The sequence below is a fragment of the Nocardioides sp. genome (assembly GCA_037045645.1).
GTDB lineage: Bacteria > Actinomycetota > Actinomycetes > Propionibacteriales > Nocardioidaceae > Nocardioides.
The window spans coordinates 453,839-552,060 of the sequence record JBAOIH010000004.1 but is presented as its reverse complement, the minus strand read 5'-3'; the positions used below and the strand labels follow the sequence as shown (position 1 = coordinate 552,060).

Sequence of the window (98,222 nt, the reverse complement as noted above, 5' to 3'; positions counted from 1 at the left end):
TCACCAGAGGCTGAGGTCCGCCTCGAACGTCTCGGTTCCCTCGCCCTCGACGGCGAACGACTCGACGAGTTGGGAGTGCCCGCGCGCCATCGACTTGTTGATCGCGATCATGGTGCCCGAGCCGCTGACTCGCAGCGTGAGGCGTACGTCTGTCACCACCGTGTGACGGCGCCAATAGGAGGCCGGGAACGCGTTGAAGTAGGTGCCCAGCGAGATCATCTGGCCGGGCTGCACGCTCAGCGCGGTGCGCGAGAGGATCTGGTCGGGACGCAGTTTGCGCCCCGTGGAGGTCGACTGCCGGATCGCGGCGTTGTTGAGATCCTTGGCCGCCGTGTTGCCGCCGATTTCGTAGCGGTCGGCGTCGAGCTTGGCCTCCTCCAGGTCGGCATAGAGCGGGAACGTGCCCGGGTCCTTGTCGGTCGGGAAGATCTGCCGCTGCAGCAGCCGGCGTACGGTGCCGGGGTTTTGTACTTCGCTCATTCGTCCACTCCCCCACTCGTCAGCGGTTGCGCCGTCCTCGAAGTGCGGCTTGATCACGTTGTCGAACTTCGACAGCGCCGACCCGATGGCCATGTGCATGTCGAGGTACTTGTACGTGCCGAGGCGACCACCGAACAACACCATCGGTTCGGCCTTGGCCAGGTCGCGGTACTTCAACAACTTGGCCCGGTCGTCCGCGGTGTTGATCGGGTAGTACGGCTCGTCGTCCTCGGTCGCGAAGCGGCTGTACTCGTGCACGATCACGGTCTTGCCGGGCAGGTGCGTCTTGGCGCGCTCGGGGTGGAAGTGCTTGAACTCGATGATCCGGGTGAACGGCACGTCCTGGTCGTTGTAGTTGACCACGCCGGTGCCCTGGAAGTCGTCGACGTCCTCGACGCTCTCCTCCAGGTCGACGGTGCGCCAGGAGAGTCGGCCCTCGCAGTTGTCCGAAGTATTCGTCGACCGGGCCGGTGTAGACGATCGGGACCTTGCCCTTGTAGTCGTCGGCCACGTCGAAGAAGTCGGTGTCGAGTCGCACCTCGATGTTGGGGTGGTCGGCCATCCGCTGCAGCCACGCGGCGTACCCGTCGACCGGGAGGCCCTCGTAGGTGTCGCTGAACCAGCCGTTCTCGAACGTGTAGCGCACCGGCAGCCGCGTGATGATGTCGGCGCTGAGTTCGGTCGGGTCGGTCTGCCACTGCTTTGCGGTGTAGCCCTTGATGAACGCCTCATAGAGCGGGCGTCCGATCAGGGAGATCGCCTTCTCCTCGAGGTTGGTCGCGTCCTCGGTGGCGATCTCGGAGGACTGCTCGGCGATCAGCGCGCGCGCCTCGTCGGGGGTGTGGCTGTGTCCGAAGAACTGGTTGATCAGCCCGAGGTTCATCGGCAGCGAATACACCTGCCCCTGGTACTTGCCGAAGACGCGGTGCTTGTAGTCGGTGAAGGAGGTGAAGCGGTTGACGTACTCCCAGACGCGCTGGTTGGAGGTGTGGAACAGGTGCGCGCCATACTTGTGCACCTCGATGCCGGTCTCCGGGTTGCGCTCGGAGTAGGCGTTGCCGCCCAGGTGCGAGCGGCGTTCCAGGATGCGCACCTTGAGACCGAGTTCGTTGGCGGCCCGCTCGGCGATGGTGAGTCCGAAGAACCCGGACCCGACGATCAGCAGATCCGGCAGGCTGGAATTGGCGTCTGACAAGGCATTCTCCGACACAGTGAGTCAGTCTACGGATGGGGATGGCGGCGTCCGCATTCCACGCGCGGCGCGTACGGCACGAATCACGTTGCGTGCCTCACCCGGTCCACCGCGCACCGGGCTGAGTGCGACGACCCCGGCAGCGATCACGTACGGCTTGGCGCGGACCCCGGCGTTCTGGCCATAACGGAAGTGCACCGCGAACAGATTGCGATACATGTAGTAGCCCTTCCAGCCCGCTAGGTCGTGCTGCTGGTTGAAGTCGAGTTGGCGTACGAGCACCGCGTCGCGCACCGCAAGGATCCGATAGCCGGCGTTGCGGACCCGGATCGCGTAGTCGACGTCGTCGTAGAAGATGAAGAACGACGCGTCCGGCAGGCCGACCTGCGTCACCACGTCTCGACGCACCATGAAGCCCTCGAAGGCCACGTTCTCCAGCGCCACCGTCTCCGGCATCGCCGACCGGGTGCCGTACGTCGTCTCCACCATCGCGGTCTTGGGCTTGATGGCGCGCGGGTCGGCGAGGTCGAAGCGCAGGGCGGCCTTCTCCACCAGTGCGCCGGAGCGGTCCTCGCGCACGCACATAAGGGCCGGCTCGTCGTACGACCAGCAGCACCTCCAGGCAGTCCGGAGCGGGCACCACGTCGTCGTCCATCAGCCAGAAGCGGTCGTACGCCTGGCTCGTACGCGGTCCGCATGCCCACGTGGAAGCCACCGGCTCCGCCGGTGTTCTCGTCGAGGCGGATCACCTGCAGCGGCAGGTCATCGCGAGCGGCAAGCACGTCCGGGGTGTGGTCGGTGCTGGCGTTGTCGACCACCACGATCGTGTCGGCCGGCCTGGTCTGGGCGGCGAGCCCGTCGAGCATGCCGACGAGCAGGTCGGCGCGGTTGTAGGTGACCACGACCACCGCGACGCGGGTCACGACAGGAACCTCTCGTGTCCGCTGAAGTCGCCCTGCACACCGGCCATCATCGCGCGCAGACTCAGCCGAAGGCGGCCCAGGTCGGGGCGGGTGAACGTGTAGAACCACACGGTCTTCACCAGGAACGCCAACGCGAAGGGCCACCCTTTGTAATCACGCAGGTTCACCAGGTTGTTGCGCGCCATGCAGTAGTGCTTCAGGTCGCTGGGGCTGTGGTTGTAGGTGGTGCGACCACGCATCATCTTGGTGCCGAGTTCGCCCACGCTGGGGTGCAGCACCCGCGCGGTCGACCACCGTCGCGCAGCGTGCCCCGGATTCTTGCGCGCGCCAGAGGAACTCGACGTCGTCGCCCCAGATGAAGAACTCCTCACGTGGGAGTCCGATCCGGTCGACGAGTTCCTTGGTCACCAGTACGCCGTTGAAGGGGATCACCACGTCCTTGATGACGCCGCCGCTCGCAGCGGCGCGTACCTCGGCCAGACTGCGCACCGTCCGGGTGCCTCCGGGCAGCCGGATCGGAAACACCAGGCGGTCAGGATCTTCTTGATCCACCACGAGGGGACCCCAGAAGTCGTATCCGGGGGTGGCGAGCAGGCTGGTGAGGCAGTCCTCGTCCGGAAGCCCGTCGTCGTCCATCAGCCAGACGAGGTCGGCGCCCTCGTCCAGTGCCCAGGCCAGGCCGTCGTGGAAGCCTCCGGCACCACCCCGATTGGTGGGCAGACTGCGGTGCCGCAGGGGTACACCCGCCCTCGCGGAGTGCGTCTCCAGCCAGCCGCCGGTCCCGTCGGTCGAGGCGTTGTCGATCACCAAGATCGCATCGAGGCGACCCAGGCCGCGCAGTCGCTCGACCAGGCGCGAGAGCAAGGCGAGGCGATTGAACGTGACCACCACGGCGATGACGCGGGCGGACTCGGGTGCGGGCACGATGTCAGCCTAGGGCCAGCCTCTGGTCAGCAGCTCGCGGCAAGGTCGTCCGACTCGTTGGCGGCGTACCCGTCCTTGAGGGTTCCGACCGAACCACCGGTAACGGACTGCTGCTTCGCACGCTTCGACTTCCTGGAGACCGGCGCCTTCAGAGTGCCTTCTGCGCGCGCGATCGACTCCTTGACCTTGCGCTGGACCAACGCGATGTCGGGTTGCGCGGTGTTGATCATCGGGGGCACCAGGGAGAGTGTCGTGATCGGCTGGCCCTTGGCCTTGACGGCCAGCGCCATCAGCCGACCCACGTCCGAGCCCGGAACGCTGGTCGAGACCATCTCCGATGACGCGTTGGCGATGGCCTGGAAGTTGGTCAGGGCCGACTGCGGACTGACCTGGTTGAGCATCGCCGACATCACGCACTTCTGCCGGGCCATCCGGCTGTAATCGTCAGAATCGTAGCGGGCTCGGGCGAACCACAACGTCTCCTGGCCGGTGAGCTTGCGGGTGCCGGGGTCGATGTAGTGGAAGTAGGAGTCGGTGGGCAGGCCGACGGGGATCGGCTGGCGTACGTTCAACTCCACCCCGCCGACCGCATCGACCAGTTCACGGAAACCGCCGAGGTTCACCATCGCCCAGTAGTTCATCTTGAGTCCGGTGATGCCCTCGACCGCCGACACGGTGGCGTCGACACCGGCGCGCTCGGAGTGCTTGAACAACGTCGTGTGGTCTTGTGCCCACGTCGAGACGCCGTTGAGGTACTGCCCCTCGAGGTTGAATCCTTCGGGGAACTGCTTGTCCATCACCGAGCCCGCTCGGAATGGGAAGTTCTGCATGTTGCGCGGCAGGCTGATCAGCACGGTGCGGCCGGTCTCGGCATCGATTGAGGCGACGGTCATCGAGTCGGGCCGCATCCCCCAGCGGTCGGCGCCGGAGTCGCCGCCCATGAGGAGCACGTTGTAGCGGCCGTGGTGGGCAGCACTCGAAGCGCCGTCACCGAACATCGTGATCAGGAAGTCGCGTTGGACGCCGACGACGTGGGCACCGAAGAGCATCACCGCGGCGGTGGTGAGACTCAGGAAGCCGTTGACCCCGACGATCGCCAGGCGCTGGCGCTGCTGCAGCGCGAGCGGCTGGCCCAGCCGCCACGCGTCCATGAAGAGCGCCACCCAGGCGATGGCGCCGACCATCAGCAGCAGGCGTACGAAGAGCAGCAGGCTGGTGTTGGCCAGCAGCGTGAAGCCGGTCTCGTGATCAGCCAGCGACATCACCGCTGCGATCAGGCCCAGCCCGACCACAGCGCCCCAGATTCGCAGGGCGACCCACCCGACCCGCCGGTTGCCGGCGATCATCTGCGCCGAGCCGGGCAGGAACAAGGTGAGCACCATCAGCGACATCGCACGGCGGAACCGTACGCGACTGGCGCGTTCGGCGACCGTGAGGGAAGGAGCGGTCGACACGATGCATGCCTCTCTTGGCTGGGGAAGGAGACGAGAGTGGGCTCCGCAAGTATCACCAGTCACACCCGTCACAGCCGCGATGACGCGCCGGACCGGTGCGATCAACTGCGCCCAGCGTCGATCTCGGTCTTGCGCGCCAGGCGGTTGGCCCGGCGGATCTCGGCCTCACGCTGGCGACGCGCGTCCTCATCTGACTCGATCAGCAATGCCGGCACACGACGCGACGCCCCGTGATCGTCGATTGCCACGAACACGAAATATGCCGACGCCACGTGCACCGGCTGATCCGCCGCATTGCCCCACGGCTGCGCCTCGACTCGTACGCCGATCTCCATCGACGAGCGGCCGGCCCAATTCACCTGCCCATAGGTGCGGACGATGTCGCCGACGTGGACGGGTTCGAGGAAGACCATCTCGTCCATCGCGGCGGTGACCGCCGGACCACCGCTGTGCCGATTGGCCACCGCGCCGGCCGTGGAGTCGGCCAACTTCATGATCTCGCCGCCGTGCAGGTTGCCGAGCAGGTTGGCCTGGGACGGATGGGTCATGTCCGCCAGGGACACGCGGGAGAACGAGACGGGCCGCGCTTCGGGTTCGGTCACCCTCGGCACGGTAGCGTTTCGGACCATGACAGACCGCCCTCGGGGATCCGGGTCCGGCGCCCCCGAGGAGGGCAGCGCGGAGTACGAGTGGCTCTATGGCGAGCGGCCCTCCGCGGCAGGCTCGGCCGGGGCCGACGACCGTACGCGAGCCATCCCGACGGCCCACGATCGAGCGCGGTCGATGCCACCGCCTCGTGACCGGGCGCCCGAGACGAAGGTGATGCCGACCGTGTCCCGAGGCGAACAGCGACCCTTCGCTCCCCCGCCCGCGCCACCTCGCGACAGCGCCCGGCCACCGCGAGCGCCACGTCGTCGACCGCGCCTGCGTTGGCTGGTGTGGCTGCTCGTGCTGTGGCTGGTGTTCTTGCTCGCGGTGCCGCTGTGGACGTGGTCGAAGATCGACTCCGTCGACGCGGCCCCATCCGGCGACCGGCCCGGCGACACGGCCGGAACCAACTATCTGATCATCGGCTCGGACAAGGCCGACGACCTCAGCCCGGCCCAGCGCAAGGCGCTGAAGACCGGTCCACGAGGTGGCACCAACACCGACACGATCATCGTGCTGCATACCGGGGCCGGCGACGACACGATGATGTCGATTCCCCGCGACACGCTCGCCGAGATCCCCGATCACGGGACCGGGATGATCAACTCGGCCTTTGCCCGCGGCGGCGCCCCGTTGCTGGTGGCCACGGTGGAGAAGTTGACCGGGCTGCACATCGATCATGCGGTCGAGCTTGGCTTCGGTTCGGTGATCAACACCGTCGATGCCCTTGGTGGCGTGGAGATCTGTCCCAAGATCGATATGAAAGACCCGATGGCGCGCCTCGACATCAAGAAGGGGTGCCAGGAGGTCGACGGGATGACCGCGTTGGCGTACTCGCGTTCGCGTCACGTCACCGCATTGAGTGACCTCGACCGAGTCGCGCGGCAGCGTGAGGTGATCGGGGCGCTCGGCGGCAAGGCCAAGTCGCCGATGACGTTCGTCAACCCGTGGCGCTACGTGCGGATCAACCAGGCTGCCGGTGACTCGATCCGGATCGACGACGAGATGGGGCCGTACGCCCTGGGGCGCTTCGCGCTGGCAATGGCCGGTGGCCGCAAGACCTGCACGCTGCCCAATCTGCCAGCACCCAGCGACCCCAACCGGCTCGTGATGGACGCCGAACGGGCCAAACCGCTGCTCACCGCGTTGCGGGAGGGGTCGTCGATCCCTGGGTCTAGTTGCACGCCGACGGGGCGCGCCCGCCAGTAGCCCTCTCGCTGCCACACTGCTCCCATGAGCGACCAGTTCGAGGACGCCTGGCTCCTCGTGATCGACCCGCAACACATCTTCGCCTCCCCCGACAGCGAGTGGGGGTCGCCGATGTTCGCCGACATCGTGGCGCCCGTACGCCGACTCGCGCAGCGATTCGCAGGTCGGGTGATCGTGACGCGGTGGGTGGCGCCCGACGAGCCGATGGGTTCGTGGGGGCCCTATCTGGTGGCCTGGCCGATGGCCGACGTTGCCTCGGACGACCCGAAGTTCGACATCGTGCCCGAGTTGGCCGAGCTCGACGCCCAGGTGTTCACCGCGACGACCTTCGGCAAGTGGGGTCCGGCGCTGGCAACGCTCACGGGAGCCACGCCGCGCCTGGTGGTGACCGGCGTGTCCACGGATTGCTGCGTCATCTCGACTGCCTTGGCCGCGGCGGACGCGGGCGCCACCTTGACCGTGGTGACCGATGCCTGCGCGGGTTCGACGCCGCAGAATCACCGGGCGGCGCTGGACGTGATGGCGCTCTATCCGCCACAGATCACCCTCGCGACCAGCGCGGAGGTGCTCGGGTGACCCGAGTCATCCACACCGGCCAGGCCCTGGTCGACGTCGTCCTCGAAGTGCCCGCGCTGCCGCGGCGCGGACAGAACGTGATGGCCACCTCCTCGACTCGCTATGCCGGAGGGTCGGTCAACGTGCTCGTGGCGGCAGCGCGGTTCGGTGCATCATGTGTGCTCGCGGGCGCGCACGGCACCGGACCCAATGGCGATCTGATCCGCTCGGCGCTGGCCGGCGAGGGGATCTCCGCCTCAGCCGCACCGATCGTGTCTCGCGACACCGCCGCCTGCCTGGTGCTGGTCGAGCCGTCGGCGGAGCGTACGTTCGTCACCGAGTTGGGGGCCGAGCGCGAGATCAGCGTGTCGTCGCTGTCCGCCTCGGCGCCGTCACCGGGCGATCTGGTGTGCGTCACGGGCTATTCGCTGGCCTTGCAATCGACCCGCGACCCGTTGCTGGCTTGGCTTGCGACCTTGGCTCCTGAAGTCGTCGTGGTGCTGGATCCGGGCGCGGCCTTCGCCGGCCTGCCTGCGCAGGTGCGGTCGACGATGTTGGGGCATACCGACATCTGGACCAGCAACGCCGAGGAGGCCGCCGACCTGCTGGCCGCACTCGGCGCTCCCCTGCCCGCCGACGCCGACACGATGGCCGATCCCGCGTCGGCGATCGCTCCGCTGTTGCGCGGCGACGCGATCACCCTCGTGCGCGACGGCCCGCTCGGCTGCGCGGTGACGGTGTCAGGACGTACGACCCTGGTGCCCGGCTTCCCACAAGAACCCGTGGACACCAACGGCGCGGGCGACACCCACACCGGCGCCTTGATGGCCGAGATCGCCGCCGGTCGCGACTGGGTCGAGGCGTGTCGACGGGCCAACGCCGCGGCGGCGATCAAGGTGACCCGGCGCGGCCCGGCCACGGCGCCGACGGGGGGCGAGGTGGCCGAGTTCTTGCGCGCCTCGGCTGGGGTTGAGCGGACCCCTGTCCGCTCAACCACCGGAGAACCGGGGGCTTAGCGGACAAATCGCGGGCTGAGCTACAACTTCAACAGGTCGAGGGCGGCGCGGGCGGCGGGGCCGCCGGACTCCTCTGCCACATCGAGAGCACGCGGCACGTCGAGGTCGGCCAGGAGTGCGGCGATCACCTCGTCGCGCCCCGCCTCCGAGCCGCGACGTCCCGCGGAGACCCGCAGACGCTCCAGCCGATCTGCGGCTTCGTCGAGCATCGAGACCTCATAGGTCCACGGCTCGGACCACCGGCGATCGAGCAGCAGCAGGCGTACGGCTGCCGCGCTGTGCTGGGCGAGCAGGTCGCGGACCAGGACCAGGTTGCCGGTGGACTTGGCCATCTTCGCCCCGTCCACACACACCGTCCCGACGTGCACCTGGCGCCGGGCGAACGGTGCGGCGCCGCTGAGCGCCTCTACCATCGCGGCCTGATAGGCATGGTGCGGGAACGCCAGGTCGGCGCCTCCGACGAGCACGTCGACTCCCGAGCCGAAGACGGTGGCGGCCATCGCGGCACATTCGACGTGCCAGGCCGGGCGGCCCCAACCCCACGGGCTCGGCCAGGCCGGATGGTCCTCGCCGGACGGGCGCCACAAGGCGACGTCCCACGGCGTGCGACGCCCTTCGATCTCGTCGCCGAATTCGCGCAGCGCCGCCAACGCCTGAGCCTCCTCCAGGCCACCGTGCGACAAGGAGGCGGGAGCGGTGAAGAACACCGTGCCACCGACTTCGTACGCCTGCCCGAGTCGCAGCAGCGCTTCGGTCAGTTGGATGACCTGGTTGACGTGGGTGTGGGCGCGTGGGGCGATATCCGGGCGTGCGATGGACAGATCGCGCATGTCCCGGTCGAAGAGGAACTCCTGGGTGACCGCGAACTCGTCGTAGTGCCTGCTGTGCCGCTCCGCCGCCTCGGTAAGCACGTCGTCGACATCGGTGACGTTGCGACAACTCACGGTCTTGAGGTCGACGGCACGTGCCAAGGTGAGCAGCAGATCAGCCCAGGCGAAGGTCGCCGCATGTCCCAGGTGGGTGACGTCGTAGGGCGTGATGCCGCAGGTGTAGACCCGCATGGTCCCCGCCAGGGGCAGCGGCTCACCGGCCAACACGAAGTCGGCGGGGCGTGGACCCAAGGTTCGGGACAACTCATAACGACCGCTGTTGCCGACCACTCCAGGACCTGCCACTGTCATGCTCTGATCATGCCCGACCACCGTCCACTGATCGCCGCGGGACTCACGGCGTCACTCTCGATCGGGCTGCTCGCGCTGGCGATGACGTACGGCTGGCTGGGCCCGGACGTCGGCCGGGGCGCCGTCTTCTGTGAAGCCGCCCGCGACGGCCTGATCAAGCAGCCCGCCAACACCCTGTCCAACGTCGGCTTCGTGCTCGCCGGGCTGCTGGCGGCCTGGCAGGCCGGACGCCCCGAGTTCCTGGGCACGCTGAGCCGGTCGCTCGCCACGGCGTACGCCTGCGTGGTGGTGCTGCTCGGTCCGGCCTCGGCCGCCATGCACGCCACCCAGAGCGCGTGGGGCGGACACCTCGACATGCTGAGCATGTACCTGGTGGCGGGATTCGCGGCCGCGTACGGCTGGGCTCGCTGGGCGCGTCGCGGCCCGACAGCGTTCGCGGCTGCTTTCGTCGTCTGTGTCGCCGCGTGCGAGGTGGCCGGGCTCTGGTCGCGGCCGATCCCGGTCGTGCAGTACGCCGGCAACCTGGCCTTCGCCGCCCTGCTGATCGCGGCCGTGGTCTTCGAGACGCTGTGCTGGCGGCGCGGGGCGACGCGGCGGCGCATGGCGTACGGCTTCGCGGCACTCGGCTCGATGCTCACGGCGTTCGCGATCTGGAACCTCGGCCAGCACGGCTGGTGTGACCCGCACTCCCTGATCCAGGCGCACGCGGTGTGGCACCTGCTGTGTGCCGTGGCGGCGTACTTCCTCTTCCGGCTCTACGCCAGCGAGCGTCAGATCTCCGACTGAATCCCAGCGAGCAGTTGGCGCGCCATCACGATGCGCTGCACCTGGTTGGTGCCTTCGTAGATCTGGGTGATCTTGGCATCCCGCATCATCCGCTCGACCGGGTAGTCGCGGGTGTAGCCATAGCCGCCGAGCACCTGGACCGCGTCGACGCTCACCTGCATGGCGGTGTCGGAGGCGAAGCACTTGGCCGCAGCACCGAAGAACGTCAGATCCTTGTCGCCACGCTCGGAGCGTCCCGCAGCGGCGTACGTCAACTGCCGTGCCGCCTCGACCTTCATGCCCATGTCGGCGAGCAGGAACTGAAGGCCCTGGAAGTCGGAGATCGACTTGCCGAACTGCTGACGCTCCTGGGCGTACGTGAGCGCGTAGTCCAGCGCGCCCTGAGCAACACCGACGGCTTGGGCCGCGATGGTGACGCGGGTGTGGTCGAGGGTCTTCATCGCGGTCGCGAACCCAGAGCCGACCTCGCCGATGATCCGGTCACCGGGGATCCGGACGTTGTCGAGGTAGACCTCCTTGGTCGGCGAGCCCTTGATGCCGAGCTTCTTCTCGGGCGCCCCGAACGAGACGCCGTCGTCGGATTTCTCGACCACGAACGCGCTGATGCCGCCGCGAGTCTTCTTCTCGGGGTCGGTCACCGCCATCACGGTGTAGTACTCCGACTCCCCCGCGTTGGTGATCCAGCGCTTCACGCCGTTGAGGACCCAGTCGTCGCCATCGCGTACGGCGGTGCACTTCATCCCGCCCGCGTCCGAGCCGGCGTCCGGCTCGGAGAGGCAGTACGAGAAACCGCCCTCGCCGGCAGCGAGCTTGGTGAGGTACTTCTTCTTGAGGTCTTCCGATCCCGCGATCTGCACGGGCAGCGAGCCGAGTTTGTTCACCGCCGGGATCAGCGAGGACGACACGCAGGCACGCGCGACCTCCTCGATCACCAGGCACGTGGCCAGAGCGTCCGCGCCGGCACCGCCGTACTCCTCGGGCACGTGCGGAGCATGGAAGTCGGCCGCCAACAGGGCAGCCGCGGCTTCGTGCGGGTAGCGCGCCTCTTCGTCCACCACGGCCGCGTAGGGGGCGACCTTGGCGTCGCACAGATCGCGAACGGCCTCCCGGATCGCCTGGTGTTCCTCGGACAGCGCATACATCGGGAAGTCACTCATGCTCGGATCCTACGGAACCTCACTCGCCGCGCACGACGCTGCCCTTGGCCTCCGCGGCCAGGCGCAGGTCGTCTTGGAACGAGACCATCCGGGCTCGCAGGTCCGCCTCGGCCGCGGCCAGGATGCGTACGGCCAGCAACCCGGCGTTGCGCGCATTGCCGATCGAGACGGTGGCCACGGGAACCCCTGCGGGCATCTGCACGATCGAGAGCAGGGAGTCCATCCCGTCGAGGTGCTTGAGCGGCACCGGCACCCCGATCACCGGCAGGGGTGTCACCGCGGCCAACATCCCCGGCAGGTGAGCAGCACCACCGGCGCCCGCGATGATCGCCCGCAGCCCGCGATCCGCGGCCTCGCGACCGTACGCCAGCATCCGGTCGGGCATCCGGTGCGCCGAGACGACGTCGGCTTCATAGGCGACCTCGAACTCCTCCAACGCTTCGGCAGCTGCCTGCATCACCGGCCAGTCCGAGTCCGAACCCATCACGATGCCGACCACGGGGTCAGTCGTCCTCATCTGCTCACTCACTCTCCTCGCCGAGTTCACCGGCGAACCAGGCGGCTGCATGACGCGCGCGCTCCAGACAGTCGTCGAGGTCGTCGCCGTACGCATTGACGTGCCCGACCTTGCGGCCCGGCCGCAGGTCCTTGCCATACAGGTGCACCCGCAGGCGGGGATCGCGCGCGAGCGCGTGCGGATAGCCGTCCCACAGGCTGCCGGTCTCCGCCTCGCCCCCCAGGATGTTGACCATCACCGTCCACGGCGCTCGTGCCGTCGGGGCACCGAGTGGCAGGTCCAAGACCGCTCGCAGGTGATTCTCGAACTGTGAGGTCACCGCGCCGTCCTGGGACCAGTGCCCGGTGTTGTGCGGGCGCATCGCCAACTCGTTGACCAGGATCCGGCCGTCACGGGTCTCGAAGAGTTCGACGGCCAGGATGCCGGTCACGCCCAGCGCACCGGCGATGTCGAGGGCGATCCGTTGCGCGCGGGCGGCCAGATCGGCATCGAGCGCAGGCGCCGGGGCGATCACTTCCCGGCAGATGCCGTCGATCTGGGTCGTCTGCACGACCGGGTAGGCAGCGGCCTGGCCGCTAGGCGCCCGCGCCACGAGAGCGGAGAGTTCGCGGGTGAAGTCGACGCGTTCCTCGGCAAGAAGGCGTACGCCCGTGCGTGCGGCGACCTCGAATGCCTCGGCGCAGTCGGCCGCCGTGGAGACGAACCACACGCCCTTGCCGTCGTACCCTCCGCGCGTGGTCTTCAGCACGCACGGCAGGCCGAACTCCTCGACCGCGGCAACGTCGGTGACGATCGCGTTGCGCGGGCAGGGCACGTCGAGTGCAGCCAGCCGTTCACGCATCAGCCCCTTGTCCTGGGCATAGACCAAAGCCTCAGGCCCGGGGCGTACGGCCAGCCCGTCCCCCTCGAGCGCATGGAGGTGTTCGGTCGGGACATGCTCATGGTCGAACGTCACCACGTCACAACCCCGGGTGATCGCGCGCAAGGACGCGAGATCGCGATAGTCGCCGACCTGGTGGTCGGGGATCACCTGCGCGGCGCTGACGCCCTCGGCCTCCGCGAGCAGGCGCAGCGGGAGTCCCATCGCGTTGGCCGGCGCGGCCATCATCCGGGCCAACTGACCGCCGCCGATGATCGCCAAGCGGGCAACGTTGCCTGAGGTGTCCGACACGCAGGCGATGCTAGCGAGAGCGCTGGGTCACTCCGCCGGGCGGCGGGGGTCGACCGGTTCGAAACACAGCCCGACGCCGCGATGGGTCGTGATCAGATGCGGGTCGCGCGGATTGTCGCCGATCTTGCGTCGCACCCAGCCCAGATGCACGTCGATGGTCTTGGAACTGGAGTAGAAGTCCGAATTCCACACCTCGGCCATCAAGGTCCGCCTCGTCACCACCGCCCCCGGGCGGCTGATCAACGCTTCGAGGAGATCGAACTCCTTGCGGGAGAACGCCACCTCCACATCATCAACCCACACGCGTCGGGCCACGGGATCAAGCCGGACGCTCTGGACGGAATGCATTCATCTAAACTAAGTGCGGTCGTGGGACACCGGGAGGGTTTTCATCTTTCCTTTACCCAAAAAACCCGAATGTGCCGTGCAGATTGCCAATTACACCCAGTTTTCGCGCCTCGGGTCGCTCAACGTCGGCGTACGACCACCGGTTCGACCAGCCCGAAGCCACGCACCGCACGCTCGGTGAGCCGTCGGGTCTCGAAAAGTTCGTCGGGCAGCTTGGCCGCCGTGGCGTCGTCGATGATCAATCGGTTGCGTCTGGCCACCGTGGTGAGACGAGCCGCCAGATTCACCGGCGCACCGAAGACGTCGCCCAGGCGCATCACGACAGCGCCGGACGCTACCCCGACGCGTACGTCCGGCATCCGCGCGTCGCGGCCGATCACGGAGATGATCCCCTCGGCGGTCTCGATGGCACGCACCGGATCGGAGTTCACGAACAGCACCGAGTCGCCGATGCTCTTGATCAACCTGCCGTCGGCCGATGCGACCACGTCGTGGCAACGCGACTCGAACAACTCGACGAGTTCACCGGTGCGGATCGCGCCGAGCTCGTTCGACAGTTCGGTGTAGGCCACGATGTCGGCGAAGCCGACGGACAACTCGACGGTCTGCAAGTCGGCCTCGTTGGCGGCCAACGCCTCGATCCGGCTCGCGGCGGCGGCCAGGTGTCGGCGCCAGGCGTAGACGAGCAACAACTCGAAGGGCGGGTTGAGGCGTTGCACTAGTTGCAACGCGGCGTCCCAACGGCTGCTCTCTCCCGCGGGGTCGGTGCGCTCGAACTCCTCCAGCCGCGACATCAGCGTCGCGACCTGCCAGTCCGCCAGTCGCGCCATCGTGGATCCGAGGGCACGGGTCAAGGTGACCGCGAGGTCCGCGTCGATGGTGCCGACATCGACGCCCAGTGCGACCGAGCGCAGCGCCTCCACGTCGGCGTCGTTGAAGGCGATCTCGGTGTTGCGCTCGGGGAAGCCGAGCGCGCGCCACAGCCGCTTGGCGAAGTCGAGCGGGATCCCGGTCTGTGCCGACACCTGGTCGGCGTCATAGACGGCCTCGCCGTGCAGGATCGTCTCTTCGAGCCGGGCAGATCCCGAACGTTCCTCAGGCTCCATCGTCCCCACGACCGCCTCCGCTGAGTTGGTGCAGTTGCTCGGAGACCTTGAGCTGGACGGCTTCCACGTCTGGGATGTCGTCGAGTTCGACCCGGCCGTCGGTGCTCGCGTCGGAGACGACCAGCGTCCCGCAACCGAACATCCGGTCCAGTACGCCGATCTCGAAGTCGACCCCACTGATCCGGTTGAGTGGGATGGTGCGCCCTTCCTTGGCCACGAACCCCGAGCGCTTCACGAAGCGACGATTGGTGAAGGTGTAGGTCGTGGTCAGCCAACGGATCAGAGGCAGCACGAAGACGTACACCACCGCCGCCCCGGCGAGAACCGCCACCGCGGCCCACCACAACCCCTCGGGCAGCACGCTGGCGAGCAGGATGGCCAGGGCCACGACGACCACTGCGCCGAACACCGGCAAGATCAGCGCCTTGGGGTGGGTGCGGGTGTGGACGACGACGTGCTCACCCTCGTTCAGGAGCCGCGTTGGGAAGGTCACGACACGATCCTCTCACTGCGTGTGGCTTTGGGCACGTACGTGCACCACGTCCCCCGCATGCACGGTGACCGGTCCGTCGGGGCCTGCCACGATCAGACCCCCGTCGTCGTCGATGCCGATCGCCTCTCCGACCAGCGGACCGGCCGCCTGTTCCACCCGGACCTGTCTGCCGAGGGTGTGGCACAGCTCGCGATAGTCACGCGCCAGCGCTTCGGGGCCCTCGTGCAGGCGTACGGCCTCGTGCGCGATCGCCGTCAGGATGCGGATCAGGAGTGTGGTGCGGTCGAGGTCGTGTCCGGCCAGCGCGAGGGAGGTGGCCGTCTCGACGGGCAGTTCCTCGGCCGCGGTCGAGACGTTGATCCCGATCCCGAGCACTGCTGCCGGCCCGGTGTCGGTCTCGACACGTTCGGCGAGCAGCCCGGCTACCTTGCGGTCGCCCAGGAGGACGTCGTTGGGCCACTTCAGTGACGCGCGTACGCCGAACTCGCGCAGGGCCGACACGACGGCGACCCCGCTGAGCAGCGGGAGCCAGGGCCACGACGCCGGCGGCAGGTCGGGACGCAAGATCACCGAGAAGGTCAGCGCGGAGCGTGCGGGCGTCTCCCAAACCCGGTCCAGTCGGCCGCGTCCGGCCGTCTGATGCTCGGTGACCACGACCACACCGGCGGGCTCTCCAGAGCGTGCCAACTCGGCTGCGGTGGCGTTGGTGGAGGGGTCCTGAGCCGAGATGCGCACGTCGTACGACGCCACCCCCGCCAGCTGCGACGCATCAAGGGGTGGGCGCTGAACCGCGGGCCTCGTCACACGACTAGATTGGCCTATGCGTCCGGCGCAGGCGAGCCGGGCCACGCCACCACCGCTAGGAGCCACGAGTGACTGCTGAGCCCACCACGGAATCCGACATCGACCTGCACACCACCGCAGGCCGGCTGGCCCAAAAGGAGCAGATGCTCGACGAGGCTCGCCGGATGATGGACGAGCAGGCGCGCGAGAAGCAGCACAAGAAGGGCCGCAAGTCCGCGCGTGAGCGGATCGAGATGCTCTTCGACGAGGGCACCTTCGTCGAACTCGACGAGCTCGCCCGGCACCGGTCGACCAACTTCGGCCTGGAGAAGAAGCGCCCGTACGGCGACGGCGTCGTCACCGGTTTCGGTGAGATCGACGGACGCCAGGTGGCGGTCTTCTCCCAGGACTTCTCGATCTTCGGCGGCTCGCTCGGCCAGGTGTACGGCGAGAAGATCTGCAAGGTCATGGACCTGGCGATCAAGACCGGGATGCCGATCATCGGCATCAACGAGGGCGCGGGCGCTCGCATCCAGGAGGGTGTGGTCTCGCTCGGCTTGTATGGCGAGATCTTCAAGCGCAACGTGCACGCCTCGGGGGTGATCCCGCAGATCTCGATGATCATGGGCAACTGCGCGGGCGGCCACGTCTACTCCCCCGCGGTCACCGACTTCACCGTGATGGTCGACCAGACGTCGGCGATGTTCATCACCGGACCCGACGTGATCAAGACGGTCACCGGCGAAGACGTCACCATGGAGGACCTCGGCGGTGCGCGCGCGCACTCGACCAAGTCGGGCAACAGCCACTACATGGCCTCCGACGAGGAGGACGCGATCGAATACGTCCGCGCGCTGCTGTCGTACCTACCGCAGAACAACCTCGACGAACCGGTCATCTACGACGAGCAAGCCGACTTCGAGTTGACCGACCTCGACCACGCGCTCGACACGATCATCCCGGACTCGCCCAACCAGCCGTACGACATGCACGACGTGATCAACACGGTCCTCGACGACCAGGAGTTCCTGGAGTCGATGGAGTTGTTCGCGCCCAACATCATCACCGGCTTCGGCCGAGTCGAGGGTCGCCCGGTCGGCGTCGTGGCCAACCAGCCGATGCAGTTCGCGGGCACATTGGACATCGACGCGTCCGAGAAGGCCGCGCGGTTCGTACGTTTCTGCGATGCGTTCAACCTGCCCGTGCTGACCTTCGTCGACGTGCCCGGCTTCCTGCCCGGGGTCGCTCAGGAACACACCGGCATCATCCGCCGCGGCGCGAAGTTGATCTACGCCTACTCCGAGGCCACCGTGCCGCTGGTCACGATCATCACGCGCAAGGCGTACGGCGGGGCGTACGACGTGATGGGCTCCAAGCACCTCGGTGCCGACATCAACCTGGCCTGGCCCACGGCGCAGATCGCGGTGATGGGTGCGCAAGGTGCGGTCAACATCTTGTATCGCCACGAGTTGAAGGGCGCCGAGGACCCCGAGGCGCTGCGCGCGGAGTTGATCGACGAGTACGACACCAAGCTCGCCAACCCGTACGAAGCCGCCGAGCGGCTCTACATCGACGGCGTGATCAGCCCGCGCAACACCCGCCCAGAAGTAGTCCGGGCGCTGCGGATGCTGCGTACGAAGCGGGCCGTGCTGCCGGCCAAGAAGCACGGAAACATCCCGCTGTGAGCGAGGGAGCCGAGGAGCCGAGGCTCCGCATCATCACCCCGAACGCGACCGACGAAGAGATCGCCGCGATCGTGGCGGTGGTCAGCGCGCTCGGCTCGGGATCGGCCGAAAGCCCGAAGAAGACGCCGAGCACCTGGAGCGCGGCCTACCGCCAGACGCGGGTGCACTACTCGCACGGCCCGGGCGGCTTGCGAGCCTCCGGGATGCCGCAGCATCGCGGTCGCTGATCAGGCCCCGGCGAGCCCGCAGCCTCAGATCCACCCCATCCGGCGAGCAGTTGCGACCGCCTCGTGCCGGTTGGCGGCTCCCAGCTTGGCAGCCGCGCTGGAAAGGTAGTTGCGCACGGTGCCGGCCGAGAGATGCACTCGAGCCGCAATCTCCTCGACCGGGGCACCATCCGCGGCAGCTTCGAGTGCATCGGCCTCGCGTGGAGTGAGCGGAGAGTCCCCCGCAGCGATCGCCTCGGCGGCCAGATCGGGGTCGACGTGCCGTCCGCCGGCGTGCACCTTGCGTACGACCTCCGAAAGCGTCGCCGCCGACGTGGTCTTGGGCAGGAAGCCCTTCACCCCAACGGCCAGCGCGCGTTTGAGATAGCCCGGCCGACCATGGCTGGTCACGATGAGGCATTGGCAACTTGGCAATTCTCGCCCGAGCCGCTCGGCGAGACTGATGCCGTCGCCGTCAGGTAATTGCAGATCGAGCACCGCGACGTCGGGCCGCACGTCCAGGGCCTGCGACAACCCGTCGGTCACCGAAGCCGCCTGGGCAACCACCTCGAGGTCGTCCTCCAGATCGAGCATCTGCGCGAGCGCGCCACGGATCAGGTTTTCGTCATCCACGAGCAGCACGCGGATCATCGAGCCTCCTCGACCAGAAGTTTGACGGTGAAAGTGTCGCCGTCGTGGGTGGTCTCCAGCGTCCCACCGTGCTCGATCGCCAGGTCGCGCAAGGCGCGCAACCCGCTGCCGCTGGGTTTGCGGGCTGCAGTCCCCGCGCCGTCGTTTTCGATGGTCAGCACCCCATCGGCGTACGCAATCCTTACCCATCCGGCGCGCGAGTGTCGAAGCACGTTGGTGACGCATTCACGCACCACGCGGGCGGCCGGTTCAGCCCATTGCTTAGGCATCCCCACCACATCGACGTCTGTGGTGATGCCAGCGGATTGGAGCAGAGCGCGCGCACCTTGGAGTTCTTGGGCCAAGTCGACTGGACGATAACCACGAGCCAACTCCCGTGCCTCCCGCAGAGCAGCATGCGCGGTTGCTCGCACGTCTGCGATCGAGCTTGCAGCCCGTTGGTCGCCACGGGTGACGTACGCCGTGGCGAGTTCGGCCTGCACGGCAATCTCGGACAGGCGACGGCCCATGACATCGTGGACGTCACGTGAGAAGCGCAATCTCTCCTCCGCGACGGCGAGCGCGGCTGCGGTGGCGCGGGCGTCCTCCAACTCGCGCACCAGGTTCATCAGCCACACCGAGCTGCTGACGGTGAACATCAAGAACATTGAGACACCGACCGCGTACGCCGTGCGATCCGCCTGCTGACTGGCCCACCAGCCAAGTGCCGCGCTGGCCGAGGCGAGAGCCCACCATGCGCGTCGGTCCGCGACGGCGCCGACCCACCAGGACCACGCGCAGACCACCAGCATCACCATGTTGAACGCTGGGTCGCGTGGCAGTGTCGCCACGAACGCGCCTGCCGCCAGCGTCGCCACTGCGAGAAGGATCAGTGCGGGCAGTCGCGGCCACGCCCGCCCAGACGTACGCATCAAGTCATCGAGCGACCACAACCCCCCAGCCGAGAGCGCCAGAGCCAATCCGATGGCGATGGCGAGGTCGGCATCGGAGCGCAGCGTGCCGACGACGACAAGTCCGAGCAGGACCATGAAGAAGAGGTAGACCAGATAGAGAGAAACCGCCGTGTAGAGCCACACCCGCTCGGCTGGACTGCGCGATGCCCAGCGCAGCTGGGGAAGCGGGAAGGAAGGCACGGCGTCCATCCTTCCCGACTTCTCCGGCTGATCACTCACGGGCGCGGCTCCCAATGCATCGACCGCTTCGCCAGCCAGGTCGCCGCCAGGGTCCAGGCGAGCAACACACCCAGCGATGGGCCAGCAGCGGCAAACGTGTCCGAGAAGGAGAGGCGCGAACCCTCTGCATCGAGACCAAACCAGGCCGTTTGCACCAGCTTGTCCAGAGCCGCACCTGGCAGGGCCAACACATAGTCCTGCGCCTTTTCAGGCAACACGGCGCGGATCAGGCCCGCCATGCCGATCAGGAGCACGGGTGCGCTGGTGAGCTGCGCTGCCTCTGCGTTGCGGGTCCACGCCGCAGTCCACCAGGCAAGGGCGACGAAGGCTGTGCAGGCCAAGAGCATCCCGACCAACACCAGCAGCGGATTCACGGCGGCGCGGAAGCCGAGCAGCGGCGTCACGATCTGCGAGAGGACCGCGATCACGAGGGCGATCACCACACCGGGCAGCGCCAGCGAGATCCAGATCTCGGCGTCACGCACCTCGCCGGTCCGCAGCCGCTTGAGCACGAGCTCGTCGCGGCGCGTCACCACCGCCGAGAGGACGTTGTAATAGACCGGGAACAGCAAAGCCATCAGCAGCACCGTTGACACGACCGACATCCCCGCAGCCGGGCCATCGTCGGGATCCTGAATGAAGAGCAGTCCCAGACAGCTCAACGGCACCAGGAAGGCGTAGGTGACGCCCAGAGTGTTGCGCAGCAGCACTTTGGTGTTGGTCAGAGTCAGGCCGCGGACGCGGCGCGCGCTGGCGGAAAGGTCGAGAGTGCTCATCGGGTGGCTCCTTCCAAGATGCCGGACTGGTGAGCGGTCCGGTGAGCTCCCTGCTGGGCAATCCGCAAGAAGACCGCTTCCAAGCTGGGGCTGCTCACGCTGAGATCTACCAATGTCAGGCCCTGACGTTCGGCCCAGGTGAGCAAGGTCGTGAGCACCGGTTGCAGGTCGGCAGTGCGGATGGTCGTACGGCTGGGGTCGCGGTGGACCTCTGCTTGCAGGGCGGGCAGTTGCACGTCGAGTGTGGAAAACGTGATGGTGGAGGGCTCGCCGGCCACGATCTGCGAGACCGTGCCCTCCACGACGATCTCGCCGGCCCGCATGATCGAGACCTGATCGGCCAGCGCTTCGGCCTCGTCGAGGAAGTGCGTGGTCAGCAGCACGGTGTGGCCCTGATCTCGCAACGCCGAGATGAGATCCCACACGGCTCGGCGGCTCTCTGGGTCGAGTCCGGTGGTGGGCTCATCGAGCATCACCAACTCTGGCCCGCCCATCAAAGTGCAGGCCAGGTCGAGTCGTCGCTGCTCTCCGCCAGAAAGGTTTCGCACGGCCACGTCCCGACGCGACGTGAGGTTGAGCATTGACATGGACTCGTCCAACGGTCGCGGATGAGACACGGTGGACGCCCACATTTCCAGCGTCTCAGCCACGGTCAGGTCGCCGATGAACCCGCTCTTTTGCAGCAGCACACCGGTGCGACGGCGTACGGCTGCTCGGTCTTCGATCGGGTCCAGACCCAGTACCCGCACCTCGCCGCTGGTCGCCGAAGCCAGCCCCTCGATGATTTCCATTGTCGAGGTCTTGCCCGCGCCGTTGACGCCGAGCAGGGCATGAATGGTGCCGGGGACAACCTCGAGGTTGAGGTCGCGTACGGCGGTGAATGCGGCAGCTCCACCACCATAAGTGCGGGTCAGACTGCGGACCGAGATTGCGTTGGTTGCCATGACCTGAACTCTGCGCGATGCACAGCACCTTTCCCAGTGCGAGACGTCACCGCCTCGCGTGGGCTGATCACAACCTGGCCATGACAAATGTCAGTCCCTGGGTCGTAGGGTCGCACCATGACCACTCGGACCATTGATGACCTGTGCAACCGCTTCGTGGACGACTATTGCGCGCTGGACCCGGTGGGGGCGACGTACCTTGGCGTCGAGGGGTACGACGACCAACTGCCCGACCTCTCGCCCGCCGGGCACGACGCGCGTACGCAACTGGTCCGCGACGCCGTCGCGGCAGTCGAGGCGGCGACTCCGGTCGATGACCGGGAGGCCGTTGCGCGCGACGCTTTCTTGGAGCGCAACAGGCTCGGTCTGGAGATGCACGACGCGGGCTACGAACGCTGTGAGGTGTCGGTGATCTCCTCGTGGGCGCACAACCTGCGTTCGATCTTCGACCTGATGCCGATGACCGGCGACAGCGCGATCGCCAATATCGAGGCGCGGCTCGCAGCGATCCCGCAGGCGTTGGCGGGCTACGTCACCACGCTGCGCGAGGAAGCAGCCAAGGGCAACGTCAGTGCCCGTCGGCAGTACGACGAGGTGGCCGAGCAGGTACGCAACTGGACCGGCCAGACTGGCGAGGGCGGCGACTTCTTCCTCGGTCTGGTCGACCGACTGGAGACCGACGACGAGACGAAGGCACGCGTACGACCTGCGGCCGAGGCAGCCAGCGCGGCCTTCGCCGAGTTCGGCCGCTTCCTCTCCGACGAACTCTCCTCACAAGGGCGTGACAAGGAGGCCGTCGGCCGCGAGCACTACGCGTTGGCGAGCCGCTACTTCCTCGGCGCCGAGATCGACCTGGAGGAGACGTACGCCTGGGGCTGGCAGGAGTTGAAGCGGCTTGAGGACGAGATGGCGGCAACCGCTGACCAGATCAAGCCGGGTGCAGACGTGAAGGAAGCGATCGCGTTCCTGGATGCCGATCCGGCGCGTTCGATCGCGTCGAAGGAAGAGTTCCGCGAGTGGATGCAGGAGTTGGCCGAGCGCACCTTGGTCGACATGACCGACACGCACTTCGACATCCCCGAGCCGATCCGGCGGATCGAATGCATGCTGGCGCCGACCAACGACGGCGGCATCTACTACACCGGCCCGAGTGAGGACTTCAGTCGACCGGGCCGGATGTGGTGGTCGGTGCCCGACTCGGTGACGTCGTTCTCGCCCTGGCGTGAAGTGACCACGGTGTTCCACGAAGGCGTACCCGGGCACCACCTTCAGGTCGCGCAGACGACCTATCGCGCCGAGTTGCTCAACCGCTGGCAGCGCTTGATGTGCTGGGTCAGCGGTCACGGCGAAGGCTGGGCGCTCTATGCCGAGCGACTGATGGACGACCTGGGCTATCTGGCCGACCCGGCTGACAAGCTCGGCATGCTCGACGGCCAGGCCTTCCGCGCGGCGCGCGTGATCGTGGACATCGGCATGCACCTGGAAGCTCACGATCCCCGAGGACAACCCGTTCGGCTTCCACCCGGGCCAGACCTGGACGCCTAAGCTGGCCGCGAGTTCATGGGCCAGCACTGCCAGATGGATCCGGCCTTCATCGACTTCGAGGTCAAGCGCTATCTCGGCTGGCCCGGCCAGGCACCGTCTTACAAGGTCGGCGAACGGATCTGGCTCCAAGCGCGCGACGAGGCCAAGGCACGCCAGGGCGATGCCTTCGACCTCAAGGAGTTCCACCGACAGTCGCTCGATCTCGGCTCGCTGGGGCTCGACCCGCTGCGTGAGGCGCTCGCGCGGCTATGACGTCACTGGTTCTCGGGCCGCTGGTGCGTCACACGGGCGAAACGACCAGCACGATCTGGGTCGAAGTCGCGAGCGCGGGCACCGTCGAGGTGCGTACGCAACCCGTCACCGCACACGCACGCACCTTCGCGGTGCACGGCCACCACTACGCGTTGGTGGAGTTGTCCGGCTTCGAACCGGGCGGCAAGTACGCCTACGAGGTGCGGCTCGACGGCGAGCAGATCTGGCCGGCGGGCGACGTCCTTGCGCCATCGCTGATCGCGACTCTCGATCGCGCCAAGCCCTTGCGGTTGTGCTTCGGCTCCTGTCGTACGTCGGTGTCCCACGACGCGGCGGGCAACCGGGCCCACGGCGTCGACGCGCTGCGGGCGTACGCGCTGCGGATGGCGGGGATCACCAGCGCCGACGACGACCCCGACGGGGGTGAGCCGCGTTGGCCCGACCTCGTGCTCTTCCTCGGTGACCAGGTCTATGCCGACGAGACCACCGTCGAGATGCGCGAGTTCATCGAGTCGCGCCGCGACATCGAGCAGGCGCCGTGGACCGAACTCAAGGACTATGCGGAGTACGCCCACCTCTACAAACTGGCCTGGTCCGACCCGGCCAACCGTTGGCTGCTCTCGACCGTGCCGACGGCGATGATCTTCGACGACCACGACATCCGCGACGACTGGAACACCTCGCTGACGTGGAAGCAGGAGATGGAGGAGACCGAGTGGTGGCGCTGCCGGATCGTGGCCGGTTTGGCGTCCTATTGGGTCTATCAGCACCTGGGCAACCTCTCCCCCGAAGCGCGCGCCGAGGACGAGATCTGGCGCGCGATCACCGCGCACGACGGACCCGACGAGTTCGACGCATCCGAACTCCTCGACGCCTTCGCCGAACGTGCGGACCAACAGCCGGAGACCTACCGCTGGAGTTATGCCTACGACTTCGGCGAGCAGGCGACGCTGATCGTGATCGATTCGCGCGCCGCCCGGGTGCTCGATCCGGAGAATCGCGCGATGCTCGACCCCGACGAGTTGGCCTGGCTCGACGAGCGGATGCGTGGCGACGTCGACCATCTGTTGATCGGCACCTCGCTGCCGTTCCTGCTCGCGCCGGGCGCACACTATGGCGAAGCGTTCAGCGAGGCGCTGGCCGACGGCGGCTGGGGTCGGCGCTGGGCGAAGGTCGGGGAGCGGCTCCGCCAGACCGGCGACCTGAAGCACTGGGCCGCGTTCCAGGACTCGTTCGCCGCCGTGTCAGCGATGGTGTTGGAGGTCGCGCGCGGCCAGCGCGGCAAGGCGCCGCGTACGGTCACGTTCCTCTCCGGGGACGTCCACCACTCGTACGTCAGCGAGGCCCGCGCCTCGCGACATGCGCGCGGGGCACCGTTGCAAAGTCGGATTCTGCAGGCCGTGTGCTCACCGATCCGCAATCCGATGGGTCGCGCGTGGCGAGTGGCGATGGTGGTGGGGTCGTACGGCGTCGCACCGTTCGTGGGTCGCGTGATGGCGCGTTCGGCCAAGGTGCCGTCGTCGCCGCTGCGGTGGAAGCTGGTCGGCGGGCCGTGGTTCGACAACTTCCTCGCGACCTTGGAGGTCACCGAGTCGGGGCTGGAGATGTGGTGGGGCAAGGGCATGGTCGAGGGCGACCAGCACGACCGCCCCCAGGTGGTCGAGGTCGCCAGATTCAGCACCGAGCGCGACTAACCTCGCGTCGTGCACCTCGTCCTCGCCTCCGCCTCCCCCGCTCGCCTCCAGACCCTGGTCAACTCCGGGATCGATCCTGTCGTGATTGTGTCGGGCATCGACGAGTCGATCGCCGACGATCTGCCGCCGGTCGAGATGGCCTTGCAACTGGCCGAGTTGAAGTGCGCGGCGGTGGCGGCTCGCGCGGATCTGCCCACCGAGTGCGTGGTCATCGGGTGCGATTCGGTGCTGGAGTTTCAGAGCAGGGCGCTGGGCAAGCCGGGGACGGCCGAGCGCGCGATCGAACGCTGGCGCCAACAGCGAGGCGGCACAGGGGTGCTGCATACGGGCCACGCGGTCACTGACCCGGCGTCCGGGCGTACGGTCTCGGCCGTCGCGTCGACGAAGGTCTGGTTCGCCGACCTGACAGACGAGGAGATTGACGCCTACGTCGCCACCGGGGAGCCGCTGCACGTCGCCGGCGCCTTCACCATCGACGGCCTCGGCGGGGCGTACGTCACCAAGATCAAGGGCGACCACCACAACGTCGTCGGGCTCTCGCTGCCGGTGCTGCGTGACCTGCTCGGCGAACTCGACATCGCCTGGCACACCCTCTGGCGTTGAGTTAGGCCCCCCTGCCCGTTGAGTTGACAACCACATCCACCGACTTGATGATTTCATCACTTTCGATCAAATCACCAGGAGCACCGAGTGCGCGAAGAGTTGATCCGAGTCGGGGCTCGGGAGTTGTTCACCTCGATCAAGGGAGCCGGTGACCCGGTCGTCTTGCTGCACGGCGGCGGACCGGGCGCGAGCGGAGTCGCCAACTGGCGGCGCAACATCGAGGCGCTGGCCGAGGCTTTCACCGTGATCGTCCCGGACCTGCCGGGATATGGCCGCTCCACCCGCGAGATCGATCACGATGATCCGTTCGGCGACCTGGCTGCGGCGGTGGGCGGACTGCTGGATGCCCTCGACATTTCGCGAGCGAACCTGATCGGCAATTCGTACGGCGGTGGTGCCGCACTGCGTCTGGCGCTGGACCGACCCGACCGAGTCGACCGGATGGTGCTCAACGGGCCGGGCGGCATCGGGACGACGCGCTGGGTGCCCACGCGAGGGCTCAACCAGTTGCTCGACTATTACGGCGGCGAGGGTCCGACGCTGGAGAAGATGCGCGCGTTCATCACCGAGTCACTGGTCAGCGACCCGCGCAGCGTGCCTGACGACATCATCGAGTTGCGCTATCAGCACAGCCTCGACCCGGCCTCCATGGCCAACCCACCGCTCAAGCGGCCGGATCCTGGTCCGAAGGCACTGCGCACCCTGCTGCGGATGGACCTGTCTCGCGACAAGCGGCTCGGCAGCTGCGAGACACCGACCCTGGTCATCTGGGGTGTCGACGATGCCGTCAACCGTCCGGTCGGCGGGCCGCTGTTGGCCAAGAGGATGCGCAACTGCGACCTCTACCTGGCCTCCAACGTCGGCCACTGGGTGCAGTGGGAGGCTCCCGAACTCTTCAACCGCCTCGCCCTTGACTTCCTGGGAGCTAAGCGATGAGCGACGTTTTCGGTCGCGTCCACCTGGGCTACGTCGTCGTCGAGACCGAGAAGTTTGGCGACTGGCGACGCTTTGGCCAAGACGCGATCGGGCTGCACGTCGACGAGATGACCCGCGACGTAACCCGATTTCGGATGGACGAGCACGAGTGCCGCTTCCTGCTGCAGCGCGGCGCGCGTGAAGACGTCACCGCGCTCGGCTGGCAGGTCGATGATCACGAGACCTTCGACGCGATAATGGCCCGCGTGCAGGCCGCCGGGGTCCCGGTAAGCAAAGGCAGCGACGAGGAGTGCGCCCTGCGCGGCGTCGAGCGGCTGTGGCGCTTTCCCGGTCCCAAGGGCATCGCCACCGAGATCTTCACGACCGCGCGTACGACCGCCGCTCCCCTGAAGATGCTGCAATCGGGCTTCGTCTTCGGCGATGCCGGGATGGGGCACGTCGCGATCACGTCCAAGCGGCCCGAAGAGATCCGCGGCTACTACAACACGGTGTTCAACGCACGCCTGTCCGACTGGGTTCACGAAAACATCTCGGGCGTGCAGTTGCGCATCCGCTTCCTGCGCACCGACGAGCGCCACCACTCGATCGCGATCGCGGGCATACGAGGTCTCGCACTCGACCCGATCCGCACGGCGATCCAGCACCTCAACATCCAGGTCGCGACGCTCGACGACATGCTTGCGTCCTACGAGCGCGTGGTCGCCCTGGGCTTCCATATTCAGTGGAGCGTCGGCCAGCACACCAACGACCGCGAACTCTCCTACTACTGCCTGACCCCCTCGGGCTTCGAGTGGGAGGTCGGGTGGAACCCGATCGTGGTCACCCCAGAGCTCGAGGAGACCTGGGCGGTCAAGACGTACGACTCCATCTCGATCTGGGGGCACACGCCGATCGGCGAGTCGGTGGCGACCAAGCTTCGCGCAGTTCGCTCGCGGCGCGAGGTCGCTTCGCGTCCAGGAGGTCGGCGTGCCGGAGTTGAGCGGCGGGCGTCGATGAATCTCGACTCTGCTCGATCACCGAGCGACTCTGCTCGATCACCGAGCGACTCTGCTCGATCACCGAGCGACTACGACGTCTGCATCGTCGGGCTCGGCCCGACGGGTCTGACCCTGGCGCACCTGCTGGGACGCCGCGGCGTACGCGTGCTCGTGCTCGAACGCGAGCCGGAGTTCTATGGCCTCGCCCGTGCGGTCTACACCGACGACGAATGCCTGCGGATCTTCCAGAACGCCGGGGTCGCCGACCAACTGCACGCACAGATGAACGCCGACTCGATCGTGCAGTGGGTTCGCGCGGACGGCTCTGTGCTCGCCCAGTTCCACAATCCCAGGCGTCCGTACGGGTGGCCGGTGTCGAACTTCCTCTACCAGCCCTCGCTGGAGAACACGCTCGAAGAGCGGCTCGCGGACCTGCCACACGTGACGATCCGCCGCGGTCGCGAGGTGATCGGATTCGAGCAGGACGCCCATGGGGTCACGGTGGCGCACATCGAGTCCCTCGGTGGTTGGGGCAAGGACGAGTCGTCCTCTAGCCAAAGCGAGGCGTCCCCTGAGTTGGTCGAGCCAAGCCGAGACCACGTCGGCTACCTGATCGGTGCGGACGGCGGCCGCAGCATCATCCGCCAGCAACTGGGCATCACGATGACCGGCAAGTCATTCCCGCAGCGCTGGCTGGTGCTGGACCTCAAAGCTCGCGCGGGCGTGGACGCGTTTCGCCACCTGCCGTACTTCGACTTCGTCTGTGATCCCGCGTTGCCGACCGTGAGTTGCCCACAGCCTTATGGTCGGCACCGCTTCGAGTTCATGCTTCACGACAGTGACCTCACCGGCGACTTCAAGACCGCCGCGCGCGCCCACGACCTCCTCGCCAAGTACGTCGACGTCGACGAGGTCGAGATCGACCGACAACTCGTCTACACGTTCAATGCGCTAGTCGCAGATCAGTGGCGCGCCGGCCGTGTGCTGCTCGCGGGCGACGCGGCACACATGACGCCGCAGTTCATCGGCCAGGGCATGAATGCGGGCGTACGTGATGCCGACAACTTGTCTTGGAAGCTGGCTGACGTGATCTTGCGTAGCGCCGATCCGGCGCTGCTCGACACGTACGAGTCCGAGCGCCGACCGCATGCCAAGGCGATGATCGATCTGTCGGTCTTCAACAAGGACATCGTTTCGACCCAGCATCGCGGCGCGATCCGCGCGCGTGAGCTCGGCATCGGGCTCGGCACGAAGTTGCCCGGGATCGGCGCCTTCATTACCGAGGCGAAGATGAAGCCCAAGCCACGTTTCAAGCGCCGGACCTACGTCGGACTCCCCCGTCGGGTGCGCGGCGTGGAGGGCACCGTGATCCCGCAGCCACAGGTGCGGACCTATGACGGGCGCGCGACCCGCCTCGACGACGCACTAGGACACGGCTGGGTGGTGCTCGGGGTTGCGGTTGACCCGCGCACCGTCGCGACCGACGACATCTGGGAACGGCTCGGCGCCACCTGGGCGACGTACTTCCCGCCGGGCACGCGCCCCCAGGGAACGCCCGGCGATGGCCGTCGCAAGGAGGGACTGGTCGATGTCGAGGGTGTCGACTTCGCGTTGGAACCGTGGCTCAAGCGCGCGGGCGCTGGCGCGGGTTCGGTGATCGTGCTGCGACCGGACAAGTACGTGTTCAGTATCGACCGGCTCGAAGCGGCCAGTCTCGCCGCGCGAAAGTTGTTGTCGTGAACAGCCCACGTCGCATCGACGTTCATCACCACTATGTGCCACCCGACTATGCCGCGATGCTGCGCGAGCGCGGCCTTCAGCCAGGCGGAGTGCCGGTGCCGACCTGGACGATGGACCTGGCGGCCAAGGTGCTGAGCAAAGTGGGCGTCGAAAGCGCGATCTTGTCGCTGTCCACACCTGGCGTGTGGTTCGGCGAGGCGGCAGAGGCTGCGCGCTGGGCCAGACGCGTCAACGAGTACGCCGCAGAGGTCGTGACGCGCAATCCTGGCGGGTTCGGGTTCTTCGCCACGCTGACGTTGCCGGACGTCGACGGAGCCATCGCCGAGGCGACGTACGCACTCGACACCCTCCACGCCGACGGCATCGTGTTGTTGGCCAACAGCGCCGGGATCTATCTGGGCGATCCGGCCTTCGACCGGCTGCTGGCCTTCCTCGACGAGCGCCGCGCGGTGGTGTTCGTACATCCCGGGAAGCTTCCTGCGGAGCCTGTGCCTGGCGTGCCGACCTTTGCCGCCGACTTCCTGCTCGACACCACGCGTACGGCACTCAGTCTCATCCTGAGTGGACAGTTGGAGCGCTATCCGCACATCGAGTGGATCCTGGCGCACGCGGGCGGCTTCTTGCCCTACATCTCCTATCGGGTGGTTCTCGCGATGTTGCGCGAGGAGCCGAAACTCGAAGCTCGCGAGGATGGCGCTGAGCCCGGACAAGGCGATCGCCAAACGGCTCGGGCTGATCCGCCGCTTCTGGTTCGACGTCGCACTGTCATCGACGCCCGCAGCGATGCCGTCGCTGTTGGCGGTGGCTGACCCGAGCAAGATCCTCTTCGGTTCGGACTTCCCGTTCGCACCCGCGCCTGCGGTGCGGCTGATGGCGCGCGAGTTCGATCGGATCGCGCTGGATCCCGCCGTCCGGCGCGGCATCGACCGGGACAACGCCGTCAGGCTGTTTCCGCGCCTCTGCTAGGCAGTGGGGCGTACGCCAACGCGTGCGCCTCCTCCGACGCAACGCCGAGCATCTGCAGCAGGCTCTCCGCTAGCCGATCAGCAGCCAGATCCGCGTCTGCGTCCGGGTGTTCGTCGAGGTGCTCCAACGCACCCAGCAGCGCTCCCCCGACGACCATGAAGGCGAGATCGAGGTCGCTGACGCGGAAGCGACCACTGGCCATCCCGGCCTCGATGTCACCCCGAGCCTGTGGGCCCAAGCCTTCGGCCCGGGTCAGGATCGCCGTGCCGGTGTTGAGCACCACTCGGACCATCTCGGGCAACTGGCGCTGCATCCGGCACGTCAGGCGTACGCCCAGCGCAAACCGTTCGGGGGCGTCGGTCACGCCTTGCGCGACGTGATTGACGAATGCCGAATGGGCAATCAGCGCATCTTGCACAGCCGCCTCGAAGAGTTCGTCTTTCGAGCCGAAGTGGTTGTAGAACGAACCGAATCCCACGTCGGCGAGGTCAGTGATCTGCTGGATGCTGACGTCGGTGCGGCCCTCTGCAAGAAGACTGCTGGCTGCCTTGACCAGAGCCGCGCGAGTGCGGGTCTTGCGTTGCTCGGTTCGGCTCGGCTTGGGCGCATCACTCACGCCCGGATCCTCTCACTCGCTGGCTGCCCATGCCTGCCGCAACGAGATCTGTCCCTGGGTCTGCAACAGCGCCCGGCGATAGACCCGCTCGGCCACGACGACCGTGACCAGCGCGAAGGCGGCCAGCAGCCCCAACGCCAGCAGTGGCTCCCACCAGGCGACCCCACCCTCGATGATGCGTTTGGGCATCAGCACCGCCGAGATCGGCGGGATGTACGACGCGACGGTCACCGCGCGGCCATCGAGCATCAGACCGCCGAAGAAGATCACCAAGATGAGCATCGTCAGCGGCATCGACGTCGATTGGAGATCCTCGGTGCGCGACGCCAGCGCCCCGGCGACCGCCCACAGGCAGGCCAACGCCAAGAAGCCGGCGACGAAGAAGGCAAGGAACCAGGCGACGGGGCCTGAGATGTCGGGCACGAAGTCCGCATACGACGTGAAGCTCATCCCGATCAGGCCGACCGCGGCATAAAGGGTCATCTGGATCAGTGCGAGCACCGTGTTGCCGATGACCTTGCCCGCGAGCAGATGGCGTACGGGAATCGAGGACGCGATGATCTCGGCAATCCGGCTCTGTTTCTCCTCCACGACCGAGTTGGCCAGTTGCATCCCGAAGATCAATGCGGCCATATAGAAGAGGAACACGAACGCGAAGCCGACGACGTCGGCGATCTGGGACCGCTCGGCATCCCCTCGCAGAAACTCCTCCTGGAGAGTGGTGCCGGCTTCGAGTTCGCCGATGCTGGTGCCTGCCGCAGTGGCCCGCTCGCTGACGAGTTGGGACCGGATCACAGCCTGTGCGACGTCGTGGAGTTCGTCCTCGGCCGACGACTCGGTCGTGAGCACCCAGCCGTCGTCGCCCTCGTGCAGCCAGGCTTCGACCTCCTTGTCGCGCACGAGTCGCTCCGCGGCGGCGTCGTCGCGGACCTCGACGAGGTTGATCTTGACTTTGTCGTCAACCTGCGACGCGGCCCCGGCGACGAGTTGACCCATTGGCTGACTCTGCGGTGTCACCGCGAGCGCGACCTCGGTCGTACGTTGGCCCATCCAGCCCTGGAAGACCAAGAAGCCCGCGATCATCGCCACCGTCGCGAGCGTGCCGATCAGGAACGCCTTGTCGCGCATCTTGACGGCCACCTCACGGCGCATCACCAACGTCCACGGCGCGCTCACGCGGTCACCCCTCGATAGACCTCGGCCAGCGTCGGGATCACCTGGGCAAACTCGGCGACCGGACCGCGCGTGGCGGCCTGTGCCAAGACCAGCTGCTCGGCACCGGGTTCGCGTACGTCAAACGTTGCGGCACCCTGAGCCAGCGACACCACGTCGATGCCTGCGCTCTGGTGGACCCAGCTCAGGTCTCCGGGTGCGGCAAGGCGATAGCGCGGGACCTCGGTCGTACGAAGTTCGTCGGCAGTGCCTGCCGCCACCACGCGACCTTTGGACAACACGACCAGGCGGTCGCAGAGACGTTCGACGAGATCGAGTTGGTGGCTGGAGAAGAGCACGGGGACCCCACGCTCGGTGTGCTCGCGCAGGAGGTCGACCATCGAGTCGACCGCTGCCGGATCGAGGCCGGAGAAGGGCTCGTCCAGGATCAGCGCGGTCGGCTGGGAGAGCACGGCCGCGATGATCTGGACGCGTTGTTGGTTGCCCAGGGACAACTTCTGCACGGCTTCTCGCTCACGATCAGCCAGGCCGAACCGATCGAGGTGTTCGCGCGCCGACTGCCGTGCCTGGTTGCGCGACATCCCCTTGAGTTCGGCGAGGTAGACCAACTGGTCGAGGATCGGTTGCTTGGGATAGAGGCCGCGCTCCTCGGGCATGTAGCCGAAGCCGCGTCGATCCAACCGAGTGATCGGCCGGCCGTTGCAGCGGACCTCTCCCTCGTGGATGGCTAGCACGCCCATCAGCATCCGCATCGTGGTGGTTTTGCCGGCGCCGTTGCCTCCGACAAAACCGGTCAAGAGTCCGTCGGGGACACCGAACGAAATGTGGTCGACCGCCACGATCTCGCCGAACCTCCGAGTCAGTCCGTCAAGTTCAATCACGCGCCCGAGGGTAGTCAGATAGCCCTAAGTCGCGCGGGCCCCGTCCTCGCGTCGGACGTTGAAGATCCACTGTCGGGTGAGCACGAATCGAGCAGCATTGCCCAGTCCCAGCCCGATGATGTTGGCACTGATGTTGTCCGACAGTGGGTCGTCCAGGCCAAAGAGGTTGCGGCTGATCCACAAGCAGGCGAGCGGGATCAGCATCGTGGCCAGGTTGATCAAGACGTACGCCGTGCGCCCGCCGTCCACATGGGTGGTCTCGCGATGCCGGAACGCCCAGCCACGGGTTCCCCGATAACTGATCAGCATGCCGACGGTGTTGGCCAGCACGTACGCCAGTGCGGGCTGCCGGTTGAGCGGGGCCTCGTACGCCGTGCTGAAGCCATGCACCAGCAGGTTGAAGAGGATGACGGCGACGATGGTGGCGCCGAGGCCGACCATGAGATAACGCCAGACCTCACCGAGAAGTCGGCGCCACTGCACGCTCACGCGTTGCAGGCTAGCCGTCGGGGTGCCGAATCCTCCGATCCTCGCCGAGCGCTCGCAACTCCTCAGCGGCCTCGACCTCGGCCGGCGTGGGCTCCGGATCGAGCGGTCGTACGCCTTCTCGAACCCGCCTCCCGCCGTCCCACCAACGAGCCAACCGACGACCGAGTTGGGCCACCGTGTCGGGATCGAGGCCGGCCGCAGCGGCCTTCGCGAGAGCGTCGGGAGAGTCCAACCGTGGCAGGGAGCAGCTCGGCGCGGGTCCGCGTTGGTCGGCTCCCTCCTCGAGCCGGACCTCGGTCGTGATCGCGCTGCGCCGGGCGCCCAGGTGTGCCGCGAGGATGTCCGCGTACGCCTGGTGGCCCTGGGGACTGGGATGGAAGGACTCGTCGACCGGCAGCATCAGACCATTGACGTACGCCATGGTCGCGCACACGTCGTGGCCGTCGAACTGTGCTCGCACGTCGAGGCACTCGATGCCGGCCTGCTCTGCGGCGGCCTGGATGACCTCGGCGATGAGGTCGGCCGTGGCGTTGAGCGCGGTGAGTTCTGCTGCGGTGAAGAAGGTCAGTGGTTGGCAGTCGACTGTGCTGAAGAGCCGCGGATAGGTCGCGACGACGATGCGGGCGTGTGGTGCCTTCGTCCTGATCTCCGCGTAGACCTCGGGCAGGGTCCGTGTGAGTTGGGTCCGGATGATCTGCTGAGCGCCGCGGATGGCGGCCATCCCGTCGGCCAGCCAGCTGGGCGAGGCTGCCCTGCTGACCACCGTTGCGAACCCGGCGTCGTTGCCGCCGATCGTCAGGGTCACCGTTTGAGTCTGGTTGGTGAGTGCGCCGAATTGCGTACGCCGCATCGAGTCGATGATGGCGCCGCTGCACGCCTGGTAGTCGAGGCCTTGTTGCAGCGCCTGCGCGAGCAGCGGTGGATAGCCGTTGCGGCCTCGAAAGCACAGCCCGCGCCGGTCTCCTCCCCCGACGCCTGCCGAGTAGGAGTCTCCGAGGGCGACGTAGGGCTGCATGGGGACAGGATGTCGTACGGACCCTGGTGTCGACGCGCGCTCAGCGATCGCGAGAGCGCAACACCTCAAGCCAGTGTCGGCCTCGCTCGCCGAAGGGCTCGTGGCGGTCTTCGACGCGTGGGAGAAGTTCGTCAGCGGCGTCGATAGCAAGCTGCGCGTGCAGCTCGTGAAGGTGATCAGCCTCCACGAGTGCGTTGAGTTCGTCGCGATCCACGATGCCGGAGCGTCCATCAGCGGCGCGGAAGAGATCCAGCTCCAGGTCGAGGAACGTCCAGGTCTCGTTCGCGAAGGTGACCGGTGCGCAGATGTCCACGGTGAGGTCGGTTTCGTCGGTGAACCAGAAGGCGACGATCCACCAGGCGTGCGCAGTGATCAGCCAGACCGCGTCGTCGGGTTGGCTTTCGGACTGGCCGTCGGGCTGGGTCACGGGGGTGCCACGTAGGGACCCGACCCAGGTGCCGTATTCGTCCTCGCCCAGTCTCTCAACCGGCCAACTGAAGGTGTCGTGGGCATGCCCGTCGATCACCGAGATCTTCCGCTTTTGGATCTTCTGCTTGTGGAGGCGAGGCACACCGCATCATGCCTGGGACGATCCTCGTCGGGCTATGGGGTAGAGGTCGACGCCGTCTGGCGACTCGTAGATCATCTGGGCGTGTTCGGGTCGATGCGGCGGGTGCCGGTGTGGTCGACCAGGACGCCGAGGCCGTGTGGGGTGAGCCAGACGTATCTGCCGTCGCCGGCTTGTCTGGACTTGTAGCCGGCATGGGTTTTCCACCGGTGATGACGCCTGCCCAGAGGCCCGCTGTTGTGGGTGCCGGTCTGCCCGGGCGGATCTCGACCGTCTTCACCGTGTTGGTAGGGGGTGGGGTGGTCGTAGTCGACCTTCCGCGAGGTCGAGGTGGCCCAGGGCCAGTAGTCCCCGCCGGTGATCAGATGGACGCGTTCCTTCAACGCTTCGGGGTGCTCGTACGCGGTGGACCGGACCCGGTCGGACAGGTCCAGCACCGGCTTGACCGTCACGTCCGCACGCCCGAGCAGGCTCTGGAGTTGAGACAGGGTGTGCGGGCCCGAGTCCTTCGACCCGGGCGACACCCGTGGTGCCGTTGAGGACGGCCTGGTGGAGGTGGACGTAGAGCACGACCTTCGGCGCCAACGGGGTCAGGTCCATGCTCTTGAGTGCAGCCAGGACGTCGGCGGGGAACGCCAGCACCCGGTTCACGTGGCCCGGACCGTCCCCCACGACGGCGTCGCCGAGGTCGAGATCGAGGACGGCATCGGTCTCCGCGTCGGTGTCGGCTGGGTCGGGGGTGGTGTGTTCGAGGAGGAGTTGGAGGAGTTCGGTGGGGCGGGCCAGCCACCCGAACGCCACCGCCCGGACTTCATCCACGCCCGCGTCGGGCATCGACGGTGCCAGGATGTCGGCGACCCGGGCGATGACGGCGTCGACATAGACCGCGTCACCTGCCTCCACGCGGGCGATGATCGTGCGTAGCCCGTACTCGTCGGTGCGGCCCAGCCCGACGTAGCGGCGTTGCTTCTCGGCCTCTACACGGGCCTGGTGGGCCTCAGGGTCGGCCTCGATGATCTTGGCTTCGGCAACCTCTAAGACCCGGCCAGCGGATTCGCGGTCGATGACCCTCGCGATCGCGGCATCCACGACACCGACCCGGTCGAGTGGGAGGCGGCGGGAGAGTTTCGCGACCCGCCTCGCGACCCACACTTCAGCCTCACCGGCCACACAACGCCGCCACACCCGCGGCAACCGATGCTGCAGATCGAGCACATCCGCCAGGGCGTTGCGGGTGGCCGTGTCCCCGGTGCCGCGGGCGATCGCGATCTCCCCCAGGCTGAAGTCCTGCACCGACGGCGTACCCTCCCCGCCGACCTGGACCAGCACATCGCCCAGGATCCGGGCATGCCGCCCGTACGGCCCGTCCGCCGGATCGGACGCGTGTAGGCCGGCCCAGTGCGCGAGCACCTCCAGATCCGCCACCTCAGCCAACCGGCGCGACCGCACCGCGCCAGTCGCGGCAGCCAACGTGGCCGCCGCATCCAGTGTGGTGAGATCGGGATTCATAACCATCACGCTAGAGGCGACCACCGACATTCAGACGCCCGGAAGACCCTCATCCACAAGGCAAAACGAGGTCGTTACCCAGTCGTGACGTGGTTTCGAGACGCGCGCAACGCGCGCTCCTCAACCACCGGGAACGACGCCCGGTTCCGAGCCCTTCGAGCCCTTCGAGCCCTTCGAGCCCTTCGAGACGCCGACTACGTCGCCTCCTCAGGAACCAACGCCGACTACGCCGCCTCCTCAGGAACCAACCACCGGTGGCACCACGGGGCGTGCGGCGGCTGCCACGACCAGGGGCACCATCGCCTCGATGAACTCCCGCGTTGGCGCCACCGACGCCGGATCGCCCTGACGATGCACCCGCTCCCACGGATCGGGGCGACTGGCGATCGCAGCCTCGATCAGCGCGCCGAACCGGTCAGGCACCACCGACAAGCACCAACGCGCGGCATCGGCCTTCCCCGCAACCGCACCGGTGGACGCCGTATAGAGCAGTCGACAACTGCTCAGAACCTCGTGCGGCTGACCCCACGCGTTGGCGAGATAATCAGGATCCTCGAACGCCTCACGAGCACGCGACTGCGCCAGCCGTGCGACTTCCGAACGCAGGGCAACCAACGGCACGTCGCCGATCAGCGAGGTGGCCGAACGACCCGAGATGGTCAGTCCCCGATTGCGCAACACCCAACGAAACACCTCAGTGTTGTCGTGGGTCGACCACTCCATCTCACGGCTGCCGTTGTTCACATACAGCCACGGCTCGTCCGAGGCTCGTGCCGCCAGCGACGGCAGCGAGACGTACGACCCCTCCAGGTTGTGCGCCCAGTGCTCGACACGGTCGGGCAATGAACGATGCAGCGACCGGACATCGGCTTGTGCAGAGTCCGACAACGGCTCCGAGGTCACCACCAAGAAGTCGACGTCTGCATGGAAATCGCCGGCCCCCAACGCAAACGATCCCTTGAGATAGACGCCAACGACATCACCCACGGCTTCTCGGACGCCAGCGTCGAGCGCGGCCAATGTCGTACGCAGCAGGTCGGCCTCGCCGGGAGCCAGTTGCGCCTCCAACTCAGGCAGGTCATTCACACCCGGGATGCAACCGGGCGCGCCGATGCTCGCGCAACCGCTTAAATGAGGTAGTCGAGGAGCCACCGGCGTACGCCAGCCAGCGTCGCCGCATCCACACAGCCACTCAGTGCGGCAAACCGCTCTCGCGACACCACTCGCACCTGCTCGGTCATCGCAAAGGTTTCGCGGCCCAGTCCGTGCTCACCCGTGACCCTGATGTGGTTGTCCCATCCTCGATCAACGGTCGTCAGCGGCACCACGAGCGCCAGCGTCGCCACCGTCTCTAGATAGTCCACATTGCTGACCACCAGCACCGGACGGCGACCTCTCTGCTCGCGGCCGACCGATGGGTCTGGCGATGCCCAGAGCACCGCCCCGGGCTCGACCGTCAGTTCCACGCGTCAGACTGCCACTCGGCCGCTTCATCGCCGTACGAGGGGTCGGGTGGCCGCTGCGAGATCTGCTCGCGCACGCGCGCAAACCGCTCTCGGCGCGCCTCCTCTTCCAAAAGCGCCTCAAGGTGCTCACCCAACGTGCGACCGTGACGCGCAGCGCTCGCCTTCAGCCGATCGCGCAGAGCCATCGAGACCTTGATCGTCGTGGCAGTCATACCACGAGCATACCGCGCTGGTGCTTACTCGACGGGCAGACCGAGCCCACGCGCGATCAGCATCCGCTGCACCTCCGAGGTGCCCTCGCCGATCTCCAAAACCTTGGCGTCGCGATAGAAACGTACGACCGGGTATTCCTCCATGAACCCATACCCACCGAAGATCTGAGTGGCGATGCGGGTCGCGGTGACGGCCGACTCGGTCGAATAGAGCTTGGCAACGGCAGCGGCCTGCTTGAAGGCACCGACGGACACCGAGGCGCCCGCGTCCAAGGCGTCCTTCATCGCCGCGGCCTTGTACGTCAACAGTCGCGACGCATCCAGCATCACCTGGAGGTCGGCGATCTGAAATGCGACGCCCTGCTTGCGCCCGATGGGCACACCGAACGTCTGGCGCTCCCCTGCGTACGCCAGCGACAGGTCCAGGCAGGCCTGGATGCACCCGACGGCGAGCGCGGAGATCGCGACCCGGCCGTCGTCCAAGGTGGCGAGGAACTGGGCATACCCGCGGCCCCGCTCGCCCAACAAATGCGACTCTGGGACCCGGCAGTCCGAGAAGGTCAGCGGGTGCGTGTCGGAAGCGTGCCAGCCGAGTTTGTCGTACGCCTTCTCGGCCGTGAAGCCGGGCGTGCCGGCAGGCACGATCAGCGTCGAGATCTCCGCCCGGCCGTCGTCTCGTGACCCGGTCCGGGCGGTGATGTTCACGACCGACGTAATCGACGATCCCGAGTTGGTGATGAACTGCTTGGCGCCGTTGATGACCCACTCACCGTTCTCCAGGGTCGCCCTCGTACGCGTGGCTCCCGCATCAGAGCCCGCACCGGGTTCGGTGAGACCGAAGCCCGCCAGCGTCTGACCGGCCACTAAAGAAGGGAGCCATTCGGCCTTCTGCTCGGCCGTGCCGTAGGTGAGAATCGGATTGATCCCCAGGCCGACGGCGGCCTCCAAGGTGATGCCCATCGACTGGTCGACTCGACCGATCTCCTCGATGGCCAGGCACAGCGACGTGAAGCCACCGTCCTCACCTGCCAGACCGGACCCGCCGTACTCCTCCGGAGCGGTCAGACCCATCAGCCCGAGCGCGCCCATCTGCTGCACGACATCGACCGGGAAGTGGTGGTCTCGGTCCCACTGCGCCGCATGCGGGGCGATCTCACCTTGCGCGAACTCGCGCACCGTACGCCGGAATTCTTCATGCTCACGGGACAACTCGAAGGTCATAGGGCCACGGTAGCCGGATCTGGTTAACGATCGCTAACCGAAGTGCCGCGCAAATCACAGTGGGAGCCGATTTCCACCCCAAGGAGGCGGGGCTTAACGTTAGGCGAACCTAACTACTTGGAAGGTCCCCCTCGTGTCGTTCAAGACCCGCACTGCGATCGGCGTCGCCGTTGCCGCCCTCGGCCTGCCGCTCCTCAGTTCGTGCAGCATCCTCAACCCGCCCGACCTGGTCGTCTATAACGCCCAGCACGAGGAACTGCTCAACGAGATCGTGCCGATCTTCGAGAAGGAGACCGGACTCGACGTCGAGTTGCGCAACGGCAAGGATCTCGAACTGGCCAATCAGATCGTCGCCGAGGGCAAGGACTCCCCCGCCGACGTGTTCCTCACCGAGAACTCGCCTGCGATGACGATCGTGGACAACGCCGGGCTCTTCGCCAAGGCCCCCGAGCAGTCGTTGAAGGACATCCCGGCCGAGTTCGTGCCTGCTGATCAGAACTGGGTGGGCTTCCTGGCGCGCTCGACCGTCGCGTTCTACAACACCGACGAGATCACCGAGGCAGAGCTGCCCAAGTCGATCCTCGACTTCGCCAAGCCCGAGTGGAAGGGCAAGGTCGCCTTCTCTCCGACCGGCGCCGACTTCCAGGCGATCGTCAGCGCGGTGCTGGCCACCCAAGGCGAAGACGCCACCAAGCAGTGGCTCGACGGTCTCAAGGCCAACGGCGTGATCGTGCAGAACAACCTGGTCGTCCTGCAGAGCGTCAACTCAGGTGACGTCCCGGCGGGCATCGCCTACCACTACTACTGGTTCCGCGACCAGGCCGAGGCGGGCGAGAACTCCGACAGTTCCAAGGTGCACTTCTTCGGTAACCAGGACCCCGGAGCATTCGTCTCGGTGTCCGGCGCCGGAATCTTGAAGAGTTCCGAGAAGTCCGCCAACGCGACGAAGTTCCTGGAGTTCCTCACGGGAGTCGAAGGCCAGCAGGAGATGGCCGATTCGTACGCTCTCGAATACCCCCTCAACCCCGGGGCCACCGACCCGAAGGGCGTCAAGCCGTTCGATGAACTCGACCCGCCGACCGTCGACCTGGCCGGCCTCAACGGCCCGAAGGTCGTGGAGCTGATGGAAGGCGCCGGACTCCTCTGACCATCCTCGACCGCCCCCTGACCGAGCCGACCGACAGCCGACCGACCCGGACGACGACGCGCGCCCCGAAGTCCCTGTTGGCCATCGGAGTGCTCGTGGCTGCGATGGCGCTGATCCCGCTGGGCTTCGTCCTGTACGGCGCGATCACGACCGGGCCGGCGGAGTCGTGGCGCGTCCTGGCGCGGCCAAGGATCGCGATGCTGCTGGCCAACACGCTGAGCCTGGCGACCGTATGCATGCTCGCCACAGCCCTGATCGGGGTCGCACTCGCCACGCTGGTCGCGCGCACGGACCTGCCCGGGAAACGGCTCTGGCACCCACTCTTCGTCGCGCCGCTCGCGGTCCCCGCGTTCGTCAACGGGTACGCCTGGGTTTCGCTCGATCGCTCGATGATGGGCTTCGACGGCGCCTTCCTGGTGACGACACTGTCCTACTACCCGCTGGTCTACCTGCCAGTCCTGGCGAGCTTGCGAGGCCTCGACCCCGCGCTGGACGAGTCGGCGTACTCCCTGGGCCGCGGCACCTGGGCCACTTATCGCACGGTGATCCTGCCCCAACTCCGACCGGCGATCCTCGGTGGTGTCCTGCTGGTCGGGTTGCACCTGCTCGCCGAGTTCGGCGCGTTGGCCCTGCTCGGTTTCCCGACCTTCACGACCGCGATCTACGACCAGTACGGCTCCACGTTCAACGGCTCGGCCGCCACCATGATGGCCGGCGTCCTGGTGCTGTGCTGTCTGGTGCTGCTCCTGGGCGAACTCAAGTTGCGCGGTCACCAACATCTCTCCCGACTCGGCCAGGGCAGCAAGCGCAAGCCTCGGATGTGGCGTCTCGGTGTCGCCAAGGCCCCGGTCGCGGCAACCTGCGCCGCACTGGTCGCCCTGGCCGTCGGCGTCCCGACGTACGCACTGGTGCACTGGCTGCGCGTCGGCGCCTCGACTGCCTTCCCGATCGGCGAACTCACCCGCGCCGCCACGACGACCGCGACTCTCGCGCTGGTCGGCGCCGTCTTCGCGACCGTGGCCGCCCTGCCCGTGGCCTGGCTGGCCGTACGACACCGTTCGCGGACCACGATGGTGATCGAACGCAGCACCTACGTCGCCAACGCGCTGCCCGGCATCGTGGTGGGGCTGGCTCTGGTGATCGTGTCGCTGCGCCTGGCCCCTGCGCTCTACCAGACCGCACTGCTGCTGATCGTGGCGTACGCGATCCTCTTCCTGCCGCGCGCGATGGTGTCGGTGCGCGCCGGGCTCGAGCAGGCACCTCCCGTACTCGACGACGTGGCGAAGAGCCTGGGCGTCAGTCCGCTCGAAGCGGCCCGTCGGGTGACCCTGCCCCTCATCCTGCCCAGCCTCGGGGCGGGGGCGGCGCTGATCTTCCTGGCGATCTCCACCGAGCTCACCGCGACCTTGATGCTGTCGCCGATCGGCACGCACACGCTGGCTACGGAGTTCTGGTCTGCCAGCGCGGACCTGCGCTACGGCGCGGCTGCTCCGTACGCCCTGCTGCTCGTCCTCGTCTCGATCCCCGCGACCTGGCTGCTCACCCGGCAGGAGAGACTGGACCCATGACCGGCTTGGCGATCGCAGGCGTCACGAAGTCGTTCGGCGACACCCTTGCGGTGAGCGACGTGACTCTCGACGTGCCGAGCGAGTCGATCACCACGGTGCTCGGCCCCTCCGGCTGCGGCAAGACCACGCTGCTGCGCCTGATCGCCGGCTTCCTCGACCCGGATGCGGGCACCATCGCGTTCGGGGACCGCGTCGTGGCGAGCGGACGCAAGAGCGTGCCGCCGCAGAAGCGCAAGGTCGGGTACGTGCCCCAGGAGGGCGCGCTCTTCCCGCACCTCGACATCGCCGCCAATATCGGCTTCGGCTTGCCGCGATCCCAACGCGGTGGAGCCCGGATCGCCGAGATGCTGGATCTCGTCGAACTTCCCGCGGCGTACGCCTCGCGTCATCCGCACGAACTCTCCGGCGGTCAGCAACAGCGCGTCGCCCTGGCTCGCGCGCTAGCCCCGAACCCGTCCGTGGTGCTGCTAGACGAACCCTTCAGCTCGCTGGACGCGACCCTGCGCGCCAGCACCGGACGCTCGGTCGTACGCGCCTTGCGTGCCGCTCGTGCCACCGCCGTCTTGGTGACCCACGATCAGGACGAGGCGCTGTCCCTGGCTGATCAGGTCGCCGTCATGCGCCAGGGCGATCTGGTCCAGGCGGCCTCACCGCGCGAGGTCTACCGCGCCCCGACCGACCCGACGGTCGCCCGCTTCGTCGGCGGGGCGACCGTACTGCGCGCCGACATCGTCGACGGATTCGCCCAGACCATGCTCGGGCGGCTTTCGGTGCAGTCCGGCTTCGCTGACGGTCCGGCGGAGGTGGTCGTACGCCCCGAGCAGTTGCGCCTGGTGGCGCATGGCGACGGTCCCACCGGACGCGTCGTCGACGTCTCCTTCTATGGCCACGACTCCGACGTCAGGTTCGACCTGGTGCCGGGTGGGCCGACGTTGGTGGCTCGGATGAACGGCCTGGAAGCGCCGGAGCCTGGCGACGACGTGGTCGTGACCATCGCCGGCGCCGGGTACGCCTTCCCGGTCAACCCCACCTTCGACGAGCCGGCTTCCGATTAGGTAAGGCTTACCTTTAGGATTCCCGGGTGTCGCCAGTCGTCTCGCTTCCTCGCGTCCGCGCGCACAGCGTCTTCGATCTGGCCGCGCACGGCGAGCGGGTCGCGCTGCGTACGCACGAGGGCGAGTTGTCGTACGCCGATCTGGCGGCTCGCGCCGCCGATGTCGCCGAGACCCTCGGCGGCACCCGTCGGCTCGTGCTGATCGAATGCGCCAACACCCTGGACACCCTGATCACGCTGCTCGCCGCACTGCAGCACGGGCACGTCGCCCTGCTGGTCCCACCCGGACGCGACCATGTCGACCTCATGGCCCGCTACGACCCCGACGTGGTCGCCGGTGAGCGGCTCGGCCGGTGGCGACTCACCGCACGGCGCGCGGGCACGGCACACCAACTGCATCCCGATCTGGCCCTGCTGCTGAGCACGTCGGGATCGACCGGCTCGCCCAAACTGGTCCGGCTGTCGTATGACAACCTGCGCGCCAACGCGGCCGCGATCGCCGACTACCTCGACCTGACCCCGGCTGACCGCGCCATCACCGCGCTGCCACTGCATTACTGCTATGGCCTGTCGGTCGTCACGTCCCACCTCAGCGCGGGCGCCGCGGTCACACTGACCGAGCTCAGTGTCGTCGACGACTGCTTTTGGCAGCTGGCCGCTGAGTCGGGCGTGACCAACCTGGCCGGGGTGCCGTACACCTTCGAACTCTTGGAGCAGGCCGGGCGCCAAGACCTGCACGCTCTCGCCCCGACGCTGCGTCTGGTCACTCAGGCCGGCGGTCGGCTCGCGCCCGAACTCGTCCGCGCGTGGGCCCAGCGCGGGCGCCGCCAGGGGTGGGACCTCGTGGTGATGTACGGCCAGACCGAGGCCACCGCGCGGATGGCCTTCCTGCCCGCGGCACTGGCGACGACCCGCCCGGAATCGATCGGCGTGGCAATTCCCGGTGGCACCTTGCGCCTGGACCCGGCCGCTGGGCAGTCTGACGGTGTCGGTGAGTTGGTGTACGCCGGGCCCAACGTGATGCTCGGGTACGCCGAGTCCGCCTCCGACCTGGCCGAGGGCGCGAGCCTGACCGAGTTGCGCACCGGCGACCTGGCCCGCGAGCGCGATGGCCTCTTCGAGATCGTGGGACGGTTAGGGCGCCACGCAAAGCTCTTCGGCGTACGCCTCGATCTCGCGCGCATCGAGAGGGCTTGCGATCCGGGCGTGGTCTGTGTCGCCGGAGAACATCTCCTCCACGTCTTCGGTGAGCGCAACCAGATCGCGGCTCGCGCCGACGAACTGCGCAGCCGGGCGGCTCACGCGGCCGGCCTGCCACCGACCGCGGTGCGCGTCACCGCAGTGGACTCGCTGCCGCGCACGAGCAGTGGCAAGCCGGACCTGGCCGGACTGGGCACGCAGGCACGCGATCTCGAAGAGCGCCGACCCACAGCCGACCCAGCCGACGCGGGCGACCTCTTGGAGGCGCTCGTCGCCGACTTCGCGCTCGTGCTCGGCCGCGACGACGCTACCCCGGCGAGCACCTTCGTCAGTCTGGGCGGCGACTCGCTGTCGTACGTCGAACTCGCCACTCGCCTCGGTGATCGGCTCGGCGAACTCCCCACGGGCTGGCACCTCACCCCGATCCAGGAGTTGGCGACGCAGCAAGCGGCGAACACTCGCAGCCGGGTCGACACTTCGGTCGTCCTGCGCGCCCTGGGAATCTTGGCCATTGTCGGCAGCCACGCCAATCTCTTCATGATCATGGGCGGCGCCCACGTGCTCTTGGCCGTCGCGGGCTTCAACCTCGCCCGCTTCCAACTGGGAGCGACAGCGCGCACAACCCGACTGCGCCACGGCCTGGCGAGCCTGGCTCGCCTCGTGGTGCCCTCCACCTTGTGGATCGGGGGCGTGGCGCTGCTGACCGGCTTCTACACATGGCCCACCGCGTTCTTCCTCAACGGACTGCTCGGCAGCGACCTCTGGACCGACCAGTGGCAGTTCTGGTTCCTGGAGAGCATCGTGTGGGCGACTCTCGGCGTGCTGGCGCTGCTCAGCATCCCCGCCCTGCACCGGCTCGAACGACGCCGGCCGTTCGAGTTCGCGCTCGGCATCCTGGCCGTCACCTTGGCCATGCGCTATCTCTGGGTCGGCATCATCGCCGGTTCACCTGCGCGGTACGCCCTTCCGGCGGTCGCCTGGTTCATCGCCTTGGGCTGGGCCGCGGCTCGCGCCGACTCTCGCAACCGGCGCCTGCTGGTCTCGGTACTGGGCGTGGGCGGCCTGATCGGCTTCTTCGGGTTCGACCTCGAAGACTTCGCCCGGATCGCGCTGATCGCAGGCGCTGTCTTGTTGCTGATCTGGCGCGCCACCGTGCCGGTGCCCCGCTCACTGGTGAAACCGCTGAGCGTGGTGGCCAGCGCCTCCTTGTTCATCTATCTGACTCACTGGCAGGTCTACCCGCATCTGGAGGACGACTTCCCGCTCCTCGCGACGATCGCCTCCGTGTTGGTGGGGATCGCCTATTACCGGGTGATCCGGCCGCTCTTACGCTTCACCCCATGAAGCGAATCTCGCGCGCCCGAAGCGCGTGATCGCAGGGCGAGAGTGCGTCAGAGGTAGAGCCCCGTCGCGTTGTCACCGAGGCGGTCTGCTGCCACCGCATGCACGTCCCGCTCGCGAATCACGACGTACACCTCGCCGTGCACCTCGACTTCTGCCTTGTCCTCCAGGTCGAAGAGCACCTTGTCGCCGGCCTCGACCGAGCGTGCCTGCGGGCCGACCGCGATCACGCTGGACCACGAGAGTCGTCGCGCCCCCAAGGCCGCCGTGGCCGGGATGACGATACCGCCTGACGAACGGCGTTCTCCGGCTTCCTTGTCGACCTCGACGAGGACCCGGTCGTGCAACATCTTGATCGGCGTCTTGCCGAGTGCAGCCTTCACCATGAAGCGGCGTCAGCGCGCGATCTTGCGGATGATCGCAAACACCACGACCACCGCGACCACACCGCCGACGACCTTCATGATGTTGTCGGTGCGCGGGGCGCCGTCAGCCGCGACGAAGTGCGCCTTCGTGGTCTGCATCTGTCGGTCGGCGATGGTCTTGGGACTGGCACGGTGGATGAGCTGGTCGATGTTGTCGGCGAGGTTGTCGCGCAACTTCTCGATATCGCGCTCGAGGTCCTGAGGGCTGCTCACGGGTTCAGGTTAGCAATCAGATCGGGGTCGAAGCCCACAGGGAGTTCGAGTCGGTGCGCTGCCATGAGTTCGGGGTCGGTCAGGATCGCCCGGGTCGAGTCGTCGGCGACCACATGTCCGTCGCTGAGCAGCACCGACCGGGGACAGAGCTGGAGGGCGTACGGCAGATCGTGCGTGACCATCAGCACCGTGACGTCCAAGCCGTCCAAGATGTCGGCGAGCTCGCGTCGGCTGGCTGGGTCGAGGTTGGACGACGGCTCGTCCAGCACCAGGATCTCGGGCTGCATCGCAAGCACGGTGGCGATGGCGACGCGGCGGCGTTGACCGTACGACAGGTGGTGCGGTGGACGATCGACGAAGTCGGCCATCCCCACGCGTTCCAGGGCGGCCATCACGACCTGGTCGAGTGCGGCGCCTTTGATGCCCAGGTTGGCGGGACCGAAGGCCACGTCTTGGCGCACGCTGCCCATGAAGAGTTGGTCGTCAGGATCTTGGAAGACGATCCCCACCCGCCTGCGGATCTCCTGCAGGTTGGCCTTCGAGACCGGAAGTCCGCTGATCGCGACACTGCCTGCCCCGGCGGTCAGGATGCCGTTGAGGTGCAGGACGAGGGTGGTCTTGCCTGCTCCGTTGGGACCGAGCAGGGCGACCCGCTCCCCCGGATGCACGTGCAGGTCCACGCCGAAGAGCGCCTGGTGGCCGTCCGGGTAGGCGTACGCCAGGCCCTGCACGTCGACGACGGGAACACTCACCGGTGCGTCCCTCGCAGCCCCTCGGGCAGCTTCCCCTGATAGCCGCGCGACAACATCGCCAGGTGCACGCGCTCGCCGCGTTCGTACGACCTGATGAAGAGTGCGCCCATCGACCGCGCCAGCGCGGGCCAGTGTCGAGGTGAGCGTGGCTCATAGCCGCGCGAGCGCATCGCGACCAGCATCCGTGACAGGTCTGCTGTCACGACGTCGAGGTAGCGGATCATGAAGCCCATGATCTGCACCAGCAGGTCGGGCATCCGCAAGCGTTGCAGACCTCGCAGGGCGTCGTCAGGCTCGGTGGTCGCAGCGAAGGTCAGCGCGGCCAGCACGCCGAGGGTGCCCTTGACCAGCAGCCCCCAGGCTGCGATCAGGCCAGGCTCGGAGACCGTCAAACCCAGCACTTCGGTGCGTGGGCCGTGGGAGATGAAGGGCACCAACACCGCGAAGATCACAAACGGCACCTCGATCCACAGCCGCTTGGCCAAGAAGGTCACCGGCACCCGAGACAAGCCGACGCCCAGCGCGAGAAAGAAGCTCCAGACCGCGAAGACGGCGTACCACTCCCGAGGGGTCGCCACCACGAGAAGCATGAAGCCGACGAGGCCGAGGATCTTCAGGTGCGCGGGAGCACGGTGCAGCGGGCTGTGCCCGTGGAAGTGCAGCCGGTGACCGTGCCCAGCTCCCATCAGCGGGGGTCCGACGCGGGATCCGAGGCAGCATCTGTGTGCGGGTCGCGGCGGCGCACGGCGTACGCCAAACCGCCCGCGAACAGCAGCGTGATCGCCACGCCCGCAACCCCGGCCAGACCGCCCGCAGCGCGCTCGTTGCCCACGCCCTTGACCGAGTAGTCGGCCATCGGTCCGTCGCCGGCGGCGTGCTCGTCTGCACTGTCGAGGAAGCCGGTCTTCTCGGCCACGAACTCCAGGCCGTCGGGGTGGCTGGAGGCATAGAAACTCACCCCACCCGCGACGAACAACGTCACGAGCAGCGCGGCGAGGAAGAATGCCTTGCGGGTCATCGAGCGGCCTCCGTACGACGAATCTCCAGTGGACGAGCATCCAGCATGGACCTGGCGCCATAGACGAGGTCGGGACGCGCCGCGATCACACTGGCGACCACCAGTCCGGTGATCAGAGCCTCGCCTAGGCCGATCAGGACGTGCCACCCCAGCATCGCCGTGGTGACTGCTCCCAGCGAGACCGGCGCCTGCCCGCCGACGGCGAAGAGCCCGACGAAGGCCAGCGCGGTGACCGGCACCGACACGAAGGCTGCCACCGCCGACGCGATCGGCACCGAGGCCGTCACCTTGGGCAGCACCGCACGGATCATCGCGAAGACCGCCCAGCCCACGGGCACGGCGACCAGCGAGAAGAGCGTGATGTTGGTGCCGAGCGCGGTGATCCCACCGTCGGCGAAGAAGAGTCCTTGCACGAGCAACACCACCGCCAAGCACAACGCGCCTGTCCAGGGACCGACCAGCACGGCGGCCAGCGCGCCACCGAGAAGATGCCCGCTCGTGCCGGCGCCGACGGGGAAGTTGATCATCTGAGCGGCGAAGATGAAGGCGGCGACCAGACCAGCCATCGGAGCCGTACGGTCGTCCAACTCCTTGCGAGCACCACGCAGCGCCACCGCCACCCCCGCCGCGGCCACCACACCGGTAGCCACCGAGGTCGGGGCGTCGAGAAAGCCGTCGGGCACGTGCATGGGCACTCCTAAGGTGTCTGGATCTCGCTACGCTGAACGCTCCACCCACGATGTTATTGCAAATGACTTGCAATAAGGAGACCCGCCCATGACCGACCGTCTCGTCCCCGGCGACGCCGCTCCCGACTTCACTCTCCCGACCGACGACGGCTCGACGGTCTCGAAGGCCGACCTGCGTGGCCGCAAGGTGATCGTCTACTTCTATCCCGCCGCGATGACTCCGGGCTGCACCAAGCAGGCGTGCGATTTCAGCGACAACCTGTCCTCGTGGAAGGCCGAGGGCTACGAGGTCATCGGGATCAGCAAGGACACGCCCGCCAAGCTCGCCAAGTTCCGCGAGCGCGACGGGCTGAGCATCACGCTGGCCTCCGACCCCGACCTGACCGTGCACAAGGCGTACGCAGCTTTTGGGGAGAAGAAGCTCTACGGCAAGCTCGTCGAGGGTGTCATTCGCTCGACGTTCGTCGTCGACGAGGAGGGCAAGATCGCGGTGGCGCAATACAACGTCAAGGCCACCGGGCACGTGGCGAAGTTGCGTAAAGACCTCGGGCTGGCCTGAGACAGGAGTGGTCGTACGCCCGGCGAGACTCGAACTCGCACTGGCCAGGACCTAAACCTGGTGCCTCTACCAATTGGGCTACGGGCGCGCGGGAGCAGTCTAAGCCTCGCTCGGCGCAGAGAGCCGGTGCACCAGTGCGATGTCGTCACCCGCTCCGACTCATGGTCGGGATCCCGACGGAGGCCAGGCCCCCATTTCCGTGCAGGTCTCTTCGTCGTACTGGCACACACCCCCGCGGTACTTCCAAGCACCCTTCTCCACTACGAGGACGATGAGCTCCTTCTTGCCCTTGGTGTCGGTCAGGCGCACCAGTGCGATGTCGTCACCTTGCATCCCAACCCAGCGGAGTTTCGCGATGCGGGTGGGCTTCGGGGGGCTGGCGGCGTACAGGTCCTCCGCGATTTCGCGGCACGAGTTGCGGCCCGGAGTGTACGCATGTAGGTACTGGGCGAGTCTTTTCATGTACTTCTTGAAGTCCCGCGCAATGTTGGGGCACACCATGTCGGGGTCGGTCGCGGTGATTCCCTCGATGACGGTCCGCACAACCACCGTCGGCGAGACGCTGGGCGATTTCGCAGAGGCCGCGTTGGCAGCCGCAGCAGGAGGCAGAGCCGCGAGGAGCGACACTGCCATCAAGAGGCTCAGAAGCCGAAGGGTTGGGTTCACAGGCCGCGCCGGGGAGCGGCTAGGCCGACGGTGGCCAGGCGTGTTCTGCGCAGGTCTGTTCATCGTACCTGCACACGCTTCCGCGGACTTTCCAGGCGCCCTTCTCCAAGACGAGGACCCAGAGCACTTTTCGACCCTTGTTGTCCACGAGGCGCACTAGTGCGATGTCATCGCTTTGCATCCCGACCCACCGGATCTTCGCGATGTGGGTCGGCTTCGGGGGGTAGGCAGTGTAGAGATCCTCCGCCACCTCCCTACAGGTGTCGCGCCCCGCGAAGTATGCACCTTGGTAGATGGCGAGTTGCTTCATGTACTTCTTGAAGTACCGCGCAACGTTGGGGCACACCATCTCTGGGTCGCGTGCCGCAACACCCTCGATGACCGTGCGCAAGACCTCGGTTGGTGAGACGCTGGGCGAGGCAATTGAGGTTGCACTGCTCGACGCGGCGGGAGGCACGACCACGATCAGCGACCCTGCCGTCAACATAGCCAGGAGCCGGATAAGGCGTTTCATCGTGTCCATTGTGTACCGCACGCACCGCCCCGTCAGCACTTCGCGTCGACATTGTTGTGCTACATGTTCTGCCAGACCCGGACCCAGTCGACCTTGGTGACCTCGGATTGTCCTGCCGCGCCGGTGTTTTGGAAGGTCCTGTTTTCGTAGTCGCTGACGAGTTGGCTCAACAACAGGTATTCGGGCGTGTTCGAGACTGCCTTCCGTGGTCGTAGGACGACTTCGCCGTCGATGCGGAAGACGTATCCGCCGTTGGGCAGAAGCGTGCCGAGGCTGTCGGTGTGGCCAGGACCGCGCCACTCCACCGAGAACACATGCCACTTCGAGCTCCAGTATTCGTCAGCTGAGCCATCTGGGGAGTTGTTGGTGTTGAGGAGCCGCAAGGAGTTCAGGAGCTTTCCACCCCGCGGGATGCGTTTCCCGTCCGCGTCGAGCTCGTACGCTTGCGCATTCATGGGGCTTTCGGGGGTGCGGTCGTGGCCGAACCATTCCATGACGTCGACTTCGGCTCCGGCTGCGGGGTTTCGGGATGACTAGTCCCTCGTCACCGCCTCGTGTGCCCGATGACGACGACACTCGGTTCCCGAGGGGTGATCGCAACCGGCCTCAAACTGTTTCTATGTTTCGGGCCGCGTCAGACATTCCGGCGAAATAGCCAGGTGCCGAGTTCCGCGCCGATGGCGAAACCGGTCTCGCCCGTCCGCTAAGCCTCGATCCACCGATGAGCCCGGTGACCCGGGTGGATCGACGCTAGGGTCCCGCCATGGACTCAGCCCTCACCAGTGTCGGACTTCCGTTAGCCCTCGGGCTCGTGATGTTCGGGCTCGGCCTGAGCTTGACCGTCGCCGACTTCACCCGGATCGCGCGCGCACCCAAGGCAGTGGCGATCGCCTTGGTCTGCCAGATCGTGTTGCTGCCTCTGGTCGCGTTCGGGCTAGTACGCCTCTTCGACCTGCCGTGGCAGCTGGGCGTCGGAATGATGCTGCTCGCGGCATCACCGGGTGGCACCACGGCAAGTCTCTTCAGCCACCTGTTTCGTGGCGACGTCGCCCTCAACATCAGCCTGACCGCGATCAACACGGTCATCGCGGTGGTCACGCTGCCGCTGATCACCAGCCTGGCGATCAACTACTACGGCGAGGAAGGCGACGTGGCGATGCCCTTCTCGGAGGTGCTCAAGGTCTTCGTGATCATCTTGGTGCCCGTCGGGATCGGCATGCTGGTCAACGCCCGCGCCCACGGCTGGGCGGCGCGGATGGACAAGACCGTACGCATCGGATCGGCGATTGTGCTCGCAATCCTCGTGCTGGGGATCTTGGTAGCCGAACGCGCCAACGTGACGAAGTATCTGGGCCAGGTAGGTCTGATCACCGCGATCTTCTGCGCGATCAGCCTGCTGGCGGGCTATTACGTGCCCCGACTGCTGGGAGTCGGCGGGCCGCAAGCGATCGCCTCATCGATGGAAATCGGCGTCCACAACTCGACACTGGCGATCGTGATCGCCACCTCGGTGTTGAAGAACACCGAGATCTCGGTGCCCGCGGCGGTCTATTCGCTGATCATGTTCCTGTTCGCCGCGCTGTGGGGCTCGTGGGTGTCCAAGCGGGTCAGCGCAGAGCCTGAGCGAGTCTAGGAGCCAGTGCTCGAAGCGCCCTGCCGCGATGTGAGATCGCGTCCTTCTCGGCGACGGTGAGTTCGGCCGACGTACGCCCGGGCCTGTCAGAGGCGTCGGTGTCGCGGGCCACGAAGAGCACGTCGTAGCCGAAGCCCCCGCTCCCCCGAGTCTCGCGGATGATCCGACCGTCCATCCGGCCCTCTTCGACCAACTCGGTGCCGCCCGGCAGACACACGGCGATCACGCACGCGAAGTGAGCGCCGCGACGCTCGTCCGGCACGTCGGCGAGTTGGTCGAGCAGCAGTGCGTTGTTGCGCTCGTCGCTTTTCGGCTGGCCCGACCAGCGCGCGCTCAACACGCCCGGCATGGCGTTGAGCGCATCGACGCACAGACCCGAGTCGTCGGCCACGGTCGGCAACCCCGTTTGCGCCAGACCAGCACGGGCCTTGATCAGCGCATTGTCGGCAAACGTGGCGCCGTCTTCGACCGGCTCGTCGTACGCCGACACGTCGCCGAGGCCGAGCACGCGTACGTCCGGCACCAGCGGCGCCAGGATCCGCTGCAACTCGGCGAGTTTCTTGGCGTTGTTGGACGCCAGGAGCAGGTCAGGCACCTAGGGCCTCGCGCTGGAGCCGGGTGAGGTCAGCGCACCCCTTCTCGCCGAGCGCAAGCAGAGCATCGAGTTCGGCGCGGTCGAAGGGTGCGCCCTCCGCGGTGCCTTGCACCTCGATGAACTTGCCGTCCCCGGTCATCACGATGTTCATGTCCGTCTCGGCCCGCACGTCCTCGACGTACGGCAGATCGAGCCGGGGCACGCCGTCGATGATGCCGACCGAGACCGCGGCGACCGAGCCGGTCAACGCCTCGGACTTGCCCAGCAACGCGGCGGCGTCAGCCAGTGCGACGTACGCCCCGGTGATCGCGGCCGTACGCGTCCCACCGTCGGCCTGGAGCACGTCACAGTCGAGCTGGATGGTGTTTTCCCCCAGCGCCTGGTAGTCGATGACCGCCCGCAGTGAGCGGCCGATCAGCCGCGAGATCTCGTGCGTACGACCGCCGATGCGGCCCTTGACCGACTCGCGGTCCGAGCGGGTGTTGGTCGCGGCGGGGAGCATCGCGTACTCGGCGGTCACCCAGCCGAGCCCGGAGCCCTTGCGCCAGCGCGGCACTCCCTCGGAGGCGGATGCCGCACAGAGCACCCGCGTCTTGCCGAACTCGATCAGCACCGAGCCCGCCGCGTGGTCCAGCCAGTCGCGGGTGATCTTGATCTGTCGGAGTTCGTCGTCGGCTCGTCCGTCTTCGCGCGTCATGACGGCGATCCTATGAGTGGGGCTACTTGACCTCGGCGCGCAGGATCCGCCAGATGCCCAAGCCGAGCGGCAGGACCAGCCAGAGGAACCCGCTGACGAGCAGTTGTCCCCACTGCTCGCCACTGATCGGGCCGTCGTAGAGGGGTCCTTGCGCGGCCTGGAAGTCGATCCACGGCGCGAAGTCGGCGAACCACACCATCAACGCGGAGCCGATTGCGATCAGGGAGGGAAGCACCCACTTGTAGACGAAGTAGACGACGATCGCCGCGGGCGTGTTCAAGAACAGGCACGCCAGCGCGAAGCCGCCGATCATCGCCAGACTCTGAGTCAGCGCGAACGCCCCGAGCACCCGCCATTCGGCCTGCCAGTCAGCCTCACCCTGGAAAGCGCCGTAGAGAGCGTTGCAGACTGCCGCGGAGATCAGCGCGATCAGGATCGTCGCGAACGTCAAGACCAGGCCAGCGGCGAGCTTGGCCCCGATGACGCGGCCTCGCCGGGGTTCCAGGGTGAAGGTCGTCATCGCCGTGCGCTGGCTCCACTCGCTGGTGACCAGCATGATCCCGACCACGGGAAGCAGGATCGACGACACGAACGCGAAGATTCCGGTGAAGTCCGAGAACTTCATCGGCTGGTCCTGGACGACCACGACGATCAGCGCGATGGCCTGGGCAAAGGCCCCCAGTCCGAGCGCGATCGCGAGCAGCCAGCGACCCGCCAAGGTGTCGTACATCTTGCGCACCTCGACCCCGACGAGCCGCATGAAGGGCACCGCTGGGGTGTCGCCGATCCGCAAGGTGTCGAGTTCGCCCATCGCGGTGCTCATGCGCTGACCTCCACCGATTCGCGGGCGGTTGCTGAGGTGAGTTCCAAGAACAACTCCTCGAGTCCTGCGGCAAGGTGCCTCAGTTCCAACAGCACCACGCCATGTTTCAACGCCAACTCGCCGATCCGCCTGGCGGGCGCCTGCGCCTCGATGCCGCCGTCGAGGGGGCGACACGAGATGCCTTCACTTTCGAGAACAGCCGCGAAGGCAGCCTTGTCCACACAATCGACATAGCTCGCCTCTGCTTGTCGGCCGTCGAGGAGTTGAGTTCGGGTGCCTTGCGCGACGATCCGCCCATTGCCGATCAGGATCATCTCGTCGGCGACCTGCTCCACCTCGTGCAGCAGGTGGCTGGACAACAGCACGGTGCCGCCGCGATCGGCGTACCCCTTCAACAAGCCACGCATCCAGCGGATGCCAGCCGGGTCGAGACCGTTCGCGGGCTCGTCGAGGATCAGCACGGACGGATCGCCGAGCATCGCGTGCGCGATGCCGAGGCGCTGTCGCATCCCGAGGCTGTAGTTGCGTACGCGCCGCTTGGCCTCCTGCGGCGTCAGGCCCACCACCTCGAGCATCTCCTCGACCCGGCTCGACGGCAGACCCATCAGCCGCGCGCCCAGCGACAGCACCTCCCGCCCGGTACGACCGGCGTGCTGTGCCGAGGCGTCGAGCAGGACGCCGATGTGCCGCCCCGGGTTGGGGATCTCGCAGTACGCGTGTCCGCCGATCGACACCGAGCCGCCGGTGGCAGGGGTAAGCCCGACCATGATCCGCATCGTGGTCGTCTTACCGGCGCCGTTAGGCCCCAGGAAGCCGGTCACCGCGCCGCGACGACACTCGAACGACACCTCATCGACCGCGATGAACTCGCCGTACCGTTTGGTCAATCCCTCCGCGACAATCACGCGAGCCATTCTTACGGGTGAGGTGGCGACCACCAAAGTGACCACTGACTGTGTCACGAGAAACTAAAGTCCCTGCCGTGGACCGCGCGCTTCCGGAGCAATACCAGCCAGAGATCACTCTGGCCGGTCGCCTCTGGCGCCTGGTCGGGATGCTCGTGATGAGCTCGATCTTCTGGTCCTGGGCGGTCCAGGACCAGTGGCAGCACCAGCGCTACCGCTTCTGGATCGACATCGCTGTCGGCATCTCGGCGTACGTTCTGGTCAACTGGCGTCGCCGGTTCCCACTCTCGATCGCATTGCTCCTCAACGTCTCCGCCGGCGTCTCGGCGCTGGCCGGTGGACCGGCCTTGCTGGCCGCGGTCTCCGTCGCGACCCGCCGCTACCCCCGCGAGATCATCCCGCTCTCGCTGGTGATCCTGAGCGCCTCGATGTTCTTCAAGGAGTATCAGCACATCGACGCCGGCGAGATCGTGGAGTGGGAGGCGTTCTTGATCACGGTCGCCTTCGTCCTGATCCAGATCGGCTGGGGCCTCTACATCGGATCGCGCCGCGAGATGTACTTCCAGTTGCGTCGCCGCGCGGAGCAGGCCGAGGCCGAACGCGACGAGCGGATCGGACGCGCGCGCGAACAGGAGCGCGCTCGGATCGCGCGGGAGATGCACGACGTGCTGGCGCACCGCATCACCCAGATGTCGATGCTGTCGGGTGCGATGGCGGTGCGTACCGATCTTGACGCCGACGCCCTGCGCAAGGTCGCCGTCACCTTGCAACACACGGCAGCCAGCGCCATCGACGATCTGCGCGGCGTTCTCGGTGTCCTGCGCGACCCGGCCTCCGGCCAGCAACTCACACCGCAGCCGACCTATCAGGACGTACGCACGATGGTCGACGACTGGCGTAGGTCCGGAGCCAATGTTCACCTGAACGAAGACATCACCACGGACGGGGCGGACGTGCCTGATCCCCTGGGCCGCGCGGTCTATCGGATCGTCCAGGAGGGACTGACCAACGCGGCTCGTCACGCACCCGGCTCGCGCGTCTCGATCACCGTCACCGGAGGCCCGGGATCCGGACTCACGGTGCGGGTGACCAACCCCGAGGGCTTCCGCCGGGCGGACACCTCGGGCAGTCGCCTGGGCTTGATCGGGTTGCGTGAGCGGGCTCAACTCAGCGGCGGGCGGTTGACCCACACGTCGCAAGGAGGCCAGTTCGTGCTGGAAGGGTGGTTACCGTGGGGGACATGATCCGAGTGCTCCTCGTCGACGACGACCCCTTGGTGCGCTCCGCCTTGTCGATGATGCTGGGTGGGCAGGACGGGATCACGGTGGTCGGCCAGGCCCCCGACGGCGCGCAGGGCGTACGCATGGCGCGCGAGCAGCGTCCCGACGTCGTGCTCATGGACATTCGGATGCCCCTGCTCAACGGGATCGATGCGACCGCGCAACTGCACTCCCAACCGGACCCGCCACGCGTGTTGGTGCTGACCACCTATCAGGCCGACGACTACGTCCTCGACGCGCTCGCCGCCGGTGCCGACGGCTTCCTGCTCAAGGACACGCCTCCGGAAGGGATCATCGACGCCATCGTCAAGGTCGCCTCGGGCGAGGCCGTGCTGGCCCCGACCGCGACCCTGGCCGTGGTCGAACACGTGCGCTCGATTACCGGCAGCTCACGTACCCATTCGGCTGTCGAACGTCTCGACTCCCTCACCGCACGCGAGCGCGAGGTCGCCATCGCGGTCGGTCACGGCAAGACCAATGCCGAGATCGCCAGCGACCTGTTCTTGTCGGTGCCGACGGTCAAGGCGCACGTGTCGCGGCTCTTCGAGAAACTCGACGTGACCAATCGGGTCCAGATCGCCATGATCGTGCACGACGCCGGCCTGGTCTGAGGAGTGAGCCGGAGGTAGGCCGAGCGCAGCGAGGCGTGCCGGAGGCGAGCCCCGCAGGACCGGGCCGAATCCAGCACCGGCCTGGTCTGAGGAGTGAGCCGGAGGTACGCCGAGCGCAGCGAGGGGTAGTCCAGTGCGAAATGGTCGTCGCGAACGCTAATTCACGACCATTTCGCACTGGACTACCCCTCAGAGGTCGTAGGACTCCCCCGGCTGGGCCAACGCCAGCGGGCCGACGAAGTGCGGGCGCGCCTCGGCGAGGATCTCCTCAGCGTCGTGCCAGGCGGGCACATGGGTCAGCAGCAGCCGCTTGGCCCGTGCCGCGGTCGCCGTCGCAGCAGCCTCGCGACCGGTGAGGTGCAGATCGGGGGGATTGTCGTCGCGCTCCCGGAAGGACGCCTCGCACAAGAACAGATCACACTCCCGCGCGGCAGCGTCGAGTCCCTCGCAGACGCCGCTGTCACCTGAATAGGCCAGGGTGCGGCCGCCGGCGGTGACGCGCAGGGCGTACGCCGGGACGGGATGGGCGACCTGGAAGGCCTGGATCGAGAAGGGACCGACCTCGATCGGCTCGTCGCCATAGACCCGGAAATCGAATTCGCCGGTCATGCCGGGGTCGGGCCGCAGGTCGTACGCCCGGGCGAGCCGCGCCGCGGTGCCGTGCGGGCCCCAGACGGTGAGACGCGGCTGCGGCCCGGAGGGGTGGTACTTGCGCAATACGTAGTAGCCGGTGAAGTCGAGGCAGTGATCCGCGTGCAGGTGACTCAGCGCGACCGCGTCGATCGCGAGCGGGTCGGCATGGCGGTGCAGTGCGCCGAGGGCGCCGTTGCCGAGGTCGAGCACGAGGCGCCACGTCCGTCCGGCGTGCTCCTGTTCCACCAGATAGCACGAGGCGGGCGAGGCAGGCCCGGCGTACGACCCTGAGCAGCCCACCACCGTCAGCCTCATCGCGCCACCCCCGCGGCGAACTGGGACGCGAACGCCAACTCGGGGCCGAGGAAACGCCGACCGGTCGCCGAGAACGCATCGGGCTCGCCGGTGGTGACGAACTCGTACGCCGGGTCACCCTCGTGGCGCATCAACTGGTGCCGTGCCAGGGTCCGGTAGACGTCCTTGGCGCACTCCTCCGCCGAGGACACCAGCGTGACCTGCTCCCCCATCACATAGGAGATGACGCCGGTAAGCAGTGGATAGTGCGTGCAGCCGAGGATCAAGGTGTCGACCCCGGCCTCGGTGAGCGGGTCGAGGTATTCGTGGGCGACGGCCAGGAGTTCGTCACCACCGGTCACCCCCGCTTCCACGAAGTCGACGAAGCGCGGACATGCCCGGGTCGTGACCGTGAGGTGCGGAGCTGCGGCGAACGCGTCCTCGTACGACATCGAGTCCACGGTCGCTTGCGTACCGATGACCCCGATCCGACCGTGGCGAGTGGCCGCGACCGCGCGGCGGGCGGCGGGCAGGATCACCTCGATGACGGGCACGTCGTAACGTTCGCGGGCATCACGCAGCATCGCCGACGAGGCGGAGTTGCACGCGATGACCACGGCCTTCACTCCGCGCTCGACGAGGTGATCGACACACTCGAGGGCGTACTCCCGCACCTGCCCGATCGGGCGCGGACCATAGGGCTGTCGCGCCGTGTCGCCGACATAGACGATCGACTCGTGCGGCAACTGGTCGATCACCGATCGCGCCACCGTCAGGCCACCGAACCCAGAGTTCGAAGATGCCGATCGGCGACTCCGGATCGTGGGTGGCGGGCATCCCCCAAGCCTAGGGCCCGATCTGCGCTCGCGCGTGTCGACGGATGCGAGATCGTGGTCACGCCGTTCCGCGCCACGTGAACTACACGGCCTAGCCTCGGGATTTCACGAGTGATCTGGCGACACCGGGGCTGAAAGCACGGAAGTGCCTGTCCTGCTTGGGATTCTTGTTCTTGCGACAGTCCAAGAATCGCTAGCGGAAAGGCACTCCGTAGGTGAAGCGTAGCCGTGTCCCCAATCTGGTTCTCGATCCCGTCCGCGAGTCGCTGATCTCCTCCTGCGGGGCGCTGCTGCTCAAGGAGGCGTCCGGTGTCACCGGCCTGGGCCGGGGACTCTCCCGGGCGCTTGCGCCGTGGCGCCCAGCACGGGCTGAGCATGACCCGGGCAAGGTCTTGCTCGACGTGGCGACCGCGGTCGCGCTTGGCGGGGATTGTCTTGCCGATGTCGCCGTGATCCGTGCCCAGCCCGAGTTGTTCGGGGCGGTCGCTTCCGACCCGACCGTCTCGCGGGTCTTTGCAGCCCTCGCTGCGGACGTGGACGACGCGGTGGCCGCGATCCGGGACGTGCGGGCCCAGGCGCGCGCGGCGGTCTGGGCACGCCGTCGCCCGCTGGCCGGTACGCCGGGTAGTCAGGTGATCGTGGACATCGACGCCACCCTGGTCACCGCGCACTCGGACAAGGAAGGCGCCGAGCCGACCTTCAAGCGCGGGTTCGGGTTCGCCCCGATGTGCACCTTCGTCGACCACGGCCAGCACGGCACCGGCGAACCGCTGGCGATCGATCTGCGGCCCGGGAAGGCCTCGCCCTGGAATAGCGCGGACCACCTCGCCACGCTCGAGGCCGCGCTGGCCCAGCTCCCCGATGGCGAGCAACAGCAGGTGCTGGTCCGCGCCGATACCGGCGCCTGCTCGAAGGTGTTCCTCCACCACATCACCGACGCCGGTCTGGAGTACTCGATCGGTTTCCAGGCCCAAGACACCGTCAAAGCAGCCATCGAAGCCATCCCCGAACAAGCCTGGCGATCCGCGGTCGATGGTGACGGTGAGCCTCGCGACGGCGCTCAGGTCGCCGAGCTCACTGCCTGGATGCCGACCCCGACACGGTCCAGCCGCCCCGGCCCGAAGGACTGGCCGCTCGGGATGCGGGTCATCGCCCGCCGCGAACGCCCCCACCCCGGCGCCCAGCTGCGACTAACCGACCACAACGGGTGGCGCATCACCTGCTTCGCGACCAACACCAAAGGGCCCGGCTGGACCCTGGCCGCGCTCGAGGTCCGCCACCGCCAACGCGCCCGCTGCGAGGACCGGATCCGCGGCCTGAAAGACACCGGGCTGCGGAACCTTCCCTTCCACGACTACGCCAAGAACCGAATCTGGCTCGAGGTCGTCGCACTCGCCGCCGATCTCCTCGCCTGGACCCAGACCCTCGCCTTCGACGAGCATGAACCCGCCCGGCGGTGGGAGCCCAAACGACTCCGCTTCCGGCTCCTCGCCGTCGCCGGACGCATCATCCGCACCGGCCGCCGAAGACGCCTACGACTCCCCAGGGACTGGCCCTGGAGCCGAGCTCATCGACACCGGCTGGACCACGCTCCACACCGCCTGACGGCCAAGACCCCCAACCCATCGACCAGGAACCGGAGAACCGGCGGCCACAGCGCCGGGGGCCAGACACGCCCTTCATCCAACCCGGCCGGCTTCCATCGAGAACCAGCTGCTCAGCAGGGCTCACGAAACGTCGAGGCTAGTGTGGGCGCCATGGTGAGTCGTACGCGTCAACTGTTGTCCAGGGTGTGTGCCCTGCTCGTGCTCACCATGCTCAGTTTCGCGTGTGGGAGCACGCCCCCGACCACTCCCGCCTCCGCCAAGTCCGCGCTCGCGCCCGGCCCGCACGGAGTCGATCAGGTTCTCGTCGTGAGCATCGATGGTCTCAACCCGCTCGCCCTGGACAAGTTGGGGCGCAAAGGCACTCCCGTGCTGCACCGGCTGCGCCGCCAAGGGGCGTCGACGCTCAACGCGCGCACGTCGTACGAGATGACGGTGACCCTGCCCAATCACACCGGCATGGTCACCAGTCGCCGGATCAACGCCGCCGACGGTGGCCACGGGGTCACCTGGAACGACGACCGCCCGACGCCGGCCACGGTCCAGGCCGCGGCGGGCGGACCGGTCGGCTCGGTGTTCTCCGATGTGATCGCGGCGGAGCTTACGACCGCGCTGTTCGCGTCGAAGACGAAGTTCTCGCTGTGGCAGCGTTCGTGGCCTGCCGGGCTCAAGAACACCACGATCGAGTTGGACAACCGTGCACTGGCCGACGACGTCGCCCTGGACCTCATCCGGACCGACCGCGACTTCACCTTCGTCCACCTCAGTGGGCCGGACGTGGCCGGGCACGCGCGCGGGTGGATGAGCAGGCCCTACCTTCGCGCCGTACGAGCCGCCGACACCAACCTCGGCATCATCCTCGAGGCGCTCAAGGAGGCCGACGAGGTCGACGACACCCTGGTCATCGTGACCGCCGACCACGGCGGTGTGGGCAGACTGCACGGGCAGGCGGATCGCTTGGCCAACTACCGCATCCCGTTCCTCGTACGCGGCCCCGACGTCCCGCGGGGCGCCGACCTCTATGAGATCAGTCCCGCCAATCGTGATCCGGGCACACGACGGCCGTCGTACGGTCCCACCCGCCAACCTGTGCGCAACACCATGGTCGCCAACCTGGCGTTGCAGGCGCTCGGGCTGCCTGCCATCAAGGGCAGTCAGCTCAACGTCAAGCAGGACCTCAACGTCTTCGAGGCTCCCTGATCAGTCCCAGAAGCTTGGGCTGGGGCGGGCCCAATGAGGGGTCCACACCGTCGAAGAGGCTGCTGATCGACTCGCCCGCGTGCACCCGCGCGATCGCCTGACCGAACAGAGCAGCGACCGACCGCACCTTGAGCTCGGGCCAGTCGAGCGGCGCCGGGACGGTGTCGGTCGTGACGACCTCCGTAATCATCGGGTGGTCGCGCAACCGCTCGACGGCCTTGCCCACGAACAGGCCATGCGTACACGCCACCGAGGCGCTGGTGCAGCCCTCGTCGCGCAGCCGGTCGAGCAGTTCGACGATCGAGCCACCGGTGGCGATCTCGTCGTCGAGCACGATCGCCCGCTTGCCGCGGACATCCCCGACGATCGAATCGATCACCACCCGATCGTCGGCCAGGCGGCGCTTTGATCCCGCCGCGACGGGCAGGCCCAGCAGGCGCGCGAACTGAGTGGCGGTCTTGGCGTTTCCCAGGTCGGGCGACACCACCACACAATCGGACAGGTCCTGGTCCAGGTAGTGCTCAGCCAGCACGCCGAGCGCGGTGAGTTGGTCCACCGGCACCGAGAAGAAGCCGTGCACCTGCGGCGCATGCAGCGTCATGGTGATCACGCGATGCACGCCCGAGGCCTGCAACAGGTCGGCCACCAGACGCCCCCCGAGCGAGATGCGACTGGCGTCCTTCTTGTCCGAGCGGGCGTACGCATAGTGCGGGATCACGGCCGTGATCTTGTCCGCGCTGGCACCACGCGCGGCGTCGATCATCAGCAGCAACTCCATCAGGTGCTCCTGGGTCGGCGGCACCAGCGGCTGGACGACGTAGACATCGCGCTGGCGGCAGTTCGCCTGCAACTGTGCCTGCAAGCAGTCGTTGCTGAATCTGCTGATCTCGACCGCGGCGAGTTCGACGCCCAGTTCGGTGCAGATGTCTCGCGCCAGGCGCCGGTGGGCGCTGCCGGTGAAGACCACGATCTCGCGCACGTTCGTTCCTTCGCGTGGGTGCCGCTGTGCCGGTGTTGGGGGCCACGATAAGCCTGCCGTTTGGCGGCGACCAGACCCGTACGCCTGCGGTGGACGGGCTACCTGCGGGCCCAGCGCTCCGATGGCAGCGGCCACGGATTGAAGGAACATCCCCCCGTGCCCTTTGACTGCTGCATCATCACCGGAGCCGGGCCACGCCCGCGGCAGTAGGCGTGCCCATGGCCGAGCCAGTGACCGGTTTCGTGGTTGACCACCATGTGGCGGTAATCGCGCACGCTGCGTCGAGCACCGTTCCACGCCGGAGATGCGTGCAGCCAGCGGGTCTCGTTGATGATCACATAGCGCCCGACTCGGCAACTCCACGTCGACGAGCACCCCGACGAGAAAGACGGCACCATCGGCGCCGTCGAGAGCACCAGGGTGAAGTCACCGCCTCGGGGGACTCGACGGAACGAGAAACCGGCTCCGCGCCAGCCGAGCGGGTGGTCGAAGGTCTGCTGGGCCTGCTGCTTGAACGTCGCGAGACCAGCGCGGACGCGCCCGCGTGTCTGCACCGAATAGGTGAACCGACGACGTACGCCGACACGGTGCTGCACCACCTCGCCGCGCTCCAGCGTCAGCGGCACGAAGCCACGACGGCGGAAGGTCACCGCCAGCGACACGAACGCGCCGACGTCCTCGACGCCGAGGCGGTAACGGCCCTTGCGGCTCACCACGTCCCCGTCACGTCGCCACCGGACCTTGACCGAGTCGGCTTTGGGGCTCACCTTGCCGCGTACGGCGATCCTCAGCGTCTGCGCGAAGCGGAAGTCACCAGCCACCTTGGGGTTGCGGGTGACCTCGAAGGTCGCGCGCGCGACCGGGTCGGTCGGCGTCGCCATTGCGGTGAACGTGCCCGTCGCGTCGGATACCGACTCCACCACGGTGAGGACGTGCCCGATGTCGTCGAGGCCGAGCCGATAACGCGAGGTGGTCGCGCCCGCGATCGGCATGCCGTCGCGGTGCCATTGGTAGGTGGCCGCCAGGGGCGGGGTATCCCACACGCCCGGGGTCACGGTGAGGATCTCGCGGAAGGTCGCCGCGCCGGTGATCACAGGCGGCGTCACGAGGGTGCCGTTCGGGGTCGCCCACGCGGGGGCGCACCACGCCGTCAGCGCCATGATCGCCGAGATGAGCAGCACCAGTCCCCGTCGCACGCGAGCAGGATAGGCACTCAGGCCCACAACTGGCCTTCGAGCCGGTCCTCGGCCTCGTCGACCGTGCCTTCGTACGCACCGGTGGACAGATATTTCCAGCCCGCATCGGCCACCACGAAGGCGATGTCGGCCCCCTCGCCCGCCTTGACCGCCTTGGCCGCCTGACCGAGCGCCGCATGCAGGATGGCGCCGGTCGAGACGCCCGCGAAGATCCCCTCGGACTCCAGCAACTCCCGGACCCGTCGCACCGCATCACGCGGACCGACGCTGAAGCGGGTGTCGATCAGGGTCTCGTCATAAAGCTCGGGGACGAAGCCCTCGTCGAGGTTGCGCAGGCCGTAGACCAACTCGCCATAGCGCGGCTCGGCGGCCACGATGCGTACGTCCGGCTTCTGCTCGCGGAAGAAGCGCCCGACCCCCATCAAAGTGCCGGTGGTGCCGAGCCCGGCGACGAAGTGGGTGATCTCGGGCAGGTCTTTGAGCAACTCCGGACCGGTGCCCTCATAGTGCGCGAGCGCATTGGCGGGGTTGCCGTACTGGTACAGCATCTGCCAGTCGGGGTGATCGGCCGCGATCTGCTTGGCGACACGTACGGCCTCGTTGGAACCACCCGCAGCAGGAGAGGACACGATCTCCGCCCCCCACATCCGCAGCAGTTGGCGGCGTTCCTCCGACGTGTTCTCCGGCATCACGCACACCAGGCGATAGCCCTTGAGCTTGGCCGCCATCGCCAGTGAGATGCCGGTGTTTCCCGACGTCGGCTCCAGCAGCGTGCACCCGGGCCGGATCTCGCCGCGCTCCTCTGCCAACTCGATCATCTTCAGGGCCGGGCGGTCCTTGATGGAGCCGGTCGGATTGCGGTCCTCCAGCTTGGCCCAGACACGTACGGCCGGCGCGTCGGCACCGCCCTCCCAGCGTGGGGAGAGCGTGGGCAGCCCCACGAGCGGCGTGTTGCCGACCGAGGAGAGCAGGCCGTCGTACCTCATGGGGATGGGCTGCGCCTAGTGGCGGCAGCGGTCAGCGAGCGCCGCCGGCGACGGCCGGGAGTACGACGATCTGGTCGCCGTCCGCGACCGGGGCTTCGAGCCCGCCGAGGAAACGTACGTCCTCGTCGTTGATGTAGATGTTGACGAAGCGACGCAGGTCGAGCGAGCCGTCGGCCTTGGTCTCGACGAGACGGTCCTTGATGCCTGCGTGGTTGGCTTCCAGGTTGTCGATGAGGCTGGTGAGCGTGTCGCCCGTCGCCTCGACGGCCTTCTCGTTGCCGGTGTACTGACGCAGGATCGTGGGGATGCGGACCTCGACGGCCATGGGTTGACTCCTCGTTGTGTGACTGCTGCTAGCGGGGATCGAGCCGGGCGACGAGATTGACCGGTTCTTCGGTCACTTCGCCGTCCACGATCCGATATGAGCGAAACTCGACTGGGCCCTCGTTATTCCCGCAGTCGCGTGTGCTGACCAGCACATAGTGCGCGCCCGGCTCGCTGGCCAGGCCGATGTCGGTGCGACTGGGGTAGGCCTCGGTGGCGGTGTGGGAGTGGTAGATGACCACCGGCTCCTCGTCGCGAGCCCACATGTCCTTGTACAGCGCGAGCAACTCCGTCGAGTCGAACTCGTAGAAGGTCGGGCTGCCAGCCGCGTTGATCATCTCGACGACCCGCTCGGGACGATCCGAGCCCTCGGGTCCGGCGATGATGCCGCAGGCCTCGTCGGGGTGATCACGGCGGGCGTGGGCGACGATGGCGTCGTACGCGGCCTTGTCGATCGTGAGCACCAGACAAGGCTAGTCCGAGAGCCGGACAGCCCTTGGCTCAGGGCGTGGGCGTGGACAATCTCACGACATCAGCGCGTGGACCAGGGTCTCCTGCAGGTAGCCGACCCACTCGTAGATGTCGTGGGCCTGCGAGCGCGGGTCGTCGTCCGACATCGCGATCCACCGCTCCTCGTCGCCTTCCTCGACACCGAGTCGGGTGGCCAGCGCCAGGCGTACGTCGGTAAACGAGCGCAACCACAACTCGGCGCGAGCCTCGTCGAGTTCGACGTCGATCTCCAGCCCGTCCTGTTCCAGGATCGGCGGCAGTCCGGCCTGCTCCAGATCGTCGATGATCGCCGCGGCGGCGCCCGACTTGCTGTCGCGAAGGCCGAGTTCGGTGAACCTGCGGAAGTCGGCTGCGGCATCCTCGTCGTCGACGTACGCCGTGGGGAAGAGCCGGGCCAGCACCGGATCCTCCGGCTCTGTCGTCGGGCCGTCGAAGTTGAACATCGCCTCCAGCGGATCGACCGAATCGTCCGGTACGGCCCGCTCGTTGCTGAGCAACTCGACGAGTTGACCGGCCAACGACCGCAACAGGTCGGCTTCGAACCCGTTGAGTTCGATCACGATCGTCCGGGTCTTGCGCCGGCGCCGAAACCCGGTCACGACGCCTTCTCCATGGTCGCCCACAGGCCGTACTCGTGCATCGCCTGCACGTCGCGTTCCATCTCCTCACGAGTGCCGGTCGACACCACCGAGCGGCCGTCGTGGTGCACCTCAAGCATCAACTTCTCGGCCTTGGTCTTGTCGTAGCCGAAGTACTTCTGGAAGACGAAGGAGACGTACGACATCAGGTTGACCGGGTCGTTCCACACGATCGTCACCCACGGTTTGGCCAGGTGGGTGATCTCGTCGGGAGTCAGGTCCGGCTCGACCTCGACGGGACTGGCTGCAGACACGGGGCCATCGTGACACAGCACCCGCACAGCCCCCAGACCGTGCGAAGGTTGACCGGTGACCTCCACGGCGTTGCTCACCGATCACTACGAACTCACGATGCTGCAGGCCGCACTGGCCAACGGCACGGCGGGGCGGCGCTCCGTCTTCGAACTGTTCGCGCGACGCCTGCCGCCGGGAAGGCGCTACGGCGTGGTCGCGGGTGTCGGTCGCGCGCTGGACGCGCTGGAGCGTTTCACCTTCGACGACGAGGTGCTCGGGGTGCTCGACGAGGGTGGCGTGGTCAACGAGGAGACGCTGGCCTGGCTGGCCGACTACGAGTTCACCGGCGACATCTGGGGCTATCCCGAGGGCGACATGTATTTCCCGCACTCCCCCCTCCTCGTCGTGGAGGGCACCTTCGCCGAAGCCGTCGTGCTGGAGACGTTGCTGTTGTCGATCTACAACCACGACTCTGCGATCGCCTCCGCGGCCTCCCGGATGACGCTGATGGCCGGTGATCGGCCGTGCATCGAGATGGGCTCTCGGCGTACGCACGAGGAGGCGGCCGTCGCGGCGGCCCGCGCGGCGTACGTGTGTGGTTTCGCCACCACCTCCAATCTGGCCGCGCGCCAGCGCTATGGGGTGCCGACGGCCGGCACATCCGCGCACTCGTTCACGCTGCTGCACGACAGCGAGACTGACGCGTTTCGCGCACAGGTCGAGTCGTTGGGCGTAGGCACCACCTTGCTGGTCGACACCTACGACGTCGCGGCGGCGGTGCGGGCCGGGGTCGAGATCGCGGGCACCTCGCTCGGCGCGGTGCGACTCGACTCGGGCGACCTGGCGGCGACGGCGCGAGACGTACGCGAGCAACTCGACTCGCTCGGCGCGACCTCGACCCGGATCGTGGTGACGTCGGATCTGGACGAGTACGCGATCGCCGGCCTGCGGGTGGCGCCGGTCGACGCTTATGGGGTCGGCACCCAGTTGGTGACGGGATCTGGTCATCCGACGAGCGGCTTCGTCTACAAGCTGGTGGCCCGCTCGGCTGACGACGGCTCGATGGTGTCGGTGGCGAAGAAGTCCAAGGACAAGTTGTCGATCGGCGGCCGGAAGTTCGCGTTGCGACGGCGGTCGGCGACCGGCGTCGCCGAAGCCGAGGTGATCGGGATCGGCGAGCCGCCGGTGGACGACGGGGACGACCGGACGCTGTTGGTGCCGCTGGTCCGTGACGGCGAGATCGTCGGGCGAGAGCCGTTGTCGGCCGCTCGGGAGCGACACACGGCCTGTCGCGCCGAACTCCCCCGCGCGATCGAGATGATGTCGGCGGGCGAGCCGGTGATCCCGACGGTGCATCTGGGCGAGTGACCCTGGCGCCGACCCTGGGCGAGCGGGCCGCGAGTGGGCAGTGGGAGACGTCCCGACGACTCAGAGCCGTCGCCAACTGCCCACTCGTTGCCAGGGGCGCGCCACTTGTTGTCCACAGGCCGGCAGTCGGCACCGGTCATCCACAGGTTCTCCGCGAGCGGTGGCCGGTCCGCTCTCGACCCGACACGCTGGAGAGGTGTCCAGCCAGTCGTACGAGCTCCGCCGCACCAAGCGTGGTCAGCGGCTGCCCGCGGACTGGGTCCGGGTGACTCGCGGCGCGGCGCGATCGGCTGATTGCGATGACGAGTTCCGAGCCACGCTTCGCGCGCTGCAGATGGTGTTGCCGGGGGACGTTCACTTCACCCACCTCACAGCGGCTCGACTCCGCGAGTGGTGGCTGCCGCCACTTCCCGAGCGGTTGCCACTCTTCGTGTCGTCAGGCCGCAGGACGCGGATCCGTCGACCCAACCTCGTCGCCATCCGCAAGTCCGAGCCGGGGAACGTCACGAAGATCGACGGGGTCCGGGTGGCATCACCCGCGGCTGTGCTCACCGACTGTGCTCGCGATCTCAGTGTGCTCGATCTGACCTGCTTGATCGACTCTGCACGACGGTCGAGAGACCTTGCGGACGAGGAAGTCGCGGGGCTGGGCGGGCGACACCGGGGCGGTCGCGCGCTCGCGCTCGCGGCGTCACGCTCTGACCACCGTGCCGAATCCGTCTATGAGGTGCTGCTGCGCGAACTCCATCGCTGCGTCGATGCCGCAACCATCCCCCAGTTCGAGGTGACTGACGCGGAGGGCAACTTCGTCGCGCGCGGTGATCTCTTCCTCGTCGGGACACAGGATCTGCACGAGATGGATGGCAGCGGACACTTCGAGCGATCGCAGTACCGCAAGGACCGCAAGCGTGAACGCCGGCTCGGGCACGCCGACTGGAAGCGGCGGGGATACACCTCCGACGACGTGCTGCATCAGGCGATCACCATCCTTCGCGACATCGACGTGGCCCTGGGACGCCCGCATGACCCCTCGCGCATCAGGGAGTGGCACGAACTCTTGCGTCAGTCCTGTTTCACTCCCGCAGGCGTGACCCGGCTATCCGAGCGCCTCGGCCCAGCGAGTGGGCAGTCGGAGGCGTGCTGAGCCCCTGAAGACGTCGCCGAGTGCCCACTCGGTCAGATTGCGACGACGTCATAGGCTCGACTCCATGGCACGCGCACTGATCGTGGTCGATGTCCAAAACGACTTCTGCGAGGGCGGATCGCTCCCGGTCACGGGCGGAGCCCGCGTCGCGGCGACGATCGGTGACCTGTTGGCTCAGCATTCCGCCGGCGGGCGGGCGTACGACTTCGTGATCGCCACCAAGGATCACCACATCGACCCGGGTTCGCATTGGTCGGACCAGCCCGACTTCAAGGACTCCTGGCCGGTGCACTGCGAGGTCGGCACGCGCGGCAACGAATTCCATCCCGACCTTCAACCCAGGCCGTTCAACGCGGTGTTCACCAAGGGTGAGCACGAGGCGGCGTACTCGGGTTTCCAGGGCCGCAGCGACGACGGCAGCGCCCTGGCCGACTGGCTGCGCCAGCGACACGTCACCGAGGTCGAGGTGTGTGGGATCGCGACGGACTATTGCGTACGCGCGACCGCCCTCGATGCGCGCCGCGAGGGATTCGACACCACACTGCTGCTCGACCTCTGCGCGGCGGTGGCGCCTGAGACGGGCGAGGCGGCGGTGGGCCAGATGCGCGACGCGGGTGTGGAGATCGCCTGATGACCTCGTTGATCTCGTCTGTCGACGACGGAGTCCTGACGATCAGGTTCAATCGGCCCGAGGTGTTCAACGCACTCGACGAGGCGATGTCGGCCGAGTTCTGCACCCTCGTCGAGGGCGCGGTGGCCGACGAGCGGGTGCGGGTCGTGGTGATCACCGGCACCGGACCGGCGTTCTCGACCGGCGCCGATGTCGGCGGCGCCGAAGCGCACGAGCACTTCGACGTACGCGCACTCGACCGCGCCAACCGGATGATCCGAGCGGTCGTCAATCTCGACAAGCCCGTGTTGGCGGCCGTCAACGGGATCGCGGCCGGAGTGGGCGCTTCGGTCGCGTTGGCCGCGGACATCGTCGTCGCGAGCGAGTCGGCCGGCTTCCTGCTCGCTTTCGCGCGGATCGGCCTGATGCCGGACGGAGGTTCCACCGCGACCGTCGCGGCTTCGATCGGGCGAGCCCGAGCCATGCGGATGGGGCTGCTGGGCGAGCCGATGAGCGCTTCCGAGGCGTACGACGCAGGGCTGGTCAGTCATCTGGCGTCCGAGGCCGACTTCGACGACACCGTCGCCTCGCTGACCCGCAAGCTGCTGCGGGGCGCACCGCTGGCCCAGGCGGCCACCAAGCGTGCGATCAACGCCGCGACGCTGGACGGACTCCACGACGCACTCGAGCGCGAACGCACCGGGCAGACCCTGCTCCTACGTACCGCCGATGTCGCCGAGGGGATGCGGGCCTTCAGCGAGAAACGACACCCGGTGTTTCGGGGCGAGTAGTCAGCACCACTTGTCCCGCACGGTCGTGAGCACCTTCATGGTGCGAGCGGTGCCCTGACCAAGCGCAGTGAACGCCTTGGCGCTGAGCAGTTTCGAGGTATGGATGTCGCCGTCGAGCAGGGCGTACGCCGCGCGCCCGTCGACCACGCCAGTCTCACCGGGGAGGTCCAACTCGTGCACGGCGCGGGCGCTCGCCGCCGTGGGTGCCTGGTCGAAGAGCGTCACATAGTGCTTGCCCTGCGGATCGTGCTCCTCGTGCAGTTCCTCCCCACGCGCGACCAGAGCCGCCAGATCCGCGGTAGTGAAGACGATCGTGGGCACCTCGAAGCCCGCTTCGGCCTCGTACGCCTGCTCCAACGCCGCCTGCACCTTCGCGGCAGAGCGCGCCGAATGGGTCAGGCGGACATTGCCGGTGTTGATGTAGGTCTCGACATCCGCACCGCCCGCAGCCTCGGTGGCCCGAATGATTGCCTCCTTGGGGAACTTGCGCTTGGCGCCGAGGTTGATGGCGCGCAGGAAGGCTACGTAGGTCGGCACCCGCCCTTCCTACCACTGACGGCTGTCTCAGAGGTTCCCGCGTTTGTCCTGCTCACGCTCGATCGCCTCGAAGAGGGCCTTGAAGTTGCCCTTGCCGAAACCGAGGGAACCGTGCCGCTCGATCAACTCGAAGAACACCGTCGGGCGGTCACCGAGCGGCTGGGTGAAGATCTGGAGCAGGTAGCCGTCCTCGTCGCGGTCGACCAGGATGCCGCGCTTTTGCAACTCCTCGATCGGCACCCGCACCTCGCCGATGCGGGCGCGCAACTCGGGGTCCTCGTAGTAAGAGTCGGGCGTGTTCAGGAACTCGACTCCATTGGCGCGCAACGCGTCGACGGTCGCGATGATGTCGCCGGTGGCCAGTGCGAGGTGCTGAGCGCCGGGACCGGAATAGAACTCCAGGTATTCGTCGATCTGCGACTTCTTCTTCGCGATCGCCGGCTCGTTGAGCGGGAACTTCACCCGGTGGTTGCCGTTGGCGACCACCTTGCTCATCAGCGCCGAATAGTCGGTGGCGATGTCGTCGCCGATGAACTCGGCCATGTTCACAAAGCCCATGACGCGGTTGTAGAAGTCGACCCAGGTATCCATCTGGCCGAGTTCGACATTGCCGACGATGTGGTCGAGAGCCTGGAAGAGCCGCTTGGGCTCGCCGTCGCGTTTGGTCCAACGAGGTGCGGTGGTGACATAGCCCGGCAGATAGGGGCCGGCGTACGTCTGCCCGTCGACGGTGCGCTGCACCAGCGTGTGCCGGGTTTCGCCGTAGGTCGCGATGGCGCCGATCCGTACGGTGCCGTGCTCGTCGGTGAGGTTCTCGGGCTCGCGGATGACCCTGGCGCCGGCCTTGCGAGCCTGCGCGATGCACTGGTCGACGTCGGGAACCTCCAAGGCGATGTCCACGACGCCGTCGCCGTGCTTGGCGTGGTGGGCGATCAGGGGGCTGTCGGGGGAGACGGCACCGTTGAGGACGAACTTGATCGAACCGGATTTCAAGACGTACGACTTGTGGTCGCGGATGCCGTTCTCGGGTCCGGCATAGGCGACGAGTTCCATCCCCCAAGCCGACGCGTAGTAGTGCGCGGCCTGGGTGGCGTTGCCGACGACGAACGTGATCGCGTCCCAGCCGGTCACCGGGAAGGGGTCGTTGTCGGCGTCGTACTCCACCAGCCCGACGAGCTGTCGGAGTTGTTCGAGGGACAGGTCGGCCTTCATCTCGTCCACGGTCAGGGCGCCACCAGAACTGGCGATATCGATCGTCATGACCACGAGCGTGCCGCCTGCCGGGCAAGGTGAGCAACTAGAGTTCGAAACAGTGCACAATCTGTCTAACACGAGGAGGCTTCATGGACAACTTGGATGTCAGATTGCTCGATCTCTTCGCTGCCGAGCCGCGGATCGGCGTGCTGGAGGCGTCGCGCCGTCTCGGGGTCGCGCGCGGCACCGTGCAAGCGCGCCTGGACAAGTTGGTGGCCACGGGCGTCGTGACCGACTGGGGACCCGGACTGGACCCCGAAGCCCTTGGCTTCCCGGTGACCGCGTTCTTGACCCTGGAGATCCGGCAGGGGTCGTCGGATGCAGGCGGTCACCAGCGGATCGGACGGCACCTGGAGCGGATCCCCGAGGTGCTGGAATCGCACACGATCACCGGCGACGGCGACATGTGGTGTCGCGTGGTCGCGCGGTCCAACACCGACCTGCAGCGGGTGATCGACGAAGTCCTCGATGACGAGGGCATCGATCGCTCCACCACGGTGATCGCGCTGGCCACGCAGATCCCGCACCGCACGCTGCCGTTGGCCAGGGCCTCGGTCAGCCCGACTTCTTGACCGCCCATTCACGCACGGCGTTGATCCGCGCCATCAGCTGATCGGCGTTGGCGACGGCGGCGGGCGGGCCGCCGCACTGCTTGCGTAACGCCGCGTGCGTGATGCCGTGCGCCTGTCCGGTGCGGTGGTGCCAGGCGGCGACCAGCCCGTTGAGTTCGCGACGCAACACGGCCAACTGTTCGTGTGTCGCCAGCTCACGTGGCCCGTCGTCGGCCCGGGTCTCGCGTTTGGTCGACTTGGCTCGCTCGGCCTGACGATGTGACAAGAGCTCCCGCACCTGGTCGGGTTCGAGCAGGCCGGGGATGCCCAGGAAGTCCATCTCCTCCTCAGACCCCACATGCACCTCACCGGCGTGCCCGAACGCGGCACCGTCATAGAGCACGTGGTCGAAGGTCGCGCTGGAGCCGAGAGCCTCGAAGGGCAGGCCCTCCAACTCGTCGGAGGCTCCCTCCCCCGCCTCGGCACGCGCCAGCAGATCGTTCTCGGCGGCGAAGATGTCGTCCTCGTTGCGCACCGGGCGACCCAGCACGTGGTCGCGCTCGGCCTCCAACTCGGACGCGAAGCCGAGCAGGTTCGCCACGGACGGCAAGAAGACGGTGGCGGTCTCACCGCGAGACCTGGAGCGTACGAACCTCCCGACCGCTTGGGCGAAGAACAGAGGCGTCGCCGTGGTCGTGGCATAGACACCGACGGCCAGGCGCGGCACGTCGACGCCTTCCGACACCATCCGGACCGCGACCATCCAGCGCTTGTCGGAGTCCGCGAAGGTGGCGATCCGCTTGGACGCACCCTTCTCGTCCGACAACACGATCGTGGGCGCCTCGCCGGAGATCTTCTTCAGCAGCGCGGCGTACGCCCGGGCGGAATCCTGGTCGGTGGCGATCACCAGCCCGCCGGCGTCGGGGACGTGGCGGCGCACTTCGGTCAACCGTCGGTCGGCGGCCTCCAAGACCGCGGGCATCCACGACCCGCCGGGGTCGAGCGCGGTGCGCATCGCCTGGGCGAGCAGATCCTTGGTCAGCGGCTCACCGAGCCGTGCCGCGATCTCGTCGCCTGCTCGGGTGCGCCACTGCAGGTCACCGGAGTAGGCCATGAACAGGACCGGGCGTACGACGTGATCGGCCAGGGCGTGCGCGTAGCCGTAGGTGTAGTCGGCGAGTGAGCGTGGGATGCCGTCGCCCCCACGCTCATAGGTGACGAACGGGATCGGGTTGATGTCGGAGCGGAACGGGGTGCCGGTCAGGGACAGCCTGCGGGCCGCGGGCTGGAACGCCTCACGTACGCCCTCACCCCACGACAGCGCGTCGCCGGCGTGGTGGATCTCGTCGAGGATGACCAGGGTTTTGAAGCGCTCGGTGCGGATGCGCATCGCCAGTGGGTTCACCGCGACTCCGGCATAGGTCACCGCGACGCCGACGAAGTCGCCGGAGGTCTTGCCCGAACCCGCGGAATAGGTCGGGTCGAGCGGGATGCCGGCGCGAGCAGCCGCCTCGGCCCACTGCACCTTGAGGTGCTCGGTGGGAGCGACGACGATCACCCGGTCGACCTGGCGACGCCCCAGGAGTTCGGCCGCGACGCTGAGCGCGAACGTGGTCTTGCCGGCACCGGGCGTGGCCACGGCGAGGAAGTCGCGCGGGTTGGTGTCGAAGTACTTCGTCATCGCGGCGTGCTGCCACGCGCGCAAAGACGGCGCGGTGCCCCACGCGGCCCGATCGGGATAGGCCGGCGAGAGGGGGACGGACGCCGAGTGCTCAGGTGTCCGTCCGGTCATGAATCGGAGTCCCCGCCTTTTCCGTCGCCGCCCTTGCCGCCTGGTTTGAGCGACTCCCAGATCTCCTTGCAGTCGGGGCAGACCGGGAACTTCTCCGGGGCCCGGCTGGGCACCCAGACCTTGCCGCACAATGCCGTGACGGGCGTGCCCATCACCATCGCCTCGGTGAGTTGATGCTTGTCGACGTAGTGGGAGAAGCGCTCGTGATCCCCCGGCTCGGTGGGATCGGTGACGACCCGCTCGTCCTCGAGCACCTGGGTGCCGCTGGAGAATCCGATGCTGGGTTCAGTCACCGGACCACCATAGGCGCAGGCACCGACACCCGCCCAACTTCAGTTGAGTTCCGGGTCGAGCGGACGAGTGGAATGCCACGCCAGATCTCCCGGTTGGCGGCGCAGCACATCGCGCCACAGGTGCGTGGTGTCCTGGCGGAAGGCATCCGGCGTCTCCCCCGGCACGACGTACCAACTGCCCTCCTCGATCTCGCGCTGCAGTTGCCCGGCCGACCAGCCGGCGTACCCGACGAAGATCCGCAGACCGCCCAGTGCGTCCGCCACTTCATCGCAAGGCGTGTCGAGATCGAGGATCCCGAGCGCGCCGGACACCGCACGAAAGCCTGGTGGCGCCACGGTTTCGGGCCGCAGTGCCGCCACCGCCAGCGCGCCCTCCTGGCTGACGGGTCCGCCGATGAAGAGACGATCCGGGTCCGTCACCAGAGCACCCCACGGACTCAACACGTCATCCACCGCCACGTCGGAAGGTCGGTTGATGACCACCCCGACCGTGCCCTCGGGGTCGACGTCGAGGATCAGGACGACGGAGTCACTGAAGTTGGGGTCGAGCAGGCCAGGGGTCGCCACGAGCAACATCCCGGGCAGCACCTCGACCATGACCCCATCTTGGCATCCCGGCCAGGTGCGGACGTCGATGGTGGCGAGCCACACCCCCGAAGCGAAGAACTGCGGCCGGGGGCGGGCTCGGAGTCGGTCTGAGGCGCGCGACGGCCGCAGTTCTTCCGACTTGTGGGGGCGTGCTACTTGGTGAACGCCACGTTGCCCTCGACAGCCGGCACCAACTCGATCCAGGTGCGACCGGGAGGTACGACCAAGTCACCACCCTTGGCTTTGAGGGTGAGGGGTGACTTGAGGTCCTTCTTGGCCCAGGTGCCGCGCACGACCCGACCCTTGGTGAACAGCAGCGCCTCGCCGGTGCCGACGAACTTCGTCTCGGGCACCGGGTAGCCGGCCGGGTCCGTGTAGCCCGCATCGCCGATCTGCACGCGCAGCACCAGCACCTGGTCGGCCGGGAAGTGGTCGCCGTCCGCGGCAAACGAGTTCTGGTTCTCGTACTTGCCACCTTGGAAGATCCAGTTCGTGGTGTGGTTGCCGAAGTTCGCCGAGATGGTCTTCGCGGGCCGACCCTTGGGGTTCTTGCTCGGGTTGCCGAAGGGCAGGTAGTCGTCGGGGCGACCGCTGATCTTCTTCATCGTCTTGGAGATGTCGGTGAGGTTGGACATCAGGTTGTACGGCGCGCTGCGGTCAGACGCGCGATAGATGCCCTTGGCGCCTTCGGTGATGAACGGGATCTTCGCGCCGTTGATCCGTCCCACGGTGACACCCGCACCACCGCTGGTCACGATGGTGGCGTTCGCGGGCGCGACGATCCCGATGTCGGAGGCGCGCATCGAGCGGATCGGGCCGACCTCGCCTGGGATCGTGGAGTAGTAGAACGCCGCGAGTCGAGTGATGCCGCCCTCGACGAGTTCCTCGACCACGAGGTCGGCTTTGCTCAACCCGATCTGTGGTTGAGAAGACGACGTGTTGTCCATCTTCACGACCAGAACGCGACGGCCGGTCTCGACGCTCGCACCCGCCTTCGCCTCGACGCCGGTCAACGGCCAGGTCTGCGGTTCCTCGGGCTTGGGGACCTCCGTGACCGTGCCGTCGTCCATCGTGGACGTGACGGTCTGCGGTTCGTTCGACTTGTCCGAGCCGCCGCAGGCAGTCAGCGCGAGCGAGCCGGCGAGCAGGACGCAGAGATAAGGGCCAGCACGACGCACGGGGACTCCGATCTGTGGGGAAAGATCCGCCGACCAGTGTGGGGCAGCGTGGGAAAGCCGCGGCGCGTGACGCGCCGGACCGCTCTAGAGATGTTGCTCTCAGCCGAGCTTGGCGCCGCCGTCGACATAGAGCGTCTGCCCGGTGACGTACGACGCCTCGTCACTGCACAAGAACGCGGCGGCGGCGGCGATGTCCTCAGGCTTGCCCACCCGGCGTACGGGGTTGGCCTCGGCGTTGAGCCGCTGCAACTCCTCGGGCTCCATCTTGAGCCGGCGCGCGGTCGCGTCGGTCATCTCGGTGACGATGAAGCCCGGGGCAACGGCGTTGGCGTTGATGCCGAAGGGGCCGAGTTCGATGCCGAGGGTGCGGGTGAAGCCCTGGATCCCCATCTTGGCGGTCGAGTAGTTGGCCTGCCCACGTGCGCCCAGGGCGTTGACGCTGGAGAGGTTGAGGATCTTTCCGTACTTCTGCGCGACGAAGTGCTGCTGCGCAGCCTTGGTCATGTTGAACGCGCCCTTGAGGTGCACGCCCATGACCATGTCCCAGTCGTCCTCGGACATCTTGAACAGCAGGTTGTCTCGCGCTGACGCCCGCGTTGTTGATCAGCACGTGGATGCCACCGAGTTCGCTGACGACCCGCTCGACCGCTGCCTGGGCCGAGGCGCTGTCGGCGACGTCGCAGCCGATGCCGACACCCTTGGCGCCGTCGACCAGGGGAAGTCTGGCGGCAGCCTCTGCTGCGCTGGCCTCGTCGAGGTCGAGGATCGCCACGCTGGCGCCCTCCTCGGCGAAACGAGTGGCAGTGCCGAACCCGATGCCGCGAGCGGCTCCGGTGACAACGACGACGCGACCGTCATAACGACCCATGATTTCCTCCGTGCACGCAAGCTTCGGTCTGACGTCGTCAGATTAGACGCACAGGAAGGCCCGAAGGCTCGCGGGGCTGGTCAGGCTGGCGGGCGGCGTTCGCCAAAACCGAAGATCCTGTCGAACATCACGCCTTGGCCGAGGCGCACCAGGGTGGCCGAATCGCCAGTGGCAGGGTCGAAGCGGACGATCTCCCCCGGCGGGGGCGCGTCGCAACTGTCGTAGAAGTTGAGCAACAGTCGGCCGCGGGAGTTCCCGAGGACCGCTATCCCGGTCGTCTCGGCGACCCCGGGGACCTGCACCAGGTCGCTTCCTCCACGGCCGTTGAGCACGGCCAACTTCGATCCACAGGCGGCCTCGCGCGAGACATAAGTCTTTCCCTCGAGTCCGGTCGCGTCGGTGTCGATCCAGCCGCTGTGGTCGCCGGCCACCGAACTCCACTCGCTGGGCGGTGCGAGTGGTCTGCTGCGCTGCGCGTCGAGATCGAGCAGTTGGAGTTGCTGCCGGATCCGTTTGCGACTCTTTTGATAGCAGCCCAGGAGGACAGTGTCCGGCTGCCACCACTTCAGCGGCCGGCATTGGTAGCGACCGGTGTCGTACCGGGTGGTCTTGCCGTCGGCGAAGCGGGTCGACGTCACTCGACCGCGGCGTACGAACCCCTCCAGCGCCGCCGTGCCGTCCGGAGTCACGAGAAGCGCCGAACTCAGCCCTGTCAGCGCCGCGATCGGCGTGCCGTCCGGGCGTACCCAGCCGTCGGGCCGGTACACCCAGATCCGTTCGGCGGGAGTCGCGTCTTGTGGGGCGGTCGGGTCGAGCGCGACGTAGGAGGCGAAATTCGCGAGGTGCACCTGCGTAGCGAGGCCTTCGAGAAGGTCGAGTACGACCGCCGAGCGACGCTGTGGAATGTCGAGCAGCACGAATCGACCGTCAGGTGACCAATCCTTCAGCGTCCATTGCTTCGCAGGGCGCGCACCAGGCGCCGGATACACCGCGAACTTCTCGCCTTCTGGGGAAATCAGCAGCAGTTCGTGGCGGCCACGCTCGGTCTTGGCGCCTTCGTACTTCACCGTGTCGGCGAGCAGCCAGTCCGGGCCGATCTCGGACCATGGCACCGCGGCGTCAAGCTTTGCAGTTCCGGGTGTCAGAGTCGTCGCGGGTTGTGCATCCTGGTGATTTCGAGCCGGGCTCGTGCAGCCGACAAGCAGGACGAGCAGAGCGCTCAGCGCGACGACGGGTCGTTTCACACTGCTCTCACGCGCGAGCCGGGCGCATGGTTGGCGACTGGATCAGCTCGATTTTGCAAGCGCGTCTCGCAGTCGCGTCGCGTACGACTCGGCTTCTCCGTCGGCGTACTTCACGCGCGGCCAGAAGAAGCCCCGCAGCCCGTCACCCTTCGTCCGCGGCACCACATGACAGTGCAGGTGTGGTACGGACTGGCTGACGGTGTTGTTCATGGCCACGAACGACCCTTGGGCGCCCAACCCGGTCTTGACCGCTCGCGCGAGTTGTTGGGCAGCGGCCAGGAAGGGGTCGCGCAACATCGACGGAAGGTCGGTCAGCGTCTCGTGATGCTCCTTCGGGATGAGCAGCACATGACCCTTGAAGACCGGTCGCGTGTCGAGGAAGGCCAGCAGGTCAGGTGCGTCCAGCACCACGTACGCCTCAGCTTCGCCGTTCACGATCCGGCAGAAGACGCAAGCGCTCACCGGGTGGCCTGGTCGAGCACACGTTGGAGTTCCAGGCCGCGGTGCACGTCGAGGTCGTGCGGCGCCCCGGTGCGTACGGCTTCGACGAAGCGCGCCATCAACGCGTCCTGACTCGTCGTGAAGTCCTCGTCGAGTGGACCCAGGTGGAGTACGCCCTGCTCGTGGGCCACGCTGAGGTGGAAGCCGTCGTCACCTGGCGTCGTGAGCGAGAAGGTCATCGTGGCGACGGCGTTGTCCGCGTGGGTGGTGGTGATCGTGATGACCCGGGTCGGATCTCCGGCCGCAGCGATGGTTTCGGTCGGGCCGAGGATGGCCTCGGTGAGATCGAGCGTGTGCGGGGCCAGGTCGAGCAGCGCGCCCCGCTCGATCCGCCACGGTGTCGCGAAGGCGTTGGGCGGCAGTGCCGCGTCAGTGAGGCAGCGCGCGATCACCGCGCGGGGTCTGGCCTCGCGGGTCTGCGCCAGCAACTCGAGCACTGCCGGGTCGAACCGCGTGCGCAACATCAGAATGGACGCGACCTGAGCCTCGTGAACAGCCGTGGCCAGCGCTTCGGCATCTTCTAGGTCGAAGGCCAGGGGCTTGTCCAAGATCAGGTGCTTGCCCGCCTCGGCGGCCTGCGGGGCCAGCCTGGCCTGGACGTCGGGGGGCACGGCGAACGCGACGGCATCGACGTGGTTGATCAGATGCTCGTACGACTGCGCGACGCTCGCGCCGTGTGCCTGCGCCAGCGCTTCCGCGGCTGCTGGGCGTCGAGCCCAAACTGCGGTCAGGGCCAGCCCCTCGGCGCGCGCGATCATCGGCGCGTGGAAGCCGGCCGCCCACGGACCGGCGCCCACGAGCCCGATGCGGATCGGGTCGTGGGCGCGTTCGGGCATAGCCCGCAGATTAGCCGTGGCGTTGGTCAGCGCTTGCGTACGGTGACCGTGCAGGCCTTCGGGCCGCCGATCTTCTTCACGCGCAACTTGAACGTGTCGCTGCCGCGGGTGTCGCGACGCAAGCGGTCGATCTCGATGTCGTCGTCGTCGCCACTCGTGCTGTGCACCTTGTTGTGGAACCGGTTGCCGTCGTGCCACATCTGCACGCGCCACTTGGCGCTGCGGGTGTCGTCGATGTCGACCTCGACCTCAAAGCGGCCGTCATCCTTCTCGACGTCGAAGTCGACCTCGGCGCCAGCGCACATGAACTCGCGGTCGGAGGCGAAACTGGGCGCCGCCGTGACGGCGACAACCGGGGTAGCAAGCAGGGCAGCGGCGCCGAGGCCGGCGACGGTCTTGCGGATCATGGTGCTCTCCTCATCTGGTGTGCAGTGACTTAAGAGTCATCGCAGCCGATGAGTCGAACATGAAGCGCGGATGAGAGGGCTCTCATCGTGGGTGGAGCTGGCGGGAATCGAACCCGCGTCCTCGAGCGTCGAACCAGGTCTTCTCCGGGTGCAGTCAGTGTTGTCGCATTTCTCGGCCCCGGCGCTCGCACAGACACGTCGCCGACAGGCTCAGTCAGGAAAAAGTCCCGATCACGTCTCCCAACAGTTCGCGATCAGCAAGTCTCCTAAATGAGGCCTGGGTCCGGGACGGAGACGGATGCCCGGTCAGACCCTTCGATCACTGCTCAGGCAGCGAGAGCGAAGTCAGTGCGCTTAGCGTTGGCACTTATGGTTTCCAGCGGTCGTTTACGAGATGTCGCTGGCTCCTCGACCCGCTTCTCCTGGAACTAACGTCCCAAGTCGAAACCGATCAGCCCCTCTTGAGTTGTGATGGCTCAACACTACGGGAGGGTGCCGACATTCCCCGAACCGATCTAGGTCACCAGCCCGACGTACGGGCCCCGTTCGCCTGCAACACCCACAGAAACTCGTCGGCGTACCCGCGTTCGCGAAAGTCCTTGAAGTCGTTCTCCATGACGCGGTTGATGTGTTCGCGACTCACGTTCATCCGCAGCGGTCCGCGCGGCGACTCGATGATCACGTCAGACCCGTCGATCGCCAGGAAGCCTCGCTTGCCGATCAGCAGGTTCGAACAAGGCAATGACCAGGACGCGCCTCCTTCGGGGGTGAACGTCATCGAGCTGTTCTCGACGTGGACGGTGCCGAATTGTGACGACACCGTCCCGCCCAACGCCCCGATCACTCCATCACCGAGGATCTCGGCGTTCCAGGTGCCTGCTGCTGGGGCGGTGGGGACGTACGACCCGGGGTAGACGCCCGGGGACCCGGCAACGCCCAGTCCGGGCTCTGGACGACGTCGCCCGGTGAAGAAGAGGATCAGCCCGACCAGGACGGCAATCGCCGCGAAGCCGAGCGCCGCCAGGACTGCCATGACGAGGAAACTCACGGTCTGGTCCTCCCCCGCTCACGTTGCTCCGACACACTCGCGTCCACCCCAAACAGCCTCGCGCCGTTCTCCCAGAGGACGGCGCGTTGCCATGCGGTGTCCAGACCCAGGCGAGTAATCGACTCGACCGCGTGCGCGTACGGATAAGGAATCGTCGGGCAGTCGGAGCCGAACAGGATCTTGTCCTTCAATGACGCCACGCGCGGGAGCAACCGCTGATCGAACGGCTCCCAGAAGTCGGTGAACACCATCGTCGTGTCGAGGCGTACGTTCTCGAATCGCTCGGCGAGATCGAAGAACGGCTGATACTCCGGCGTTCCCAGGTGCGCCACGATCACCGACAGGCCTGGCCAACGTTCGAGGATGCGTCGCAACGGGTCCGGACCGGTGTGCTCGTTGCCGACGGGCCCGGACCCGGCGTGGATGACGATCGGCGTACGACTGCTCGCCAGCTGCGCCCACACCGGATCGAGCAACGGGTCGTCGAGCCAGAACTCCCCCACCTGCACGTGCACCTTGAAGATCTCGACACCGTCGGCGAGGGCCTGCTCAACGTAGGAGGCTGCTTCGGCTTCGGGATAGAAGGTCGCGCTCCACAACGACTCGGGCACGTCGCGCTTGAACTGCGCAGCCCACTCGTTGAGAAAAGTCGCAATGCCCGGCTTGTGGGCGTACGGCAGGGTCGGGAAGTGGCGTACGCCGAACTCACGCAGCAGTGCGACCCTCTCGGCTGCCGACACGCGATAGTGGATCGGCCATTCGCGGCCGATCTTGTCGCCCGCGGAGTCGAAGACCGCCCATACCGCCCGCTCGATGCGGGGTTCGAGGAAGTGGGTGTGGACGTCGAAGATGCCCGGGATGCCGAGCGGCTCCCAGAGGGCACGTACGGCCGCCGCTTCGGTCGATCCAGTCTCAGTCAACGTGGCCCTTGAGCCGACGCTGGACGGCCTCGACCTTCTCGCGATCTGCTTGTCGCTCGGCCAGCGCGTGGCGCTTGTCGTACGCCTTCTTGCCCCGCGCCAGCGCAATCTCGACCTTGGCGCGGCCGTCCTTGAAGTACAGCGACAGCGGCACGATCGTGTAACCCTTGTCGGTGATCTTGCGCTCCAACTTGTCGATCTCGGAGCGGTTGAGCAGCAGTTTGCGGCGACGCCGGGCAGAGTGATTGGTCCAGGTGCCCTGGCTGTATTCGGGGATGTGTACGCCGTGCAGCCACACTTCGCTGTTGTCGATCTCGGCGAAGCCGTCCTGGAGCGAGCAGCGACCTTGACGCAGCGACTTCACCTCGGTGCCGGTGAGGACCAACCCTGCTTCCCAGGTGTCCTCGATGTGATAGTCGTGTCGCGCCTTCTTGTTCTGCGCGACGGGCTTCTGGCCCTTCTCCCGTGGCATCCGGCCATTCTCTCAGGGGGTCGCAAGCGGGATTTCGTGACCCCTCGGCGGGATTTCGTGACCCCTCGGCGGGATTTTGTGACTCCTCGTCAGAACCATTTCTGCGGGTCGACGGGCTTGCCGTTCGCCATCACCGTGAAGTGCAGGTGGCAGCCGGTGGACCAACCCGTGCTGCCGACGTACCCGATCACCTGGCCACGCTTGACCTTGTCGCCGGGACTGACGGTGTACGAGGTGGCGTGCGCGTAGATCGTCGCCAGTCCCACGCCTGCCGCGAAGCCGTTGTCGATGACCAGCCGATTGCCGTACACGGTGCTCCAGAACTTCGAGACCACCTCGCCGTCCGCGCTGGCCAGCAGCGGCTGGCCACAGTCGGCAGCCAGGTCCACGCCGTCGTGCAGCCCGTAGTAGCCGAAGATCGGGTGCGTGCGGTAGCCGTACGGCGAGGTGATGTAACCGGCCGTCGGCAGGTCGAGGAAGCCGCCGGTCTTGGTGCTCATCTGGGCTCGGTTGCGGCGCATCGCGCGCAGCGCCCGGATGCGAGCGATCCGGGCGAGACGAGCCAACTCGTCTTGGATCTGCTTGTCCTCACGCTCCAGGGCGGCGAGTTCGCGACGATCCTTGGCGCGTGCCTTGCGGGCCTGCTGCGAGGCGTCGGCGCGTTCGGCGACCAGGGTGACCACCGAGTTCTTGGCCGCCTCCTTGTCCGACTCGAGTTCTTCCATCACGATCAGGTGGGCCGCGGCCTGGTCCGCCTGCTGCGCCACCTCGGCCTTGGCCCGCTTCTCGACACGAGCCTTCCGGGCCAGGTCGACCTCGGCCACCCGCAGTGCGTCGTAGGTATTGGCTTCCTCGCCCACGACCACGTCCTGCATGCCCTGCTGCCGGATCAGGTCCTCGGGGGTGGCGGCCTGCATCAGGGACGCGAACGCGAGCAACTCCGGGTCACCGTGCTCATAGATCGAACTGATCATGTCGGCGACGTCGTCGCGCTTGCGATCGAGTTCGGCGCGTCCGGCGATGCGGGCAAGTTGGGCGTACTGCAAACGGGACTCGGCGCGCGCGAGTCGACGCTTCATCTTGAGGTCTTCCAGCCGGGCCTCACGCAACTCGGCTCGCGCTTCGACGAGGTCGTCGCGCGCCTGGACCAACTGCGTACGCGCGTTGTCGAGACGGGTCAGTGCCCGGTTGAGCCGTTTGGAGGACTCATGCAGGTCTTCGTCGGCCTTGCGGATCTGCTTCTTGACCGTCTTCTGTTTGTCCTTGAGCTTGCTGGAGCCGTCGTCGGCCATCGCGACCGGCACGGCCAGTCCGACAGCAAGAGTCGTGGACAGCAACGCCGCACTCAGGCGGCGGCCGTTAGCGCAGGGGAAGAAGCGCACGCGAGATCGCCTTCGGTGTTCGGGGAAGAGAACGGATCGAACCTAACCCCGGGGCCGACCGGCCCCGCGGATCTGCGTACGCGTGTCGGCGTTAGACCTTGAGGTACATGCGCGTCAGAAGCAGAGTCGGCAGCAAGGTGAGCACGGGCCCCAGGACCCCGATCACCAACAACGCATTGACGAACTCCGGCATCCCGATCCAGGGAATGAACTTCAGCCGGTCGCTCGCGCGTTCGGCGATCCCGAAATACATGAACGCGGCCAGTCCGCCGCCGGCGAGCACGACCGAGATCAGCGCGGTCACGAGGGCTTCGAGGAGGAACGGCAGCGCGATGTACAGCGACGAGGCACCCACCAGGCGCATGATCCCGATCTCTCGACGTCGTGCCATCGCCGCCAGTCGGATGGTGTTGCCGACCAGCAACAGCGCCGCCAGGATCAAGAACGCAGCAGTGCCGAGCGCGCCCTTTTGGAGCAGATCGATGGTGCCGTAGATGGGTTGCAGCACGTCGCGCATGTCCCGGATCGAGGAGACGCCGTCGAGTCCCTTGACCGCGGAGGTGACGCCTTCGTACTCCTGCGGTTTCTTCAGTTCGATCCAGATCGACTCGGGCATCGCCTCTGCCGTGGCGGCCGGATGCGGTCCCTCGAAGCGCTCGGGGCCGAAGAGTTCCTTGACCTTCGCGAAGGCCTCTTCCTTGGTCTCGGTGTGATACCCCGCGACCTCGGGGTTGTCCTCGATCACCTGGATGATCGCGGCCTTCTCGGCGTCGGTGACCTCACCGGAGCAGGCGTTGTTGCGGTCGTTGTCCTTGCATAGGTACACGGTGATCTGCAGTTGGCTGCCCCAGTGCTTGGCGGCCTTGTCTGCCTGTTGGTTGAGCAGCACACCGAGGCCGACGAGGGTCAGTGAGACGAAGAGGGTCAAGACCACGGCCACGTGCATCGACACGTTGCGGCGTAGGCCCTGACCGAGGTTGGACAGTACGTACCTCATCCGCCGTAGACCCCCTGCGCCTCGTCGCGCACGACGACGCCGTTGTCGAGTTCGACCACTCGCTTGCGCATCTGGTCGACGATGTGGTGATCGTGGGTGGCCATCAGCACCGTGGTGCCGGTCTTGTTGATGCGTTCGAGCAGGCTCATGATCTCGTTGGACGTGGTGGGGTCGAGGTTGCCGGTGGGTTCATCAGCGATCAAGATCATCGGCCGGTTGACGAACGCGCGGGCGATCGCCACCCGCTGCTGCTCGCCACCGGACAACTCGTCGGGCATCCGGTCCTCTTTGCCCGAGAGGCCGACCAGGTCGAGCGTGGTGGGGACCGTACGCCGGATGTGGCTGCGGGATTTGCCGATCACTTCGAGCGCGAAGCCGACGTTCTCGGCCACCGTCTTGTTCGGCAGCAGCCGGAAGTCTTGGAAGACGGTGCCGATCTGGCGGCGCAGTCGTGGCACCTTCCACCCGGCAAGCCGGTTGATCTCCTTGCCCGCGACGTACACCCGCCCCTCGGTCGCGCGGTATTCGCGCAGCACCAGACGCAGTGCGGTCGACTTGCCAGACCCCGAGGCACCGACCAGGAAGACGAACTCACCCTTCTCGATGTCGATCGACACCTTGTCCAGAGCCGGATGGCTCTGTCCGGGGTAGGTCTTGGAGACCTTTTCGAAGCGAATCACGTGGATCGACGTTAGACGAAAGGCGGTCACGAACCGGTATCCACGCAGCAGGTTCACCAACTTCTCAGGTGTGGTGCAACCGACACAGCGCGTGCGGCGTGTTCGTGGTGCAGGGTTGATCCAGTTCCGCCAGCAGGAGGGGCGCATGGGCACGAGCACCGCGGAGGCCGGGTTCTCCGAGTTCTACGCCGCCACGTGGAGTCGTACGCTCGCCTGCGCCTACGCGCTGACTGGCGAGTTGGGCAGCGCCGAAGAAGTCGCCCAAGAGGCGTACGCCCGGGCCTGGTCGCGGTGGGGCCGACTGGCGACGTACGACGAGCCCGCCGCGTGGGTGCGGCAGGTCACCACCAACCTCGCCGTGAGCAGATGGCGTCGACTCGACACCGCTCGTCGTCACCTCGCGACGGCCCGGCCACCCGACGACACGCGGGCTCCGTCGGAAGACACGGTGGCGTTGGTGGCCGCGCTGCGTACGTTGCCCGCGAACCAGCGGCGCGCGATCGTGCTGCACCACCTCGCCGACCTTCCGGTGGACCAAGTGGCCCGACTGGAGGGATGTCCCGCCGGCACCATCAAGGCCCGCCTCTCTCGCGGCCGGGCGGCCCTCGCCGCTTTGCTCTCCCCCGACTCCGACTCCCCCGCTTCTTCGAACGGAGCCACCAGCCATGCCTGATCTCTTCGACCTCGATCACTCCTTCGCGCAACTGGCCGATGAGGTGTCCCACGTCCCCGGCCCGGGGCCTGGCGACGCGATCCGGGCGAGTCGTCGGCGCCGGATCGCGGTGATCGGCGGAGTGGCTGCGGCGGTGACGCTGTTGGTGCTGGGAACGGCCTATCTGGTGTCGCCCGGCCGAGTCACTGGGCTCGACCCGGCACTGCCCGGGCACTCGGACGACGCGTTGACAGCGCGTGAGACACGCGCCGCAGAGCCTCCAACTCTGGACTCTGCCGCCCTGGACGAGGTGTTGGCATCCTGGTTGGGCGCAGGCTCGGGAGAGGACTTCACCAGCGAGGACGCCATCCCCTGTGTGCCCGTCGAGTGGGCTTCCGCCAGCACCGGAGGCGGCAACTCTGGGAGCTCGGTGGGCTGGACGTCCTCGCTGGCGAGCTTCGACAAGCCCGAGGTCTCACGTCTCACCGCCATGAGCGTCCTGTCGGCGTTGTCGGCGTGCACCCAGCCGGAGTTGACCGCGCCAACGAGTGAGGAACTGCCGAGTGCTGACGTGGAGGTCAGCACGTTCACGTATCAGGCTGAGGGCAAGCACGGGGCGGTGTGGCTCGCCGAGGCGCCGGGCGGTGTCGCGATCATGCATGCGTTCGGTGCTGATGCAGCGTTGCCGGGCAGTGTGGACGCAGGTGCAGCTGGAGTGCTCGTACGCGCCCTCACGGGTGATCGGATCAGTCAGCCCTCATCGAGCAGCAGCGCACTGCCCGAGCTTTTCGACCCCTCCGGAGTAAGGGGGGCGTTGGAGTCCTGGAAGCCGTCGGTGCTCGACGCCGACGGGCAACTCCTCGCCGTGCCGTGCCTGGACCCCAACTGGGCCAGCGCAGCCACGACCGACGCGGCGGGCCATGATTCACTCAGGTTCACCTGGGCGGTGGCGCAGTTCGAGAAGACGTCGCAGGTGATGACGAAGGTGGCCGGCATCGCGAAGTCGTTCGATCGGTGCAACTCGGTGAACATGACAACTGCCGTCGTGCCGGGCACCAACGGAGAGGTCGACGGGATTCCCGTTGATCTGACCGTGTTCGACACCGACACCGGCGGCACGAATGGTCACGGCGCGGTGTGGCGGGCGTACAAAGACAAGACGGTGCTCGTCATCTCGGTGACAGGTGTGAGCCGAGCACTCCCTGACGACACGGCCACGCAGGTGGCGCAGGCATTGGCGGCTGAGCTGAACCGCTGATCAGTTGTCGGCGGCGCGCTCAGCGCCACGCCGCCACCTGATGCCCGCCTCGATGAACGGGTCCAACTCGCCATCGAACACGGCGGCCGGGTTGCCCGACTCGTGGCCGGTGCGCAGGTCCTTGACGATCTGGTAGGGGTTCAGCACGTAGTTGCGCATTTGGTCGCCCCAACTCGCCGCAACGTCACCCTTGAGGTCGCGCAGGTGCGCCTCCTCCTCGGCCTTCTTCAAGGCGAGCAACTTGGCCTTGAGCACGATCATCGCGGCGGCCTTGTTCTGCAACTGCGACTTCTCGTTCTGACACGACACGACGGTGCCGGTGGGGAGGTGCGTGAGGCGGACGGCCGAGTCGGTGGTGTTGACCGACTGGCCGCCTGGGCCCGACGAGCGATAGACGTCGACCTTGATGTCGTTCTCGTCGACCTCGATCTCGTCGGTCTGTTCCAACACGGGCACCACCTCGACGGCGGCGAACGAAGTCTGACGGCGGCCCTGGTTGTCGAAGGGGCTGATCCGCACGAGTCGGTGGGTGCCAGCCTCGACCGACAGCGTGCCGTACGCGTAGGGCGCGTGCACCGCGAAGGTCGCGGACTTCAGCCCGGCCTCTTCGGCGTACGAGGTGTCGTAGACCTCGACGCCGTATTTGTGCTGCTCGGCCCACCGGACGTACATCCGCATCAGCATCTCGGCGAAGTCGGCCGCGTCCACGCCGCCCGCGCCGGAGCGGATGGTGACGAGCGCCTCGCGGGCGTCGTACTCCCCGGACAAGAGCGTGCGGATCTCCAGGCTCTCGACGGCCTTCTTCACCCGGTCAAGTTCGCGCTCGGCATCAGCCAGGGTGTCGGCGTCGTCTTCTTCGCGGCCGAGTTCGACCATCACCTCGAGGTCTTCGACGCGCGTATTGAGGTCGGTAAAGCGCTCGAGTTCGCCCTGGAGGAGCGACAGGCGGCCGGTGACGCGGGTGGCGTTCTCCTGGTCATCCCACAGATCGGGCGCGGCAACCTGTTCGCCGAGGTCGGCGATCTCGGCTTCCATGGCAGGCAGATCCAGCACCTGGCCGATGGTCTTCATCGTTGCCTGGAGTTGCTTGATCTCGGAGTCGAAGTCGATGCCTGCCACGATCAGCAAGCCTACGGCCCGGCGTGGGACCGGGTCGAAACCGCAGCCCTCAGGTCAGTCGCAGAGGCCGAGGATGTTGTTCATCGCAGCGCCGGCTGGGGTGCCGGAGACCTGGGCGAAGTCGAGACGGAAGGTGAAGACGTCCTTGACGTTGAAGGTCTTCACCTCGGTCTCTCCCAGTCCGAAGGCGCGGGTGTAGACCTGCGTACCGTCTGTGCTGGCAGTGACCGACCCGGTGCTGCCGGCCTGGGAAACCGAGTCGGCCAGGCCGAAGGTGCCGCTCAACTCAAGGCACTTGCGCGCTAGGGGCATCTCACCGAAGCCGGGCTGGCCGGCGGTGGTGACGCGTACGCCGCTGCCTTCTTCGCCGTTGATCTTGAACCAGTCGAGCTCAGCGTTCTCGTGCGCGCCGAAGTCGTAGATGCCTTGCCAGTAATAGACGTCCACATGGACTTCTGGGCTCACACCTGCGGCGCGACGGGAGTCACCGGGCTTGAGCACCCGGTATTCACGATCGTTGCGGGAGTCGGCGATGTCCTTGAAGACGAACTTGCCGTCCTTGTTGAGCCGCGTGTAGCCCTTCTTGGTCTTCCACTTGGTGTAGGGGTACTTCACCTGAAGCCGCACGATCTGGCCCTTGCGGCCCTTCTTCACCTTGCCGCGCAACTTGATCTCGGTCTCCTTGCGCACCGCCTGGGTGGTGTTGACCTTGAGCGTGACCTGGTACTTCGGCAGCGCCGCCCGCTGGCTTTGACTCGACTGCACGGGAGCCGCTTGGGCGGTCGGCATCGAAGCGGCGGCCGGCAGGACAAGCGCGAACGCGGCGACCAGCCCGGCGGCACCTCGGATGGGAAGGGACGTCATGGCGACTCTCCTGACTCGTATGGGCACCATCAACGCTAGTGGTGCGGTGCGAGATGTGATGCGCGATCGACGCGACTGGTTCTCGTTCACTCGTGCAACGTGACTGCGGAGGCACCAGTGGCGCCGATGGTGACGGTGAGTGGGACGCCCGGGAAGGTCAGCGGCAGGCGCAGCGGGGCTTGGACGCTCACGCGTACGGCGTCGTCGGCGACCGTGACCTGATGGCTGAGCCCCGGGAAGTCTCCGGGTGCTCCGGTGCGCGCCAGATAGTCACGCGCTGCCGCAGCGGCCCTCTCTTGGACGATCAGGAGCCGCTCCTGCTCCCCAAGCCCACCTGTGTAGACCTCTCGGCCCTCGGCTGCCGCGTCGGCGGCGTAGAGCGCCGCACCCTCGGCGACATTGTCGAGACGCTGGCGGTGCAGGAACGCGGCGCTGGAGTCCACCGCGACCGCAACCGCCATCATCAGCACCACCGCGAGGCCCACGATCATCAGAGAACTCTGCCCGCGCTCGTCGCGCTCTCGCGTCATGGTGCGAACTCCCGATAGCGCCCGACCGGAACGGAGTGCTCCGACCGTACGTTGATCTGCGATGCCCCTTGCGTCATGAAGGTCGGCAGCAGCGGAAGCCGCACGCTCGACGCGATTGCGGCGGTGACCACGGATTCGGGCGCGAAGCAGTCCGCCGCGCCGCCACACCCGATCGAGATGGCGCCCTCCGGCAGCGCGCCGGCACCGTGGTCGGTCATCACCTGCTGCGCCGCCGCATGCGCGCGAGCGCGGCCGGTCGCGTCGTCGTCGGCCAGCGTGTACGCCCGCGCGGCAGCACGCGCCGCCCCCGCCACCGCGAAAGCTTCACGTTGGACCTGGAAGACGCAGACGATCACATAAGTCAGTGGGATCAGCAGCAGGATGCCGAGCCAGGTGAGTTCGACCAGGGCGGAGCCGTCCTCTGTGCGCGCTCTCATGGGATGTCCTCGTCGACGGCAGTGCCGCGTACGGTCAGCGGCACGCCTGGGCCGCCGATTCCGAGCGCGGGCACGACGGCACGGATCACGATGCGTACGGCCGGTGCCCCGCCGATCGTGGTGGCTTCGGCACGGATGTTGTCGGCGTACGACTCGTTCAACGCTCCTACGATCTGGCCGTGAGCCTTCGCGACTCCGTCGGCTGGCTCACGGTCGAGGGTGGCCCCATGGCGCGCTCCTTCGGACGCGGCTGAGGCCAGCACGTTGCGTACGTGCAGGGTCAACGCCAGCTGAAGGATCCCGAGGAAGACCGGGATCAACACCACGAGGACGAGGACGAAGTCGACGATGGCTGACCCGGCCTCGTCACGGCCAGGTCGACGACTCAACGACCGCTGACCTTCCCCAGTGCATCTTTGAGCATGTTTTCCAGTTGTGGCCCGGCAAACTGCCAGATGGCGACAACCAGACCGGCGGTCATCACGGTCACCATCACCCAACCCGGGATGTCGCCGCGTTCGTCACGGCGCCGCGTACCGCTCAACGAGACCTGCAACCAGGCCGCCAGGAACATGAATCTGTGCATCGGTGAACCCTTCTCTAGAAGCCGACATTCAGCGCGAGTGCGCCGGGGAAGAACGCGAACAAGACCGTGACCGGGAGCACGAGCACCACCACCGGCACCATCATCAGAACCTCTTTGCGAGCAGCTGTTTCGATCAGGTCGCGGCGCCCTGCCTCGCGTACGTCCCCCGCCTGGGCGTGCAGGACATCGGCCAGAGGGGTGCCGCGTTCCATCGCGACGGCGACGCCTTGAGCGAATCGCGCGACAACCGGCAATCCGGTGTTGCGGGCGAGCTCCTCGAAGGCGGCGCCGACCGGCTCACCGGTGCGGATCTGCCCCAAGACCTGGGCAAGGTCCTTGGAGAGTTCGCCGCCTGAGCGCTCGACGACGCGGCCCAGTGCCGCGACCGGACTCTCACCCGCGGCGACGGCCAACGCCAACAACTCGGCGATGACGGGGAACTCATGCACGATCTCGCGTTCGCGCCTAGTCGCCTGCGAGGTGAGGTAGGAGTCGCGGGCCATGACACCGACCATGAAGCCCACTCCGCAGAGCAACAGGCCGGCCACCAGGCTGCCTGGATTGGTCAGCGTACGCAGCAAACTCCACGCCGCCGCGACGGCGAACCCCAGGACACCCCAGATGACCTGCTCGATGCGGAACTCGTGCACGGTCTTGGCGATGCCGGCACGCTGCAAGCGCCGCCCCACTGAGAGCGAACCGCCCAGAGTGCGCTCGACCAGTCGGGCACCTGATCCGAGCACCGGGCCGAACACTCCGCGCGCCGCGGTCACCGGTGAAGGCGAGACCACGCGAAGTGCGGGCGTGCGGCCAACCTCAGGCAGATCACGTACGTAGGGCAGCACCCGAGTCGCCAGTTGGGGCTTGCCGATGAGGCGAAGTCGCCGAAGGAACACCAGCAGCCCCGTGCCGAAGCCGAGTCCGAGGAAGGCACCCCAGATCGTCACGCTCACGACAGAATCCGCCGCTCGTTGGGGAGTCGACCGATGCGCATCATCAACCGGTAGGCGACCAGACATAGGACCGCGCCGGTGACGAGGACAGCAGCGCCTCCAGGCGAGGCGTACCTCTGGATGACCTCCGGCTGGAAGCACATGAAGAACAGGACCAACCAGGGACCCGCGACGGCGAGCCTGGCACCGTTGATCGTCCAAGACTGTCGTGATTCCATCTCCGAGCGCGTGCGCGCCTCGTCACGCAGATAGCCGCTGAGGTTGCGCAGCAAGCGGCCGAGTTCGCCACCCCCGACCTCCCGCGCTATCCGCAGCCCCTCCACGACCCGATCCCCGACCGGGTCGGCGAGTCGTTCCTTGAGCCGATCGAGACTGTCACTGAACCGGCCGGTCACCTGATAGTCGAGTCCGAACGCGGTGAACGCCTCACGCAACGGCTCGGGACCGCGGGTGCCGAGGGCGGTCAGGGCCTCGGGCAGGCTGAGCCCTGCGCGTACGGCTGACGCGAGATTGTCGACAGCTTCGGGCCACACTTCGGCGAACTCGCGTTGTCGTCGGCGGGCGCGGCCTTGGATGATCGTGACCGGCAATGCTGCGGCGATCACGCCGAAGGCCACGGCCACCGGCGGAGTCTTGCTGACCGCCTGGATGATGAACGCCACGCCGAGTCCCAAGATGGCGCACAGGGCGAGGAAGGCAGCCGGTGTGACGTGGCCGAGCCCGGCGCGCGCCAGGAGTTGCTCCACCCGTCCGGATCGCGAGGCGGGTGCGCGGGTGCCGCGCGGAAGGCAGAAGGCCGCATAGATCAGCAGCAGTCCCACGCCGAGCCCGAGTCCGACCAGTGCGCCCATCAGACGTCCCCGTTGAGCATGCGGCGTACGTCGATCCCGATCCGCTCATAGCGCTCAGGGCGAGGTGGGATGCCGCTGACGCGACGCAGGTCGGTGTCGTGGCGTTCGAAAATCGGCTCGACCTCGATGATGTCGTTCTCGACACGCCCCGTCACAGCGGCGATCTCGTTGACCCGGCGTACGCCTTGGGTGTCCAGGCCCAGGTGCACCACGAGGTCTACCGAAGAGGCGACGGTCGGCACGACGAATCTCGAACCGTGTTCTCGCCTGCGAGCAGCGGAAGTGTGCACATCTTGACCAGCGCCTCGCGCGCGGAGTTGGCGTGCAGCGTGCACATGCCCGGCAGGCCGCTGTTGAGCGCGAGGAGCAGGTCGAGACACTCCTCGGCACGGACCTCGCCGACAATCAGCCGTGAGGGCCGCATCCGCAGGCTCTCCTTGACCAGATTGCGCAGCTTGACCTCGCCGGTGCCTTCCAGCCCCGACTGACGACATTGCAACGGCACCCAGTCGGGATGGTTGAAGCGAAGCTTCCCAGACCTCTTCACAACTGACGACCCGCTCGCCGCCGGGGATGGCCGCCGACAAACAGTTCAACATCGTCGTCTTCCCCGCCTGCGTGCCGCCCGCGATCAGGACGTTCAGGCCCGCGCGTACGGATGCTTCCAAGAAGTCCGCAGCATGCTGGGTGAGGCTGCCGAGTTCGACCAGATCGCGCATCGTGGCGGCGCGCAGCACGAACTTGCGGATGTTGACCGCAATGTAGAAAACCACTGCATGCTGACCTGGCCAAACGTGGTTCCGCTAGTGCGGCAATCGTGAGGGCCGCGCCGGCCGCACTGGGGGCGGCTCACGCCAGCGATTGGCGTCAGGACCCAAGTCATCCTGTCACCAGATAGTGCAGCAGTCCCAGTGGAGGTTGACCCGCTCATGGTCTGCGGGAATGGGCCTTCTCATGGTCTAAAGACCTGCGTTGAGGAGTGCCTTAACGATTGCGACGCCGACCTGCACCCTGTCCTCGGCGTCGAGGTTGTCCGGCCCGGTCCGCTTCACCGGGATGAAGTTGGCGGCGTCGATCACGAATTCGAGTGAGTACTGTTCGAGCCGTGTCAGCCTGAGCCGAGTCCTCCGGCAGGAGGACTTCGAAGCCGGCGTCGACCGTGCGAATGCCAGTGCCCGATTCGATGAACTTCATTGCTTTCTCGGTACCGGTGTAGTCCCAGCTGCGGAACTCCGGCATTGCCAGCCGCTCAGGCTGATTGACCTCGTTCCAGATTGCCAGCAGGTACGGGTCCTTGAAGGCCGACCGGTAGTCCCCGCCGTTCATCATGTCCACCTGGTACCGATAGCCGGCGCCAGCCGGGTCGTACTCACCTACGTAGATCCCTTGGGGAGCAGAAAGCATGCTCGGGTAGCGGACAAAGTAGTACTGCCAGTCGAAGTGCCTGGCCGTCTCGCGGTGCGCAAGCCATTCAGCCCGGATATCCTCCAGCACCTCTCCTGGGTCCCCGGCCCTACCGATGACATCGTTGAGAAGGGTCGTAACGGCTTCCCGCATTCGGGCCGTGCTTTCTCGAGATCCGAGGGTCAGAACGTCTCGCCAGGATCCGCCGCCCTGCCGCTGGCCAGACACGCCAAACTGCCGCTTCGTGGATGCCATTTCGCGGGAGTAGTCGCCTTGGGCGAGTAGCGCGGTTGGCAAGTGTTCAAGGGCCTCGTGTCCGCTGACCTTCCAAAAGGCGTCCGCATGGTCCTCGATGGTCAGGGGGTCGAGATCGAAGGCGAACAGCCGCCCTCGGAGGAGAGGATGATCCTCGAGCGAGTGGACTGCTGCCTCGATCGACGGGTGCTCCTCGAGACGAGAGCGCTTTGAGCTTCTCGTCCTCGAGCCAGGCTTGGCTGAACCGCTTCAGGCCGTCGAGCGAACCCGTTGTCATCAGCGTCGTGGTCGACTCGATAAGGTCCGGCATGAATGGACCTTGCACCTGGTTGGGTGCCGACTCGGCGAGGTTGCGCAGCGAGCGGAGCCGGTTCCCGAAGGACGCCTTCGGGTTCATCGGGACATAGATGTCGGAAGATGATGACGGCGTACAGAAGGATCGTTTCGGCTAGGGAGAACTGCTTGGTCCCGTAGTCCTCGAGGCATGCTCCGAAAAGGTTCGGGTTCTGCGACTCGAAGAGCAACAAGCCAGAGTCAGAGTCGCCTCCAACGGAGAAGAGCTTCGCGAAGACCGCGGCAGGCACGTCGTCTGAAGCCGTTTCGCCCACCCAGGTGTCGAAGGCGAAGAACAGGAACCCGAGGTGGGTGTCCGCGTCCTCGTGCTCCACGAAAACCCGGCGGGCACGATCGAGGAGGGTGCTTGCCCCCGGGTCGCCCCGGCGCGCCACTCGCAGACGTCGACGATGAATGCGAGGTAGTTCATGAACTCGTCGTCGACAAGAAAGTTGCCGCCCTCGTAGTGCCAGAGGAGGTCCGACCACTCGCGATCGAACTTCTCACTGAGCTCAGCCTGCCTTCCCGAGGCACCCAAGAGCTTCTCGAACCGAGCCTTGAAGACCTCGAACTCGGTTAGCGGCTTTCCGCGCGAGTTCATCTTGATGTAGAGGTCGTCGCCGGACTCCATGTCGTCGATCGGCAGGAACAGAAACGTGATCGCCTCCGCGTCGGGCGACGACAGTCGTTCCCAAAGGGCCACGAAGTCGTGCTCTTCTCGTGACAGTCGCTCGTGGATCGCGGTGATCATGACCAGCATCGATTGGATCGTTGGATCCGTACGCCATGGGAAGAGGTACCAAGCCTGATCGGTGATCCAGGTCTGACGGGTCGCTCTCCTCGTGCGGCCAGCCGTTCGTGACAAGTTCGTGGCAGAAGTACTCGTGCGCTGAGCCGCGTCGCGTAGCGGAACTTCGTCCAGGGCTCGTTCGGGTCCAGTACGCCGGCCCGCGACGCGACGTACCAGTGCAGCAGGAACAGGGTGGTCAGGCGCTGCTGCCCATCGAGCGGCTTGAGGACGCCGTGCGCGGTGACTTCGCCGTATACGAAGTCCAGGCCGACGGACTCCGGCGTGGTCAACGCATTGATCGAGCACCTCGAGGAAGTCGCGCCGAATCACGGCGGTGTCGTCGTCCTCACGGCCTTGCGCGTAGTCGCGCTGAATGATCGGGATCTCGATGCTCTTGATCGATGGCCTCTCGCCATCGGGCCCACCAAAGATGCCGCGGTAGGTCCTCACGAATCCATCCGTCGCCCTGTTCATGAGACCGCCTCATCGGGCTCGGGGAGGAGGTAGGGCTCGACGACGCTGCGCAACTCGTTGTAGTACGCCTCGCGGTCCTGGGGACCCCACAGGTGGAGCTGCGAATCAGCGTCCTCGGTGTAGTACTTGAGGAAGGCGTTGCGAGTGCACGGCGGAATGTAGGCACCCTCGCGATCGAGGCGCAAAATCTCCTGCCGTTTCACTTCGAAGACGGAGTTGCCGAGCGCGCTGTTGTGCCCGCGGTCGAGAAGCGCGAGGTTGGGCAGCAGGTGCACGTCGTCGCCGAGCACCGGGTCGCCGGTCGCCGCGAAGGCGGCGAGGATCTCGTCCTCTAGTTTCCGGAACTTCTCCGCGATGCCGACCGCTCGCGCGTCAATCGACTGAATGGTCGCGTCGATTCGATCGAACAGCTCGCCGTTTTCCGCCTCGGTGCGCCCCGGAACCGCTGAAAGGCTTTGCCGGTGCAGGTGGAGCCAGGTCTTCCACTGCTCGGCTCTGGTCAATGGCGCAGCGTTCTGCGCGTGGATGTGCTCCACGGACCAGCTGCCCCCTGCATGGTCGTGGAAAGAGAAACGCTGTGTGCGTCGCTCTCTCATGTCGTCGGGTCCGAGGACCGTGGCCACATTCATCAGCAGGAGGAGTTGCTGGCAGGCGTCGCGATGCAGCTCGTAGTTGAGGTCGCCGAGGCGAGTGCGGGTTAGCCCGATGCGAGCACGGATGCGTTCGACCAGGGCCAACCTGAACGCCTTGTTGGTGGAGCCGCCGGCCAGTTCGACGATCCGCTCGAACTCGTACCGATCTCCGGTAGCGATCAGGAAGCCGATCAGGTGATAGAGCGTCCGGTCATGGAACCACCCGGTGATGAGTCCATGCATGCGTACGACGTCTCGCCAGAACTCGGAGGGAGCCTTCTCGATCCTGGGTCTGAGCTCCTCGAAGACCCAGTACCTGTGCTGTTCCTTGCCATCGGTGCTGCCGGCCATCGCGCGGAAGAGCAAGTCGATGTGGGTCGGCCACTCTGAGGCCGAGCCGGTGATGAACGCCCAAAGCTCTGGGTCCCGCAGGTCGCGTTCGAAGCTGTCCCACTGAACGGCGATCTGCTCTTGGCGTTCGGGACGGCTGCCGTCGGCGCCGATCTTGGACAGCACCAGAGCCTTGATGAGCTCAGCGTCGGTAAGGGGAATCCGACCGACGTTCAGGCGCCTGAACAACTCGTTCTTGTCCGTGCCCTCCGGAGCCTCGTACCAAATCAGATGGACATGCTCGGCCAAGGCCTTGCGCATGTTGATGGCTGCGCCCTCAGAGTCGGGCTGCTCCTCGAACCACTTCCCGATCGCCTCGTATGCCGAGTAGATGTAGTGGAAGTCGATGTTCGAGTGACGGAGTGCGGGGTTGAGAGTGTCGAGGTACTCGCGACTGTTCTCCCTTGTCTCGTACGCCAGGGAGTAGTTGACCTTTGCGCGCGGCAGCCAGTTGCTGTCCCGCAGGTACTTCACAATCAGGTACAGCGTCGTGAGTCGCTGCTGCCCATCGATCAACTCCCAGTTGCCAGCGGCTTCCCTCCACATGACGACGATAGGTTGCAGGTAGTAGCTCCGCGGCACGGACACCGCGATGACGTCGGTATTGATGTCGTCGAGGAGTTTGACGACCTCTGGTGCACCCCAGCGGTACCCGCGCTGGTACGAGGGTACGAAGAACTCGCCGGAAAGGGCGTCGCTGATGACGAGCTTCCGCGTCAGTTCGGCAGATCGGGTGTCCAGGGTCATCAACTGGATCCTATTGACGTCAGGTGGAGGCGTGGCCGTGTTCGGCGAGGATTCGCTGAACCGAGGTCTTCGAGACATCGCTGACTGTCCACTCGGTTTCGTCCACGACGATCACCGCTACC

At 66.9% G+C, this 98,222-nt stretch carries 108 protein-coding genes, 1 tRNA gene, 1 other RNA gene and 7 pseudogenes (1 of these 117 cut by a window edge); 30 read left to right on the top strand and 87 right to left on the bottom strand.

Annotated features, from left to right (window positions below):
- From V9G04_16085 to V9G04_16050, 8 genes and pseudogenes are all read right to left on the bottom strand, one after another.
- Positions 1-480, bottom strand: a complete 480-nt coding sequence (locus V9G04_16085) for a hypothetical protein (GenBank protein MEI2714762.1) — start codon at positions 478-480, stop codon at positions 1-3.
- Positions 477-1,675 (bottom strand): annotated as a pseudogene (gene glf / locus V9G04_16080) (UDP-galactopyranose mutase). The gene V9G04_16085 and the pseudogene glf overlap by 4 nt, the downstream one beginning before the upstream one ends.
- Positions 1,676-1,696: 21 nt before the next feature.
- A complete protein-coding gene (locus V9G04_16075; protein ID MEI2714761.1) occupies positions 1,697-2,251 on the bottom strand; it encodes a hypothetical protein in 555 nt (184 codons plus the stop codon).
- A 167-nt stretch (positions 2,252-2,418) separates the two neighbouring features.
- Positions 2,419-2,538 (bottom strand): annotated as a pseudogene (locus tag V9G04_16070) (glycosyltransferase).
- 53 nt (positions 2,539-2,591) lie between these two features.
- Complete coding sequence (locus V9G04_16065; protein MEI2714760.1) at positions 2,592-2,780, bottom strand: hypothetical protein; 189 nt, start codon at positions 2,778-2,780, stop codon at positions 2,592-2,594.
- Entirely contained in the window at positions 2,749-3,519 is a 771-nt protein-coding gene (locus V9G04_16060; protein ID MEI2714759.1) for a glycosyltransferase, read from the bottom strand. Before V9G04_16060 ends, V9G04_16065 begins: the two co-directional genes overlap by 32 nt.
- Before the next feature lie 26 nt (positions 3,520-3,545).
- A complete protein-coding gene (locus V9G04_16055) occupies positions 3,546-4,973 on the bottom strand; it encodes an LCP family protein (protein MEI2714758.1) in 1,428 nt (475 codons plus the stop codon).
- Positions 4,974-5,074: 101 nt separating this feature from the next.
- Entirely contained in the window at positions 5,075-5,575 is a 501-nt protein-coding gene (locus V9G04_16050) for an acyl-CoA thioesterase (GenBank protein MEI2714757.1), read from the bottom strand.
- A 25-nt stretch (positions 5,576-5,600) separates the two neighbouring features.
- Between V9G04_16050 and V9G04_16045 the strand changes: the two genes are divergently transcribed.
- The 3 genes from V9G04_16045 to V9G04_16035 are packed head-to-tail and all read left to right on the top strand — an operon-like array spanning position 5,601 to position 8,401.
- Positions 5,601-6,830 (top strand): LCP family protein, encoded by a 1,230-nt coding sequence (locus V9G04_16045; protein MEI2714756.1) that lies wholly within the window; start codon positions 5,601-5,603, stop codon positions 6,828-6,830.
- 24 nt (positions 6,831-6,854) lie between these two features.
- Positions 6,855-7,406: an isochorismatase family protein gene (locus V9G04_16040; GenBank protein MEI2714755.1), complete on the top strand. Its 552-nt coding sequence runs from the start codon at positions 6,855-6,857 to the stop codon at positions 7,404-7,406.
- Positions 7,403-8,401: a PfkB family carbohydrate kinase gene (locus V9G04_16035; GenBank protein ID MEI2714754.1), complete on the top strand. Its 999-nt coding sequence runs from the start codon at positions 7,403-7,405 to the stop codon at positions 8,399-8,401. Before V9G04_16040 ends, V9G04_16035 begins: the two co-directional genes overlap by 4 nt.
- Positions 8,402-8,421: 20 nt before the next feature.
- Here V9G04_16035 and V9G04_16030 read toward each other — a convergent pair whose 3' ends face one another.
- Positions 8,422-9,582: a class I tRNA ligase family protein gene (locus tag V9G04_16030; protein ID MEI2714753.1), complete on the bottom strand. Its 1,161-nt coding sequence runs from the start codon at positions 9,580-9,582 to the stop codon at positions 8,422-8,424.
- A gap of 9 nt (positions 9,583-9,591) precedes the next feature.
- Here V9G04_16030 and V9G04_16025 point away from each other — a divergent pair, with 9 nt between their 5' ends.
- A complete protein-coding gene (locus V9G04_16025) occupies positions 9,592-10,368 on the top strand; it encodes a ceramidase domain-containing protein (GenBank protein MEI2714752.1) in 777 nt (258 codons plus the stop codon).
- Here the strand turns inward: V9G04_16025 and V9G04_16020 are convergent.
- From V9G04_16020 to V9G04_15990, 7 genes are all read right to left on the bottom strand, one after another.
- The gene (locus tag V9G04_16020) at positions 10,353-11,525 is read right to left on the bottom strand and encodes an acyl-CoA dehydrogenase family protein (protein MEI2714751.1); all 1,173 of its coding nucleotides are present in this window, start codon (positions 11,523-11,525) and stop codon (positions 10,353-10,355) included. The two genes, V9G04_16025 and V9G04_16020, sit on opposite strands and share 16 nt — an antisense overlap.
- Positions 11,526-11,544: 19 nt before the next feature.
- On the bottom strand, positions 11,545-12,042 hold the full coding sequence (gene purE / locus V9G04_16015; protein MEI2714750.1) for a 5-(carboxyamino)imidazole ribonucleotide mutase: 498 nt from the start codon (positions 12,040-12,042) through the stop codon (positions 11,545-11,547).
- Between the two features lie 4 nt (positions 12,043-12,046).
- A complete protein-coding gene (locus tag V9G04_16010) occupies positions 12,047-13,213 on the bottom strand; it encodes a 5-(carboxyamino)imidazole ribonucleotide synthase (protein MEI2714749.1) in 1,167 nt (388 codons plus the stop codon).
- Between the two features lie 27 nt (positions 13,214-13,240).
- Positions 13,241-13,495: a helix-turn-helix domain-containing protein gene (locus tag V9G04_16005; GenBank protein MEI2714748.1), complete on the bottom strand. Its 255-nt coding sequence runs from the start codon at positions 13,493-13,495 to the stop codon at positions 13,241-13,243.
- A gap of 185 nt (positions 13,496-13,680) precedes the next feature.
- The gene (locus tag V9G04_16000) at positions 13,681-14,667 is read right to left on the bottom strand and encodes an adenylate/guanylate cyclase domain-containing protein (protein MEI2714747.1); all 987 of its coding nucleotides are present in this window, start codon (positions 14,665-14,667) and stop codon (positions 13,681-13,683) included.
- On the bottom strand, positions 14,657-15,160 hold the full coding sequence (locus V9G04_15995) for a PH domain-containing protein (protein ID MEI2714746.1): 504 nt from the start codon (positions 15,158-15,160) through the stop codon (positions 14,657-14,659). The genes V9G04_16000 and V9G04_15995 overlap by 11 nt, the downstream gene beginning before the upstream one ends.
- A gap of 12 nt (positions 15,161-15,172) precedes the next feature.
- The gene (locus V9G04_15990; protein ID MEI2714745.1) at positions 15,173-15,964 is read right to left on the bottom strand and encodes a biotin--[acetyl-CoA-carboxylase] ligase; all 792 of its coding nucleotides are present in this window, start codon (positions 15,962-15,964) and stop codon (positions 15,173-15,175) included.
- Positions 15,965-16,107: 143 nt separating this feature from the next.
- Between V9G04_15990 and V9G04_15985 the strand changes: the two genes are divergently transcribed.
- Entirely contained in the window at positions 16,108-17,628 is a 1,521-nt protein-coding gene (locus tag V9G04_15985) for an acyl-CoA carboxylase subunit beta (GenBank protein MEI2714744.1), read from the top strand.
- Positions 17,625-17,855, top strand: coding sequence for an acyl-CoA carboxylase subunit epsilon (locus V9G04_15980; GenBank protein ID MEI2714743.1), 231 nt, complete (start codon positions 17,625-17,627; stop codon positions 17,853-17,855). The genes V9G04_15985 and V9G04_15980 overlap by 4 nt, the downstream gene beginning before the upstream one ends.
- 24 nt (positions 17,856-17,879) lie before the next feature.
- Here V9G04_15980 and V9G04_15975 read toward each other — a convergent pair whose 3' ends face one another.
- Genes V9G04_15975 through V9G04_15960 form a run of 4 tightly spaced genes read right to left on the bottom strand, consistent with a single transcriptional unit; the run spans position 17,880 to position 21,377 of the window.
- A complete protein-coding gene (locus V9G04_15975) occupies positions 17,880-18,485 on the bottom strand; it encodes a response regulator transcription factor (protein ID MEI2714742.1) in 606 nt (201 codons plus the stop codon).
- Positions 18,482-19,618 carry a histidine kinase gene (locus V9G04_15970; GenBank protein MEI2714741.1) on the bottom strand — a complete coding sequence of 379 codons (1,137 nt, stop codon included), beginning with the start codon at positions 19,616-19,618 and terminating at the stop codon, positions 18,482-18,484. The genes V9G04_15975 and V9G04_15970 overlap by 4 nt, the downstream gene beginning before the upstream one ends.
- A 35-nt stretch (positions 19,619-19,653) precedes the next feature.
- Positions 19,654-20,433 carry an ABC transporter permease gene (locus V9G04_15965; protein MEI2714740.1) on the bottom strand — a complete coding sequence of 260 codons (780 nt, stop codon included), beginning with the start codon at positions 20,431-20,433 and terminating at the stop codon, positions 19,654-19,656.
- Positions 20,430-21,377, bottom strand: a complete 948-nt coding sequence (locus tag V9G04_15960; GenBank protein ID MEI2714739.1) for an ABC transporter ATP-binding protein — start codon at positions 21,375-21,377, stop codon at positions 20,430-20,432. The genes V9G04_15965 and V9G04_15960 overlap by 4 nt, the downstream gene beginning before the upstream one ends.
- Positions 21,378-21,494: 117 nt before the next feature.
- Between V9G04_15960 and V9G04_15955 the strand changes: the two are divergent.
- From V9G04_15955 to V9G04_15925, 7 genes and pseudogenes are all read left to right on the top strand, one after another.
- A pseudogene (locus V9G04_15955) lies at positions 21,495-23,174 on the top strand (DUF885 domain-containing protein).
- Complete coding sequence (locus V9G04_15950) at positions 23,171-24,868, top strand: alkaline phosphatase D family protein (GenBank protein ID MEI2714738.1); 1,698 nt, start codon at positions 23,171-23,173, stop codon at positions 24,866-24,868. Before V9G04_15955 ends, V9G04_15950 begins: the two are co-directional and overlap by 4 nt.
- Positions 24,869-24,877: 9 nt before the next feature.
- Positions 24,878-25,471 (top strand): nucleoside triphosphate pyrophosphatase, encoded by a 594-nt coding sequence (locus V9G04_15945; protein ID MEI2714737.1) that lies wholly within the window; start codon positions 24,878-24,880, stop codon positions 25,469-25,471.
- 87 nt (positions 25,472-25,558) lie between these two features.
- Positions 25,559-26,407, top strand: a complete 849-nt coding sequence (locus V9G04_15940) for an alpha/beta fold hydrolase (GenBank protein ID MEI2714736.1) — start codon at positions 25,559-25,561, stop codon at positions 26,405-26,407.
- Positions 26,404-29,124, top strand: coding sequence for a bifunctional 3-(3-hydroxy-phenyl)propionate/3-hydroxycinnamic acid hydroxylase (locus V9G04_15935; GenBank protein MEI2714735.1), 2,721 nt, complete (start codon positions 26,404-26,406; stop codon positions 29,122-29,124). The genes V9G04_15940 and V9G04_15935 overlap by 4 nt, the downstream gene beginning before the upstream one ends.
- The gene (locus tag V9G04_15930; GenBank protein MEI2714734.1) at positions 29,121-29,933 is read left to right on the top strand and encodes an amidohydrolase family protein; all 813 of its coding nucleotides are present in this window, start codon (positions 29,121-29,123) and stop codon (positions 29,931-29,933) included. Before V9G04_15935 ends, V9G04_15930 begins: the two co-directional genes overlap by 4 nt.
- A complete protein-coding gene (locus V9G04_15925) occupies positions 29,815-30,090 on the top strand; it encodes an amidohydrolase family protein (protein ID MEI2714733.1) in 276 nt (91 codons plus the stop codon). The genes V9G04_15930 and V9G04_15925 overlap by 119 nt, the downstream gene beginning before the upstream one ends.
- Here the strand turns inward: V9G04_15925 and V9G04_15920 are convergent.
- The 11 genes from V9G04_15920 to V9G04_15870 all read right to left on the bottom strand — a co-directional run bounded on the left by V9G04_15920 (position 30,065) and on the right by V9G04_15870 (position 39,240).
- On the bottom strand, positions 30,065-30,706 hold the full coding sequence (locus tag V9G04_15920) for a TetR/AcrR family transcriptional regulator (GenBank protein ID MEI2714732.1): 642 nt from the start codon (positions 30,704-30,706) through the stop codon (positions 30,065-30,067). The two genes, V9G04_15925 and V9G04_15920, sit on opposite strands and share 26 nt — an antisense overlap.
- 12 nt (positions 30,707-30,718) lie before the next feature.
- Positions 30,719-31,882: an ABC transporter permease gene (locus V9G04_15915; GenBank protein MEI2714731.1), complete on the bottom strand. Its 1,164-nt coding sequence runs from the start codon at positions 31,880-31,882 to the stop codon at positions 30,719-30,721.
- Positions 31,879-32,760: an ATP-binding cassette domain-containing protein gene (locus V9G04_15910; GenBank protein ID MEI2714730.1), complete on the bottom strand. Its 882-nt coding sequence runs from the start codon at positions 32,758-32,760 to the stop codon at positions 31,879-31,881. The genes V9G04_15915 and V9G04_15910 overlap by 4 nt, the downstream gene beginning before the upstream one ends.
- 24 nt (positions 32,761-32,784) lie before the next feature.
- Positions 32,785-33,249 carry a GtrA family protein gene (locus V9G04_15905; protein ID MEI2714729.1) on the bottom strand — a complete coding sequence of 155 codons (465 nt, stop codon included), beginning with the start codon at positions 33,247-33,249 and terminating at the stop codon, positions 32,785-32,787.
- A 10-nt stretch (positions 33,250-33,259) separates the two neighbouring features.
- Positions 33,260-34,264 (bottom strand): SGNH/GDSL hydrolase family protein, encoded by a 1,005-nt coding sequence (locus V9G04_15900; GenBank protein MEI2714728.1) that lies wholly within the window; start codon positions 34,262-34,264, stop codon positions 33,260-33,262.
- 40 nt (positions 34,265-34,304) lie between these two features.
- The gene (locus V9G04_15895; GenBank protein MEI2714727.1) at positions 34,305-34,835 is read right to left on the bottom strand and encodes a DUF402 domain-containing protein; all 531 of its coding nucleotides are present in this window, start codon (positions 34,833-34,835) and stop codon (positions 34,305-34,307) included.
- 273 nt (positions 34,836-35,108) lie between these two features.
- Positions 35,109-36,341, bottom strand: a complete 1,233-nt coding sequence (locus V9G04_15890) for a hypothetical protein (protein ID MEI2714726.1) — start codon at positions 36,339-36,341, stop codon at positions 35,109-35,111.
- Between the two features lie 237 nt (positions 36,342-36,578).
- Positions 36,579-37,427 (bottom strand): aminoglycoside adenylyltransferase domain-containing protein, encoded by an 849-nt coding sequence (locus V9G04_15885; GenBank protein ID MEI2714725.1) that lies wholly within the window; start codon positions 37,425-37,427, stop codon positions 36,579-36,581.
- A gap of 41 nt (positions 37,428-37,468) precedes the next feature.
- A complete protein-coding gene (locus tag V9G04_15880; GenBank protein MEI2714724.1) occupies positions 37,469-37,807 on the bottom strand; it encodes a type II toxin-antitoxin system PemK/MazF family toxin in 339 nt (112 codons plus the stop codon).
- Complete coding sequence (locus V9G04_15875) at positions 37,798-38,019, bottom strand: hypothetical protein (protein ID MEI2714723.1); 222 nt, start codon at positions 38,017-38,019, stop codon at positions 37,798-37,800. Before V9G04_15875 ends, V9G04_15880 begins: the two co-directional genes overlap by 10 nt.
- Before the next feature lie 24 nt (positions 38,020-38,043).
- The gene (locus V9G04_15870; GenBank protein ID MEI2714722.1) at positions 38,044-39,240 is read right to left on the bottom strand and encodes an acyl-CoA dehydrogenase family protein; all 1,197 of its coding nucleotides are present in this window, start codon (positions 39,238-39,240) and stop codon (positions 38,044-38,046) included.
- Between the two features lie 133 nt (positions 39,241-39,373).
- Here V9G04_15870 and V9G04_15865 point away from each other — a divergent pair, with 133 nt between their 5' ends.
- The 4 genes from V9G04_15865 (at position 39,374) to V9G04_15850 (ending at position 45,553) form a co-directional block, all read left to right on the top strand.
- Positions 39,374-40,387, top strand: a complete 1,014-nt coding sequence (locus V9G04_15865) for an iron ABC transporter substrate-binding protein (GenBank protein MEI2714721.1) — start codon at positions 39,374-39,376, stop codon at positions 40,385-40,387.
- A 77-nt stretch (positions 40,388-40,464) separates the two neighbouring features.
- A complete protein-coding gene (locus V9G04_15860) occupies positions 40,465-41,955 on the top strand; it encodes an iron ABC transporter permease (protein ID MEI2714720.1) in 1,491 nt (496 codons plus the stop codon).
- Complete coding sequence (locus V9G04_15855) at positions 41,952-43,010, top strand: ABC transporter ATP-binding protein (protein MEI2714719.1); 1,059 nt, start codon at positions 41,952-41,954, stop codon at positions 43,008-43,010. The genes V9G04_15860 and V9G04_15855 overlap by 4 nt, the downstream gene beginning before the upstream one ends.
- Positions 43,011-43,036: 26 nt before the next feature.
- The gene (locus V9G04_15850; GenBank protein MEI2714718.1) at positions 43,037-45,553 is read left to right on the top strand and encodes an AMP-binding protein; all 2,517 of its coding nucleotides are present in this window, start codon (positions 43,037-43,039) and stop codon (positions 45,551-45,553) included.
- 47 nt (positions 45,554-45,600) lie between these two features.
- On the opposite strand, the gene V9G04_15845 is transcribed toward V9G04_15850, so the two are convergent.
- From V9G04_15845 to V9G04_15820, 6 genes are read right to left on the bottom strand one after another with little or no spacing between them, the layout of a single operon-like run.
- A complete protein-coding gene (locus V9G04_15845) occupies positions 45,601-45,936 on the bottom strand; it encodes a co-chaperone GroES (GenBank protein MEI2714717.1) in 336 nt (111 codons plus the stop codon).
- A gap of 9 nt (positions 45,937-45,945) precedes the next feature.
- Positions 45,946-46,188, bottom strand: a complete 243-nt coding sequence (locus V9G04_15840; GenBank protein ID MEI2714716.1) for a DUF3618 domain-containing protein — start codon at positions 46,186-46,188, stop codon at positions 45,946-45,948.
- Positions 46,185-46,940 (bottom strand): ABC transporter ATP-binding protein, encoded by a 756-nt coding sequence (locus V9G04_15835; GenBank protein ID MEI2714715.1) that lies wholly within the window; start codon positions 46,938-46,940, stop codon positions 46,185-46,187. Before V9G04_15835 ends, V9G04_15840 begins: the two co-directional genes overlap by 4 nt.
- Entirely contained in the window at positions 46,937-47,626 is a 690-nt protein-coding gene (gene cbiQ, locus V9G04_15830) for a cobalt ECF transporter T component CbiQ (GenBank protein MEI2714714.1), read from the bottom strand. The genes V9G04_15835 and cbiQ overlap by 4 nt, the downstream gene beginning before the upstream one ends.
- Positions 47,626-47,958, bottom strand: coding sequence for a PDGLE domain-containing protein (locus V9G04_15825; protein ID MEI2714713.1), 333 nt, complete (start codon positions 47,956-47,958; stop codon positions 47,626-47,628). Before V9G04_15825 ends, cbiQ begins: the two co-directional genes overlap by 1 nt.
- Positions 47,955-48,647, bottom strand: coding sequence for an energy-coupling factor ABC transporter permease (locus V9G04_15820; GenBank protein MEI2714712.1), 693 nt, complete (start codon positions 48,645-48,647; stop codon positions 47,955-47,957). Before V9G04_15820 ends, V9G04_15825 begins: the two co-directional genes overlap by 4 nt.
- An 88-nt stretch (positions 48,648-48,735) precedes the next feature.
- Here V9G04_15820 and bcp point away from each other — a divergent pair, with 88 nt between their 5' ends.
- A complete protein-coding gene (bcp, locus tag V9G04_15815; protein MEI2714711.1) occupies positions 48,736-49,206 on the top strand; it encodes a thioredoxin-dependent thiol peroxidase in 471 nt (156 codons plus the stop codon).
- Between the two features lie 14 nt (positions 49,207-49,220).
- Here bcp and V9G04_15810 read toward each other — a convergent pair.
- The 4 genes from V9G04_15810 to V9G04_15795 all read right to left on the bottom strand — a co-directional run bounded on the left by V9G04_15810 (position 49,221) and on the right by V9G04_15795 (position 50,880).
- A tRNA-Leu gene (locus V9G04_15810) sits at positions 49,221-49,294 on the bottom strand.
- Positions 49,295-49,365: 71 nt separating this feature from the next.
- Positions 49,366-49,839: a hypothetical protein gene (locus V9G04_15805; protein MEI2714710.1), complete on the bottom strand. Its 474-nt coding sequence runs from the start codon at positions 49,837-49,839 to the stop codon at positions 49,366-49,368.
- Between the two features lie 52 nt (positions 49,840-49,891).
- On the bottom strand, positions 49,892-50,386 hold the full coding sequence (locus V9G04_15800; GenBank protein MEI2714709.1) for a hypothetical protein: 495 nt from the start codon (positions 50,384-50,386) through the stop codon (positions 49,892-49,894).
- Between the two features lie 59 nt (positions 50,387-50,445).
- On the bottom strand, positions 50,446-50,880 hold the full coding sequence (locus tag V9G04_15795) for a hypothetical protein (GenBank protein ID MEI2714708.1): 435 nt from the start codon (positions 50,878-50,880) through the stop codon (positions 50,446-50,448).
- Between the two features lie 269 nt (positions 50,881-51,149).
- Between V9G04_15795 and V9G04_15790 the strand changes: the two genes are divergently transcribed.
- Entirely contained in the window at positions 51,150-52,019 is an 870-nt protein-coding gene (locus V9G04_15790) for a bile acid:sodium symporter family protein (protein MEI2714707.1), read from the top strand.
- Here V9G04_15790 and rdgB read toward each other — a convergent pair.
- From rdgB to V9G04_15770, 4 genes are read right to left on the bottom strand one after another with little or no spacing between them, the layout of a single operon-like run.
- The gene (gene rdgB / locus V9G04_15785) at positions 51,994-52,614 is read right to left on the bottom strand and encodes an RdgB/HAM1 family non-canonical purine NTP pyrophosphatase (protein ID MEI2714706.1); all 621 of its coding nucleotides are present in this window, start codon (positions 52,612-52,614) and stop codon (positions 51,994-51,996) included. The genes V9G04_15790 and rdgB overlap by 26 nt on opposite strands.
- Positions 52,607-53,311: a ribonuclease PH gene (gene rph / locus V9G04_15780; GenBank protein ID MEI2714705.1), complete on the bottom strand. Its 705-nt coding sequence runs from the start codon at positions 53,309-53,311 to the stop codon at positions 52,607-52,609. Before rph ends, rdgB begins: the two co-directional genes overlap by 8 nt.
- Positions 53,312-53,333: 22 nt before the next feature.
- Positions 53,334-54,134 carry an ABC transporter permease gene (locus V9G04_15775; GenBank protein MEI2714704.1) on the bottom strand — a complete coding sequence of 267 codons (801 nt, stop codon included), beginning with the start codon at positions 54,132-54,134 and terminating at the stop codon, positions 53,334-53,336.
- A complete protein-coding gene (locus tag V9G04_15770; GenBank protein ID MEI2714703.1) occupies positions 54,131-55,039 on the bottom strand; it encodes an ATP-binding cassette domain-containing protein in 909 nt (302 codons plus the stop codon). Before V9G04_15770 ends, V9G04_15775 begins: the two co-directional genes overlap by 4 nt.
- 77 nt (positions 55,040-55,116) lie before the next feature.
- Between V9G04_15770 and V9G04_15765 the strand changes: the two genes are divergently transcribed.
- Together V9G04_15765 and V9G04_15760 are read left to right on the top strand one after the other, a co-directional pair.
- Positions 55,117-56,283, top strand: coding sequence for a histidine kinase (locus V9G04_15765; GenBank protein MEI2714702.1), 1,167 nt, complete (start codon positions 55,117-55,119; stop codon positions 56,281-56,283).
- On the top strand, positions 56,280-56,930 hold the full coding sequence (locus V9G04_15760) for a response regulator transcription factor (GenBank protein MEI2714701.1): 651 nt from the start codon (positions 56,280-56,282) through the stop codon (positions 56,928-56,930). Before V9G04_15765 ends, V9G04_15760 begins: the two co-directional genes overlap by 4 nt.
- 189 nt (positions 56,931-57,119) lie before the next feature.
- Here V9G04_15760 and V9G04_15755 read toward each other — a convergent pair whose 3' ends face one another.
- Together V9G04_15755 and murI are read right to left on the bottom strand one after the other, a co-directional pair.
- The gene (locus tag V9G04_15755; protein MEI2714700.1) at positions 57,120-57,878 is read right to left on the bottom strand and encodes an MBL fold metallo-hydrolase; all 759 of its coding nucleotides are present in this window, start codon (positions 57,876-57,878) and stop codon (positions 57,120-57,122) included.
- Positions 57,875-58,694: pseudogene (gene murI / locus V9G04_15750) on the bottom strand (glutamate racemase). Before murI ends, V9G04_15755 begins: the two are co-directional and overlap by 4 nt.
- A 214-nt stretch (positions 58,695-58,908) precedes the next feature.
- On the opposite strand from murI, the pseudogene V9G04_15745 reads away from it, so the two are divergent.
- Positions 58,909-60,298: pseudogene (locus V9G04_15745) on the top strand (IS1380 family transposase).
- A gap of 152 nt (positions 60,299-60,450) precedes the next feature.
- Positions 60,451-61,497: an alkaline phosphatase family protein gene (locus V9G04_15740; protein ID MEI2714699.1), complete on the top strand. Its 1,047-nt coding sequence runs from the start codon at positions 60,451-60,453 to the stop codon at positions 61,495-61,497.
- Here V9G04_15740 and V9G04_15735 read toward each other — a convergent pair.
- The 7 genes from V9G04_15735 to clpS form a co-directional block, all read right to left on the bottom strand.
- Positions 61,475-62,476: a ribose-phosphate diphosphokinase gene (locus tag V9G04_15735; GenBank protein MEI2714698.1), complete on the bottom strand. Its 1,002-nt coding sequence runs from the start codon at positions 62,474-62,476 to the stop codon at positions 61,475-61,477. The genes V9G04_15740 and V9G04_15735 overlap by 23 nt on opposite strands.
- 98 nt (positions 62,477-62,574) lie before the next feature.
- Positions 62,575-63,672, bottom strand: a complete 1,098-nt coding sequence (locus V9G04_15730) for a DUF3152 domain-containing protein (GenBank protein MEI2714697.1) — start codon at positions 63,670-63,672, stop codon at positions 62,575-62,577.
- Positions 63,673-63,689: 17 nt separating this feature from the next.
- On the bottom strand, positions 63,690-64,658 hold the full coding sequence (locus V9G04_15725) for a cysteine synthase (GenBank protein MEI2714696.1): 969 nt from the start codon (positions 64,656-64,658) through the stop codon (positions 63,690-63,692).
- 31 nt (positions 64,659-64,689) lie between these two features.
- Positions 64,690-64,983: a MoaD/ThiS family protein gene (locus V9G04_15720; GenBank protein MEI2714695.1), complete on the bottom strand. Its 294-nt coding sequence runs from the start codon at positions 64,981-64,983 to the stop codon at positions 64,690-64,692.
- 28 nt (positions 64,984-65,011) lie between these two features.
- The gene (locus tag V9G04_15715; protein ID MEI2714694.1) at positions 65,012-65,446 is read right to left on the bottom strand and encodes a M67 family metallopeptidase; all 435 of its coding nucleotides are present in this window, start codon (positions 65,444-65,446) and stop codon (positions 65,012-65,014) included.
- Positions 65,447-65,506: 60 nt separating this feature from the next.
- Positions 65,507-66,091 carry a DUF2017 domain-containing protein gene (locus tag V9G04_15710; GenBank protein ID MEI2714693.1) on the bottom strand — a complete coding sequence of 195 codons (585 nt, stop codon included), beginning with the start codon at positions 66,089-66,091 and terminating at the stop codon, positions 65,507-65,509.
- Positions 66,088-66,384, bottom strand: coding sequence for an ATP-dependent Clp protease adapter ClpS (gene clpS, locus V9G04_15705; GenBank protein MEI2714692.1), 297 nt, complete (start codon positions 66,382-66,384; stop codon positions 66,088-66,090). Before clpS ends, V9G04_15710 begins: the two co-directional genes overlap by 4 nt.
- A 55-nt stretch (positions 66,385-66,439) precedes the next feature.
- On the opposite strand from clpS, the gene V9G04_15700 reads away from it, so the two are divergent.
- The 4 genes from V9G04_15700 (at position 66,440) to V9G04_15685 (ending at position 70,277) form a co-directional block, all read left to right on the top strand.
- The gene (locus V9G04_15700) at positions 66,440-67,732 is read left to right on the top strand and encodes a nicotinate phosphoribosyltransferase (GenBank protein ID MEI2714691.1); all 1,293 of its coding nucleotides are present in this window, start codon (positions 66,440-66,442) and stop codon (positions 67,730-67,732) included.
- 196 nt (positions 67,733-67,928) lie between these two features.
- The gene (locus V9G04_15695) at positions 67,929-68,876 is read left to right on the top strand and encodes a hypothetical protein (protein ID MEI2714690.1); all 948 of its coding nucleotides are present in this window, start codon (positions 67,929-67,931) and stop codon (positions 68,874-68,876) included.
- Between the two features lie 64 nt (positions 68,877-68,940).
- Positions 68,941-69,507, top strand: coding sequence for a nicotinamidase (locus V9G04_15690; GenBank protein MEI2714689.1), 567 nt, complete (start codon positions 68,941-68,943; stop codon positions 69,505-69,507).
- Complete coding sequence (locus V9G04_15685) at positions 69,507-70,277, top strand: enoyl-CoA hydratase (GenBank protein MEI2714688.1); 771 nt, start codon at positions 69,507-69,509, stop codon at positions 70,275-70,277. The genes V9G04_15690 and V9G04_15685 overlap by 1 nt, the downstream gene beginning before the upstream one ends.
- Here the strand turns inward: V9G04_15685 and V9G04_15680 are convergent, their stop codons facing one another.
- The gene (locus tag V9G04_15680) at positions 70,278-70,814 is read right to left on the bottom strand and encodes a DUF1697 domain-containing protein (protein MEI2714687.1); all 537 of its coding nucleotides are present in this window, start codon (positions 70,812-70,814) and stop codon (positions 70,278-70,280) included. It abuts the gene before it with no gap.
- Between the two features lie 27 nt (positions 70,815-70,841).
- Positions 70,842-72,074, bottom strand: a complete 1,233-nt coding sequence (hppD, locus tag V9G04_15675) for a 4-hydroxyphenylpyruvate dioxygenase (protein MEI2714686.1) — start codon at positions 72,072-72,074, stop codon at positions 70,842-70,844.
- 83 nt (positions 72,075-72,157) lie between these two features.
- Between hppD and V9G04_15670 the strand changes: the two genes are divergently transcribed.
- The gene (locus V9G04_15670) at positions 72,158-72,640 is read left to right on the top strand and encodes an Lrp/AsnC family transcriptional regulator (protein ID MEI2714685.1); all 483 of its coding nucleotides are present in this window, start codon (positions 72,158-72,160) and stop codon (positions 72,638-72,640) included.
- Here the strand turns inward: V9G04_15670 and V9G04_15665 are convergent.
- The 16 genes and pseudogenes from V9G04_15665 to ftsE all read right to left on the bottom strand — a co-directional run bounded on the left by V9G04_15665 (position 72,624) and on the right by ftsE (position 85,825).
- On the bottom strand, positions 72,624-74,411 hold the full coding sequence (locus V9G04_15665) for a DEAD/DEAH box helicase (GenBank protein ID MEI2714684.1): 1,788 nt from the start codon (positions 74,409-74,411) through the stop codon (positions 72,624-72,626). The genes V9G04_15670 and V9G04_15665 overlap by 17 nt on opposite strands.
- Positions 74,408-74,689 carry a DUF3039 domain-containing protein gene (locus V9G04_15660; protein ID MEI2714683.1) on the bottom strand — a complete coding sequence of 94 codons (282 nt, stop codon included), beginning with the start codon at positions 74,687-74,689 and terminating at the stop codon, positions 74,408-74,410. Before V9G04_15660 ends, V9G04_15665 begins: the two co-directional genes overlap by 4 nt.
- 54 nt (positions 74,690-74,743) lie before the next feature.
- A complete protein-coding gene (locus V9G04_15655) occupies positions 74,744-75,355 on the bottom strand; it encodes a YqgE/AlgH family protein (protein MEI2714682.1) in 612 nt (203 codons plus the stop codon).
- Positions 75,356-75,444: 89 nt separating this feature from the next.
- A complete protein-coding gene (locus V9G04_15650) occupies positions 75,445-76,470 on the bottom strand; it encodes a DUF3048 domain-containing protein (protein ID MEI2714681.1) in 1,026 nt (341 codons plus the stop codon).
- Positions 76,471-76,569: 99 nt separating this feature from the next.
- A pseudogene (gene fabG, locus V9G04_15645) lies at positions 76,570-77,338 on the bottom strand (3-oxoacyl-ACP reductase FabG).
- An 80-nt stretch (positions 77,339-77,418) separates the two neighbouring features.
- The gene (locus tag V9G04_15640) at positions 77,419-78,450 is read right to left on the bottom strand and encodes a hypothetical protein (GenBank protein MEI2714680.1); all 1,032 of its coding nucleotides are present in this window, start codon (positions 78,448-78,450) and stop codon (positions 77,419-77,421) included.
- A 174-nt stretch (positions 78,451-78,624) separates the two neighbouring features.
- Positions 78,625-79,044 (bottom strand): HIT family protein, encoded by a 420-nt coding sequence (locus V9G04_15635; GenBank protein MEI2714679.1) that lies wholly within the window; start codon positions 79,042-79,044, stop codon positions 78,625-78,627.
- On the bottom strand, positions 79,041-79,919 hold the full coding sequence (locus V9G04_15630; protein MEI2714678.1) for a Gfo/Idh/MocA family oxidoreductase: 879 nt from the start codon (positions 79,917-79,919) through the stop codon (positions 79,041-79,043). The genes V9G04_15635 and V9G04_15630 overlap by 4 nt, the downstream gene beginning before the upstream one ends.
- A 26-nt stretch (positions 79,920-79,945) precedes the next feature.
- Positions 79,946-80,326: a hypothetical protein gene (locus tag V9G04_15625; protein ID MEI2714677.1), complete on the bottom strand. Its 381-nt coding sequence runs from the start codon at positions 80,324-80,326 to the stop codon at positions 79,946-79,948.
- Between the two features lie 89 nt (positions 80,327-80,415).
- Positions 80,416-80,785: a transfer-messenger RNA gene (gene ssrA / locus V9G04_15620) on the bottom strand.
- A 61-nt stretch (positions 80,786-80,846) separates the two neighbouring features.
- A complete protein-coding gene (locus V9G04_15615) occupies positions 80,847-81,374 on the bottom strand; it encodes a hypothetical protein (protein MEI2714676.1) in 528 nt (175 codons plus the stop codon).
- Positions 81,371-82,294 carry an amidohydrolase family protein gene (locus tag V9G04_15610; GenBank protein MEI2714675.1) on the bottom strand — a complete coding sequence of 308 codons (924 nt, stop codon included), beginning with the start codon at positions 82,292-82,294 and terminating at the stop codon, positions 81,371-81,373. The genes V9G04_15615 and V9G04_15610 overlap by 4 nt, the downstream gene beginning before the upstream one ends.
- Positions 82,287-82,766: an SsrA-binding protein SmpB gene (gene smpB, locus V9G04_15605; protein ID MEI2714674.1), complete on the bottom strand. Its 480-nt coding sequence runs from the start codon at positions 82,764-82,766 to the stop codon at positions 82,287-82,289. Before smpB ends, V9G04_15610 begins: the two co-directional genes overlap by 8 nt.
- A gap of 89 nt (positions 82,767-82,855) precedes the next feature.
- Positions 82,856-84,148: a peptidoglycan DD-metalloendopeptidase family protein gene (locus V9G04_15600; protein MEI2714673.1), complete on the bottom strand. Its 1,293-nt coding sequence runs from the start codon at positions 84,146-84,148 to the stop codon at positions 82,856-82,858.
- A gap of 91 nt (positions 84,149-84,239) precedes the next feature.
- A complete protein-coding gene (gene ftsX / locus V9G04_15595) occupies positions 84,240-85,145 on the bottom strand; it encodes a permease-like cell division protein FtsX (GenBank protein MEI2714672.1) in 906 nt (301 codons plus the stop codon).
- Positions 85,142-85,825, bottom strand: coding sequence for a cell division ATP-binding protein FtsE (gene ftsE, locus V9G04_15590; GenBank protein ID MEI2714671.1), 684 nt, complete (start codon positions 85,823-85,825; stop codon positions 85,142-85,144). Before ftsE ends, ftsX begins: the two co-directional genes overlap by 4 nt.
- A 145-nt stretch (positions 85,826-85,970) precedes the next feature.
- On the opposite strand from ftsE, the gene V9G04_15585 reads away from it, so the two are divergent.
- Both V9G04_15585 and V9G04_15580 read left to right on the top strand, forming a co-directional pair.
- Positions 85,971-86,498: a SigE family RNA polymerase sigma factor gene (locus tag V9G04_15585; GenBank protein ID MEI2714670.1), complete on the top strand. Its 528-nt coding sequence runs from the start codon at positions 85,971-85,973 to the stop codon at positions 86,496-86,498.
- Entirely contained in the window at positions 86,491-87,735 is a 1,245-nt protein-coding gene (locus V9G04_15580) for a hypothetical protein (GenBank protein ID MEI2714669.1), read from the top strand. The genes V9G04_15585 and V9G04_15580 overlap by 8 nt, the downstream gene beginning before the upstream one ends.
- Here V9G04_15580 and prfB read toward each other — a convergent pair whose 3' ends face one another.
- The 15 genes and pseudogenes from prfB to V9G04_15505 form a co-directional block, all read right to left on the bottom strand.
- Positions 87,736-88,854: a peptide chain release factor 2 gene (gene prfB, locus V9G04_15575; protein ID MEI2714668.1), complete on the bottom strand. Its 1,119-nt coding sequence runs from the start codon at positions 88,852-88,854 to the stop codon at positions 87,736-87,738. It lies immediately after the preceding gene.
- 54 nt (positions 88,855-88,908) lie between these two features.
- Entirely contained in the window at positions 88,909-89,718 is an 810-nt protein-coding gene (locus V9G04_15570) for a hypothetical protein (protein ID MEI2714667.1), read from the bottom strand.
- Positions 89,719-89,804: 86 nt separating this feature from the next.
- On the bottom strand, positions 89,805-90,248 hold the full coding sequence (locus V9G04_15565; GenBank protein MEI2714666.1) for a pilus assembly protein TadG-related protein: 444 nt from the start codon (positions 90,246-90,248) through the stop codon (positions 89,805-89,807).
- The gene (locus V9G04_15560; protein ID MEI2714665.1) at positions 90,245-90,685 is read right to left on the bottom strand and encodes a hypothetical protein; all 441 of its coding nucleotides are present in this window, start codon (positions 90,683-90,685) and stop codon (positions 90,245-90,247) included. The genes V9G04_15565 and V9G04_15560 overlap by 4 nt, the downstream gene beginning before the upstream one ends.
- Positions 90,682-91,074: a TadE/TadG family type IV pilus assembly protein gene (locus V9G04_15555; protein ID MEI2714664.1), complete on the bottom strand. Its 393-nt coding sequence runs from the start codon at positions 91,072-91,074 to the stop codon at positions 90,682-90,684. Before V9G04_15555 ends, V9G04_15560 begins: the two co-directional genes overlap by 4 nt.
- Positions 91,071-91,271 carry a hypothetical protein gene (locus tag V9G04_15550; GenBank protein ID MEI2714663.1) on the bottom strand — a complete coding sequence of 67 codons (201 nt, stop codon included), beginning with the start codon at positions 91,269-91,271 and terminating at the stop codon, positions 91,071-91,073. Before V9G04_15550 ends, V9G04_15555 begins: the two co-directional genes overlap by 4 nt.
- A 14-nt stretch (positions 91,272-91,285) precedes the next feature.
- Positions 91,286-92,224, bottom strand: a complete 939-nt coding sequence (locus tag V9G04_15545; GenBank protein MEI2714662.1) for a type II secretion system F family protein — start codon at positions 92,222-92,224, stop codon at positions 91,286-91,288.
- Positions 92,221-93,075, bottom strand: a complete 855-nt coding sequence (locus V9G04_15540) for a type II secretion system F family protein (GenBank protein MEI2714661.1) — start codon at positions 93,073-93,075, stop codon at positions 92,221-92,223. Before V9G04_15540 ends, V9G04_15545 begins: the two co-directional genes overlap by 4 nt.
- Positions 93,075-93,317: a hypothetical protein gene (locus V9G04_15535; protein ID MEI2714660.1), complete on the bottom strand. Its 243-nt coding sequence runs from the start codon at positions 93,315-93,317 to the stop codon at positions 93,075-93,077. The genes V9G04_15540 and V9G04_15535 overlap by 1 nt, the downstream gene beginning before the upstream one ends.
- Positions 93,293-93,580 carry an ATPase, T2SS/T4P/T4SS family gene (locus V9G04_15530; protein MEI2714659.1) on the bottom strand — a complete coding sequence of 96 codons (288 nt, stop codon included), beginning with the start codon at positions 93,578-93,580 and terminating at the stop codon, positions 93,293-93,295. The genes V9G04_15535 and V9G04_15530 overlap by 25 nt, the downstream gene beginning before the upstream one ends.
- 73 nt (positions 93,581-93,653) lie before the next feature.
- Positions 93,654-93,794 (bottom strand): annotated as a pseudogene (locus V9G04_15525) (CpaF family protein).
- A gap of 265 nt (positions 93,795-94,059) precedes the next feature.
- Positions 94,060-94,569, bottom strand: a complete 510-nt coding sequence (locus V9G04_15520; protein ID MEI2714658.1) for a hypothetical protein — start codon at positions 94,567-94,569, stop codon at positions 94,060-94,062.
- A gap of 613 nt (positions 94,570-95,182) precedes the next feature.
- Entirely contained in the window at positions 95,183-95,827 is a 645-nt protein-coding gene (locus tag V9G04_15515) for a hypothetical protein (protein ID MEI2714657.1), read from the bottom strand.
- 500 nt (positions 95,828-96,327) lie between these two features.
- On the bottom strand, positions 96,328-98,100 hold the full coding sequence (locus V9G04_15510) for a DUF262 domain-containing protein (GenBank protein ID MEI2714656.1): 1,773 nt from the start codon (positions 98,098-98,100) through the stop codon (positions 96,328-96,330).
- Between the two features lie 19 nt (positions 98,101-98,119).
- Positions 98,120-98,222: the end of a methyltransferase domain-containing protein gene (locus tag V9G04_15505; protein MEI2714655.1), read on the bottom strand. Its footprint extends 623 nt past the window's final position; only the last 103 of its 726 coding nucleotides appear in the window; the start codon falls outside the window, past its right edge; the stop codon is at positions 98,120-98,122.

What these genes read in the sequence shown, in the direction of transcription:
- V9G04_16065 (MEI2714760.1), bottom strand. Translation starts at nt 2,780, where the DNA reads ATGGCGCGCAACAACCTGGTGAACCTGCGTGATTACAAAGGGTGGCCC.
- V9G04_15510 (MEI2714656.1), bottom strand. Translation starts at nt 98,100, where the DNA reads ATGACCCTGGACACCCGATCTGCCGAACTGACGCGGAAGCTCGTCATC.
- V9G04_16025 (MEI2714752.1), top strand. Translation starts at nt 9,592, where the DNA reads ATGCCCGACCACCGTCCACTGATCGCCGCGGGACTCACGGCGTCACTC.
- V9G04_16000 (MEI2714747.1), bottom strand. Translation starts at nt 14,667, where the DNA reads ATGGAGCCTGAGGAACGTTCGGGATCTGCCCGGCTCGAAGAGACGATC.
- V9G04_16020 (MEI2714751.1), bottom strand. Translation starts at nt 11,525, where the DNA reads ATGAGTGACTTCCCGATGTATGCGCTGTCCGAGGAACACCAGGCGATC.
- V9G04_15875 (MEI2714723.1), bottom strand. Translation starts at nt 38,019, where the DNA reads ATGACTGCCACGACGATCAAGGTCTCGATGGCTCTGCGCGATCGGCTG.
- V9G04_15935 (MEI2714735.1), top strand. Translation starts at nt 26,404, where the DNA reads ATGAGCGACGTTTTCGGTCGCGTCCACCTGGGCTACGTCGTCGTCGAG.
- V9G04_15585 (MEI2714670.1), top strand. Translation starts at nt 85,971, where the DNA reads ATGGGCACGAGCACCGCGGAGGCCGGGTTCTCCGAGTTCTACGCCGCC.
- hppD (MEI2714686.1), bottom strand. Translation starts at nt 72,074, where the DNA reads ATGACGATCGATATCGCCAGTTCTGGTGGCGCCCTGACCGTGGACGAG.
- V9G04_15890 (MEI2714726.1), bottom strand. Translation starts at nt 36,341, where the DNA reads ATGAATCCCGATCTCACCACACTGGATGCGGCGGCCACGTTGGCTGCC.
- V9G04_15855 (MEI2714719.1), top strand. Translation starts at nt 41,952, where the DNA reads ATGACCGGCTTGGCGATCGCAGGCGTCACGAAGTCGTTCGGCGACACC.
- cbiQ (MEI2714714.1), bottom strand. Translation starts at nt 47,626, where the DNA reads ATGGGAGCTGGGCACGGTCACCGGCTGCACTTCCACGGGCACAGCCCG.
- V9G04_16040 (MEI2714755.1), top strand. Translation starts at nt 6,855, where the DNA reads ATGAGCGACCAGTTCGAGGACGCCTGGCTCCTCGTGATCGACCCGCAA.
- V9G04_15775 (MEI2714704.1), bottom strand. Translation starts at nt 54,134, where the DNA reads ATGAGCACCGCGATGGGCGAACTCGACACCTTGCGGATCGGCGACACC.
- V9G04_15755 (MEI2714700.1), bottom strand. Translation starts at nt 57,878, where the DNA reads ATGAGGCTGACGGTGGTGGGCTGCTCAGGGTCGTACGCCGGGCCTGCC.
- V9G04_15740 (MEI2714699.1), top strand. Translation starts at nt 60,451, where the DNA reads ATGGTGAGTCGTACGCGTCAACTGTTGTCCAGGGTGTGTGCCCTGCTC.
- V9G04_15900 (MEI2714728.1), bottom strand. Translation starts at nt 34,264, where the DNA reads ATGCAGCCCTACGTCGCCCTCGGAGACTCCTACTCGGCAGGCGTCGGG.
- V9G04_15550 (MEI2714663.1), bottom strand. Translation starts at nt 91,271, where the DNA reads ATGCACAGATTCATGTTCCTGGCGGCCTGGTTGCAGGTCTCGTTGAGC.
- V9G04_15760 (MEI2714701.1), top strand. Translation starts at nt 56,280, where the DNA reads ATGATCCGAGTGCTCCTCGTCGACGACGACCCCTTGGTGCGCTCCGCC.
- V9G04_15925 (MEI2714733.1), top strand. Translation starts at nt 29,815, where the DNA reads ATGGCGCTGAGCCCGGACAAGGCGATCGCCAAACGGCTCGGGCTGATC.
- V9G04_16030 (MEI2714753.1), bottom strand. Translation starts at nt 9,582, where the DNA reads ATGACAGTGGCAGGTCCTGGAGTGGTCGGCAACAGCGGTCGTTATGAG.
- V9G04_15790 (MEI2714707.1), top strand. Translation starts at nt 51,150, where the DNA reads ATGGACTCAGCCCTCACCAGTGTCGGACTTCCGTTAGCCCTCGGGCTC.
- purE (MEI2714750.1), bottom strand. Translation starts at nt 12,042, where the DNA reads ATGAGGACGACTGACCCCGTGGTCGGCATCGTGATGGGTTCGGACTCG.
- V9G04_15845 (MEI2714717.1), bottom strand. Translation starts at nt 45,936, where the DNA reads ATGGTGAAGGCTGCACTCGGCAAGACGCCGATCAAGATGTTGCACGAC.
- V9G04_15625 (MEI2714677.1), bottom strand. Translation starts at nt 80,326, where the DNA reads ATGATCCGCAAGACCGTCGCCGGCCTCGGCGCCGCTGCCCTGCTTGCT.
- V9G04_15515 (MEI2714657.1), bottom strand. Translation starts at nt 95,827, where the DNA reads ATGCTGGTCATGATCACCGCGATCCACGAGCGACTGTCACGAGAAGAG.
- V9G04_15690 (MEI2714689.1), top strand. Translation starts at nt 68,941, where the DNA reads ATGGCACGCGCACTGATCGTGGTCGATGTCCAAAACGACTTCTGCGAG.
- V9G04_15975 (MEI2714742.1), bottom strand. Translation starts at nt 18,485, where the DNA reads ATGATCCGCGTGCTGCTCGTGGATGACGAAAACCTGATCCGTGGCGCG.
- V9G04_15565 (MEI2714666.1), bottom strand. Translation starts at nt 90,248, where the DNA reads ATGACGCGAGAGCGCGACGAGCGCGGGCAGAGTTCTCTGATGATCGTG.
- V9G04_15540 (MEI2714661.1), bottom strand. Translation starts at nt 93,075, where the DNA reads ATGGGCGCACTGGTCGGACTCGGGCTCGGCGTGGGACTGCTGCTGATC.
- V9G04_15725 (MEI2714696.1), bottom strand. Translation starts at nt 64,658, where the DNA reads ATGAGGTACGACGGCCTGCTCTCCTCGGTCGGCAACACGCCGCTCGTG.
- V9G04_15665 (MEI2714684.1), bottom strand. Translation starts at nt 74,411, where the DNA reads ATGACCGGACGGACACCTGAGCACTCGGCGTCCGTCCCCCTCTCGCCG.
- V9G04_15570 (MEI2714667.1), bottom strand. Translation starts at nt 89,718, where the DNA reads ATGACGTCCCTTCCCATCCGAGGTGCCGCCGGGCTGGTCGCCGCGTTC.
- V9G04_15960 (MEI2714739.1), bottom strand. Translation starts at nt 21,377, where the DNA reads ATGGCAACCAACGCAATCTCGGTCCGCAGTCTGACCCGCACTTATGGT.
- bcp (MEI2714711.1), top strand. Translation starts at nt 48,736, where the DNA reads ATGACCGACCGTCTCGTCCCCGGCGACGCCGCTCCCGACTTCACTCTC.
- V9G04_15965 (MEI2714740.1), bottom strand. Translation starts at nt 20,433, where the DNA reads ATGAGCACTCTCGACCTTTCCGCCAGCGCGCGCCGCGTCCGCGGCCTG.
- V9G04_16085 (MEI2714762.1), bottom strand. Translation starts at nt 480, where the DNA reads ATGAGCGAAGTACAAAACCCCGGCACCGTACGCCGGCTGCTGCAGCGG.
- V9G04_15805 (MEI2714710.1), bottom strand. Translation starts at nt 49,839, where the DNA reads ATGGCAGTGTCGCTCCTCGCGGCTCTGCCTCCTGCTGCGGCTGCCAAC.
- rph (MEI2714705.1), bottom strand. Translation starts at nt 53,311, where the DNA reads ATGACGCGCGAAGACGGACGAGCCGACGACGAACTCCGACAGATCAAG.
- V9G04_15985 (MEI2714744.1), top strand. Translation starts at nt 16,108, where the DNA reads ATGCTCGACGAGGCTCGCCGGATGATGGACGAGCAGGCGCGCGAGAAG.
- V9G04_15800 (MEI2714709.1), bottom strand. Translation starts at nt 50,386, where the DNA reads ATGAAACGCCTTATCCGGCTCCTGGCTATGTTGACGGCAGGGTCGCTG.
- V9G04_15560 (MEI2714665.1), bottom strand. Translation starts at nt 90,685, where the DNA reads ATGAGAGCGCGCACAGAGGACGGCTCCGCCCTGGTCGAACTCACCTGG.
- smpB (MEI2714674.1), bottom strand. Translation starts at nt 82,766, where the DNA reads ATGCCACGGGAGAAGGGCCAGAAGCCCGTCGCGCAGAACAAGAAGGCG.
- V9G04_15670 (MEI2714685.1), top strand. Translation starts at nt 72,158, where the DNA reads ATGGACAACTTGGATGTCAGATTGCTCGATCTCTTCGCTGCCGAGCCG.
- V9G04_15720 (MEI2714695.1), bottom strand. Translation starts at nt 64,983, where the DNA reads ATGGCCGTCGAGGTCCGCATCCCCACGATCCTGCGTCAGTACACCGGC.
- V9G04_15950 (MEI2714738.1), top strand. Translation starts at nt 23,171, where the DNA reads ATGACGTCACTGGTTCTCGGGCCGCTGGTGCGTCACACGGGCGAAACG.
- V9G04_15795 (MEI2714708.1), bottom strand. Translation starts at nt 50,880, where the DNA reads ATGGAATGGTTCGGCCACGACCGCACCCCCGAAAGCCCCATGAATGCG.
- ftsX (MEI2714672.1), bottom strand. Translation starts at nt 85,145, where the DNA reads ATGAGGTACGTACTGTCCAACCTCGGTCAGGGCCTACGCCGCAACGTG.
- V9G04_15870 (MEI2714722.1), bottom strand. Translation starts at nt 39,240, where the DNA reads ATGACCTTCGAGTTGTCCCGTGAGCATGAAGAATTCCGGCGTACGGTG.
- V9G04_15685 (MEI2714688.1), top strand. Translation starts at nt 69,507, where the DNA reads ATGACCTCGTTGATCTCGTCTGTCGACGACGGAGTCCTGACGATCAGG.
- V9G04_16045 (MEI2714756.1), top strand. Translation starts at nt 5,601, where the DNA reads ATGACAGACCGCCCTCGGGGATCCGGGTCCGGCGCCCCCGAGGAGGGC.
- V9G04_15825 (MEI2714713.1), bottom strand. Translation starts at nt 47,958, where the DNA reads ATGACCCGCAAGGCATTCTTCCTCGCCGCGCTGCTCGTGACGTTGTTC.
- V9G04_15820 (MEI2714712.1), bottom strand. Translation starts at nt 48,647, where the DNA reads ATGCACGTGCCCGACGGCTTTCTCGACGCCCCGACCTCGGTGGCTACC.
- V9G04_15580 (MEI2714669.1), top strand. Translation starts at nt 86,491, where the DNA reads ATGCCTGATCTCTTCGACCTCGATCACTCCTTCGCGCAACTGGCCGAT.
- V9G04_15630 (MEI2714678.1), bottom strand. Translation starts at nt 79,919, where the DNA reads ATGCCCGAACGCGCCCACGACCCGATCCGCATCGGGCTCGTGGGCGCC.